Raw genomic sequence first — 115343 nt, 5'->3', positions numbered from 1 at the left:
AAGCCCATGGAATGAAGCGCTCCCTGCACAGCTACTCCCTGCGGATCAAGTACGCTTTGCTTGATCGTGACATAAACGTTCGCTTTAATCATGTTCCTCGTATTCCTCCTATTGTTTGGACTTATGCAGCGGTTTGGACTTATGCGCCCCGCCGCGTGTGTTTGTCTTTTCCGCCTGCTCCCTACTCCAACTCGTGCCCGGTCAGCCGCCGGTAAATGTCGCGGTAACGCCGGGTCGTTTCTTCAACCACATGCCCCGGCAGCGGATCGGGCTGGCTGTTCTTGTCCCAATCCGAACCGGCCAGGTAAACACGCACCGGTTCTTTGTCCATGCTGTCGATTTCGATGTCCAGGGCGTAGTTCTCTTTGGCCCAAAAACGCGATGCATCCGGTGTAAAAATCTCGTCGATCAAAATCAGCTTGCCGTCCACCAGCCCGAATTCCAGCTTGCAGTCGGCGAGCATGATGCCGCGCTCCTCGCAGTAGTCCCGAGCGAAAGTGTAAAGCTCCAGGCTGCGGCTGCGCAGCTGCTCCGCCAAATCCGCGCCGACCTTGTCCGCCATCTCCGCAAAGGAGATGTCTTCGTCGTGGCCGACGTCGTTTTTCGCCGCCGGCGTAAAAATCGGTTCCGCCAGCTTGGCGTTTTTGCGCAAGCCCTCCGGCAGCTTGATGCCGTTGATCTCGCCGCTTTGCTCGTACTGCCGCCAGCCGCCTCCGGTGACGTAACCGCGCACCACGCATTCGATATCGATGCGCTGCGCCTTGCGGGTCACCATCACGCGGTTTTTCAGCAGCGGCTTGTACGCTTCGGGAACGACGTCCCCCAAAAGCTCCACATCCGCATGAATCACGTGATTCTCCAGCAGATGCTGCGTCTTGTCGAACCAGAACGCGCTCAGGCGGTTCAGCACATTGCCTTTGTCCGGCACCGCCGGCTCAAGCACATAGTCGAAAGCGGAAATACGGTCGGTCACGACGATCAAATAATGCTCGCCAAGGTCGTACAGCTCCCGCACTTTGCCTTTATACAGCAGCGGGGCGTTCACCAAATCCGCCGCCGTGGAAATTGCCGGTGATGACATGTCGCCGTCCTCCTCAAATTACGCTTAATGATTGCAATAACGGTATAAAAAGCAGCTATCCTTCCGCGATTTCAGCAAAATTCGCAATATAGCGGTAAAATGGGACGCTATTTTCTTCTGCTCCGGCTGCAAACGTCCATTTTGACCACTTTCCCCGAAAATAACGCCTTTTTGTACCGCTATTTGACGGTGCTGCCGCAAAACCGGATAAATAGGGGTATTTTTTACCGCTATCATCCGAGATGCGCCCTTCCTACTCAGCCAAACCCAGCTTGCGGAAAATCGTATCCACATGCTTCAAATGCCAAGCCGGGTTAAACGCGTCATCGATCTCTTCCTTGCTCAGCACGGCGGTGATTTCCGGCGTCTCTTCGATGATGTCGCGGAACTGCCGCTGCGTTTCCCAGGCCTGCATCGCCCGCGGCTGCACCGTGTCGTACGCCTGCTCGCGGCTGAAGCCTTTGTCGATCAGCTTCGTCATGACGCGGCCGGAGAACGGCACGCCAAACGTGCGGCCCATGTTGCGCTTCATGTTTTCCGGGAACACCGTCAAGTTTTTCACGATGTTTCCGAAGCGGTTCAACATGTAGTTCAGCAGCATCGTCGCGTCGGGCAAAATCACCCGCTCGACCGAAGAATGCGAAATATCGCGTTCATGCCACAGGGTCACGTTTTCGTAGGCCGACACCATGTGCCCGCGGATCACGCGCGACAGGCCGGAAATGTTCTCGCAGCCGATCGGATTGCGCTTGTGCGGCATCGCCGACGAGCCTTTTTGCCCTTTGGCGAAAGCTTCCTCCACCTCACGGAATTCGCTTTTTTGCAGGGCGCGGATTTCCGTGGCGAATTTGTCGAGCGACGTGGCGATCAGCGCCAGCGTGGCCATATACTCGGCGTGGCGGTCGCGCTGCAGCGTTTGCGTGGAGATCGGCGCGGCCGTTGTGCCCAGCTTCTCGCACACAAACTGCTCCACGAACGGATCGATGTTCGCGTACGTACCTACCGCACCGGAGATTTTGCCGAATTGCACTCCGTCCGCGGCCCGGCGGAAGCGCTCCAGATTCCGCTTCATCTCTTCATGCCAGAGCGCCATCTTCAGCCCGAACGTCGTCGGCTCGGCATGCACGCCATGCGTCCGGCCCATCATCGGCGTGTCTTTGTAGGCGAGCGCTTTTTCCCGCAAAATATCGATAAAGTTCAAAATATCCCGCTCAAGAATTTCGTTGGCCTGCTTCAGCAAATACCCCAGCGCCGTGTCCACCACGTCCGTCGAAGTGAGGCCATAGTGCACCCATTTCCTTTCCGGGCCCAAGCTTTCCGAAACCGCCCGGGTAAAGGCGATCACGTCATGGCGCGTCTCCTGCTCGATTTCGTAGATCCGGTCGATGTCGAACGAGGCGTTTTGGCGCAGCAAAGCCACGTCCTCCTTCGGGATGACGCCCAGCTCGGCCCAAGCCTCACAGGCGCACAGCTCGACTTCCAGCCAAGCCTTGAATTTGTTTTCCTCCGTCCAGATCGCTCTCATTTCCGGTCTGCTGTAGCGTTCGATCATTAGCGTTCATTCCTCCAAATGTTGGTTTGCTCTATCCAACGGAGTCCGTCCTCCACATCCCGGCAGAGCAGGTTGATATGCCCCATTTTCCGCTTCGGCGCGGCTCCGTTCTTTCCATATAAGTGTACTTTGGGAATGACCGGGAATCCAGCTTGCCGTCCGGCCGTTTTCCCTTCCTCCGGGGCGGAGCCCAGCAGAGGCCGCCCGGCCGGCGAACCGCCTTCCCGCGCCGCCGGTTCCTTCCCGCTTCCGCCGTCCGGCCAAGCGCCTTGCACCATCGCCTCGCGCACGGCCTCCAAATGCTCGCCGAGCACGTTCACCATCACAACCGGCGAGAGCAGTTCCGCTTTGCCGAGCGGCAAATTGCAGATGGCCCGGACGTGCTGCTCGAACTGCGAGGTCGTGCAGGCCTCCATCGTGTAATGGCCGGAATTGTGCGGCCGCGGCGCCAACTCGTTGACGAACAACTCGCCGCCCGCGGTCAAAAACATCTCCACGGCCAGCAGCCCCACCGCTTCCATGCCTTCCGCGATGCGCGCGGCCAGCCTTTCGGCCTCCCGCTGCACCCGCTTTTCCACGCGGGCCGGCACGATCGATAGATGCAAAATATTATCGACATGGATATTTTCCGCCACCGGGAACGTTTGAATTTCCCCGCGCGGACTGCGCGCCGCGATCACCGACAGCTCCTTCACGAACGGAATAAACTGTTCCAGCACAAGCTCGGTGCCGGCTTTACTCAGCTCGGCGTAGGCCGGGGCGATTTCCGCTTCCGAGCGGATGACCCATTGCCCTTTGCCGTCATAACCGCCGGTCGCGGTCTTCAGCACGGCCGGAAGGCCGAGGCGCTTAACCGCCGCCCGCAGGTCCTCTTCGCTGCCGATCTCCGCATACGGAGCCACTTTCACGCCCGCCGCCTCGACCGCGCGCTTTTCGCGCAGCCGATGCTGAGTCGTGTACAGCAGCTTGCTTCCCTGCGGCACGTACGACAGCTCCTCGAGCAGCGCGGCCACGCCCGCGTCCACGTTCTCGAACTCGTACGTGATCACGTCCGAGCGCTCGGCCAGCCGGCGGGCGGCCTCTTGATCGTCGTAGCCGGCGACGATTTGCCCGGCCACCTGGCCGCACGGCGCATCCGGCGTCGGATCCAGCGTCACGAAGCGGTAGCCGAGATTGCTGCCGGCCAGCGCCATCATCCGCCCCAGCTGCCCGCCGCCGAGCACGCCGATCGTCGCGCCCGGAGCGATTACCGGCGGCGCTTCGCCACTTTGGCCAGCGCCTTGTCCGGCCTTCGCTTGGCTCCCTGCTCCTGCGCCTTGCCCAGCCAGCGCTTGATTCGCTACGCCAGCTTGCCCAACCGCCGCTTGATCTCCCGCTCCGCCTTGCCCTGCCATCGCTTCGTGCCTCATTCCGCCGCCTCCAATTCCGCGCCGCTCGCCAGCACCTCTTCGCGAATCCGGTCGCGGCGCTCCTGCACACGGCGCATCAGCTCGGGATCGAACGCACCGAGGATCTGCGCGGCCAGCAGCCCGGCGTTGATCGCGCCGGCTTTGCCAATCGCCACCGTCCCGACCGGAATGCCGCCCGGCATCTGCACGATCGACAGCAGCGAATCGAGGCCGTTCAACGCGGCGGACTTCACCGGCACGCCGATGACCGGAAGCGCCGTTTTCGCCGCCACCATGCCCGGCAAATGGGCGGCGCCCCCGGCGCCCGCGATGATCACCTTAAGCCCGCGGCCCGCGGCCTGCTCGGCAAACTCGAACATCAAGTCCGGGGTACGGTGCGCGGAGACGATTTTTTTCTCGTACGGAATTTGCAACTCCTCCAATACGCCGCAAGCATGGGCCATCGTTTCCCAATCCGATTTGCTGCCCATAATCACTGCAACCTGTGCTGTCATCCCTCATCCCACTTTCTATCATTATTCTATGGTTCCAAAAAGGCCGGATACTTAAAAAGGTCCGCACCTCTGAAAATAACGAAGTATTTTCCAGAAATTCGCGGACCATGAGAGAATACGGCGGACTAAGCCGGAAGGTAAGGTGTCTGTCGGTTGCCGTTTAAGGGCCAACCACCCTGGCGGCCGGCGGCTCGCTCAGGGCGCCGGCCGCCCCCAGGATCGGGCTGAACAAAAGCCCGCCCGGGGAACGGGAGAGCCCGGTGCATAAGCCCAGGCTCTTGAGAAAAACGTCTATCAACGTCCATTCTGAGGAGACAGACCGCGACTAACGGAAGTTTTCTTCCGATATCAGGATATTATTCCGCTAAGTTTTAGCGCTCCGATATCTAAAAAGCTTTCCGTGCTTAAGCCGCCTTACCTTTATCACGTATTCGCTCGTAGTCCGAAAATTTACGGTTCTCGGGTAGAAACTTCCGGGCCCTATCCCCGGTATTATACGAGTTTAAGAGGTAACCCTCACTTTATTATGTTCGGCGGAGAACCGCCTTTGCTCTACTAGTTTACCAATGGCGGACACGACATGTCAACTCAAACCCGAACATTAATGGAATGTAAAATCCGAATGTTCGTTTTTGGAATGTCTCTCCTCTAATCCCTTTACCTTATCACCCGAGCCTTGTTGTCACGATACGCCCTGCGAAATTCCGCGAAACTCTACAAAATTCCGCAAACTTCCACGAAAATCCTCGAATTCCCACCAAATGAAAAAGTACAGGCGATTTCCGTTCAATTCCACCAATTCCGCCTGATCGAGTGTAAAAGTGCATTTGCAAGATGATATATAGATCTTAATCCGCGGCAGCGCCTGTTGAATAAGCACAAAAAACGGCGTTATTCCAGCGACATCCATTCATTTAAGAGGAATAAGGGAAATTTATGTCGCTATTTTCTCGAAGTGTAATGAAATTCCTGCGTTCTGAACCATTCAGAGGAAAATAAGTACATAAAATTCCGCTAATGGGATGAACATGCTGGTGCGCCGGATAATAAGCACATAAATTACCGCTATTTTACACTAGCATTGCATTAAATCTGACAAGATACATTTTCTAGCCATACCAATATTCTAACGGTTGCCACAAGCGTTATTTGTGCCAAAAACGTTGATTTCAAATTGTAACGGATGCCGTAGCGTTTATTTCACTGAAATCCGGCTTAGTTTGCTTAGATTCAGGCAAATAACGGCGATCACAACCGTTAGAGTTTTGAAAAAGGCTTTTTTCGCAAATTAGCCGCTGCTGCAACCGTTAGATTTCCGGCGGGCGCATTATCGGCTTGAAAACATGATCACTTCCCCAGAAAATCCGGATCTCAGGAAATCTGGATCCCAGGTAATCTGAATCCCAGGAAATCTGGTATGTATCAGGACTGCCAGTTGTCTAGATCGAAAGTTAATGCAACGCTAGTGGCTATTTTATGCAATTGCTGCTTTAGACGGCAAGTACTACTGTTTTACGGCAATTTCCCCTAGTTTAAAGCCGACGCTACACCCGGTCGTTCCAATCAACATTAAAAAAAGCCGCAAAAGCAGCGGCGAACTCTATCCGTTCATCTGCTCCTGCAGCTCGATATACAGCACTTGCAAAAACTTTTTGATGTTGACCTTCACCTTACCGCCGCCGCCGCTGGTCTCCCGGCCCTCTTCGATTTCCTTCATCTTTAGCCGCACGTCCTCGAAATCGAAATATAGCGGGGCGTAATATTCGAACCGGGGGTTGCCGTAGTCGGTCAAACCGAGCGAAGCCAGATTGGTCAGCCCCGCCGCCAGCGCGCGGCGCAGCCGCTGCTCGATCGCTTTGACCTCCTTGGCGATCTCCTCCGGCTTCGCCTTGTACGTTGCCGCCGCCTGGCGGTACAGTTCCTTCAGCGGCGGCATGTTTGCGCCGGCTCCGCGTTCGATCAGCAGCTCCATGATCGCGATCATGTCGCGGCTGCCGCTTTCCCCGATCAGCCCCATATTCATCAGGATCGGCTGGATCGCTTCGCGTACGGCCCGTTTCCCGGCCGTAACGTGGGGCGCGGGGCGAAGCCCTTCCAGTTTTTTCAGGCTGGAGCGGATTTCCTCCAAGTAATGCCCCATGGCGTAACGTTCGTTCACTTTTCGCAGCACGGTTTCCACCTCGATCCGGTTGATCGGCTTGCGGATAAAAAACTCGATGCCGCTCCGGTACGCCCGCCCGACCATATCCTGATTCTCTATCTGCGAGATCATCACGAATTTGGCGCTGCAGCCTTGGGCGCGCAGTGAATCGATCGCCTCGATGCCGTCCTGATCGGGCATCAAAAGATCCATCAGCACGATGTCCGGGGCCTCGCTCAAGATTTGGCGCACACCTTCCTGCCCGCTGCCTGCCGTTCCCGCCACTTCGCCGAGCCCGCCGTCTTCAATGATATGCTGCAGCATTCTTCTCGCGCTAATATCATCGTCTACGATACAGAAAGAAAGCGCCATGCTTGACCCCTCCCAAAAGTTTTGTGAGCACGCTCCGCAAGTCTAATTCGCAAACTAACAAAACTTACATCGGAAGCGCAGGCTTACGCAGCTTTTCCGTCGGAATGCGGACCTGAAACAGCGCGCCCCCCAAAACGGAAGATGCTCCGACCTCAACCTCCCCCGTAAACATGCTTACGATATCGCGCACATGGGACAACCCAATGCCTGTGGCCGCCACACCCTCCTGGTCAAACTTGGTCGTAAAACCCGGCTCGAACAGCAAATCGCGGTCGCGCTCCGCCACGCCGCCGCCGCTGTCGGCTACGATAAACACCGTATAGCCCCCATGCTCGCCCACTTCCAAATGGATCATGCCATTCTCCCCGATCGCCTCCACCGCGTTGGCGGTCAAATTGTTCATCAGCGTCAGCAGCGGAACGTAGCTTGCGGTCACATAATCGGTGCGGATATCGTACGAAAAAGAAATCGTCTTGCCCAACATTTCGGCGTACTTGCCGTTGCTTTTCAGCGTAAAATGAACGAGCGCGGACAGCGGCATGTCCCCCGGCGCTTCCCGGTCGGTCAGCTTGACCAGCCCGGCCAAAATCCGCTGCGAATCCTTTTTGACCTCGTGGATCTGCTGCGTGATGCGCAGCACCTGCTGCCTGTGCTCCTGCCGCCCCTCCTCGCTCAAGCGCCGGTACAGCTCGTAACTGCTCAGGGTAACGTCCTCCAGCGTGCCGATCGATTTTTTCAGGTAAAAAACTTCCCCATACAGCCCCGAACTGAAGGCGAGCATCTGCTCGATCCGGCGGTTTTGCTCCTTCTGGATGATCCGCATCCGGCTGACCGCGATGCTGCTGTAGATGCCCGTCACGAAATACGTTCTCAGCATGGCGATCGCCATCAGAAACGTCCACTCGTTCAGCTTAAACGCGGCCGTGCCCGTGACCAGCAGCCGGGTCAGCAGCTCCGCTTCATTGGACAGCAGATCGATAACCGCCGTCACCGCGCCCAGCAGCAGCGGGTAAAGCCGATCCACCCTCGCCCTGATGAACTGCATTCCGCAGGCAAACACAATGTAATAGACGCCCGCCGAGCAATGCCGGCCCAGACTGTCTAACGCCGTCCATCCGCCGGCCATCACTTGGTCCAATCCCGTCCGGAACAGCAGCACGACAGCGCCGGTAACGACGCCGGTCCATACGTAAGGCAGCTTCCTCATCAGCAGCAAAAACAGCAGAAAAGCGCTGCTGCCCAGCCCGATCCTGAAAATATCGCCGTCAAACGGGTTGATTTTCAGTTCCCCGGCCACCGCCGTCCCAACCGCAACAAGGCCGATCTGTACGTATTTTGATTTGAAAAGAGCCGTCCCCATGCCCCTCTCACCTGGCTCCCGCAAATAGATATTGCCCATTATACTACCATATTTCGGGGACGGCGCCTATACCTTCCATGCCACGCCGTGTAAGGGTTAAGTTTATGCGTGCCGGGCCTCCAACCGTCTGGAAACGAGGGACAGCAAAAAGTTGACCGTAAAATAAATCAGCGCGACCAGCAGCAGGATCGGGATCGTGTAGGCGTAGCCGTGCCCGATCACGATGCCGGCGTTGTGCATCAGCTCCGGCAGGGAGATGACGACCGCGAGCGACGTGTCTTTCAGCAACGAAATGAACTGGCTGACGAGCGGCGGAACCATGCGCCGCAAGCCCTGCGGCAGCACGATGTGCCACAGCGTCTGCAGCGAGCTTAAGCCCGACGAGCGGGCCGCTTCGATTTGCCCTTTATCGATCGAGGCCAGCCCCCCGCGCACGATCTCGGCGATCATCGCCGCTTCGAAGATCGTCAGCCCCGTGATCGTGGCGCTTACCAGCCCCAGCTTGATGCCGATCTCCGGCAGGGCGAACCGCATAAAAAAGATGATCAACAGCAGCGGCAAATTGCGGATCAGCTCCACGGCGACCAGCAAAACCGGCGACAGCACCGGCAGCCGCATATAACGAATGACGCCGACGATGCAGCCGAACAGGAAGCTGAGCGCAATTGAAGCCACCGCCACCAGCAGCGTAAAATACAATCCTTCCAGCAAAAATTGCAGATTCTCCGCGGAATACGCCCCGGCAAAGTCCATCCGGACCCCCTCCTTTCAGCCGCCAATCCCTAATATTTGCGCTCCAGCTTGCGCTCCCACACCCGCACCCCGTAGCTGAGCGGCAAGGTGAGCGCCAAATAAAACAAAGCCACAAAAACATAGGTATCAAACGTTTGGAACGTATCGGTATTGACGATGTCGGCGAAATACATCAGATCCAGGCCGGCGACGATCGTCAGGACGGACGAGTTTTTGATCAGGTTGATAAACTGATTGCCCAGCGGCGGGATGACCAGCCGGATCGCCTGCGGCAGCACGATGTGGACCATCGTCTGCGCGTAGCTGAGCCCCGAAGAACGGGCCGCCTCCGTCTGCCCCCGCGGGATCGACATAATGCCGGCGCGGATGGCCTCGGCAATGAAGGACGAGGTGTAAACCGCCAGCCCGATCGTCCCGGCGGTAAAACCGTCCAGCGGCAATCCCAACGCAGCCGGACCGTAATAAAAAATATATACGACAAGCAGCAGCGGAATATTGCGGATAAATTCGACGTACCCCGTACCAAACCAGCGCAGCGCGCGAATGGACCCGATCCGGAATACGGCGATCAGCGTCCCCAGCGCAAAACTTCCGACGAGCGCAAGCAAGCTGGAAACGACCGTCCCGCGAAATCCTTCCATAAAGGTGCCGAAATAATCGGTTAAAATTGAAAAGTCCATGCCCGAATCACCTTCCCCTGACCGGCAAAAACGCTCTTAACTCACAGCGCCCCGGTGCAACGTTGACAGCCGCAGCCCCTTACCGCATACCGCATTATTGCGACGGCTTTTTGCCGATCCATTTTTCGTACAGCTTGTCGTATTCCCCGCTCTCATGCAGCTCCTTCAGCGTATCGTTCACGGCCTGGACGATATCGGCGTTGCCTTTCTGCATCGCGATGCCGTAAGGTTCGTCGGTGAACGGCTCGCCGACCACCTCGTAATTGGCATCTTGGGCGGCCATGCCGTACAGGATGGAGTCGTCCGTCGTCAGCGTGTCGCCTTGGCCTGCTTTAAGCGCGTTGAACGCGTCCTGATAGTTGTCGAACTCCAGCACTTTGACGCCCGGTACTTTGTCCCGGATATTTTTTACCGAGGTGGAGCCTTTCGTGCCCAGCACGGTCGTAGCGGCCGTGACGTCCTCGATCCCCTTGATCGGGCTTCCTTTCTTCACCAGCAGCGATTGGCCGGCCTGGAAGTATACGTCGGAGAAATCGACCTCCTTCTTGCGTTCCTCCGTAATCGTCATCGTCGCGACGATCATATCGATCTCGCCGTTGTTCAGCATCGGAATCCGCGTCTTGGAGGTCACCTCCTTCAGCTCGAGCGCATTTTCATCGCCAAGGATATGTTTGGCGATCTCCTTGGACATATCGATGTCGAAGCCCTCGACATTGCCGGTGGCCGGGTCCTTCAAGCCGAACAGCTTGGTATCGAACTTCACGCCGACCACAAGCTTTCCGCGCTCCTTGATTTTGTCCAGCGCCCCGGAGCCGCCCTCCGTCGCCGCGGCATTGCCGCCGTTGCCTCCAGTGCCGGCGGTTGCGCCGCCCCCGCCCGCGTTATTGCCGCCGCAGCCCGCGAGCACGAACAAAGCGCATACGATCGCGATCCCGGCCAATTTCCATCTCTTCTTTTTTGCCATTGTAATAACCCCCTCGTTTTTAATGACTTAACAAACGACTAAGAAACGTTCGCGTCCGCTCTTCGCGCGGATTGGAAAAAAACTGCTCAGGCCGGGCCTCCTCCAGGATTTGCCCTTGATCCATAAAAATAATCCGGTCCGCGACTTCCCGGGCGAATCCCATTTCGTGCGTAACCACCACCATCGTCATCCCTTCGCGGGCCAGCGCGCGCATCACGTCCAGCACCTCCCCGACCATCTCGGGGTCGAGCGCCGACGTCGGCTCGTCGAACAGCATGATTTTCGGCTTCATCGCCAGCCCCCGCGCGATGGCGACCCGCTGCTGCTGCCCGCCCGACAGCTGGGACGGATAGGCGTACGCCTTATCGGCGATGCCGACCTTTTCCAAATAAAACATCGCCGTTTGCTCGGCTTCGGCCTTGGAGTTGCGCAGCACCTTGATCGGAGCCAGCGTAATGTTGTCGATTACTTTTTTGTGCGGATACAGGTTGAAATGCTGGAAAACCATGCCGATATCGCGCCGCACCTTGTTGATGTCCGTTTTACGGTCGTTCACCGGCACGCCGTTCACCGTCAGTTCGCCGCTCGTGATCGTTTCCAGCCGGTTGATGCAGCGCAGCATCGTGCTTTTGCCGGAGCCGGACGGGCCGACGACAACTACGACTTCGCCCTCCTGAACATGGAGATTAATCCCCTTCAGAACATGGAAACTCCCGTAATGTTTATCCACCTCGTGAAACTGGATCAATCGCAGCCCTCCTTTGTTGTGCAGATCGTTATTACGACACTGCGCGGGTTCTATGTAAGTAATCGTAACATTTGACTTCAACCTTACTTTAGAGACTATAAAAAACTACATGATCCTACGAAAAATGAATTTAGTGGCTTAAAATTAATTTTATTAAAGCGTTTTCTTGGTAACTTGTCTCCCCCGCTTATTGGACAGGCGTCACATTACCTCACACCGACTTTCCGGCCCTCCCGAGTAAAAATCCGCACAAAAAAGAAGGCCGCCCGCCAGGTCATTCATCGACCCAAAGGACTGCCTTCTTGCCTATTGTTTATCCGCTTATTTTACGACCAGCACCGGGATTTGCGCATGCTGGACGACGTTATGGCTGACGCTGCCGAGCACAAACTCGCGAATGCCGCCCAGCCCGCGGCTGCCGATGACGATCAGATCGGCTCCGTTTTTGCCCGCGTATTCGAGGATCGTCTCCGCCGCCGGGCCTTGCACGAGCTCCATCTTAGCGCTCAACCCGGCTTCTTTTATCCGCTTTTCCGCCTCATCCGCCGTTTTCGACGCCAGATTGAAATAATCCTGATTCATCGAAGCCGGAACCGGCGCAAATCCCTCGGCCACGTAAAACCGCGGGAAATCGTAAACATGGAGCACCACAAGCTCCGTATCCGCCGACAGCTTGACCAATTCGATCGCCTTGTCCAACGCTTTGTTCGCCGCCTTCGACCCGTCATACGCAGCAACGATTTTGTTAAACAACATGCGTGACACCTCTCTTTTGTTATAATGTGAGTTCAAAAAGTCAGGTTTTCAGCACCGAGAAACCACCTCTTATATTAGGAAATACCCGTAGAGTACGGCGTTAAGCAGAAGCAGCAGCGGAACGCCGATCCGAAAGCTGAGATGCTTCGTCTTGTGCCGCTTGGCATTCATCGCCAGCAGCACGCCGAGCGCCCCTCCGATCGCGGCCAGCAGAAACAAGGTTTTCTCGGGAATCCGTTCCCGCCTCTGCTTCGCGCGCTTTTTATCGTCGGACATCACCAAGTAGGCCACAACATTGATAAACAAAAACCAAAACAGCAAAACCGCTCGCGTATGCGCCGCCTCCCTCCTATTTTCCCCGCCGCTTGAGAACATTTGTCTTAAGTCCATTATAACTTTATAGCCCGTATAAGCAAAAACACTTTTGGACAAGACATACACTCAAAGCTGACAGAGCTCGTATAGGAGCGGAAGCGCTTGGCCGCTTTTACAATCCGGCATCATGTGCCTTCAAAATAGCGGCCATTTATGTACTTATACCCGGAGCGTTGGCATGTTCATCTCCAGTAGCGACATTTTTGTACTTATTTTCCTAGGAAGGGTTCAGAACGCGGGCATTTTCTGGCGACTTGGGAAAATAGCGGCATAAAATGCCTCTATTTCTCTCAACTTGACGGATATCGCCGGAATAACGGCCTTTTTTGTCCTTATGTTTCCTTATGTTTTTCGCTGGTATTTTATAGGGCGCAGGCAGCCTGATTTTTATAACCGGGCGAGGCGGCTATCAAGATCTGGAATTGGCATTGGATCAAAGGACCGGCCCATTGTTGAATGGAATAGTATAGTTGGAAAAAGTACAGTTACTTACCGGGAATGCTGCCGCAGCGCTTGGATAAGTGTAAAACCTGCAATTACTCCGCCATCTTTCGAAGAATGAGGCTAATAACGAGGAAATAATAGACTTTTCCATAATTTAAAATTTTGTGTGGTGACTCCTGGAGCTAGGGTTCGCTATCCGGAGGCTTTTCACGATTATCCCGTTTGACCAGGTGACTCGGCTTCCTGAACCATAGGGATGATCGTGCAAAGTGGTTTGGAGAGACACCCCCCATCTCCGTCATCATTTATTTTGTCAAGCACTGATTTTGGTCTTGCGCCCGAATTTTGTGTTCAAATTTTAAAAAATGGACTTTCTCAACAGTCTGAGGTTTTGCAATTAATGGCCGGCGCCAAGCCGGTAATCTTAAAAAAAAAGCTCCCCGTCAAGGGAGCCACCATCGTTTCAATCAAGTTTCGTTTTTTGCAATTTCGTTCAGATTAGGGGGATAATCCGCCTGTTTTTTCGGCTTGGCGGCGACGGTCTTCTCCAAAACGCTCGATTTGTTCTGCCGGTTTTCAGTATCCCGCGCTTTATGATGCGGCACCCTCATCACCTCCAGTACGTAGCGTCCCGTAGAGGCGGCCGTTTTATGCGGCAATCCTTACGAATTGTTCTTTTTCTCCATCGCCGCTTTCAGCAAATCGCCCAAATTGGAGCCGATCGATTCCGGTTTGGAGTATTGCTTGACGAGCTTCTGCTGTTCGCGTTTGTTCATGTGCTTGTTGTCCTTGTCTTTGCCCAGCACCTCGGTAATGCCGCAAGACAGGCACTGCACGTACATCCCGGCTTTGCCTTCCTTCAGCTCCATCTTCTTGTGACACTGCGGACAGCGGCGGTTCGAAAGCCGCTTCTCCCCGGACCGGCGGTAGCCGCAGTCCTCGGCCGGACACACGAGCAGCAAGCCGCGTTTGGTTTTCTTCTCCAGCAGCCTCGTTCCGCAATCGGGGCAATGACTGTTCGACACATTGTGCGGCTTGTAGGTTGCATCGCTGTTCTTTACGCCTTGCACAAGCCCCACAGCCATCTCCCGAATGCCTTGCAGGAACGGTTCCGGCTTGCCTTTGCCGCGGGCGATGCGTTCCAGCTCCGCTTCCCAGCGGGCGGTTAATTCCGGCGTGCGCAGATCCGATGGAGCCAGCTCGATCAACTGCTTGCCTTTGCCGGTCGGGTGCAGAAAATTGCCCTGCCGCTCGATCGTGTCGGAGCTGACCAGCTTTTCGATGATATCCGCCCGCGTCGCCGGCGTTCCCAGGCCATGCTTCTCCATTTGCGTCAGCAGGGCCGCTTCGGTGTAGCGCTTCGGCGGCTGGGTCCGGCCGGGCGTAACCCGGCAGCGGGTTACCGTTACCGCCTCGCCCTGGCTCAGCTCCGGCAGCGCGGCGCCGCTGTCCTCTTCGCGGTCGTCTTCGTCCTCGTCCACCGCTTCGCCGTCGTACACCGCCCGCCAGCCGCTGTCTTTGATCGTCGTGCCCTTCGCGTGAAGCGTCTCTCCGCCTACCTCCACCGTAACGCTGACCTGGTCGAAACGGGCCGGCGGATAAAACAAGCTGATAAACCGCCGCACGATCAAATCGTACAGCTTCCGCTCCTCCGCGCTCAGCGCGTTCAGCAGCACGGTCTGCTCGGTTGGAATAATGGCGTGGTGATCGGTCACCTTGCTGTCGTCGACGATGCGTTTGCTGAGCGGAAGTGATTTCCGCAGCAGCGGCCGTGCCAGCGGCGCGTACGGCCCGACGGCGACGCTGGTCAGCAGCTCCTTCAGCGTATCCGCCATATCCGCGGTCAAATACCGCGAATCGGTCCGCGGATACGTAACCAGCTTGTGCTGCTCGTACAGGCGCTGCAGCACGTTTGACGTCTGCTTCGCCGAAAAGCCGAGCAGCCGGTTGGCGTCCCGCTGTAGCTCGGTTAAGTCATAGGCCAGCGGATGCGGCACCGCTTTTTCGTTTTTTACGAGCTTGACGATTTTACCGGTCCGCCCTTCAAGCTTGCTTTTCAAAGAAGCCAACTGATCCGCAGCGAAAATACGCGAATCCCCGCCCGCTCCCCGCCACACCGCTTCAAACTTGCCGAAATCGGCGTGCAGGACGCTGTACTCCTCCGAGCGGAAGCGGGTGATTTCGTTTTCCCGCTGCATGATCATCCCCAGCGTCGGTGTTTGCACGCGTCCGGCGGACAGCGGGGCACCGAATTTGCAGGTCAGGGCCCGCGTCACGTTCAGCCCTACCATCCAGTCGGCTTCGGCCCGGCAGCGCGCCGATTGGTACAACCGCTCGTATTCGCTGCCCGGCTTCAGCGAAGCAAAACCTTCCTTGATCGCCTTATCCGTTTGCGAGGAGATCCACAGCCGCTTAAACGGCTTGTTCCACTTCACCATATCCATAATCCAGCGGGCCAGCAGTTCGCCTTCCCTGGCCGCGTCGGTCGCCACAACCAGCTCGCCGACATCCTGACGGCGCATGAGCTGCTGCACCGCCTTAAACTGGTGGCTGCTTTCCCGCAGCACCTTCAGCTTCATTTTGCCCGGCAGGATCGGCAAATCCTCCAAGGACCAAGTCCCGTATTTCCCGTCGTAATCCTCCGGTTCGGCCAAACCAACCAAATGGCCCAGCGCCCAGGTCACCACGTATTTCGGTCCTTCAAAATGGCTCTTATGCTTATCGCGGCTGCCGATCACCCGGGCGATTTCCCGCGCAACCGACGGTTTTTCCGCCAATACCAACGTTTTCATGAGTTCTTAAGAAACACTCCTTTCCTCGCTACATTATACCATTTGCCTAACATCCTTGGTATAAAGCGCATAACAGGGGCGAACCATCCAAAGCCAACCGATCGCATCTCATCGGACAAGGCCTTCGAATTAATATTTCCGAGGCTGCGTTTTAACTGATTAAATCGTTTCTTGCCATGGACAAGTTCCGCCAGCACCGGTAAGGATCATTTGCCGGAAAGAATCTTCAACACACCGTCAATCAAAGATTCCGGGAGGCCTATGAAGCCAGATAACCGATACATTGATTTTATAGATTGAAATTCAGGCGGAAATTCGGGGGGCGGCCCCTTCACAGCAGTTTTTCCGCCAGAAAAGCAAGCCTAAGCCGCAGCGAATCATCTGGATCCCGAAGGTTGCAGCGGGTCAATTGCTCGAATTTAGCCAGGCGGTAAGCCACGGTATTCCGATGAACGAACAGGCGCTTGGCGGTTTCTCCGATCTGTCCCTGCGTCTCCAGGAAGACGCGGGCCGTATCCATTAAATCTTGCCGTTCCCGGTCGTCCGTCTCCAGGATGGCTTGAAACGTTTCCTGATAAAAATCCGTTAAGGCCACATCCGGAACCATTTTCAGCAGCTCGAACACCTCTTTGGTGCGGTAATATTGAATAAACCGGGTTTGCCGGGACTGGTAGCCCGTATGCAGGGCGCTGACCGCTTCTTTGTAAGCGTTGGGCAGCCCAGTCGCCTGTTCCGCCTGATTGCCGATCCCAAACGAAAAAGAAAGCCCCTCCTCCCGCTCCAGCTCCTCCTGGAACTGGATCAGGCAGGGGACGAGGGGGATCTCTCCCGCCGCGGCATCCCAGCCCCGCTGCAGCACGATCACAAACATCTCCTTGCTGTTGAACAATAGGGCAGGAAGCTCGTGGACGTCCAGTTTCGTTTTGAGCAATTCATAAAGATGATCCCGGCGCTGGTAGGGCGCACTGCCGCCCTCCGCCCCGTTCCTGCCCGGGTCGTCCAGCTTGCCGGCCGCGCACATATAACCGGCGGCATCCCGAAGTCCGTAACGTTTTCCCAGCGCCAGGATCTCCTGCCGCGAATTGAACGTCCCCGCGATCAGTTCTTCAAAAAACTCGTCCTTGTAGCGCCGGAACCGTTCTTTCAAAGCCTGCTGTTTGACGAGTTCAAAGCCGACGACATTCGCCGCCTGTTCAATGGCCAGCCGCGGCAGCGGAGACTCCGCCAGCCCCGCGTTCACCAATACCAAGTATGCGGAATGATAAGGCAGTTCGATCGCATGCATGATGACCTCGCAGCGCTCCCCGTCCCCGCCGGGCAGCAGACAAAATTCCGCAACCTTGCCGCCGCAGCTCCGCATTCCGGCCGCCGCCGCCTGAATCTGTTCCTGCAGGCGGGCGGTGCCCGCCGCGCCGCGCCTTCCGGCGGAACCGCCGATCCCCCTGCCCCGTTGATCCACCAGCATCCCCTCCCCGCCGACCAGACCGGACAGGGCTTGAATAATCGCATCGTGCCCCCCTCCCTTCATGATCAACGCGGAGAAGTCGCGGTGCATGCGCAGCGCATAGCGCAATTCGTCATTGTGTTTCTCCAAAATAAAATTGAGGGACTCCTGCAGCAATTCCCCCAGGGAAGGCGATATCGCCAATTCGATCAGCGGGAAGCGCAGTTCATCCGCCAGCGCCAGAACGGACTCGGGAATTTCCGCCAAAAAACGCTTCGTCTTAATACCCAGGCCGGCGCACCCCGCTCCCGCCATCTGGCGTACCAACCGCAGCAGTTCCCCGGGCTTGTCGCGCAGCGCATAACCTGTCGTGAGCAGCAGTTCGTCCGGTTTCAGGTAATCGATAATATCGGGGGCGTCCATCATATTGACCGATTTGACCGAGCGGTTTAGCCCGCCCTGCCCCGCCAGCACCCGCATTTCCCGATAAACGGGCAAGCGCAGCAACTCCCGCAGTTCCATCTCAACCCCTCCATATATTACATTATGTGTAATATTACCTTACTCAAATATTCAATAATTCCTATGAACAATATACTTCTCCTCTTAATATTTGTGCAATATGCACAATAACCTCACACCGAAATGTTCACCATATCCATTGAATCCCCAAATTGATGTGCTATGATAGGATCATATCTAAAGGGTGATGTTATATAATCTAACATGAAATCAAACGGAGCGGAGGGGAAAAACGATGAATTTAGCTGTGCAAAATGTGGAGAAAGGATATAACGGCAAAAAAGTTCTGCACAATGTCAGCTTTACGGTACGGCCGCATGAATTTATCTGTATTTTGGGCCACAGCGGCTGCGGAAAGTCTACATTGCTCCATTTGGTAGCCGGCTTTCTGCAGCCCGATCGCGGCAGTATCTCGGTCGACGGACAGCCGGTCACCGGGCCGTCGAAATCGCGCTGCGTCGTATTTCAGGACCATGCGCTATTCCCTTGGTACAAAGTGATCGACAATGTGGCCTTCGGGCCGTCCGTACAGGGAAAAAGCAAAGCGGAGGCGCGGGAAATCGCCGCGAAATATCTGCGGATGGTGGGGCTGCAGGATTATGCGGACAGCCTCCCCGATCAGTTGTCCGGCGGCATGAAACAGCGCGTCGGCATCGCCAGAGCTTTGGCCAGCGATCCCGACTTTCTGTTGATGGATGAGCCTTTCGGCGCGCTCGACGTCCTGACCCGGGAGATGATGCAGCGGGAGCTGCTGCGCATCTGGCTGGAACTTAAGCCTTCCGTGCTGTTCATCACTCACAGCATCTCGGAAGCCGTCCATCTGGCCGATCGTATTCTCGTCATGAAGCACGGCGAGGTTGCCGCCGCTTTCTCCGTCACGATGGATCGGCCCCGCTTTCCCGATCATCCCGAATTCGCCGGGCTCATTCGCGACATAGAAGCGCTGCTGACTTTAGATGACGAGGAGGGAGTTACATGAGCAAACCGGCTTCTCCTCTGACATCCCCCCGGCAAGTTGCACAGCGGGAAGGAAGCGGCTTATCCGCCGGACCGCTGCGCTGGAGATTCCGCGACCGGGCCGGACTGCTGCCGATCTTCGTCTTCTTCCTGCTATGGGAATTGTTCAGCCGCCTGAACGAAGGCTGGAAGCTGTTCAATCCGAACTTTCTGCCCGCCCCGACGGCAATCCTGCAGGAAATGTGGCGTTTAAGCGAGACGGGAGTGATCCAGGAGAGCGTGCTGGCCAGCACGGTGCGCATCCTGTCGGGCTTTGCCCTCGGACTGGTTCTGGCCGTCGCCGCAGGCGTATGGATGAACAAATTCCGCAGGATCGAATATTGGCTAAGCCCGGTGCTGAACCTGCTCGGCCCGATCCCCAGCCTGGCGCTGCTGCCGATCTTTATCATCTGGTTCGGCATCGGCGAATTTCCGAAGCTGCTGCTGATCGCTTGGACCACCTTTATCCCGGTGTTGACCAACACCCTCGACGGATTGAAATCGGTCAATCCCGCTTTGATCCGTTCCGCTTTATGCCTGGGGGCCAAGGAAAGGCATGTCTTCTGGAAAGTGATTTTCCCTTCGGCCATCCCCAGTATTTTCGTAGGCGCGCAGGTAAGTCTGGGGCTCGGCTTTTCCTCCCTGATCGTATCCGAGATGATGGGAGCCAAATCCGGTCTGGGATACATTATTGTGGACGCGCGCAACTATTTCAAAATGAGTGATATGTTCGTCGCTATCGTCCTGATCGGCCTGGAGTTCAGCATCATGTCCTATCTCTTGAGGGTCCTGGAAAGAAGAACGGTGACCTGGAGAAAGAACGGCGTTCGCAGCGCCGTGGAAAAATAAAGGAGGGTCTCTGATTATGAAATTTCGTATCGGCATATTGAGCTTGGCCATGCTTCTGCTCCTCACGTTTCTCGCCACAGCCTGCGGCGCCGGCAACAACAAGCCGGCGGCCGCGCCGCCCGCCGGCGCTTCGCCCGAAGCGAAAGAGGCCGCCGGCGAAGCGTCCGCCGCCGACGGAGCCATTGAAACCGCAAGTTTTACGTTAGTCGGCGTGCGCGATGCGCAGATCTCCTCGCAGCAAATTATTGCCGATAAATTGGGCTACTTCAAAGAAGAAGGGCTGGATGTGACCAGCCAGCTCATCGAGAGCGGCCCGGATATCGCCCCGATGATCGCCGGCGGCAGCGCCCCGATCAGCATTCAGACCAACTTTATGGATATCATTCTGGCTTCCAACGGCGTAGACGTCAAAATCGTCGCCCCGCTGGCGCAAATCGCCGGAACGCAAGCGGTCGTCGGCGGCAAAAATCTGCACCTGGACAGTGCCAAAGATCTGGAAGGCAAAACGATCGGCGTTCCGAGCGGCGCCGACGTCGTCATCGCCATCAACAATATGGGGAAGGAGCTGGGGGTAGACGTCAGCAAGATCAAATACGTGAACCTGTCCCCCTCCGACGCGGTGGTCGCTCTGGAAAAAGGCGATATCGATGCGATGGCGGCATGGGAACCGTTCATCACCAAGGGGATTCAGAGCGGCGGCAAGTTTCTGTTCAGCGGGACGAAGAGCGAATTGCCCGACAACCCGGGGGATGTCAACTGGATGAGTGTGCATACGACGATCCAGGCAACCGACGATTTTCTCGCAAACAACCCGAACACGATTAAAGCCGTGCTCCGCGCCTTGCGCAAAGCCACGGACTATATCAACAACAACCGGGAAGAAGCGATCCGCATTCTCGCTCCCGAGCTTCACCTCAGCGAAGAGGAACTGACCCAGATTATGAACCGCAACGTATACAGCATGGAAGTAACCGACAACTATGTGTCCGGCAGCAATGGCCCCGCCGTAGGAGAATACCTGAAGAACACGGGCAACATCAAGATGGAAGTAGATCCCAAGCGCTACCACGACTTGAACCTGCTGCAGGAAGTCGCTCCCGAGTTGATCAAGGCGGAGTTCAAATAAGGATAACGTTTAATCATAGCACAAACTTTTCGGAGGAGACTTACTATGGCGCACTATGATACGGTCATTCACGGCGGTCAGGTCGTCTTGCCCGATGGCGTACTCCCGCTGGACATCGGAATCAAAGGCGGCGTCATCGTCGCTCTAGACGTAACCGGGTTGTCCACAGCCGAAGAAAAGATCGACGCGGCCGGGCTCGTGGTCGTCCCCGGGATGATCGACGCGCACGTCCATCTGAACGAACCGGGACTCGCGGACTGGGAAGGGATTCCCACCGGCACGTCGGCCCTTGCGGCGGGCGGCTGCACCACCTGCATCGACATGCCGCTGAACGGCCTGCCGCCCACAACGACGGTAGACGCCCTGAAAACCAAGCAGGCTTTGTTTCACGGAAGGTCTTATACCGATTATGCCTTCTGGGGCGGGCTCGTCCCCGGCAATCTGGAGCAGCTGGCCCCGCTGGCCGCGGCTGGCGCCATCGGTTACAAGGCGTTTATGTCCGCCGCCGGAGGCAAGCAGGAAGGGGCGTTTCGGGAAGCGGACGATCTCACCCTCTACGAAGGGATGCGCGAGATCGCCCGGCTGGGCAAAATATTGGCTCTGCACGCGGAAAGCGAGCAAATCACCTCCGCCCTCGCCGCCCATAAACGGCGGGCCGGCCAATGCTCCGCCCGCGCATATCTGGAATCCAGACCGGTTTATGCGGAGGTGGAAGCCGTTAAGCGGGCGCTCTTCTATGCCAAACTCACCGGCTGCTCCCTGCACTTCGTGCATATCAGCAGTCCGGAAGCCGCGGAGTTTATCCGGCAAGCCCGCCTGGAAGGACAGGACGTCACGCTGGAGACTTGCCCTCACTATCTCATATTGACCGAAGACGATCTGGAAGAAATCGGACCGCTGGCCAAGTGCGCTCCGCCTTTGCGCTCGGCAAAGGCGCGGGAAGGGCTGTGGGACTTGATCGAAAAAGGCTGTATCGACATGATCACTTCCGATCACTCCCCATGTCCGCCCGAACTGAAAGCATCCGCCGACTGGTTCGCCGTTTGGGGCGGCATCTCCGGCGCCCAAAGCTCCCTGGAGCTGCTGCTTGGGGAAGGCCACGTTCGCCGCGGCCTGGCGCTGCCGCTGCTGTGCCGGATGCTGTCGGCCAATCCCGCCCGCCGTTTCGGGCTCGCTCCTGCCAAAGGCGCGATCGCCCCGGGAGCGGACGCGGACCTGGCGCTGGTCGATTTCACCCCCTACCGTCTTAAGCGCGAACATCTGCTGGACCGCCACAAGCATAATCCTTACGTCGGCAAGGAGTTCGGCTGCCGGGTTGTGCGCACCCTGGTGCGCGGCATGACGGTTTACGACACGCGGCGCAAAATGACGGGGCCGGCCTGCGGACGGCACGCTTACCGGGCGGCCCGACTAAATAGAGAGAAGGGCTCGGGATGAATAAAATCTGTGAAATACACCGGAACTTTGATCCTTCCTGCTTCGAGACCGACATTGCGCAAGCGATCGACTGGCTCGCCAAGTACGGGAGCGAGCCTGACGGAGGCGTCACCAGACTTCTCTACTCCCCGGCCTGGCAGGAAGCGCAAACCGCTTTGGCCCGGCGCATGGAAGCGGCCGGCCTGGCGGCGCGCTTTGATGACTGCGGTAATCTATATGGCCGGCTGGAAGGCCGCGGCCCGGAGCGGGAAGTCATTCTCACCGGTTCCCATGTGGATACCGTCCCAAGCGGCGGCAAATATGACGGTGCTTACGGAATCCTGGCCGGAGTGATCGCGCTCGAGTTTCTTTATGAGAACTTCGGCCCGCCGCTTCGCACCTTGGAGGTCGTCTCCCTGTGCGAAGAAGAAGGCAGCCGCTTTCCTCTCGCTTACTGGGGATCGGGCAACCTGACCGGCCGTTACGCCATACATACTCCTCCCGACATTGCGGATGCGGACAGGATCACCCTGCAAGCGGCCATGAACGCCGCCGGATTCGGTCTGGGAACCTTCCCTCCGCCAAAACGGGCGGATATCGCCAGATTTATCGAGCTGCACGTCGAACAAGGTTTCGTACTTGAAAAAGACCAGGCCGCCATCGGAATCGTCCAAGGCATCGTCGGCCAGCGCAGATATACGGTGCAAGTCGGCGGCAGCGCTAACCACGCCGGCACCACGCCGATGAAATATCGCCACGACGCCCTGCTGGGCGCTTGCGAAATGATCGAGTGGATGGAAAAAAAGGCGCTCCACAAAACCGAACCTTTCGTCTCTACCGTGGGGCAATTGCACGTTAAGCCGAATTCCTCCAATGTGATCCCCGGCGAGGTGGCCTTTACCGTCGATATCAGGGATGCGCATGCCGCCGCCTTGCAGGAATTCAGCGGCGAATTTCCCGAAGCTTTCGCCCGGATCGCCGCGCGGAGAGGGCTAACGGTAGACATCGGCGAATGGATGAATATGGCTCCGATCATGATGAACGGCGAGATGAATGCGGCGCTGGCCGCCATCTGCCGAAGGCGGAACCTGCCCTTCCGCATGATGTTCAGCGGCGCCGGACACGATACGCAAGTCATCGGCGAAATGTGTCCGGCGACGATGCTGTTCGTGCCCAGCCGGGCGGGCATCAGCCACTCCCCCCGCGAATACAGCGAGACGAAGGACTTGGCCGCAGGCGTCGCCGTATTGGCGGAATGGCTGTACAAATACGGCTACACCGATTCCGATTAAATATTACTCTTGGAGGTAATGATGAGCTATCCGAACGATCTGTTATCTACCCGGGCTGTGGTCAAGCCCGGCCTATATGCCGTAATCCCTGCCGCCGGGCTGGTCAATAATGTCGTTCCCGGAATCGAGGGCTGCAAGATCAGCATCGTCGCCTCTCCCAAGCTGGGAGCGGGATTTGTCCAATATGTCGTGCGCGCCGGGCAGGGAGGAAAAACGACCGCTGCCTGGGCGAAGGAGGACCGGATTGAAGCTTTCCTGTACTGTGCCGAGGGCGGCTGCCGGGTTTCCGTCCAAGGAGAGACGCGAACTCTGAACGCGGGCGGCTACGTCTATGCGCCTCCCGGCTGCGGCCTGGAATTCGCCGAGTGCCTGGAAGGCACCGTATTGCTGTTGTACAAACAGGCGCATATCCCCCTCAAAAACTTCGCCCCCCGGATACACTGGGGCAACAGCAATGACATTCCGTACCGGATTTACGACGATATGGAAAATGTTTTTATCAAAGACTTGCTCCCGCTGGAATTGGGCTTCGACATGAACATGCATATTTTATCCTTCGCTCCCGGCGGCTGCCATCCGTTCGTGGAAACCCACGTTCAGGAGCACGGGGCTTATGTGCTGGAAGGAGAAGGCGTCTATCTGCTGGATGAACGGTGGATGACCATTAAAAAGGACGACTTCATCTGGTTCGGACCGTACGTGCCGCAAGCGGCCTACGGGGTCGGACGCGGACCCTTCACTTACATTTACTCCAAGGATTGCAACCGTGACGTCCCGCTCTAGACCCGGCCGCAAGCAGATCCGGCAGACCTATATCAATTAAGGGAGGTTCACCTTTTATGAAAATCGTGGCTTTGGAACCGCTGGGCATCCCGGAAGCGGAAACGCAGCGACTCGCCGGCATGTTGACGAAAGAAGGCCATTCCTTTACCGGCTATCCCGACCGGAGCGAGGCCCCCGCCGAATTGATCGCCCGCGCCGCCGCGGCGGATATCGTACTGTTGACCAACTTGCCTTTCCGCCGGGAGGTTATCGCCCAATGCCCTCATCTCAAGCTGATCTCCGTCGCTTTCACCGGCGTGGATCATGTCGATATCGAATATTGCCGCGAACGGGACATCGCCGTTTGCAACGCAGCCGGCTATTCCACCCGCGCCGTAGCCGAATTGGTCTTCGGTCTGGCTATATCCGTCCTGCGCCGGATCGTTCCTTGCGACCGGGCGGCAAAAGCCGGCCTGACCAACGCCGGCCTGACCGGCAGCGAACTGTACGGCAAAACGTTTGGCGTCGTTGGCACCGGCGCGATCGGCATGGCCGTAGCCCGGATCGCCAAAGCATTCGGTTGCCGGGTTTTGGCCTACAGCAGGACCCGCAAACCCGAAGCGTTCGAAAGCGGGATAGAATATACGGACCTGGACGGCCTGCTTGCCCAAAGCGACATCGTATCCTTGCATGTTCCCCTGACGGAGGAGACACGCAACCTGATTGATAACGAACGGCTGAAGCTGCTCAAGCCGTCCGCCGTTTTGATCAATACGGCCCGCGGCCCGATTGTCGATAATGCGGCCTTGGCCGAGGCATTGAACAACGGACGGATCGCCGGGGCCGGAATCGACGTGTTTGAGACGGAGCCGCCCATTCCCTCCGGCCATCCGCTGGTATCCGCCCGCAACGCCGTGCTGACTCCCCATGTCGCCTTTGCCACCCGTGAAGCTTTGCAGGCCCGGGCGGAAATCGGATTCGCCAATATCGACAAATGGCTCGCTCATAACCCGCAGAATGTGATCATCCCGAAGAAAGGGGCGAACGCCTCATGCTGACGCAAACCGCCTCGGCCGCCAATATCCGCAATATGCTGGAGAAGCTGAATACCTTCAATTCGGACCCGGCGGGAGGCACGACCCGTATCCTGTTTACACCGCCGGAGCTCGAAGCGCGGAGTTATATCAAAGAGGAGATGGCCGCTTTGGGCCTGTCCGTGCGGGAAGACGCGATCGGCAATATTTTCGGCACGCTCGCCGGCTCGGAGCCGGAACTGCCTCCCGTTTGGACCGGCTCCCATATTGACACCGTCATTCATGCAGGCATGTTCGACGGGATGGCCGGCGTTGCGGCCGGTCTGGAAGCGGTCCGGTTGATCCGGGCCTCCGGCGCTCCCCGCAAACGCAGCATTGAAGTGGTCGTGTATACCTCGGAGGAACCGACGCGCTTCGGGCTTGGCTGTCTGGGCAGCCGGGCCCTGGCCGGCGAATTGACGCTGGAGGAGGCCTATTCGCTGACCGATAAGGACGGCAAATCGCTCCCGCAAGTGTTGGAAGAACTGGGATACGATCTTTCCCGCTTCGCCGAAATTCCCGTGCCTAAAGGCAAGGTGCACGGAGCGGTCGAGCTGCATATCGAGCAAGGTGCGGTGCTGGAATCGCTGAATCTGCCGGTAGGCATCGTGCACACCATCTCCGCTCCGACCAATTTTCTCGTGACCGTGTCCGGCCAGCAGCGCCATGCGGGCAGCACCCCGATGCATCTGCGGCATGACGCTTTCCTGGCATGCTGCGAAATTTCCCTGGAGCTGGAACGGCTGGCCATTCAATCCGCCAGTCCCGATACGGTCGCCACCGTAGGGAAAGCGGAAGTGCTGCCCGGCGCTTCCAACGTCATCTCCGGCGACGTACGGTTCACGATCGATATCCGCGACAGCGACTATGAAAGCAAGCGCCGCCTCGTTGAACAATTGCGGCAATTCATCGGCACAGTCGAGACCAGGCGCGTCGTAACGGTTTCGCTGGAACAAATCAACGACGACCTGCCCACCCGTTCGGACGCAAAGATCGTCGCCCTGCTGGAATCGACCTGCCGGCAAAAACGGATTCCCTACCACAGAATGGTCAGCGGAGCCTTCCACGACTCCATGCTGGTCGGCAGATTCGCCCCGATCGCCATGATCTTCGTGCCCAGCAAAGACGGCATCAGCCACAGCCCCGAAGAATACACCGATTGCCGTGATATTGCCCGCGGAACGGATATTTTGGCGGAAACGCTGCTCCGGTTGGCTCAAGATTAAGTCGGGGAGTTTTCACCTTTCCCTTTTCCGCCGGCTAATTACGAACGAAACGCCCCCCCTCCCTCGGCGGTTAACCCGGGGCGCGGGGGTTGTTTCGTTTCTGGCGAATCGCTAGCCAAACGCACGAAAACCGCCAGAGAAAATCGCTCTGGCGGCCCTTTGCTGTTTTTAAAAAAATCAGGCGTGTATCTTCATCCTAAAAAATAAGAGCCAAAAATGCCGTTATTCCGGCGATATCAGCTCATTTGAAAGAAATAGGGGAGTCAGCCCCTTAATAGCCTGCAATTCGGCCGGCGTTTCCCCGGCACTCAAGTCAAACCGGACTTTTTGTATTCAAAGGGCGTTTTCCCCATCACTTCCTTAAAGGCTTTCCGAAAGGACTTTACATTGGGAAATCCCGTTTCGTAAGATATTTCCGTAAGCGACTTATTCGTGGTTTCCAATAAATCAATGGCTTTCTCCAAACAAAGGATCTGCTTGTATTCGGTAAATGTCTGACCGGTGTATTTATGAAACATGCGCGACAAATAAGCCTCGGAATAGCCGCAGATGCGCGCGGTTTCGGCCAAACTGATGTTTTCGGCATAATGCTCTTTCATGTAGTCCATAATGGCCTTGATTTTTTGCTGCTTTTCGCTGAATATTTCCGGCGGAGTATCCGCGGCTTGGCCAAAATGACGAACCAGCCAATATTTAAGCTCAATGATCCGGCTTTGTTCAAGGATATAATCGTATTTGCCCGGGGAAAAATGCAGCTCATAGATATCCATAAGCAGCTCCCTTAATTTGGAAAGCACGGTTGGTTCATCTTGTCCTTCTTGCGTGTTTAATTGAATGCTTACTTGTTCATGGGCGAAAAAGGTTTCCGGAAATTGCAGCACCAACACCCGGTTCTCCGTGATGCTCTGCGTGGAATGCGGGACATTGCTGTTGATGAACAACACGTCATTTTCCGCCAAAATCGTAATTTTCCCTTCATGCCACACCTTTAAATTTCCGCTTAAACAGCAGATCAGCTCCATGTTGCTGTGGAAGTGCATAGGAATGACTCTTTCCGTGTCTCTGGCCTGAAAAATAAACAGGTTGATCATTTTTTTTCTGTCGATTTCGATATGTTCGTATATCTTCTTCATCGGACACCTCATCTGCCGGCCATGAGCAATCGGTTAGTTTAGTTACTACTATACTGATCGTAAATTGCCCGGACAAGCAGCAATTCATCCCATAGGCCTAAGATAATAAAGAAGGCCGCTCGATCCCGCAAGCGGAAAGTGAGCGCCCTTCTTTGGCCCTTTATTTATGATTTCAAGTATACCGTCATTAACGGTCCGTTATGGCCATCGTCCTGCTGTCCGACGTGAATTTCCACCCTCTCCACGGCTTCCGGTCCGTCCGGGACAATGACTGGACTAAGCAGCGATAGACCGGCGGCCCGAATGGCTTCTTGATCGAATTCAAGCAGCAGTTGCCCCTGCTTTACCTTCGCGCCGGTCTTCACATGTGCCGTAAATCCATTGCCCTTTAACGACACCGTATCTATACCGACATGGATGAGCACCTGCACGCCGCTCCTATGTTCGACGATCACCGCGTGCTTGCTTTTGTCCATAAGATGGGCTATTTTTCCCTCGAACGGAGCGTATACCTTGCCTTCCGCCGGCTCAATCGCCGCCCCTACCCCCATGTGCCCCTGGGCAAAAGCTGGATCGGGAACCTCCTTCAGTTCCACCGCCTTGCCGGGAATGGGGGATGAAATCTCCAGTGAATCCAATGTTTTCTTATTTCGGCCCCAATGGAACAATTGAATCTCCCCTTAATCTACGCATTGTTGCAACCGGTAAATGCTGACTTTTCCTTCATTGCCGCCAGCCTCGATCCGAACGGCGCGCTGCTGGGCATCTTCCGTGAAATAACGCAGGGAAAATACTTCTTCCCCCTCGTTCACAAAGATCTCCAGACTTGAGCTTTCTATAAATAGCCGCATTTCCGCGAGGGTATGAGTTAATTCCGCTTTCCTGTACTCTCTCTGCTTGGTCGCCCAGTTGGTTCTCCAGATGGTCAAACTGTTGTGTTCCCGATCATAGTCAATTTGCACGGCGTCCCTGATCATCATTCGGAAATTTTCGCTGAGCTTGGAAAAATTAATGATAAGTTCCGCTTGTAAAGCAGGCAGCTGCCATACTCCATTGTTGCCGATATTCCCCCGCACGCCGTCTTGTCTTAACCCTTGCAATTCCCGGATTGGCTTCTGGTACAGCCTGCCGTCCGCCAGCACGATTTCCCGGGGAAGGGTCAGCGCGTGGATCCAGCCTTCCTGAACGGTCGGAACGGCCTTCTCCATTTCCTCGTCCATAGCGCACATCCATCCGAACATAATGATTCTTCCGCCGGCCATAAACGATTGCGGGGCATAAAAGTCAAACCCGCGGTCAAGCTCTTGAAAGTCGGACAGCTCACCGTGAAATTTGCCTGTCTCCGCTATTTTCCCGACAATATATCCCGATTGATTAGGATTTCTAAAGTTTTCTCCTTGTTCCGTCAATCCCTGAGGGCAAAACACAAACACATCGTTTTCGGGAAATCGAAGCACATCCGGGCATTCCCACATGTAGCCGAATTTACGATCCTGCTCCAAAAACGATCCTTCACAGGTCCAGGCGATCAAGTCCGCGGATTTGTAAATCAGCGCGTCCCCCGTCAAATCCTCCGTTTGCGCGCCAACAATCATCCGCCAGCTCCCACTTTGGTCTTTCCATACTTTAGGGTCCCGAACATGTCTCGTATAGCCGGAGGGATGCTCGAACAACGGGCCGATTTTGCGGAAACGCTCGCCGTCCTCGGAAACGGCCGCGCATTGATAGCTTGCTTTCACCCCGTCGTCCCGGATTACATTTCCCGTGTAAAACAGGTACAGCCTGCCGTCATGAACAACACTCCCGCCGGAATAAATCCCGTCTTTGTCATACCACTCCGAAGGTTCAAGCGCGATGCCCTTCCTGCGCCAATGCGTGAGATCGTCCGAAACCACGTGGCCCCAGCATTTATGCTTATGCTCGGTACCGTGCGGATTCCATTGATAAAACACATGATATTGACCTTTGAAAAAAGCAAGCCCGTTCGGGTCGTTTAATAACCCGTAAGGCGGGGTAATATGATATTTCAAGTCATAAGCATCGCTTCTATTCATGTTCCTCCTCCGGCAATAAAACAAAACTAAAACTCAATGAAATGTCCTGCGAACTGGAACCGATGTATACTTCAAATTCGCCCGGCTCGCTTTTGTACTCCATGTTGCTTCCGTAAAATTTAAGCATCTCTTCGCCAATAGTAAATTGAACCGTTTCGGTCTCGCCGCTGCGCAGGAAGAGCTTTTGGAAGTCTTTCAATACCTTCACCGGCCTTGCCACACTTGCAAACTTATCGCGAATATACAATTGGACCGTTTCTTTCCCGTCATATCTCCCGGTATTGGAAACAGCGACGCTGATCTCGATCGACTCATTTCTTTTCATTTCCATGCGGCTGACGGACAAAAGGCTGTACGCGAACGAGGTGTAGGATTTGCCGTAACCGAACGGATACAATGGTTCATTCCCTTCATCGATATAGCGGGACGCAAACCGGTAGGAACCGTTTTCCGGCAAATTTGGTCTGCCTGTATTGAGCTCGTTGTAATAAACGGGAATCTGCCCGACGCTGCGGGGAAACGTCATCGCCAGTTTCCCGGACGGATTTGCTTTTCCGTACAAAATATTGGCCAGCGCCTTCCCGCCCATCGTTCCCGGATACCAGGCCTGAATCAAGGCATCGGCTGTCTCGGCAACTTCGGTGAGAATCAAAGGTCTGCCGCTATAAACGATCACGGCGAGCGGCTTGCCCAGCCCGCTTAATTCGCGCAGCAGTTTCAACTGCGGTTCGGGAAGCGCCGGGTTCGTCCGCGAGCCGCCTTCCCCGCTCTGGTAAATGCTTTCTCCCAAAGCGAGGACGATGACGTCCGCTTCGTGCGCATTCCGGATCGCTTCCTGCAGCAGTTCCTCCTCGCCGGCCGTTTCTGCAGACAGCTTATCCGCATATTTGCCAAGGGCTTCCCGCTCGTCAAGGGGCACCATGTACGCCCCGCGGCAGACCGAAAGCCGGGCGGGATCGGCATGCTTTAGCAGCCCCGTTTTCAAGTTGACGGTATCCGCCTCGTCCCCTTTAATCGCCCATATGCCCAAGGTGGAGTTTTCCTCCACGTAAGGACCGATTAAAGCGATCTTAGTCTGAGGCGGCAACGGTAACAGTTCTTGTTCATTTTTTAGCAGAACGACGGATTCTTCCGCCAAAGACAGCGCAGCCTCTTTATGCTCATCCGACAGGATGCTGCTGCTCCCCCGCCGCACGGTTTCCTGCAAACCTCGGAATGGGTCCTCGAACAACCCCAGGTCGTTTTTCAGTTTTAAAACACGGTATACAGCCTCATTCAAAAGCTCCAGCAAATGCTCATTGCCGGAAATGACCTGCTCCAGCTGATTGGCGTATACCGCCGTCTTCATATCCACATCGACGCCGGCCAGCAGGGCCAGCCTGGCGGCGGCAGCTTCATCTTCGGCGTAACCGTGCATGATCAGCTCTTCGATCGCGGCGTAATCCGAGATCAGCACACCGTCAAAATTCATCTCCCGCCGGAGCACGTCGCGGTTAAGCCATTCGTTCCCGGTCGCCGGGACGCCGTTCAAGGTGTTGAAAGCGGTCATCACCAGCTTGGCCCCGGCTTCGATGGCGGCTTGGTAACCCGGCAAATAATATTCCCTGAGCGTATGCTCGGACATATCCACCGCATTGTACTCCCGCCCGGCGACAGGCGCCCCGTAAGCGGCAAAATGCTTGACGCAGGCGGCGATTTTATCGGCCGGGATGGCGCCGCCGCTCCTCGCATTTCTTCCCTGGATTCCCAGCACCGTGCTTTCCGCATATTTCCGAGCCAGTAAAGTATCCTCGCCGGGCGATTCCATCACCCGCCCCCAGCGGGGGTCTCTGACGATATCCACCATCGGCGAAAAGGTCACGTGAAGGCCCTCTTCGTAGCACTCCCGGGCCGCGATCGCAGCGGCGCGCTCGATTTGCTCAAAGTTCCAGCTGCACGCTTGAGCCAGCGGAATCGGGAAAATGGTCCGGTATCCGTAGATAATATCCGCCATAAACAGCAGCGGAATTTGATGAGCCGAATGTTCCAAATACTTCGTTTGCAGCCGGATCATTTTTTCCGGATCGGTGACGTTCAAGATAGAGCCGGTGTTATAAACATTGAAACTTGGATTTAGGCCCAATTTTTTCAGCGGCCCCGTTACGACCGTATCGATATCCCCTTCAAAAAAGTCGCCGGTCAGTTGGACCAACTGGCCGATTTTCTCTTGAACCGAAAGGCTGTCCAGTTTTTCGCGCAGTAATTTGTCATCCATTGTTTCTCTCCACAGAAGTTTTATTTGTTGTCCGTTTTCTCTTTAAACCCAAAGAACCAAGTGAGGCCAAAGGCCACCGCAAAGCCGATGATGCAGACGGCGATATACGGAATGATTTGATTGTTCAGATACAATAACATCCCCGGGATGGCCGTAATCGACATGCCTGTCGCCTGGACGTTGAATATCCGGGCAAAAAATCCGCCGGCCGCTCCGCCGATTAACGCCATCAGGAACGGCTTGCCGTAGCGGATATTCACCCCGAAGATAGCCGGTTCCGTAATCCCCAATAACGCGGATAAGGAGGATGGATAGGCGATGGATTTGGTTTTTAAACTTTTGGCTTTCAAACCGACAGCCAAGGCCGCCCCAGCTTGCGCGCAAATCGACGCCGAACTGATCGGGTTGACGATATTCCAGCCGCTGTCCACCAGCATCTGGATTTCTATCAAGTTCAAAGCGTGGTGCAGTCCGGTAATGACAATAAGCTGATTGATGCCGCCGTAAATCAAGCCGCCGATGCCAAACGGCAATTTCAAAATCGCCGTAACCCCCGCCAAAATAAGCACCTCAACCTCGTGGAAAACAGGGCCGATCACGAACAAGCCCAGCACCAAACTGACCAGCAAGGTTAAAAACGGCGTTAAAATCAGATCCAGGGCTTCGGGGACCCATTTTCTGATTCTCTTTTCCAACAGCGCCCCCACGACCCCCAGAATGAAGGCCGGAAGTACCGAGCCTTGATAGCCGGCGACTTTAATGAATCCAAAAAACACCATCGGCTCCTTAACATGCTGGGCGACATCCCAAGACGTTGGCAGCGAAGGGCTGACCAGCATTAATCCGAGCAATATCCCCAACAGCGGGGACCCGCCGAACACCCTGAAGGCCGACCAGCAGACCAGCACCGGTAAAAAGGCGAAGGCGGTATCGGTCAATATTTGCGTAATCAGCAAGAAATCCGCCGAAATATTCTCGGGGGTAAGACCGAATAATTGAAGCAGCGCCGGCTGCGTGACCAGCCCTCTGACCCCCATGAACAACCCTGTAGCTACCAATGCCGGGATAATCGGGACGAATACGTCGCCGAAAATCCGGATCATTCTTTTGAAAAAGTTATCATCCTGGGCCGAGGCCTTTTCTTTCAGCTCCGCCTTGGAGGTGGCGGATACGTTCTGTCCGATCATCGCTTCGTAAACCCTATTCACAATACCGGTGCCGAAAATTATCTGATATTGCCCGGATGTAAAAAACACACCCTTGGCCTTGTCGATATTTTCAATGAACTCATCGTCGATAATGTCCCTGTCTTTGACGATCAGGCGCAGCCGTGTGGCGCAATGGGCCATCGAAATAATATTGTCTTCTCCTCCAAGCCCTTTAATCACGTCCTGGGTGATTTTAACGTATTCTTTGTCGGAACTCATCAGGCTCTCCCTTTCCTCTCAACTGGTTGTAGTATTGACCGGTTTGCTTCTCAAGCATATCATGATCGCGCTTACAAACAGCGGGATTATTTTACTTCATTAAGGTCAAATTTTGACCATTTTTGCTGCGGTGCATGCACCGTTCCGTATAGCAGCCAAGGTTTAACCACCTTCCGGAAAGACTGTTAAAATCGTCCGTATATCTTAGGCTTCCGTGAAGCCAAACTACTAAAATCCAAACGGTGGACAGCAAAACGATTGGAAAATGAAAAGAAACCTGCTATACTCAATTTAATACCTGGTACTAATACTTGATACCAAGACTTGATACTAAACCCACAAAAACCACATCTCGAAGGAGTGATTCGTTTGTCAATCGTATCGAAAGCCCGCATTACCGCGTTTGGTTCGTATGTTCCCGACCGGATCCTAACCAATGAAGACCTGGAGCGGATGGTGGACACCAGCGATGAATGGATCGTGCAACGCACGGGCATCAAGGAGCGCCATATCGCCGCCGACGATGTTTTTACCTCGCACTTGTGCATTCGCGCCGCCGAACGGCTGCGGGAAACTTACGGCGCATCCTTGGACGATGTCGATTTCATCATCGCCGCCACAACGACGCCCGATTATTCGTTTCCGACGGTATCCTGCCGGGTCCAGAAGCATTTAGGCATGGAAGGCGCCGGGGCGATCGACCTCAACGCGACCTGCGCCGGCTTCACCTACGCCCTGCATATGGCCAATGGATTGATCAGCTCGGGATTGCATAAAAAAATCCTTGTCGTCGCCGGAGAAACGATGTCCAAAATTACCGACTACAGCGACCGCACCACCTGCATTTTGTTCGGAGACGGCGCCGGCGCCGCCCTCGTGGAATACGACCCGGAGCAGCCCGGATTCGAGGCGTTCGTCATGGGCACGAACGGAGCCGGCGGCATCCACGTTTACCGCTCCGGGCTGGCTGACGAGATGGACGGAGTGGCGCTTGCGGGGAACGGCAAAATCGTGCAAAACGGCCGCGAAGTGTTCAAGTGGGCGGTGCGCACCGTTTCCGCCGGGATCGAACAGATCCTGGAGCAGGCCGGCTTAGACCGCGACGATATCGACTGGTTCGTCCCGCACAGCGCCAACCTGCGCATGGTCGAGTCGATCTGCGAGAAGTCCTCGCTGCCGCTCGGCAAAACGCTGCAGAGCGTACGGGACATGGGCAATACGTCCTCCGCTTCCATCCCGCTGGCGCTGCAGGCCGGCCTGGATGCGGGCCAACTGAAATACGGCGACCGCATGCTCCTGTACGGCTTTGGCGGCGGCTTGACCCATGCCGGTCTGATTTTACGCTGGGGCGTACCCAACTTGCGCTCCTAAATTATAAAATTTCAGGGTGTGTGGAGTGGAGCAAACGGCTGGCGTTTTGTAGAGGTCCTGGGGATAACGGTAAAATTGGTCCTTATTTTCACCTAAGAAGGGAGTACAACAGAGATAGGGGAATTTTTTACCTCTTTTTTGAAAAGATGAGGGTAAATAGCCGTCTTTTCCCAGTCTAGTTCCCAAAATAACGGAAAATCTTCCCCTAATTTGCGCTGGAGGAAGGAAATCTCAAAATAACGACATAAATTACCTCTATTTTCGACAGAGGATCAGTTTACACCTAAGAGGACCGTCCGGAAATCCGGACGGTCCTTGATCGTCTCTTTGACACTCTTTAGACTAGAAAAACTTCTCCTTTACAAACGGGCTGTCTTTAAAATTGAGCAATCTTCTTAGACGTCTCATGCCATCTTCTACGTAACTGAAGGAGCTCGGATCGGCGGAATTAAAAAACTCCAATCCCACGGTAAAACCGAAGCAGTAGTCGTGCCAGTTGGAATAATGCTCCCGGGTCAGCCTCACGGCCTTCTCCACGTAAGTGCCCGCTTCAGCATCCGTTAACCAGCCCACCCCCACGCCGCCCAAACTATGCAATGCCACGATGGCAAAGTCATATGCCCCCACTCCGCCGGACGGCATACGCCGCAAGTAATAATTGGCTACGGCCAGCCTGTGCTTCACATGAGGATTCGTCTCGGCTTCGATTTTTCGGATACGCTCCGTTTCGGCCTGCAGGCACAGCCCCCGGTATATTTGTTCAAATTCATGGCGTATCCCTTTCGAAAGCCGCCATTCCAAACTTTCCTTCAGCTGATCCGAGTTTTCCACCCCATACTGAGCCAAGGTTCTCTTGATGAACAGTTTGCCTGTGTACCTCTTCTCAGGATTGTTAATATAGTAATCCGCCACTCCCCCTACGGAGACGATCGACAGCATAGTATTCGCGGTCGACTTCCATTCTTTTTTGGGAATTGTAGCCGTAGCCGTCACGGTATTCCTCCGTTCCTTCGTTTATTTATACATCAAGTAACGCTTGCTTCGGAACAGCAATACGATAAACCGCAAATATAATAAACATAAAGCAATAGCGTACAGAATGAACAGCACCGGGACTTTCGCGATCCCCCCGCCCACACCGTCCCTGGCGTTCACATATAGATCGATTAAAGAAGAAGGATCCGTACTTCCATGTTTTCCTTCCCAATAATGACGCAATGACCCTAATGCCGGGCCGGAAAAATCCTGAACAATCCCCTGAAGTTCGGTCTCATGGTTTTCATAGATCCGCTTGCTCTCGTCGTAGCCGGTCAAAACAAGAACGGTGATATCCCCCGCTTTACCCTGGCTAATGTATCCCGTCAAACGGTTCATCAAGCCTTTTTGGGTCGCTGCGCTTTGCAGCATATAAGAGGCGGTCTCTCTCCCGTCGGCATCCTTCTGTTCAATCTCAAGAATGCCTGTAAAAAACGCGTCTGTCAGCTTCAGCCGAACCGCGCTTCCGGGAGGAACGTTTTTCAGCTCTTCCTTCGCCGTTACCAAAGGCGGTTCGACCGGAACGATCTCCCGCTTCACGTATTCCGGGAAGGAAACCTCCATATTGGAGTACCAGGCAATCGGTAACAATATATGCAGCAAAATGATGAAGAAAACGATCCCTTTTCTCAGCCATAAAAAGGTGGCCAGCTTCTTTAAAAACCCCGGCAGCGAATGCTTGCCCCACTCTTGTTTCAACTGCCGCATTTGCTTGCGGCGGCCCTTGCCGAACCGCGGCAGCCCGCTTATGTATGCATCGATTTTGGCCAGACCTACAACTGCCTCGATATCCCTCGAATTATTCCGCAACATCCGGTCGTACACCTCGCGGGCGGAACCCATTTGCTCCAGCCGGAGATAGCACCGCCCCAGTAGCGACAGAACTTCCGCATCATCGGGCCTTGCGGGCCTGATCCGTTCAAGCTCTTCCCGCGCTTCATCCGGGCGTCCCATGTTCAGCAGTACGGAGGCGCGGACAATCATCATTTCCGCATCGCCGGAGAATTGGCTAACCCACAGGTCGCAGGCCGACAAAGCCCGCTCCCATTCACCGGTCCGGCGGTAAAACTCGATTTGCAGGCGGAGGATTTCCGCGTCGCGGTCATAAATATCAAGCGCCCGTTCCAACGCTTCACGCGCTCTCTCCGGCTCATTCGCCAGCATCGCCGTCACGAAATCTTCGCGGGCATGCAGATAAGCTTCAACATCGATCCCATCCGCTTCGCTCAGGCTGGAGTATCCCAATGTTGCGGCAGGTGAACTCCTAAAGGCATATTCGCAAACCTTAGGGTATCTCTCCCCGAAGCCGGAAGGATCGTGAATAAACCTCTCCTCCAACCCGAAGGCATCCTCCAGCAGCCCCCACACCGCTTCAGGCAAAAAATAGTGCTCATTCAAATAATCAAGCACCCGGGCACCCAACAAGCTCTGGTTCCCCAGCTGCCAAAGAACGTCGCCGCTTAGCAGCTCCACCCACAAGGCAACATTGCAGCGGGAAGCGAAATTCAGGTATAAGCCGTCCATCTCTTCTATAAATTCAGCGACAAGCTCCAGGGACGATTTCGCGAGTGGTGGCTGCTCCCGCTCTCCGCCCGCAAACTCCCAAATCTCCTCAAACACCTGAAATTCTAAAGGCTGTAAAGTCCGCTCCTCTTCCCAAACTTCGTCTTCCTCTTCCGCAGCTTCCGCTTCCCTTTCCGCCGTTTCTTCATCGTCCGGGAAAATTCCCCCTTGTTTGGCCAGCTTCATCGCCTCGTCGAAAGCTTCCCTTAGCCGCTGATATCCCTCCGGGTCATCCTCCGGGTGGTATTTTTTTAGCATTCGGGCATACGCCTTGCGAATTTGCGGTTGATCCTGCGTCGGATCGATCTCAAGGATTTTCCATATGTTCAAACCGTCATTTCACCACCGGGCACCTTAATTTTCACCTGTCTTTAGGGACAGCAACTTATTTATTATCGACAGAGCTTCTCCCCGGTTTAACAGCAGTCCGTTATTTTCATAATGAAAATTTTCAACAATTTCAAAATCGCCCGCGCTAATCCGATACAATGTATATATAAAACGAAATACGAGGTAGAGGATTATGGCAAAAATCGGTATCGACCTGGGAACATCGAATTCCCTTGCAGCTTATTGGACGGAGCATGGTCCGGTCATTATTCCCAACTCGCTCGGCAAGCATTTGACGCCTTCCGTGGTCAGCTTGGACGACAACAACGAAGTTTTGGTAGGTCAAATCGCCAAAGAGCGCATGATCACGCATCCCCATCTTACGGCCTCCACATTCAAACGTTATATGGGATCCGACAAAACGTATCAGCTTGGGGAGCACTCATTTTCTCCCGAGGATTTGTCCTCTTTTATATTGCGCGCTTTAAAAGAAGACGCCGAAGCCTATTTGGGCGAAGCGGTGGAAGAGGCCGTGATCAGCGTGCCCGCTTATTTTAACGATGAGCAGCGGAAAGCGACTTTGCGCGCGGCGGCTTTGGCCGGACTGCATGTGGAGCGGCTCATCAGCGAGCCTACCGCGGCGGCGATTTCTTACGGCTTGCACCAGCAGGAATCGGATACAAGGTTCCTCGTTTTCGACCTGGGCGGCGGAACGTTTGACGTATCCGTGCTGGAGCTGTTTGAAGGCGTGATGCAAGTGCAGTCGATCGCCGGAGACAATTATCTTGGCGGCGAGGATTTCACCGGACTGCTGCTATCCCATTTTGTGGAGACCCACGGGATTGATTACGCGAACCTGCCCACTAAAGAAAAGACGGCGCTCATCAAGCAGGCGGAGCTGTGCAAGCTCGTTCTAGGCAATGAAAACGCGGGTGAGATGGTGTTCATGCGCGAAGGCCAAACCTTGCAGCTCACCGTGAACCGCAGCCAATTCGAACAGCTCGCCGCGCAGCTGCTCCTACGCCTGCGGAACCCGATTGAACGGGCGCTTCGCGATGCGTCGCTGACGCCGCAGGACCTCGACGCCGTCATCCTGATCGGGGGAGCAACCCGGATGCCGATCATCAAATCGATCGTCAGCAAAATGTTCGGAAGACTTCCCTTTTCACAGATCAATCCGGACGAAGCGGTCGCTTTGGGCGCCGCCATCCAGGTGGCCTTGAAAGACCGCGACGCCAGCCTGCAGGAAATGATCCTGACCGACGTCTGCCCGTTTACGCTGGGAACCGATATAGCGGTGGAAATTAAAGACGACGTTTACGAGAGCGGACATTTCCTTCCCATCATCGAGCGCAATACACCGATTCCCGTCAGCAAGGTGGATCGTCTGTGCACCATTCGGGATAATCAAACGCGTATGAACGTCGGCATTTATCAAGGGGAAAGCCGCAAGGTAGAGAACAACGTGCATCTGGGCGATCTCGTGATCGAGGTCCCTGCCGCGCCGAAAGAGAAAGAGAAGATCGACGTTCGCTACACCTACGACATCAATGGCGTGCTTGAGGTAGAAGTCACGGTAGTAAGCACCGGCGAGAAAAAAACGATGATTATCGAAAAAAATCCGGGCCAAACTTCTCCGGAACAGATCAAAGCCCGGCTCGAAGAGCTGAAGCATCTGAAAATCCATCCGCGCGACCGCAACGAAAACCGCCTGCTGCTCGCCCGCGGCGAACGGCTGTATGAGGAGTCCCTAAACGACAAACGCGAGTACATCGCCAGTCTGATCTTTGAATTCGAGCGGGCGCTCGCCTCGCAGAACGAACAGGAAATCAAGAAGAAAGCCGCCATCTTCAAGCAGAAGCTTGACTCGCTGGAAAGGTGGACCGAGTTTTAATGACCATTTGGGAAAGGCTCGGCATCGGCCGCACGGAAGATATCAAACTTATCAAGCGGGCGTACGCCAAGCAATTGAAAAAGCATCATCCCGAGGACGACCCCGAGGACCAGTGGATGCACATCCTCCCTCCGGCCAACATTGCGGCCTTTGATTTCGCGCTGCTGACGGCGCTGTCCAGAGCGGGCGCGCGGAGGCGCTGGCTAAAGGAATCCGAGGCCAACGGGTACTGCCTTGAAGCTGCCAAAATGGCTCAGACCAATTACGCCGGCTGGTCCGATTTTTTTGCCGCGTGTATCGCGGGAGCCTGCTTTTATTTCCCTCAACGGAACGGGGACTCACTGCAGCTTGCTTACGCCCGCAGCCTGTTGAACATTTCCGGGACAATTCCCTCCATTGACTGGAATCACCCTTTAAAATAATTCGAAGCCCGTCCTTAACGCGATCACTTCCTTGCGGAGGGCCGGCATCTTGGCCTTATTTATAAATATCGGGATGCCTTTCTCGGAGCCACGCCTTGCGAGCGGCCAAACTTTCCAGAAAGGCCTGGTATTTATTTTGTACGTTCCGGATAAATTCGTCCTTCTCCGCCAAGCCTTCGTTCGGATTTTCGGGAAATATGCCGTAGCGTACGAGGTTGCCGGTCAACTGTTTAATCATCGTCCGTTTTTCCTCATAGAATTCGATCCCTTCGGGGGATTTCAGCTTGCTTTCGCCGCTGGATGCCCGATAAGCCGCTTGCGCCAAAGGGTACATATCCGCAATGTCGTTCATTACACTTTCCGAGGTTGCGGTTTCCCCCTTCTGCAGACGCAAGTTGATTGCCGTCCAATTCTCATCCAATTGCTGCAGAGCGTCCAAGTAGGTGCGCACCCAATCTTTTTCAAAAACGCTTAGATTCCTTGCCTTATATATAGAATATTTCGGCCGTTTCGGCGGAAATTTCACCACTTCCGTATTGACAGAAAAAATGGATGTTGCTATGATTTTTTCAGATCAATTGGTGATAATGATTATCATTATCTTTTTTTGTTTGGAAAATGTTGCTGTTGGATAAGAGGGAGGCTCATATGTACAAGAAAAAGAAGATATTTTCGATCACCGCGTGCGCCTTTGCGTTAACGATCCTATTAACCGCTTGCGGCGGCGCCAATCAAGCGGCCGGAAATTCGAACGCCGCCGGGCAAAATACGGGTGGAAAAGCCGCTGCCGAGACCCGTACTTACGATACGGTCAAGGGACCGGTCGAAATTCCGGTGAAGCCGCAGCGGATCGTGACCGACTACTACGCCGGGGAGCTGTTGGCCGTGGGCGGCAACGTGGTGGGCGCCGAACCTGACGCCTTCAACAATCCGTTCCTCAAGGACCTGCTGGCGAATACCGAGGATGTCGGGGCAAACCCCGTCAATTTGGAAAAAACGCTCGAGCTTGCGCCCGATTTAATCGTGGTGATGTACGACAAAAATTACGATGAGCTGTCCAAAATCGCGCCGACGCTGTACCTTCCTTACGGTACGACCACGGACATCTACAACACCGTGGAAACGTTTGGCGACATCGTAGGCGAACCCGAGAAAGCCAAAGCTTTCCTGGCCGACTATGACCAAAAGGCCGCCGAAGGCCGGGAAAAGCTGAAAGGCGTCGTTAAAGAGGACGACACGTTTGGGATCTATGAGCTGACCAACAAAGGCGAGCTGTGGATTTTCGGAGACAACGCCGGGCGCGGAGGCCAAGCGCTGTATAACGCGCTGCAGCTCAAAGGGCCGGAAAAATGGGATCCGAAGGAATCCACCTTCCAGCTGTCGCTGGAGGCGCTGCCGGAATATGCCGCCGATTACATGTTCCTGACGACTTATGACCCGGACAAAACCGGCGAAGCGCTGGACAACCTGAAAGCCTCCCCGGTTTGGAAAAACATCGACGCGATCAAAAACAACAAAGTCTTTTACAATGACTTCGACACGTTTTACCGCTACGACCCGATCGCCATCAAGGAACAAATCGGCCTGTTCGTCGATATGATTATCGCCGGCAACAAAGGAAAATAATGGGAGGGATGCGCTTAAGTCGGCCTTTCCCCGCTTCGCACCACGTCTTTAACCCCACGTCTCAGCCCCGGGCAGCTTGGCGTCAGTCAGCGCTTTGCTCCCGGGGTTTTTACCGTGTTTGTTCTTCTAGCCAATCATACCGGTCCATCCAAGCGAGCTGATTGGAAATATCCAATAGATATCGAATCTTAACGGTAAGTACACCGCTAGATTGGATATTTCCAATAGATTGCGCTCTGCAGTGTGCAGAATGGGCAATGGGGGTGAATTCTATTGGATATTTCCAGCGAGAGCTCCAAATGGCGTTCGATATTCATCAATCTATTGGATTTTTCCAATGTGGGAACTATAAATATTCACCGAAATGGAACTCCAGCTTCTCCGTGGAATAGCCGTTCTCGCCCTTCCAGGCGCCATTTGGCATAAAGCCGGTTCCCCGGCCGTGCTTTTGAGGCAATCGTTTTTGGACTGCAGCAGCCCGGCGTACCCCCAAAATTCCGGCACAATATCCCGTTCATAATTTTAAGGCAGCTTCCTGACCGTTTTTTTAGGCTGCCGGGACTTCCAGGCCACGAGCAGCCCGGCCTCGCCGCAAGCTTGATTAACGGAGTCAAGCCGTTCCTCCCCTACTTCCCACATCCACTGATCATTGCCGATCCGGGTCAACAAGCCGCGTTCTTGGCTGCCGGTAATCCAATCCTCCAGCCTCACGCCGTCTATCACCATGTTTAAATGCCGGCTATTCAACAGATTACACGGGTATACCATCCGCAGCATTTGATCTACATAACGGCCTTCTCCGTTATACAGACCCGGCGTTTCATGTTTAAACGCAAAACCGTTCTCATACGGGAACAATGCCGTGCCGTTGTCTCCGCCCGCATAGTAATACGTATTCGTCATTTTGCCCGCCGCGTACAATACCCCATAAGGAACTTGGGCCCGCTCCGCCACATCTTTAAGCCAGTCCGTCAATTTTATGTAAACGCCGTCGGGCGGAAACTCGCACATGGCGGCAAGATGCGGGAAGCTTCCGAACCCGCCGGTTTGGCGGGAGAAAGCGGCATGCCAAGGCACGGAGCCTTTTCTTTCGCAGTAAAGCCAGAATGAATCGGCCTCCCCTGCGAAAATCTTCTCTTTTAACCGGTCCAGGGACACTTCCACTAGATCATGGTCCCCTTCATGGTCGCCTGGAATTAAGTACTCATAGTAGCTTCCCCCAGTCACAGGTACGCCGATGGCTTCAAAAAAAGACCTGCCAATTTCAAAGGCAATGGCTGGGGAAATATGCTCCGTGTCATATAGGGCAATACCGGTACACAATGCTGCCACCTCCATAGAAAGCCTGATTCCGCCACAGAATCCACCGAGCGGTTTGCAAAATGGCGGACGTGCCGATGCTATGATATTCTCCGCTTCACATCTATCATACATTGGTAAACCGCGGAATCGGTAGGTACTAACGGACTGAACCCGTCTATTCGTAATGCAACGCAACGCCGAGGATCCCACCGTCATGAAATCTCCCTTGCCTTCGATCCTTCGACTTGCCTTTGATCCTCCAACTTGCCTTTGATCAAACGGCTGGCCTTGCTCTCAGCCAACCTGCCCCGCTCAGCCCGCTTTTCTCCCTTCCCCCGCTGCCGATAAAGACTTAGGGCTTTTGCGCTCGGGATTCGTGATCTCTTTTCCGTACCTGATAAAAATCCACACCCCGCACAGAATCAGCGCCCCCGCCGAAAGCTGCAGCGCTGACAGGCTTTCCTTCAACAGCAGCCAGGCGAGCAGCGAAGCGAATACCGGTTCGCCGAGCACAGCCATCGACACGGCCGAGGCGCTGAGATATTTCATCAGCCAGTTGAACAAATAATGCCCAAACAAAGTGGGGACGATGGCGAGCAGCAAAAAAATCCCCCACTCCCGCGGAGCATATCCGGTAAAAGGGAGCCCGCAGATGGCGTTATACACTGCCAGCGAAGTTGCGGCGACAGCGAACACCAGAAAATTGTAGACAAAAGCGCTGATATGCTTCAGCAGCTGCTTGCCGGCCAGCATGTGGATGGCGACGGCGATCGTCCCGAGCAGGGACAACAAATCGCCGGCCGCCGCTTGCCCGGACAGCGAAAAATCCCCGGAACCGATGGCGACCGAACCGATGAGCGCCATGCCGATGCCGATCATCATCGCCTTGTTGATTTTTGCGCCGAACAGGAAAAAGGAACCGACCATGACCAGGATCGGCTCCAACGTCAAGATAACGGTAGAACTGGCTACGGTGGTCAAACGAAGCGACTGCATCCACAGCAAAAAATGCAGCCCCAGCATACAGCCGGAGAACAGCAGCTGCGCCCACTGCTTGGCGCTAAGCCGGAATATTTCCCCGCGGTATTTCCACAGCAGCGGGAGCATCAGCAAATTGGTCAAATACAAGCGGTACATCGCGATCACCGACACGTCCGCGCTCGACCAGCGGACAAAAATCGAAGAGAAAGAAATGGCGATGATTCCGATGATGTAGAGAATTTCATATCTCGCCGAAAGTTTGGCATACGCATTCATACTGGCAGGTCCCTGCTTCCATGATTTGTGGTTCGTCTAAATCTATCCTTAATGCAAGTTGCAAACCCCTATATTATAGTGAAACAGAGAAATATCCTCAATCGATTTTGACAACGGAAAACGGTGAAATCCCGGCCCGGCTTTCCCCGGCGAGCGGATCAGGTTACAATGAAGATAAAAACGACGATTCCCCGCTTAAAAGGAGCCTTACATATGCCAATAACAAGAGAGTTGTTGACGGACGCCGACTTTCAGGAAGCCCTTGACCGGAAGCAGCGCGTCAGGGTTTTCCGGGACGACCATCTCGTCGAAAACAACACGCACATTATTCGCTTTACCGAAGAGACGATCATTACCCAATCCGGTGTCAGCGACATTACCTACCACCCGCGCCGGGATTGCCAGTTTTTCGAGATTCGCAAATAAAGGAGGTTATTCAAGATGAATCCGTCGCCTTTGATCCAACCGATCGTATCCAAACAGTGGGTCCTTGCCCGCATGTACGAACCCGACCTCGTCATTGCCGATTGCCGCTTTGAGCTCGGCCATCCGCAGGCGGGGCGCGCAGCTTACGCCGCCGCCCATATTCCCGGTGCCGTCTTTCTCGATCTCGAGGAAGATCTCTCGGCACCGGTAGGCGCGCACGGCGGGCGGCATCCGCTGCCCGCCCCGGAAGCGCTCGCGCAGCGGCTGGGCCGGGCGGGGATCGGCAATGCCTCCCGGGTCGTCGCGTACGACGACCAAGGGGGCATAAACGCCGCCCGGTTGTGGTGGCTGCTGCGCTGGTTGGGCCATGACGAAGTCTACGTCATGGACGAGGGATTTGCCGCCTGGCAGGCCGGCGGCTACCCGGTCACCGATGAGCGGCGGACCGTCGTTCCCGCCGCCTTCACCCCCACCCTCCGGCCGGACATGCTGGCCGGCGTGGAGGACGTTCGCCGGGCGCTCGGCGATCCCGGCACCGTGCTCGTCGACTCGCGCGCCGCCGACCGCTACGCGGGCCTCACCGAGCCGCTTGACGCTAAGGCCGGGCATATCCCCGGCGCGATCAACCGCTTCTGGAAGGAGCTGCTCGACGAGCGCGGAGCCTGGAAAAGCGGCGAACAGCTCAAAGATCAGCTCGCTCCGGTAACCGATGCGCTGGATGCCGGACGCGAGGTCATCGTGTACTGCGGCTCCGGCGTCAGCGCCTGCCCCAACGTGCTGGCCTTGCACAAGCTCGGCTATCCGCAGGTGAAGCTGTACGCGGGAAGCTGGAGCGATTGGATTAGCTATGAGGAGAATCCGATTGCGACGGGAGAAGAGGCTTAAGATTTTAAAAGGGAAGAAGCCCGCGTCTTCACACGGGCCTCTCCCCTTTTAAATTTGATCCATACGCCGGAGCCGTCTCAACGATACACCAGCCCGCCGTCCGTCAGAATGGCCTGGCCGGTAATATAGTCGGCATCGTCCGAGGCAAGGAAGGACACCAGATTGGCTACGTCCTCCGGTGTCTGGTAGCGTCCTAGGGCAATCGCGCTGGAGAACTTCTCGAAGGCTTCGCCCGGCTTCAGGTTGTCGTTGTATTTGACCATCTCTTCATCGATGCGATCCCACATCTTAGTTTTAGCAACACCGGGGCAGTACGCATTTACCGTAATCTGGTGCTTGGCCAATTCTTTGGCCGCCGCATGGGTGAAAGCCTTGACCGCATGCTTGGTCGCGGAATAGGTGCTCAGCATTTCGTAAGCTTCATGTCCGGCGATGCTGCAGGCGTTGATTACCTTGCCTTTGGATTGCTGTTTGATAAACTGTTCCGCTGCAGCCTGCGTTCCGAAAACGACGCCGTTTACATTGATCGAAAACAGCTTGTTCAACTGCTTCTCGTCGATTTCCAGAAACGGCGAAACCGCGTCAATCCCCGCATTGTTTACGAATACATCCAAACGTCCGAACCGCTCCACCGCCTTGCTTACCAGGTTGAACTGGTCCTCGCGCTTGGACACGTCTCCAGCGACGGCCAGAACTTCATAACCGTCTGCTTCGAATTCTTTCAGTGCGCTTTGCAACAGTTCTTCATTGATATCGTGGAGTACGATTTTGAAGCCATCCTTTGCCAGACGCCGTGCAATTCCTTTGCCCAAGCCGCCCGCCGATCCGGTTACGACTGCTACCTTCGACATGGTTACCCCTCCTTAAATAATGGATATCACCCTTTAATTGTAAATCTATTGTGAAAAAGGGGTCAAGACAATTATTATTAAAATGGCTGGTGTCATTGGAAGTGGCCTGCTACCGCTGCTCCGTCCATCGCTAAGGCTTGGAGACGGCGGCAGGTTGCCCGTCAAGCAGGGAAGTTCGCGGCCCGTCTTTCCCGCCATGCTCTCGCCAGGTATGCCCCAACGTAAAGAATTAGGAGGATTTGTATGAATATTGTGATTCGGGAACTCTCGACGGCAGATGAAGATGCCTGGCAAGATATCGACGACAGTTTTACCGTAGATTCCACCCTCAGCTTGTCCCTGACTGGCAGGCAAATCGATTTCACAGTGAACAAAATCCCCGGCTATACAAAAAGTTATTCGGATCCGCAATTTAAAGACGCGGAGGAAGAAAACTACTCGGACTACATCGGTAACCCCGATCAAATCGTGTATTTGGCTTGCTTGGATAATCAGGCAGTCGGCCGTCTCGTATTGAAACGGAACTGGAACAACTATGCTCTTATCGAAGACATAGCCGTAGACAAAAACTATAGAGGGTACGGAATCGGCCGCAAACTGATCGAACAGGCCAAGCGGTGGGCGCATAACGGCGGAATGCCCGGAATCATGCTGGAAACCCAGAGCAACAATGTGAAGGCATGCGAATTTTACCGGAGCTGCGGCTTTGTTATAGGCGGGTTTGATTTTCATCTATATCGGGGCATTCATAAAAACAGCGATGAAACTGCGATATTTTGGTATCTCATTTTTGAATGAGCATAGACGGGTGACACGTTTCCACGGTCTGACCCAGGCGTTCTGATTGGAAATATCCAATAGATTAGAAATCGGGTGGTATATGCAGTAGCCTGATTGGATTTTTCCAATAGACGCTGCTCGACAGATCCCCATACAGGTGATTTGAGCGAAATCTATTGGATATTTCCAATGAGAGCTCAAAATGGCGTGTGATTTCCTGCAATCTATTGGATTTTTCCAATGAGGATAGAGCGCGAAGCCGCACCAGCTTATAGAGTACAAAACCCTCCTTCAGCAGCCAAGCTTGGGGTGGGTTTTTCCCGTCTCCGGTCCATTACTACCCCAGCCGTACTTTCGTTTTATGGCTAATGGCAGCCATGCTTGCCTTGGGGCTGAATTGAAACCTGGTTAGATATCAGGTACGGTGAGTAAGACCATTGGTAAGGATCATATTTTTGGACCGGTTCTCCAGTGGAGTAAGTTCTAAGCTGTACGACGGGGGAATCATAGATCCACAGTTCATCCCGTTGAATTCCTCTGCTTGATCCCGCATAAATTCCATCGTCTTGAAAACCCCCGCTATTCATTTGATGAGGCCTTAATCATCTTCAAAAAGCCGTATACCTGCTTCATAGGGATTCCGAGCCGATCGGCCATTTCTTTGAGCTGTGTCCCTTGTTCATTCATGGCCCGGATTTGCCGGATCATTTCCTCTTCATACGCCTTGGCCGATTCGTATGCCGGTTCAAGCAGCATCTTCCAGGTTTCCGCATCTGCGTAGTCCATCTCCGCGATTTCGGCGACCAAGGCATCCAACTCGGCACACGTGACCGGCAGATTCCGATTTGTTTGCGGCCTGCTTTGGCCTGTCATCCATTGATTTACTTTTTTGGCGATCTCTCTCAAATGCTGCATTGAACCGGCGATATAGCTGCCCGCTCCCCACTCTCCCATGCCGTGCATTAAGTAAGAGACGGGATGTCCTGCTTCGCCGAGGTCGACAATAATCGGATCACCGGTCAGCAGCGTATGGCCGATAACGATCCATTCTTCCCGCCAGGCTCCTTCCTCGTTTGAAATCAATGAGCGGCCAGCCGGATCCACACGGTAGCCTACCTGCTGATTCTCCAATTCCACGGGTGCAAAAATAGCAAAATCAAGCCATTCCTCGGCCTGCTCACACTCCCGTTTAAGCCGCTTCAGTTCTTCTTCAAACCCGGTATTCAAACTCTTATCTGCCATATTGTTTATACGTCCTCTCTCTTTTTGTCATAGGAGAATTGGCGATAATTGGATTGTACGCAGTACGCTAATACGTTGGCAAGTATTCCGGCGACGGAAAAGGTGTATGAAAGCATGCGCAAGGCCGGATCAGTGACCTTTAGCACATTGAGCGCCGCCGCTGCAAAGTATACTGGCGATAGAATGGGTATTCATTATTCATGATCTATCAGGAAGGGGCGCAGGGAGTGATAGCATTGTCTCGTTCGAAATGGAAATCTACAAGCAAGCCCGAAAAAGAACGCATGATGCGTGAACTGGAAGACAGGCTCCCGGAGGGCTTCACTTTTCAGCGGATCGAACGGTTTGAGCGGTACGGGCAAAGCCTCGAAACGGGCGTTTTCACCATGTAAGCAGAGGCAAGAGCCCGCGTATGAACGCAGGCTCTTGCCTTCCCCCGGCCGGCTCGGCTTATCCCAACAACACCGACATTTAAAGCGAGAGCAGCTGTTCCAGGCCTTCTTTTAGCGGCGGCTGGGCTTTTCGGGCCGCTCCGGCCAGTTTTTTCACGCTCCCGAAGATCCGGCACAGAACCAGCTCGCGTTCATGAGCTTCCTTGCCTTTCAGTGCTTCAAAGAGGGCCGCGGCAAGCTCGGGGCGGTCAATGGCCGCATTTTTAACCAGCCTGCCTTCCTCGTTGCCTCCCAGCAAAATAGACACGAGCACCGGTATATGTTCCTCTTTCATGCCATGCGCCTCAATAAATGCCTCCGCATAGCCGTCCTGCACCAGTTGATGCTCCGTGTCCACAAGTTCCATATAGCGGCAGACCAGCGGAAAGTAGGACTCGCTGTACAAGCCGAGGCCGAATACGGCATAGGTGCCCGGCATCGCCGATTTCTCGCCCGGTTCCACATCCCGGTACCAAGCGAACTCTTCCATCGCGGCCTCCGCATATTCTGCCAGCTTGGGGAACAGGGCCGGGTAACCAAGCGCATTAGCAAAAAATTGATGTTGCCTGGACTTCGCCAGCTTTTTTATCGGCAGAAAATGCTTCCGGCTGCTCTTCAGCTTGAGTTCATAGCTTTTAGGAAAACCCTGCCGCAGAAGGCCGATGATGTAATCCAGCGCTTCTTCGTAAGCAGGCTCCTCTTCGGATAAGATTCGAATCTCGATCGTCTGCGTAACGTCATTATTCCTGCCTTCGACCCGCGCCCCTTTATAGGTACTCGCAAATTTTCCGCTGCCTGCTTTCAAATAACCGGCTGCCTGTTCCGAGCCCAATTGGACCGCAAGCTCCAGGTACTTCTGCCGGGTATCCGGTTCGGTGAAACCGATCTGCAAGGCCGCATAAGGCAGGAAAGAACTCCTCGGTCAGCAGTTCGTCGCTCAACTCCGTAATATAAGCGCCCGCTTCAATTTTGTAGGAACTGTCGCTCCAGGAGAACGGCTCATAAACATCGATGTGAATTTCCCCCGCTTCCCAGGTATGCTTGCCTTTTCTCCAGGCTACTTGAAGGTAATCCATGATTCCTGCCTGCAGCCTGCTTTGATTGCTAAGTTCATTGATCCGCTTGCTTTCTTTGGCGTATATCGCGGTGACTTCTTTCCACACCTCATTCAAAAAAGCTTCCACAGCCTGGTTCATTGTCGGTCCTCCTGTTTCTCTGAAGCGATGACGATTACTCGCAAATCATACAACTAGCTTTCTATCAATTTACCCAATCATTCGTTTTAAGTGCATTTTGCAACTATTTCAACGATAAGGCCAAGGGAGATACTTTCTCTTTATTCCAGCCTCCCCCGGATCGGAGCGAACTTCGTTTCCCCAAAGGATACATTGATTTCACTGCGGATTTCAATCCCCTGTTCAAAAAGCTCGACTTCGACGCTCAGCGCAAACGGCGTTTCAATCCGCCGAATCGTCAGGAGCAGCGTTGCCGCGTTTCGCCAAGTAAAAGAGGCGGCGACCCGTTCCTCCGGCCCGGACAGGGATGACCGCCCGATCCCCCATTCGCCCCGGCCCAATTCAAGGGCATGCTCCCCTTGCTTGTTTTTGATCCGCAGGCTGGCCTTATTTTCGTTAAAATCCATACGGAAGCTCGTCAAACCCAGCTCGTTCTCTTCGAGGCTGTAGCTTTGCCCGTTCAGCCGGTTTTCGGCGACCGGGCGGCGCTCCATCCGCGGCGGTTCAAGACGAAGCTCCCGCAGCCGGCGCTCCAGCTCCCCGGACAAACCGTCCGGGACGGCCGGGACTGGCCCAAAGGCGCCGAGCAAATGATCCCATACCCCGTTCAGCACGCCCTGAAGATCGTTTGTGCCCGCTGTCATCGCAATCACCGCGTCCTGCTCCGGCAAAACGATGCAGAATTGGCCGAACGCTCCGTCCCCCCGATATACGCCGTGACGGCAGCGCCAAAACTGATAACCGTACCCTTGCGCCCAGTCGCTGTCCCCGCCGTCCCCGTTGGAAATCTGTTTCGAGACCGCCGCTTCAATCCAGCTTTCTTCCACCAGCCGCCTGCCGTACCACAACCCTTTTTGCAAATACAATTGGCCGAACTTGGCGATGTCCTCGGTCGTAATCTTCAAGCCGTAGCCCCCGGTATGGATGCCGCGCGGACAGGTTTCCCAGGTTGGATGTTCAATGCCGAGCGGTTCAAACAACCGGGGCCGCAAAAACTCAAGCAGCGTTTGACCGGACGCCTGCCGCAAAACCGCCGACAACATATAAGTGGCACCGGTGTTGTACAAGAAAAACGTTCCGGGCTCATGCTCCACCGGCTGCTTTAAAAAAGCTTTGACCCAGTTGCCGTCCTCCGCTTCGTGCAGCGCTTCCGTCGTATCGGCAGCATGGCCGGTGCCCATCGTCAGCAAATGGCGGATTTTCATCGCGGCCAGATTGGGCGAAATCTCGTCAGGCAGATCATCCGGAAAAAAGGAGATCACCGGGTCGTCCAGCTTCAGCAGACCTTCCTGCACCGCCATGCCGATCGCGGTTGAGGTGAAGCTTTTGCTCAGCGAAAACAGCATATGAGGAAGCTCCGGGCGGTAGGGCTCCCACCAGCCTTCGGCCGCCACATGCCCGTGGCGCACCAGCATAAAGCTGTGCAGCTCAATTGATTGCGCTTCCATTTCATCCAGAAAATCGATGACGTTGCGAGCCGAAATTCCCAGCTCCTCCAAACCTTTTCTCGGCAGTGTTTTCCCCAAGGTGTTCATGTTTCCATCTCCCCTATTTGGAAATTTTGGAACTTGAATCGAACTGATTCAATTATAGATAAAAAATGGCGGCTTATGTTACGATTAATTCATACTTTTTCATTTTATAATGGACCTGCACCGCTACTGTTGGATAAAGAAAACATAATACATAATCAGGAGATTAAACCATGCGCAAAAAAATTGTAGCCATCGATATGGACGATACGATCTGCCATCTCGTGCCCAAAGCGATACACTATCATAATTTGCAGTACCCCGACCGGCCGCTGACTATGGAGAAGATGACCAGCTTTGACATGACGAAAATCTGGCATCCCGATTGCAATGAGGACATTTTTTTCGGACGGCCGGGTTTGTACGAGGAACTTGAGATTTTTGACGAGCATACGGTTGAGGAAGTGCGGAAAATCGCCTCCGAGCATGACGTGATTATCGTCACGGCCGCCAGGCCGTCCGCGGTTCCGGAAAAATGGAACTGGCTGCAGCGCCATATGCCCTTTATTCCGTACGAGAACTTTTTTATCGCCAGACGCAAATCCCTGGTCAATTTCGACCTGCTGATCGATGACGGACCGCATAATCTGCTCCCCGCCATGGAAGCCGGCAAATTAACGATCGGCATTCCCCGCCCCTGGAATACGCCGATTCAGGACCTCTTCCTGATGAAGGATTCCTGGGATGGCATGAGCAAGCTGGTCAACCGCCTGCTGGCCGAAGGTTCTTGAAAATGACCTTTCGGCCTTGCTTCTTTTATATCGATTTCCTATTAAGCACATAACAATCAAATATTTCTCTTCTTCGGGTTTTGGCGGTATGCTGAATGCAGCGGGAGCGTAAAAAGCTCGCAACGCCGGGTATTAAGCCGGAAATAAAGGAGGCACGCCAAAATGTCCGGACATTTATGCCGGCAACGGAGTGAAGTGGAATTTCTCAAAGTTTCTGATCGGCCGTAACGGTCAAGTGCAGCAAAGATTTGAGCCCACGGTGCAGCCGGAAGACATCCACCCTTTCCTTGAGCGGCTTATCGGATAATTTCGGCTGCTCTCTTGACAAAATCGCCCGCCTCCTTTATTTTTGTTGTACATACAAAATAGGTTTGCAGCAGCGCCCAGAAAAGGAGGAACCCCCATGCTGAAGGAACCAAGCGCCGTCCCAGAACCAGCCACTGAACAAGACGGAACGTTTTTACATACCTGTATGTACTTCACCACCAACCGTTTAAGCCGGGCGATAACGCGCCTCGCTGACGATGCGTTTGCCACGACGGGCCTGACCCCGGCCTACGGTTATCTGGTCCGACTCGTCATCGCCAATCCCGGCATCACCCAAAAGGAGCTTTCCGAGAAGCTGTACATTACTCCCTCTACGCTGACCCGTTTTATCGACAAGCTGGTGGGAAAGCAGTTGGTGGAGCGCAAGGTTCAGGGAAAAACCGTGCTGGTGTATCCGACGGAAAAAGGCATAGCCATGAAGGAATCGCTCCTCGAAGCTTCCAAAAAGCTGAAAGCATCTTATGAGGCTATACTCGGCAAAGAGTTGGCCGAATGGCTGACCCGGCAGCAGGAATCCGCAAGCGAACTGATTGAACGGTAAACAAAAGAGTTTATAAGGCATTGCCTGCCGAAGAGTCGTTTTTTTTGCGGAAAAAGCCAAACTGGGGTTTTCTGTTTATTTATTTTGTATGTACAAACAAAATACAACAAGAGGGAGAACCATACGATGAGCGAAACAAAAGAACAAGGCCGCATCAAACTCAAATCAAAGGTTTATTACGGATGGATTATCGTCCTGCTGACCTTTGCCACTTTGCTCGTATCGGCGGGCATCCGCTCGCTGCCCAGCGTTTTGCTCGTTCCGTTCGAACATGAATTCGGCTGGAGCCGCGGCAGCATTTCCAGCGTCATTTCGGTAGGTATTTTTCTTTACGGGCTGGTCGGCCCTTTCTCGGCTGCACTGCTGCTGAAATTCGGCTTCCGCAAAGTCATCGTATGTTCACTTGCCGTTTTGGGACTTAGCCTGGCCGTGACTCCTTTTATCCGCTCCTTATGGCAATTCGAGCTGCTGTGGGGGCTTGTCTCCGGGCTGGCGACAGGCATGATGGCCAATGTGCTGGGCGTGACGGTCAGCAATCAATGGTTCGTGAAGCGCAAAGGGCTTGTCGTCGGATTGCTGACGGCCAGCGCCGCTACCGGGCAACTGCTGTTTCTGCCGCTGTTCGCTAAATTGACGTCCGATTTCGGCTGGAGATACGCCGTTTATACCGCCGTAGCCAGCATCGTAATCGTGCTTGCGGCCGTGGCCGTGTGGATGCGGAATCATCCGTATGACGTGGGCGCCGCGCCGTATGGTTCAAGCGAACTGGTGAAGCCGGCCCCTTTTCGCGGGAATATTTTTCTCGCGCCGCTGCAAAATTTACGGTTGGCCATGGGGAACGCGACGTTTTGGCTGCTTGCCGGCACGTTCTTTTTTTGCGGCTTGTCCACGAACGGACTCATCGGCACGCATCTGATCGCCGCCTGCGGGGATCACGGAATATTGGAGGTAGCGGCCGCCGGACTGCTTGCCATGATGGGGGTGTTCGATTTGTTCGGCACCACGATTTCCGGCTGGTTGTCCGACCGCTTCGACAGCCGCAAGCTGCTGTTCTGCTATTACGGGCTGCGGGGATTGTCCCTGCTGTTCCTGCCCTTTGCCCTGAATAGCGCCTCCCCTTACATGCTTGTGGTCTTCTCCGTTTTTTACGGCCTGGACTGGATCGCAACCGTTCCGCCAACCGTCAAACTTGCGGGCGAAGCGTTCGGGAAAGAGAAATCCGGGATGATTTTCGGCTGGGTCGTCGTCGCCCACCAGCTCGGCGCTTCGGCGGCGGCTTTCGGCGCAGGCGCCCTGCGCGACTGGCTCGGCAGCTACTCGCAGGCTTTCGTCATCGCCGGCTTCTTATGTTTCGTCGCCTCGGTGATGGCGGTGCAAATCCGCAAAAGCAAACGCGGCGGCGCCCGGGCGGCGGTTTAATTCGCCTTATGACTTCGTGAGTAAGAGAGTTTGCGGCAGAGCTTCCGGCAAAACTTCTAGCAGAATTGTAGTTAGGAAACTCCGTTAGTGAGTTTGCGGTGGTAGCCCCTCCTAGCGATAGCGGTAATCTTTACCGCTATTTTTGATATTTCTCCCCTTGTCAGGGGAATAGAGGAATTTTTTGGACTTATTTTGGTGAAAACCTTGGGTAGGACCCCCAACTGGCCCCATTCTCCAATATTAGCGGTAAAAAATTCCTCTATTTTGACTAAGCACCCTACTTTGGCAAAACTAGAGCCCTTTTTTACCGCTATTTCCGCGGGATACGCATGCGCCTATATAAACTCCCTTGACCGTTCAAGGGAGTTTAAACGGTTTTCCGTACTTCACCAGCACATGCCACATGAGCTTAAGCTCCTGCAGTACTTCGGCATAAGTGCCGCGGTCGCTCCAAGCCGCAGGATCGCGCTTTAAATCCATGGCCGCCTCGCCGACCAAGCGGACATCCACGAGCCCTTGTCGTGCAATACGCCTTGACAGGGAAGGCATCGCCGGTCCCCGGAAATCGCTAGGCACCTCCTCTACCGGAAGCGCAAAGCCTTGATGCCAGTAAAGCTTAATCGAATACCGGCGGCACAGCCGTTCCAGCGTTTCTCCCACCGGGGCGTTTTTGAACGAAGGGTCGGCCACCAGCGCCTCAACGTCTTTTTCCAATGAAATGTCGCCGTGTACCTGGGCTTCGATATAATGGTTCAAGTTGCGCTTCGGCTCCCTCCCCGTCGGGTCGGGAAACGGCTGATCCAACCGGGCCAGCAAATGCTCGAAAAATTTCCGCGGTGTCAGGTCCTTTTCGCCAAGCGCGGAATCCCTCAGAAAAATCTCCTTCAGTAGAGCCGCCAAAATCATATCGAACTCCGCCAGCGTTCCTTTTTCCTGCGGGTCATCGTGGGAATCCATATAAGTAAAGGTAGCCCGGCGGGTAACTTCCGGCGCCAGCAGGAAATAACACGACCCGAACCGCGGCGCCGGCCCGTCCGGATGCAGCATCAGGTTCAGGGCGCCGTATTTGGGCCGTTCGCCTGGCGCGGTGCTTTCCGACGGATAGGCGCCTCCGAACAGCCGTTGCTCCCATTGATCCCGCGCCCCGCCGGGGTAGGCCGTCACGCTGCCGCTGGAAAGCAGCGTTTCGAACTGGCTTTTGTACAAGCCTTGCTGAAGCATCGCCTCCGCAACGCTGCGCATCATCGGGTCCGGCCTGTCCGGATGAAAATGCATGGCGATCCGCGCATGGGCCTTCAGTTTATCTATGGCCGCCTCGCAAGTGCCGGAAGCAATATTCGCCATTTGCAAAATCTCCCGAATCTCTTGCCGGGCTTCTTCCTTATATGTAGCCGCGTAATCCGTAACATGCACTAAGGCCAATCTTTGCGAATGGGTTAAATTCATAAACAGATACCTGCTCTTTCCTCGTTGAACTCTTCTACAAACCATTAATTTATTAGTATATGCCAAATCTTTGGGAGACGATGTGATATTATCGCCGGCCAATTAAAATAGTTTGGTATCTTATTGAAAAATCAATGTGATGCAAAGGGGCGATACAGGAATGATTCGTATTGGATTGATCGTGATTATGACCCGCAAGTCGCAAAATAATGCTGTAATTCATGATTCCTTTATCTATGCGATTGGCTGTTGTATGATAGAATAATCATGTTTGACGATTATGATTAGAGAAAGGGACGTCTTGGTTTGGCACAGTTATTTTTCAAATACGGGGCAATGAACAGCGGCAAATCGATTGAAATTTTGAAGGTTGCCCACAATTACGAAGAACAGAACAAACCCGTGCTTATTTTCACTTCAGGCATCGACAACCGCGATGAGGTCGGTTTCGTCTCGTCGCGGATCGGCTTGCGCCGGGAAGCCATCCCAATCTACGAGGATACCGATATTTTCGAAATCGTCCGAACCCATATCCCCAAGCTGTACTGCGTGCTGGTGGACGAATGCCAGTTCCTGAGCGAGGGCAGCATTAAGCAATTGGTCCGGATCGTCGACGAGCTGGATATCCCGGTGATGGCGTTCGGGCTGAAAAACGACTTCCAAAACCAGCTCTTTGAAGGAAGCCGGCTGCTGCTCATCTACGCCGACAAAATCGAAGAAATGAAGACGATTTGCTGGTTCTGCGCGCGCAAGGCGACGATGAACCTGCGGGTGGAAAACGGCAAACCCGTCTACACGGGCGAGCAGATCCAAATCGGCGGCAATGAATCGTATTATCCGGTCTGCCGCAAATGCCACGCAAATCCGCCGTTGTAATTGTATAAAGTGATTAAGTAAAACGCCTGACGGACTCAAATGACTCAATTTCGCTCTAAACCAGGTCACCCGGACCGATTCGAGCGAAATAAGGTCATATGGGTCCGTTACATTTTGCAAACCTCTGTTTTTCCGAAAATAACGGCTCTGGTGTTCCATAGGCAGCTTGCAAAATAGAAAAACACTGCTTCGTTTGGTAAAGCGAGAGTGACGAGCTTCTACGGCAGATCAACACTCGCTGTCCGGGCGCTTTGCACGATTATCCCGTTTGATCAGGTAACACAGAAACAGGCAAGCTCGGGAGAAGAAAATATTGGGTGGAGAAGCAGATAGATTTGAAGATAATTTAGACGGGCTAAGGAAAAGGAATCAGGTTTAGGGGAGGTGAAACAGACCGGACAGGAGATCAAGACAGGGGTTAAGGACAAGACGCGCGGGAAACGAAAAGACCGTGATTATGCTGTAGCCTGAACCCTTCCATCTGCAGCAACGCTCGCACTCTTCATACTAACCCACATCAATCAAATTGATCCGCATTAAGCTAATCCCTTCCGTTCCAGCGCCATGATCAGGCCGCAGCCGCAAGGGGCTGGTACGGTTGGCGAGCGATTAGCCGGTGGTAAGGGATCGCCGGAATCGCCACACACATGCGCAGCAACTTCTGCTGCATCGTTTCTTCCGCTCCGGGCAGTCCTCCGGGCAGGCGCAGCCGGCGGCGTCCGGTGTATTCGTTCAGATACGCCTGCAGATGCTTCAGTCCCAAGGCTCCATACGTACTTTTCAGCGATTCCCACGCCTCTCTCACCACTTTCCGCAAGGGCGCATACAGCCGAAAGGCCTGAGGGAACAACTGCACCGCCGATGTATGGACATCTACATGCCCGCCAATAAACGCGGTTAGATCTTGACGGTTTGCCCTTTTTTCGCCTCCCCGCTTATGCGGCACCAGGCGGATTTTGACCTGCTCCGGCTCACCCGACTCCGTGACCGTGCAGCCGGCTACGACCGCCGAGGCATACGGATGCGAAAGCTGACACCGGGACGGGTTACGCCCATACTGATCGCTGTTCACCTTCACGTCTCCAGAAAGCAGTTCCCGGGCATCGAACTCCCCCACAGCATGGCGTATGTTGTGCAGCAGCGACCAGGCGGTCTTGTAGGTGACCCGGATCACCTTGCTCAGCCGCAGCGCCGAGATGCCGCCCTCCAGCAGGAACAACTCCAGGGCCTGAAACCACTTCACCAGGGGGAGATGCGTTCCTTCAAAAATCGTGCCGACCAAAGGCGATGTTTGATGCTTGCACTTTCCGCACTCGAACAAAGGGATATGCCGGGAGGTCAGACGGCTGCACCGGGTGTGAGCGCAGCGCGGGCAGACGAAGCCGTTTGGCCACTTCATCGCGATCAGCGCCTCCATACAGTCCTGCTCGCTGTTAAAACGGCTGCTGAATGGCTGAAGTTCCGTTCCCGTATTGACCTCCATGTTTACTCGCCCCCGAATCAAGAATATACGAACATAGGTTCCATTTATTTCATTATACCAAACGTACGTTCTCTTATCAAGCCGAAAATCTCACCTGAACCGCCTCATTTTTTCCTCATCTTTTTTGTGTTTTTTCTTCTCTTTTTTTTGGAACCCTTGCTCTAGCCCCCCCCCCCCCTGCTCCCTGCTCCTGAACGAAGGGGATAATCGTGCAAAGGCAGCCAGCCAGGCAGGGGCACCAAAACACGAACACCAACACACGATCACCAACACACGATCACCAACACACGAACCCTTTAGACAGACCCCTCACCTGGCGTCGATTTGTGACACTGCTCGAAACGGCTACGGTGCAAAAGGTGGATGCGCTGGCCTTGGTGGATCGTGACGCCCTCTTCATCGTTGACGCTTCCATGCTTCTATGTTTGAGCGTTGAGCGGAATCGCAACAAAGCGGTCGAGTTGCTTGCCCGATTTAGAGATCATGCCACCGGCACGTTTTACAAGGGATCTCCTATGCTCTTGATCAACGAAGTAGCCCAAAAAGCCGGGAAGACACTGTCCGCCTCTGATTCAGCAAATTCTAAAAGGTAAAAAAGGCGAGGGTTATCCCCCGCCTTTTTGCGTTTATCGCTCGCCTTCAATCACGAATACCCCCATTCTTTTCAGATAAGGCAGATAAAACCGGTAGGGCGGCCGGTTTACGGGGATGATCCGATTCAGGAACGCTTCCGCTCCCGCAGGGAAACGCGAACCGTGCTGCCCGTAGAAGTCGGCCGCGTCCTCGCGGGATACAAAAGGCTGGCCAAATTCCAGCGCCGCCTCTTGCCGGGAATAGCGGACTCCACTTTCGCGCAGACGCCCCTCGAGCTTGCCTGCCGTGAGCCGCATCCGGCCCGCCCCGGTCCCGCTTTGTCCCGTCAAGTTGCTGCCTTCATCCAAATCGACAATAACGATCAGTTTACGGCAATACGGCAAAAAGCGTTCGGCCGACTGGCTGCCGAAATAGGACAGCAAGATGACGTCGCACCATGGCTCGCTGTCAAAGGCGTCGCCAAGCCGCACTTCGATATTGCCGATTTGCTTGGCGGCTATATCTTCGGTCAGTGAAGCCAAGGCGGCTTCGTTGATATCCACGCACACGATTTTGCCCACGCTGTCACGCCATTGCTGCGACAGGAGCCCGAGGCCGCAGCCGATATCAAACAAAGTTTCGCTGCCCGCAATGACGGGGCGCAGCCGCTCCGCCAGCTTTTCGTGAAATCCGGTGTAGGCGCTGGCCGCCTTAAACCAGCCGACCGTATTCGCATTCCAAGTAAACTGCATCGTTACCCCCCTATTCATGATTGAAACCTCAGGCTGGTTTTCTGAGCCGAGGCGTAAATTTTGCCGCTTTCCTGGCCGCAGCAGATACGCCGGGCCCGCTCGCCGTCCTTGATCGTGATCCCGGACAGATCGGAGACGCCAAACTGCTCAAGCACCGGCGCCATAGGCGTCGAGGGACCGACGATGACCACCTTGGCCCCCCGTGACAACTCCAAAAGCCGCGGCATTGTTTTATTGGTCAGCGCGGCGCTGGTGATGACAACAAATTCGGCCTCCGGCAAAATATATTCGGCGGCGGCATACGGAAAATCGCCCTCCTTAGGCTCGAATTCGAGAACCGACAGGTCGCACACCGGCCGGAACAGCTGATCCAGATAATGAAAATGCCCCACCACCGCCACTTTTTTGTCCCGGATGGCCGCTTGGTAGGAAATGAACGGATCATATATCCGGTCCTCCGTAAAACGGGCGTCGGAAACGGGAACGCCATTGGCCTTGGCGACGGGCAAAGCATTGTAATAGGCGTTGATCGCCGCCTGGCCGACGCCGGCTTCCTGCAGATTCCACGACTTCACGCATGCGGCAAGATCCCGCAGCTTCATGCCCGGATTTTTCTGTCTAAGAACGGTCGGTCTAGTCCTTCCCGCCGGCGCTCCGCTAAAGCCGCAGCCCAAATTGCTGCGTACGAAGGCCGTGCCGGGCCCGCACACCAAATCCTCCACCGTACAGGAATCGTCAATCCCTTCAATTAACGCGTCGTATAATTCCCACATATTCATCTCTCCCCTCAACTAAAGAGGTAGTTCAATCCCCACTTAAAGTGCCGGGGCGTTAATGAGCTCTCCCTTGCGCAGCCGGCGGCGCACCCCCATCAGCACCTCGTCAAGCGCTTCGATCCGAACCAGGCTCTCCCGTTCTTCAGCCGTCTTTTCGATCACCTTATGGATGCCGCCGCCCCGGATCACGATCCGTTTGTCCGCGCTAAGCGCCAGCAGCGGATCATGGGTGGAGATCAGCACGATTTTATCTTTGCTGGCCAGCAGATTCACCGCCTGTTTCCGGTCAATGCCGGCGTTCTCGATCTCATCGATCAAAACGATCGGCGAAGCGCTCATATAAGCTGTATCGGCAATCATCAAAGCGCGCGATTGGCCGCCGGAAAGCTGGGTTACCTTCGTGTTCAGGCCAAACTTCTCTCCCGCCAGCCGGTTGGCGCAGTCGAAGCACTGCTGAATCACCGCTTCTTTGTCCGCGCATAGGCGGCTTTGGGCGTGCATGTCCAGGAACTCCCCGACACTAAGGTCTACCACAAAGTTCATATTCTGCGAAAGCTGCGCCACCAGCTTCCCCTCCATCCTAAACCGCTCCTCGTCCTCCAGCGGCCTGTCATTGACCAGAATTCGCCTCCGCGTAGGCGTATCGCCCTGGGCAACGCATTCGATGTCGGCAAGCAGCCGGCTTTTGCCCGAGCCCGTAGGCCCTACGATACCGATGATTTCCCCGGTGCGGATCGTCAGGCTGATTTCCTCGGGATTGCCGCTTTTATCCCGGCCTCCAAGCAGCGTAATCGAACGGATTTCATTTTCAAGCGCATCGCTCTCCAGCATCGTCTCCAAAAAAGCTGCAAACTGAAACGGGACTTCCGCACGGGTGCAGCCAAACTCCAACAGGCGCTCCTCATTCACCTGTTCCAACGCTGCGGGCAGCGTCCAGTCCCAAGGCAGTTCATCCAGGCCGAAATTAAGCAAAAAATCGCGCGCAATGGGATACAGCTCCACAATTTCAGCGATTGGGCTTGTTTCGATCAGCCGTTGAAATTTCATCATCATCAACCATCACCTGAACTCCATTTTTTTCATCATACCCATCTGGTAGCTCTCGCCAATGCGCATTTCTCCCGTACAGTAAGAGCATACCGAGGCCGGGGTCGTAAACCGCAGCCGCGCGTCCCTTAACGTCGTTGTTTCGGCAGCCTTGGCCGCGTGCTTGCCAAGCATAAAAGCGCCCTGGCCGGTAATCCCGTTGACAAACAGAATCGCGGCCCGGCCGTTCACCTGGCGGACATTGAAACGGAACACTTCGCGCTCCGCCTGCGAGACGATATCTCCCTTCGTGATCACGATCACATCCGCCAGTTTGAGCATGCCGATTTTGCGCGGCGTTTGCACGCCCGACAAACAGTCGATGACACAAACCGCCAAAACGCCGCGGATATAAGGGGAACAGCGATTGCACAAACCGGCGCTCTCCGTAATCAGCACGTCCAACCCAATTTCTCTCCCCCACTCCACGCCATCCTCGATGTTGCTGACGAAAAAATGATCGGGGCAAACTTTGCCGGAGTACCCTACCTGTACGGGCAGTCCCGCTTCCTTGTACCGAAGCTGGTCGAAGGTCGTAAGACAGTCGAATTTAATCACGCCGAGCGTTTGCCGCTGCTCCCGCAGACTTTCGGCCAACTGCAAGATCACGGATGTTTTCCCCGATGAAGGCGGGCCCGCCACAGTAACCAACTTCATGCTTCATCCTCCGCAAAAATTTATTATTTTTAAATTTACTGAAAAAAACAGCTAATAAGCAGTATCATTTATCACTAATTATAACTAAATATATTCATTTATATCTAATCATAATTTTCAATTGACAACTTATGCAGCCGATTGCTACAATGAGCGACAAAAATGAGCGTTAACGGAGGTGGAGAAACCGATTGAACAGTTTACGATATCGATGGACGCTGCCGGCGCTGGTATTGCTGCTCTTGCTCATCATCCTGATTTCCTTGAACCTGGGCCGTTATCCGATTACGCCCGGCGAGGTGCTGAAGCTGATATTAGCGGCGGTTCATCCCGCCGAGGGCAACGCCGATGCGCAGCAGCAAGCGATTTTTTACAATGTCAGACTTCCGCGCATCATCCTGGCTTGCCTCGTCGGCTGCTGCCTTGCCGCGGCGGGAGCCGCCTATCAAGGGATCTTTCAAAACCCGATGGCGGCGCCGGATGTGCTTGGCGCCTCGGCTGGAGCCGCTTTTGGAGCGGCGTTGGCTATTTTGCTCGGAGGCGGCAAGCGGGAGATTACATTTAGCGCGTTTTTGTTCAGCATCCTTTGCGTCCTTCTTGTTCTTGCCATAAGCAGAAGGACGAAAGGCAGGCAGGTGCTCGGCCTGATTTTATCCGGCATCATGGTCGGCTCATTGTTTTCCGCCTGCACCTCCTTTATTAAGATGGTGGCGGATCCCAACGAACAGCTTCCGGCTATTACATACTGGCTTATGGGGAGTCTTGCGGGCACGAAAAAAGAGGAGGTCCTTTTCATTGTCATTCCCATGGCTTTGGGACTGGTGCCGCTGTTGCTGCTGCGCTGGCGCGTCAATGTACTGACCCTGGGCGATGCCGAGGCCCGTACGATGGGCGTCAATGCCGGTGCTGTCCGGCTTGCCGTCATCGTGTGCGCCACGCTCATTACGGCATCCAGCGTGGCGGTCAGCGGCATGATCGGCTGGGTCGGCCTCGTGATCCCGCACCTCACCCGCTTCCTGGTCGGCAACAACTATCAGCGCCTGCTACCTGCCTCCATGCTGGCCGGAGCGGTGTTTCTCCTGATCGTGGACAACTTTTCCCGCAATTTGTGGACTAGCGAAGTACCAATCGGCATCCTTACCGCGATTATCGGCGCTCCATTCTTCATCAGCCTGATTCTGAAAGCGGGTGATGCCGCTTGAGTCTTTGCGTGGAACGGCTTTGCTTCTCCTATAAAAAGGAGCGGGTGCTGGACAATGTCACTTTCACCCAACAGGGGAGCAGCCTCTTATGCCTGCTCGGGCCCAACGGTGTGGGCAAAAGCACGTTATTCCGCTGCATCCTTGGCTTGCTTCCCGGTTATACCGGGGAAATCGTCATCGACGGCAAAAACGCCCGAACCCTGCCGCCGCGTGAACTGGCCCGCCATATCGCCTTTGTCCCCCAATCCCACGCCCCTGTCTTTGGCTATTCGGTGATGGATATGGTGCTGATGGGAACGTCGGCCAGTTTTTCGGTATTTTCCGTCCCCGGCAAACAAGAACGGCTGATCGCGGAGCAAGCCCTGGAGCAAGTGGGGATCTCCCGGCTGGGCGGCAGAGCGTTCATGGAGCTGAGCGGCGGAGAACGGCAGCTCGTGCTGATCGCGAGAGCTTTGGCGCAGCAGGCCCGCATCCTGCTGATGGATGAGCCTACGGCCAATCTTGATTATGGCAATCAACTGCGGGTGTTAAGCAAAGTTAAGCAGTTGACGCAAGCGGGTTACACGGTTATTCAGTCTACCCATAACCCCGATCAGGCCCTGCTGTTTGCCGATACGGTGATGACGCTGCAAGACGGCCGGGTGACCGCCTTTGGTCCCCCGCGCGATGTGCTGGACGAAGAAAGGCTCCATTCGCTTTACGGCGTGGACATTAGCCTGGCCCGTTTGTACGACGGGAAAATCTCCGTTTGCGTCCCCCGGTTTGCGATTTCCGATACATAAAGCACAGGGCGAAAGCGAAATACGTTCGTTTTGGAAATTTGAAAAATGGTTTAAGAGAGGATGCGTTCGGCTTGAAAAGAAAATGGTTTAGTTTATCGAAAATCTCAATTGCGTTGTTAGCAACAGTTATGTTGCTGGCTGCCTGCGGGGCCGCAGGGGAGCAGCCATCGCCATCGGCCGATCCGGCACAGGCCGCGTCCGGCGCTGCGGAATCGGCGGTGGGCGGGCAAAATGCAATTCCGTCGCCGGATGGTACGGAAACCGTAGTGTTCACCGATTCGGCGGGACGAGAGGTAGAAATTCCGAAACATATCGAACGGATCGCCCCTTCTGGATCGCTGGCGCAAATCGTGCTTTTCTCCCTGGCCCCGGATAAGCTCGTGGGCTTGTCCGGCAAATGGAGCGACGAAGCCGGCGCTTATCTCGCTGACAAGTATTTGCAGCTGCCCGTATTCGGCCAATTTTACGGTTCCGGCGATTTGAACATGGAGGCGCTGGCCGCCGCCAAGCCGCAGCTGATCATCGATATCGGCGAGAAAAAGGACAACATCGCGGAAGATCTCGACGCCCTTCAGGAACAACTTGGCATGCCGGTGATTTTCGTGGAGGCAACGCTTAAAACGATGGCCGGCAGCTACAACACGCTGGGCGAGGTGCTTGGCATGCCGGATGAAGCCAAAGCCCTGGCGGATTATTGCGACGAGGTATATACCAACACCGTGGAAGCGATGGAAAAGATCGGCGATCATAAAGTGAAAGTGCTGTACAGTTTAGGCGACACCGGTACCAATATCATTTCCAAGGGTTCTTTTCACGCGGAAATTCTCGATCTGCTCGGGGACAATGTGGCCGTCCTGGACAACCCGTCCAGCAAAGGCAGCGGCAATGAGGTTTCGCTGGAGCAAATTGTCCAATGGGACCCTGATGTGATTTTCTTCGCTCCGCAGAGCATTTACGGCAGTGTGGCCTCCGACGGCACGTGGAAGCAAATGAAAGCGATCCGTGACGGCAATTACTTTGAGGTGCCCGGAGCGCCGTACAGCTGGATGGGCTCTCCGCCTTCAGTTAACCGTTATATCGGGATGATCTGGTTGTCCCAAACGCTGTATCCGGATGTTTTCAAATACGATCTCCGGGCCGAAGTGAACCGTTTCTACAAGCTGTTCTACCACTGCGGCGATTTGACGGATGAGCAATACAAAACGTTAACGCAAAATGCGGTAAAATCCTAAATGCGTTAATCCATATCGTAAATCGTGCCGACCTTTAGCCCGTAAAGCTCATTGTAGATTTTTTCCGCGTAAGCGTCTGTCATCCCGGCGATATAATCGATGATCATATGCTCCCAGGTCCAGATTGGCCGCGTCTTTTGCTGATCCCGGTCAAATCGGCGCAGCCAGTCGCCTGGGATGATCGACTTGGACGTCTGCGGATCGACGAAGGCGTCCCACAGCCGTTTGATGACCCAGGCGCTGCGTTTCTGGAGACGCTGTACCCGCAGATCGCGGATCATCGTCACCCAGGCGAAGCTTTTCAGCACGCTCACCGTACGCAGCATGTCTTCGTCTTCCCGGCCCTCCTTGACGAACGTCACCTTTTTCCAGTTTCCGTCGTCAATCACGCCGAGGCTGCCCACGAACAGGCTGACCCAATAGGCCTTGACCTCCCGGCGCGTCCGGGAATAATCGTGATCGCAGACCGGCATCTTCGTATTCCAGATCGCCAGGAACGAACTGAGCACTTCCTTCACCTTGATCAAAATGTTGTCCGGCGTCCAGCCAGCCCAGAAAAAGTCCTCAAGGGTCATGATTTTTTCTACAATCAGCCGCTCGATGTGCGAATCTTTCAGAAAATGCTCGTGCACTTCGATTTTGCCGGCCTTGATGCCGTCCTCCAAATCGTGGGCCGAATAGGCGATGTCGTCGCACAAGTCCATCAACTGCGCTTCAAACGTCTTTTTGCCTTCGGGAATCGCCCAGCGGTCCCGGATGTAGGAAATGTACTCCCATTCATGCAGGTACAGGCCTTTTTTGTTGACGGTGCCGGGGTAAGGGTATTTGTTCGTGCCAAGCAGAACGGCGTCGGATAAATTTAGGCCGTCGATATTTTCCCGCTTCTCCAAAAACATCATCAGCCGGAAATTGTGCGCATTGCCTTCAAAATGCTCATATTTCCGCCGCAGCGCCTCCCGCGTATGCTGCTCCTCTTCGGGAGTGGCATTCCGGCCCTTCAGCGCCTGCTTCACCTTATCCTCGACCAGCTTCTCCAAAATGCCGTCCAGCACCTCTTCTCCCTTATGGCCAAATGGCGGATGTCCAAAATCATGGCAAATCGCGGCGCACTCCACCACCTCGGGATCGATGATCAGCCCCGGATGCTCCGCCTTGTCCGCCGCCACCTCCGGGTACGCCCGCAGCAGCGCGCGTGCCGCTTCCCGGGCGATCTGCGCCACCTCCAGCGAATGCGTCAGCCGCGTGCGGTAATAATCGCCGGTGCCCGCGCCGAACACCTGGGATTTGCCCTGAAGCCGGCGAAAGGTCGGGGAATGGATCAGCCGCGAATAATCGCGTTCAAACGTCGCGCGGCTTGTTTCTTGTCCGATATTGTCCGGGTATTGCCGGTGTTCTCTTAACTCCTGGATGTTCATGTTCTCGCACTCCTTAAATCTCTTTTTCGCTTGATGTTATTGTAGCCGCGGAAGTACGGAACTTAAAGTCCATTCGGAAATAATTTATGCTTGAGAGGCAAAAAAAGGCCGCTCCCCGGCCGTTTCCGCCAGCAAATACACATAGTCCAGCGATTGCTTAAAATCCAGCTTCTCCTTCGTAATCGTATATTTGCGGTCGTCCAACAGGGCGAATATTTCGATTTGATCCGGCGGCCCGCCAAAAGCGCTGTTCCAAAATACGTTGGTCATGTGCGTAAACGCTTTGACGAGTTCCGGGTGGTCCTCCACCAAAAACTTCTGTACGGTAATCCACGGTTTTTGGTCCTTTGACCGCTGCCAGACGGTTTGAAAAATGACGGACAGATGCAAATCAAGCTTGGCAACCTGAGTGTCCCATTTTTCGTATAACGCTATTGGATGCTCGTAAATCTCCGGCTCCGAGATCCGGATCAGTTGCCCCACGATGTCGTTATATACTTTCCAATAATGCAGCGGGTCGGGAAAATCGTCCTTGTTCCGCGGCCAACGCCGATTAAGGAGCACCTGAATCGGGGTATGTAAGCGAACTGCGGGATCCAGCGTAAAATAGTCGTTGATCGCGTAACTTACGGCGTATTGAACGCGATGCTGCCAGGTTAATTTGGGGCATTCGGGACAACCCGGCGCCTTTTGCGACCGCAGCCACTCCTCCAGCTCATAATCCAACACGCAGCGGGCCATGGCTTAGGTAACGGCGCTCAGGCTTTGGACGAAATTGGCGCCAAACTCCCGGCACAACGCTTTCTCCTCTTGACTTGGACCATACTCCACCTTCAGGCTCTCCTGAGGGATAACCGCGCCCCATTCCTTCAGCTTCTCCTCCAGCAAGTCCACGGCTCCGCAGTACAGCCGATAGCTCGTATCGCCGCTGCCGAATACAGCAGCCATACGCCCACGGAGGTCCAATTCCTTCATTTCATCGACAAAATCCTCAAACTCATCCGGCAGTTCTCCGTCTCCCCATGTATATGCCCCCAGCATATAGCCGTCATATTCCAGCAAACGCACGGCGTTGCAGTCCTCTACCATTTTCAAATCCGCCGCCGCTCCGGCGCTGCGAACCCCTTCGGCGATCAGCTCGGCCATCTCCTCCGTGTTGCCGGTCAAACTGGCATAGACGATGATGATTTTGCTCATGCCTATCCTCCTTAATTGTATGGCTTGATATTACGAAGTATAATTGATAATGATTATCATTGTCAATTGATAAGCGATCTATTGCTGCCTTCCGTTACGTTGACCTTCGACCCGATCTCATTCCCGAGACCGAGTTTTATTTCATTCCCGGGGACCTTTGGAGGATACCCGAATTTTACTATGATAAGAAGCGACCGAAACAAGAAACCGAGACAACAAACCGAGACAACAAACCGAGACAAGAGACCGGTTCGAGCCTCCCGCCCGGCTTGGCCGCCGTTTGATTCGCCGTTAATTCGCCGTTTGATTCGCCGTTTAAATTCAGTTTAAAAATCCGTACTACGATAACTGCACAAAGAACTAAGGAATGGAGAGAAAGTTGAAAATGACATTAGTGAAAAACAACAGAAGCCTCGTCCTGCTCGGCCTGCTCATCGGCTTGATCTTCGCCGAGTTGGACGAAACCGTCGTCTCGACGGCGATGCCAACCATTATCCGCGAGCTGCACGGACTGTCGCTCTACGGCTGGGTGGCCGGCGTATACATGCTTGCGGTCACGCTGTTTATGCCCATTCTCGGCAAATTGGCCGACTTATACGGACGCAAGCGCGTTTATCTCAGCTGTATGGGACTGTTCATTCTCGGATCGATCGTCAGCGGGATCGCCCCTTCGATGGCCGTGCTGCTGCTGGGCCGCGGCATCCAGGGCATTGGCGCCGGCGGACTGATGCCGATCGCGCTCGTCATTATCGGCGACGCCTACCCGCTGGAGCAGCGGGCCAAAATCCAGAGCCTGATCGGGCCGCTGATGATTCTGCCCCAACTGCTCGGGCCGACGGTCGGCGGGTATTTGGTGGGGCACGTCAACTGGCACTGGGTATTTTTGATCAACATCCCCGTCGGTTTGCTCGCGGCGGCAGTGCTTTCCATCGGCATGCGCGAATCCCGGGGAACCGAAAGCAAAAAGATCGACTGGGCCGGAGCCGTCACGCTCGTGCTTGCCCTGTTGTCCCTGCTGCTCGCCCCGGTGCTGATCGACAATCAAGGTTTGTCGTGGTCGTCGCCGGTTATTATCGGCCTGCTTGTGTTGTCCGGTCTGCTGATCGCGCTGCTCATCCGCATCGAATCAAGGGTGAAGGAACCGATCATTCCGCTGCATCTGTTCCGGAACCGCAATATCGTCGTTTTGTCGCTGATCGTCTTTATTTTGATGCTTGGTGTGATGGGCGGAACCTCGGCATTCCCGTTTTTTGCGCAAAATGTGATGGGATTGACCCCGACGGCGGCCGGCTACCTCATGATGGCTTTTATGGCCGGCGCGGTTCCTTCCAGTATCGTCAACGGGTTCCTGATCACCAAGGTGCCTTACCGCTCCTTGTTTATCGTCTGCTTCACGCTGCCGATCGTCGGATTTTTCCTGCTGTCGCGCATCGGCATTGACACCACCGTGCTATACGTGGTCGTTACGTTCTTCATTCTCGGTTTGGGGCTCGGCGCATTGTTTGGCGGCGACAATCTGATCGTGCAGGAATCGGTCGACAAGGAGCACAGCGGCGTGGCCCTCGGGACGGTGCAGCTGTTCCAATCGCTTGGGGCCACGATCGGCCTTAGCGTTTTCGGCAGCCTGCTCGCCCGCCATATCTCGGACGGGGTATCCGGGCTAGCCGATCAGCTCCCGGCCGGTACGGCAAGCCATATCGCCACCGGGGGAATTCCCCAGGGATTAGCTCCCGACCTGCTGGTCAAAGTACAGACCGTGTTTGCCGGCGCTTTTCAGAACATTTTTACGATTTCGCTCGGATTTGTCATCGCCGCCTTTTTTATCTGCTGGTTCTTAAAGAAAGAAGTTCTATCGAAAAAAGAACCGGAATCGGCCGCCGCTGCAGCGGAGCCGGCCCTGGAGGCACGGCCTTAAGAAGGAAAGCTGATATCAACAGGGTTAGCGATATAATGCGAGAAGGTGCAGGAAAGGTGCAGTTCGCGGCGGCCATGTAAGGGCAGCCATCCGAAGGTAATAGCAAGGACAATAGTGCAAGGGCAGGAATACGGGGTAACTGTGTAAGAGGCAGTTTGAAGATAGTAATGTGAGGACAGTAGTGTCATTGTAGTAAACGAGTAGTAATGCGATTGTAGTAAAGAGTAGTAATGCGATTGGCAATGTGAAGTGCGATGTGGAGGCGGTGAGAGAGCGCAAAGTGGATGCGAAGTGAGCTCCAGGACCCCACGAAATGCAAAAGTGCATGCGATTTTCGTGGAACCCTCCCGAAATGGGTGGATCAAATGCAAAAGTGCAGTCCATTTTAGCTCAAAAAACAAATTTTTATAAAATGGGCTCGAATCAACTGCACTTTTGCATGCGAATGGCCTTGGAGAGGGGGATTAGCGGAAAATCAAATGCACTTTTGCCGTTGGTCCGCTAAGGAAGCCAACAAGGCCGGCTTGCTAACCCCCGACTACTTCGTTATCTCCGACACTTCCAGCGTTACCGGGCAATGGTCGCTGCCCATGATGTGGCAGTCGATGCCGGCGCCCACCAAATGCGGTTCCAGCCGGGATGAGGCCAGGAAATAGTCGATCCGCCAGCCGATGTTGCGCTCGCGCACCTTCGGCATGTACGACCACCAGCTGTACACCCCTCCGCGGTCGGGATAAAAATAACGGAACGTGTCCGTAAATCCCGCCGCCAGCAGGTCGGTCATTTTGCCGCGTTCTTCAGGGGTAAAACCGGAGTTGCCTTCGTTCGACTTCGCGTTTTTGATGTCGATTTCCTTATGGGCCACATTCATGTCGCCGCAAACGATGACCGGCTTGACCGCGTCAAGCCGCTTCAGGTATGCGCGGAACCGGTCCTCCCACTCCACCCGGTACCCGAGGCGGGAAAGATCCCTTTTCGCATTCGGCGTATACACCGTAACGAGATAAAAGCCCTCAAATTCCAGCGTAATGATCCGCCCCTCCGGCTCGTAATCCTCCTCCATGCCGCAACGCACCGACAGCGGCTTGATCCGCGTGAACACGGCGGTACCGGAGTACCCTTTTTTCTCCGCGTAGTTCCAATACTGTTCGTAGTCGCCGCCGAGATCAAGCTCGATCTGCCCATCTTGCAGCTTCGTCTCCTGAAGGCAAAAAATATCCGCGTCCGCCTCGTTAAAATAGTCCATAAACCCTTTATTCACGCAGGCTCTCAAACCGTTGACGTTCCACGATACAAGTTTCATACCCATCTCCTTGATGTATAAACTGATATAGCAACTCTATTAAACTTTCTATCTTCAGTCTACCATTAACCGTTCAAAAACGCCTTTCCTTTCTTCACCACCTGGGTGTCATAAAGGTTCACCGTCGTGCTGACAATATAGGCCGGCGGCTGCTGGCCTTTGCTGTTCCGGTGCCCCTGAATATGCGCATCGCTTTTCTCCCAGTTTTTCCAAGCCTCTTCGGACTCCCAGCGGATCACGACCACCACCTCTTCATGCTCCTCCCGGCTTTTCCGGTTGACCATGACGCTGATATCGACCAGGCCGTCCATTTGGTCCATCGGCCCTTCCTTGCTGAAACGCTCCACCACTTTATCGCTGTTCCCTTTCTCAACGACTATCGTTCTTGTCATCACGAACAAATTAACCGCCTCCTTCTATATTGGAAAATCTATTAAATAGTCCTGCTTAATGATAATGATTCTCAATTAAATATACCATGTTCCGCTCCAGTTCACAAACGCTTCAACATTGCCCATTGTCAAAATGAATTCCTATGCTATCATAATAAATATGCAAAGATTCAGAGATATGAATATTCAAAATTTAAGGAGTTTATTTCGATGGACGTGAACCTACAGCAGTTTAAAGCCGAATTTTTCAAAGCTCTCGCCCATCCGATGCGAATCCGTATTTTGGAGGTGCTGAGCGAAGGCGAACGGAACGTCAATGAATTGCAAACGATCCTCGGCTCGGAGGGCTCCGCCGTGTCGCAGCAATTAGCCGTTTTGCGCGCCAAAAATCTGGTCAACACGGTCAAGGAAGGCACGACGGTGATTTATTCGCTGCGCGATCCGCTGATCAAGGATTTGCTCGCGGTCGCCCGGCAAATTTTCGATAACCATTTGGTGGAATCGATCTCCTTGCTGAAAGGAATCCGCAAACAATAATAATACGGCCCCATGCAAGTTTCCCCGCCGGACCGCGGGGGATCTTTTTGTGTCCGGGAATGCGCGGGCTTGGGGGCAACAGAAATATAATCAGAAAAAGAAGGGTTATAGGATGAAGTGGACAGGACGTTTTAAAAATTACGGGATGGAGGCTTTGCGCAAAGATTTGATCTCGGGGTGCATCGTTGGCATTGTGGCAATCCCGCTGGGCATGGCGTTTGCGATCGCTTCCGGGGTGAAACCGGAATATGGCCTTTACACCACGATTGTGGCGGGGATTCTAATCTCCCTGCTCGGAGGTTCCCGGTTTCAAATCGGCGGACCGACGGGAGCGTTTATCCCGATTTTGCTGGCGGTCGTCATGCAATACGGTTACGAAAACCTGCTGATCGCCGGCTTTCTCGCCGGGATTTTTCTCGTGTTGATGGGGCTGCTGCGGCTCGGGGCGCTGATCAAATTCATTCCGCGGCCGGTGACGATCGGGTTTACGGCCGGTATCGCGGTGACGATTTTTAGCGGCCAAATCGGGAATTTCCTCGGTCTTCGCGGGGTGGAGCGGCATGAATATTTCTATGAAAATATGAAAGAGATCGTCCTGCGGCTGCCTAGCTTAAATATTTACAGCGTGCTGACGGCCGGCATCTGCCTCGCCGCCCTGCTGCTTACGCCCAAGTATTTGCCGAAAGTGCCGGGTTCGCTGGTCGGCATCATCATATCCACGCTGGCGGCGGCCTGGCTGTTCCCCGGCAAGGTGACGACGATCGGCTCCGCCTACGGTCCCATTCCCGGCGGTTTGCCGGGCTTGCATCCGATATCGCTCGCCTGGGACAGCGTCCGGCCGATGCTGCAGCCGGCCTTGATCATCGCCCTGCTCGGCAGCATCGAATCGCTGCTCTCGGCCGTGGTCGCCGACGGCATGACCGGCACCCGCCACAACAGCAATCGCGAGCTGATCGGGCAGGGCATCGCCAACATCGCCGCGCCGCTGTTCGGCGGCATACCGGCAACGGGGGCGATCGCGCGCACGGCGACGAACATTAAAAACGGGGCCGTCTCCCCCTTTTCCGGGGTCATTCACGGCGTGGTCGTTCTGCTGATCGTCGCCTTGTTCGCCCCTTACGCCTCCAACATTCCGCTCGCCAGCATGGCGCCGATCCTGATGCTGGTGGCGTGGAATATGAGCGAGCGCAAAGCGTTTGCCCATATGCTCAAAACACGGACCGGAGACTCCCTCGTCCTGCTCGTCACCTTCTTGCTGACGGTGTTCACGACGCTGACGACGGCCGTCGAGGTCGGCCTGATCCTCGCGGTCGTGCTGTTCGTCAAAAGAATGAGCGAGCTATTGACCGTGGACAAAGTGCTGCCCGATCCTTCCTCCGCCAACGCAAAGGTCAAAGCGCATGTGGTAACGGAGGATCACGACTGCCCGCAGGTGTCCATATTTACGGTGGACGGGCCGCTGTTTTTTGGCGCATCGCAGGCGTTTGACCGGTTTGCTTCGCAAATCGAGGGCGGTCTGCAGCGGGTTGTGCTGATTCGGATGAGCAAGGTGCCGTTTATGGATACGACCGGCGAAGCCAACTTCGCAAGCCTGGTCAAGCGGCTGCACGGCGCGGAAATCACGGTGCTCGTCTCCGGCCTGCGTTCCCAGCCGCGCAAGCTGCTGGCCAAAACCGGATGCTTGTATAGGATTGGGGAGGAGCACTTTTTTGAAAACACCGGGGATGCACTGAATTACGCGCTAGGCCTAATCAATAACGAAAAATGCCGCGGTTGCAAACACTTCGCTTTCCGGGAATGCGCCGGGCTGTGCCGAACGGCGGAAGGCACCGCGTCCCAGGACACGCCGCCGGCGGCTTCGCGGCACGTGCTTCCGGAACGGCCGGGAGCGCTTGTCCGGGAAGGCAAGGCTACGGTTTAGGCGGACTATTTGTCCGCTCCGCGCCGGAAATACTAGCGCGTAAGCACGGCTTCGTCCTGCTTGTGGCCGTCGGCGTCATAAGCTTTGTAGCTCAGCGAACGCTCGCTGTAGATGATTCCGGCGAACATCCGTTTATTATTTTGAAAATGAACCGCATGAACTCGTTAAGTTTGGGACCGGCGGTGTTGGCCACGACATACAAGGTCCCTCCCCCTCCGGGGACGTTTTTCCGCTCCGCAATTCCTCGAACACCTTGATCCAATCCTCCGCTTTTTCGTGCCGGTTGCATCCACAGACCGGGCGGTGTATCGCCACGATCATTCATGACTTATCGTTCTTTTGCGAACCGATCGTTGCCTCCGCCAACAGTAAACCCTACGATAAACAGTCCGCGCCACATCTCTACACCTCTCATGCAAATGACTCCTTCCGATTCCCCTAAAATAAAGCCTCCTTCGCCGCAGTCAAAAATGCAATTCCCTAATTTTCACATTTATTAACGCTGTGTAAAAACATTCAGTCGATTTTCAGGTTTCCTTAAGTCAATTATCAGCCACTACTGGTAGGATAAGTCAAGTAACAAGCGTCACATGAAAACGAGGTGCAGTTTATGAAGCAAAAGCTGAAATTCCGCCACGAACTAAAATTCATGGTCAACCGCCACCAATATTTTGTGATTCGCCAAAGGCTAAGGGGGTTGGCGCAGCATGACGAGCATGCGGGCAGAAGCGGCGAATACCATATCCGCAGCCTTTATTTTGACGACATCGACAATTCGGCGCTTCACGAGAAGTTGAGCGGCGTCCATGGCCGGCGCAAATACCGGATCCGCATCTACAATGGCCGGGACAACCTGATCCATTTCGAGAAAAAAATCAAGCAAGGCGACTACATCGCCAAGGTGAAGGAGCCTTTAACCCGGGAGATGTACGACGAGGTCATGGCGGGCCGGATCGAGACGCTGCGCAACCCTAATAAACCGCTGTTGATGGAGCTGTATCATCAGATGAAGGATCGTCTCCTCGCCCCCAAGGTCATCGTCGATTACGTGCGCGAACCGTTCGTCTGCCGTAACGGCAACGTGCGGATCACGTTTGACAAGGAGCTTAGGACAGGCCTGAGCGCCCTTGATATTTTTGACGCGGACCTGCGGGCCGTACCGGCGATCGACGACAACTTGATCATCCTCGAGGTGAAATACGACGAATACATCCCGGAATACCTCCGGGCGGCCCTGCAGCTGGAAGGGCTGCGTCAGCAATCGGCGTCCAAATACGTCATTTGCCGCAAATATTCGAAAACCAACGCATGGGAGGATTATTGATTTATGAATACAAACAATACGGGAACAACCAATTTTAGCGACATCGTTAAAAAATCGATTCTGGACAATTTCGCTTCGGACATCAGCATCTCCAAAATCATCATTACGCTGGGCGTTTCATTTCTGATTGGCTTGTTCATTTACATTTTGTACAGGCGGGTGTTCAGCGGGGTGTTGTACTCGAAAAGCTTTAACGTCTCGCTGATCGGTATGACGATGGTGACCGCGATGGTGATCATCGCCGTTAACTCCAACCTGGTGCTGTCTCTCGGGATGGTCGGCGCGCTGTCGATCGTTCGTTTCAGAACCCCGATCAAGGACCCGACCGATCTGATTTTCCTGTTCTGGGCCGCCGCGGCCGGGATCGTCGCCGGGGCCGGATTTTACACGCTGGCGGCGCTCGGTTCGGCAATCGTCGGCTTGATCCTGTTCCTGTTTATCAAGAGCAGTTCGATAGAAACGCCGTATTTGCTGGTGGTCAATTGCGAAAACGACGAAAGCGAGCAGCTTATCCACACGCAGATGGGCAATCTGGTGAAACGGTACAATGTGAAGCAAAAAAACGTGACTCCCGGCAACATCGAAATCACGTTGGAGGTGCGCCTGCGCGACCAGGAAGGGAAGTTCATCAACCGGATTTCCGAGCTTGGCGGGGTCAAAAATGCCGTCTTAATCAGCTATAACGGCGACTACGTGGCGTAGGCGAAAAGCGGAGGTGAAGAGGATGAAGCGCAAAGGGACCCGGCTTCTGGCTTGGATCGGCGCCGCACTTCTGTTCTTCGGCCTGATCGCGGGCGAGGCCGTTTACAACGCCGGCGTATTCGCCAGCGGTTCCGGCGGCCTGGCCGGCAGCGGGAAGACGGCGGTTCCGGTGGTCTCGGCGGAGGAGCAGAAGCTGGATGAAGAAGTGTTTCCGAAAGACAAGGTCGTCGATGTGAAGATTACGATCGATGAGGACGATTTTCAGGATATGCTGGACAACGCCAGCGCCGAAGAGTTCAAAACGGCATCCGTCGACTACAACGGGCTGCATTTCGATAATGTCGGGATTCGCACCAAAGGCAATTTGAGCTTGCGCAGCGTCGTGCAAATGGACGATTCCGACCGGTACAGCTTTAAGCTATCTTTTGACGAATATGTCAATCAAACGCTGGACGGCATTCAAAAAATCAATCTGAACAACAACTACAGCGATGCCTCCTATATGCGGGAGTTTCTGACCTATGAGCTGGCCGAGGAGATGGGGCTGCCGACGCCGAAGCATTCGTTCGTGAACATCTATATCAACGGCAAGCTGTGGGGATTTTACCTGGCTGTGGAGCAGGTCGGCGACGCTTACCTTGAGCGAAATTTCGGGAACTCTTACGGCGCCCTGTATAAAGGGGTAATGACCGGCAGCGGCAGCGATCTGCTATGGCTCGGCGACGATCCGGACGCCTACACCGGGCTTGAGCGGAAGTCGAAAACGACGAACGGCGACATTCTGATCAAAATGCTGGACGAGCTGAACAACGGCAGCGATTACGAAAAATACATCGATGTGCAGGAAGCCTTGGGCTACATCGCGCTGAATGTGCTGACGAACAATATGGACAGCTATATCGGCGGAAACAAACAAAACTACTATTTGTACGAAGATGACGGCGTCTTCTCCGTTCTGCCTTGGGACTATAACATGGCGTTTGGAGGAATGGGCGGCGGCATGGGCCGTGGTATGGGCCGCCCTGGAGGCAGAGCGGGCGGCGGAGATGGCGGAGCGAACGCGCCGGCGGGCACGAATGGCGAGGCGAGTACGCCATCGGGCGCAGATGGCGGAGCGAATGCGTCGGCGGGCACGAATGGCGAGGCGGATACGCCATCGGGCGCAGATGGCGGAGCGAACGCGCCGGCGGGCACGAATGGCGAGGCGAGTACGCCATCGGGCGCAGATGGCGGAGCGAATGCGTCGGCGGGCACGAATGGCGAGGCGAGTACGCCGGCGGGCGCAGATGGCGGAGCGAACGCGCCGGCGGGCACGGACGGTGAGGCGAATACGCCATCGGGCGCGGATGGCGGAGCGAATGCGTCGGCGGGCACGAATGGCGAGGCGGATACGCCATCGGGCGCAGATGGCGGAGCGAACGCGCCGGCGGGCACGAATGGCGAGGCGAGTACGCCATCGGGCGCAGATGGCGGAGCGAATGCGTCGGCGGGCACGAATGGCGAGGCGAGTACGCCGGCGGGCGCGGACGGTGCGAACGGCACAGCTTCCGGCAAGGACGGCGCTGCTGACGCCGGGGGAAGCGGCGGTGCCGGAGGCGCGGCTGCGGCGGGCGATGCTGCCGCAAGCGGCGCGATGGGCGGTGCTGCGCCGGGTGAAACTGCCGCAAGCGGCGCGATGGGCGGTGCTGTGTCGGGTGAAACTGCCGCAAGCGGGGAGGCAGATGGAGTTGCCGCAAACGGCGCGGAGGACAGCAGTGGAGGCGCGGCTGCCGAAGGAGGCAAACCAGCCCAAGCAGGGGCCGGGACTAGCCGGAGCAGAAGCAGCCTGTTGATCGATGAGCCGACGCAAGGCGTCGTTTCCGAACGGCCTCTGGTAGCAAAGCTTCTTGCGGTCGATGAGTATAAGGCCTATTACCATAAAATTCTCCAGCAGGCGGTAGACGGCTTTTTGGCCAACGAAGCATTTAGCCAGCGCGTAACGGCACTGTCCGAAATGATTGCGCCATATGTCAAAGCCGATCCTACGGCGTTCTACACATTTGAAGAATTCGGACAGGCCGTCACGCAATTAATCGCCACGAATGCCAGTCAAATAGAGAACATTTCGCAGCAGCTTGCCGGAACGATCCCCTCATCCGGAGATGGCTCCGGCAGCGGCGGTGGTATGGGTGGTATGGGCGGCATGCCGGGCGTTACGCCCCTTATGGGTGACGGAAGCATGCCCGAGGCGGGCGGTAATCCCGAAGCTGGCCAAAATGTGCCGGGCAACAGAAACGCGCAGGGTGACCAGCAGAGCGATCAGCAGGGTGATCAGCAGGGCCAAACCCAAAGCGGACAAGGAGAGCAAAGCAAAACCGGTGCATTCTCAGCCGCTCTGAACGGCAAATACGGCTCTAACGTTCAGAGTTGGCAAAGCGTAGAGCCCGTAGCAGCCGTAGCTAGCTCGCAGAGCGGGCAAACCGCCGATACCTCTCCCCCTGATGCACAGGCGGATGGACAATCGGCGCAAAGCGCTCAGGATGAAGCCACACAGCAAGGCAATGGTGCGGCCGGCGATAATCAACAGCAAGGAGGCCGGAACATAGGCGGAGAACGCGGACAAGGTCAAGACGGTTTTCCCGGCGGAGGCGGCCCCATGGGTGGCGATGGTCCGATGGGCGGCAATGGTCCGATGGGGGGCGGCGGCCCCCTGGGCGGAGGCGGTCCAAAGGGCGGCGGCCCGGGCGGTTTCGGCCAAAGGGCCGGAAACGGAAACGAAGCCGCCAACCGCACCGAAGCGATCCTCACTGGCGTTTCTCTGCTGGTACTGATCCTGTCCGCCACATTTATCGCCTTCTACCGGAGAAAGCGGTTATAAAAAGCAGCCCCTCGCCCCTCCTAAATTTAAAGGCAGCCCTTCCCTGATTAAAAATGCAGGAATGGCTGCCTTTTTCACGCGTGCGGATGCAGATGTTGGAGTCGCGTCACGCTCACATTGGAAAAATCCAATAGATTGCGGGATATGAACGTCATTTTGAGCTCTCATTGGAAATATCCAATAGAATTCGCTCAAATCGTCCGTTTTTCACCTAGCCAAGCCTCATCTATTGGAAATATCCAATCAAGCTATAAATTTTATCAATCATTCTCAAGTCACATTGGATATTTCCAATCAGAACGTGGCATCCTAAGCCCCCGCCTCCCGGAACTCGGTCGGCGTCATGCCGGTGACTTTTTTGAACACTTGCGTGAAATAGCGCGGGTCCTGGTAGCCGACCATCGGCGCAACCTGGTACACTTTGACATGACTGTTCTTGAGGATGAATTTCGCTTTCTCGATACGGCATTGGGTCAAGTATTCCAGGAACGTATATCCGCTCACCTGCTTGAACAGCAGGCAAAAATGGCTGATGCTGAGGCCGGCCAGCTCGGCAACCTCGTCGATGCTGAGGTCCTTGTGGTAGTTGCCGAGAATGTACTCCTGGGTTTTGCCGATCACATTCTGGACATTCTCCTTGGACGGATTCTCCCGGCTGTCGGTGATCCATTTGCCGAAATTGCTTTTCAGCAGACCGATCATTTCATGTAGGGTCCCCAAAGAGTGCAGCTCCTGCAGCAGCCCTTCCAGGGGCCATTCCATCGATAAATTCAGATGCTCAAACTGGCGGTACAGCACTACCGTCAATTCCACGATCATCCGCTCGGCCATCTCCTTGGTGAACGCCTGATCTTCAATATACCGCTTCGTCTCGTCAAAAGTACCCAGCAGCCGCTCCCTGTCCAGTGTACGAATGCTCTCGAGCAGCGCCGCCTCCAGATGCTTCGGATATTTCGCTTCCCGGACCGCCTCCAGCCCCGAACCCGAACCGGAGTCGAGAAACACGCCTTCCCGGTCGCTGTAAAACCGCCGGTACAGCGCTTTGGCCGCGCTTTGGTAAGCCTCGCTTAACTGCTCCATCCCCGCCGCCAGCTGGCTGAACCCGATGGAACAGGACAATTTCGTGTTCATCTTGATTTGGCGGATGACGTCGCTGCCAAGCTCCTCCTTCTTCGCGCTGAGCGAACCCGGAAACAGCAGCACCCACTCCCCGCCATGAAAAGGAAATACCGTCAGCGCGCCGTTTGCCAGCGACCATTCCCCCAAAATGTTGCGGATCGCAAACAGCCACAACCGCCGCTCTTCCGGGGTCCATTGCTCGTTCAATTTCATATAGTGGTCCAATTGGATGACCGCCATAAAATACTCCTGCGCCAGCTCGCTGTTCTCCAGCCAGCGCATATGCTGAATCGGGCTCTGCCCCTGATTGCCTTCGATAAACTCGGCAAACAGGCGCTCGCGCGCGAGCACAGACAAAACCTGGACGGAATGCAGCAGCTTGTCGTTTTCCATCTGCTTTTCCAGGTTTTTTTTGGCCCGCTGGATCATCTCGATCAACTCATCATGGTCGATCGGCTTCAGCAAATAATCGAAGGCGCCTTCCCGCAGCGCCTCGCGGGCATATTCAAACTCCCCGTACCCGCTGATGAATATAAACAGCCGCTTGGGGTTTTCGGCCAGCACCTTTTTCATCAAGGCGATCCCGTCGATGCCCGGCATGCGGATGTCGCTGATAATCATGTGCGGGGACAGCTCCCGGACGAGCTGCAGCGCTTTTTCCCCATTCCGCGCTTCCCCGACGATCTCCAGGTTCAGTTCCTCCCAGGGCACGGCCACCTTCAGACTGCGTAAAATGACCGGCTCGTCATCGACCAAAATAACCCGGTACTTCTCCGCCTTATCCAGCTTTGCTTCCACTTGCTTCACCTCCAAACCGAGTCTTCGGGGGCGGAGCTCCTGCGCAGCCGCCAATACTGTTCCGAAGTTTGTTGAATTTGCTCCAGCGCTTCATCCGGAGAATTTCTCCCGTCGATCATATCCCCCAGCACCTTCAGAAATGTTTTGTTGACCTCCGGAGAGAGGACATTATCGTAAGGCACAAAACTCGGCGGGCTCTGTTCCATCAACCGGGTAACCTGCGCGAATACCGGCCCCGTTTTTTTCGAATCGTAGGAAATCTTCATCGATGGAATCCGCAGCGCTTCGTAAACGATCCGCCGTTGAACCTCCTCCGTGTAAAAACCCCGCAGCAGCTCCTGTGCCGCCTTCAGCTTCGCTTCATCCAGATTGGAGGACAACCCGATGCCGATCGTGTATCCCCCGGCGAGGGATTTCTCCCCGTCCCGCGTCAAGGAGGGAAACGGGAGAACGCCGACCTGGTTTTGAAATTCGGCCGGGGCTTTCCCGTTATGAAACAGATTGATGTCCCAGCTCCCGTTGAGATACATGGCCGCTTTCCCGCTGGTAAAAAGCTCGATGGCCTCTTCGGTCGACATATCGTTGGCCGGGATGCTGAACGCGTGCTGGTCAATCCACGCCTCCAAATGCGTAAACGCTTGCATATAGCCGGGATTGACAAAGCTTTGGCTCCCCTCACCCTTCACCAGATCATCGATCAGCTCGGGTCCCGCGTACCGGTCCATTAAATAATGGGCAAAAATCGCGGCCGGCCATCTTTCTTCATTGCCCAGCGCAAACGGCGTAATTCCGCTTGCCGCGATCACCCGGACCGCCCGGTTCAACTGATCCAGCGTTTGCGGCGGATCCAAATGCAGCTCCCGGAAAATTTCCTTGTTGTAAAACAGCGGCTCCGCGTTCCCTTCGATCGGCAGCCCGTAGATGCGATCGTTAAACGTCCACAGATGCAGATCCTGAAACTCTCCCTGCAGTCTGTTTTCGTTCACGAAACCGGTCAGGTCCATCAACCGGTTGGAGCGAACGTACGGCTCGATTTCGGCGCCCCCAAACAACACGAACATATCCGGCGGCGTTCCCGTCACCATTTCGCTTTTCAGCTTCTGCTCGCGATGGACGGTCTGGTCCATCCCTTCAAAATTCACCTTGACGTTCGGATGCGTCCGCTGGAACTCGTCCACGACATCCTCGACGATGTTCAGCATCTGGCGGTCATGCTCCTTGATCCAAAAATGGCGGAACGTCAGCGTAATTTTGTCCGTCTGGCTCTCCTCGATCGGCTCATGCCCGTCGGCGGCGATGACCAGGACCGATACGGCAAGCACAAACGCGTAAACCACGATCCAACCCCAATTCAAAAACCATTTGCGCATGGCGGCTCCCCCTTCATCGTTTGACTTTCGCATAAAGCTCATTGAAGTATCTTCGGAATGCGGATGCGAATAATCGATCCGAATCCGGGAGAGGAACAAATCATAATGCCGTAGTAACCGCCAAACCGGATGCGCAGCCGTTCATGGACGTTTTTCAGGCCCACGCCGTTTTCCCGGTATTTTTTCAAGTTGCCCCAGTCCTTGCTCCATAAATGCATCAGCGTATCCGAGTCAAAGCCCGGACCGTTGTCCATGACGTCGATCAAAATATCCCGCTCGCCTTCCCTGGCGGTAATGGAAATGATCCCGTTCTCTTCCATCGGCTCAATCGCGTGATACAGCGCATTTTCCACGATCGGCTGAACGATCAGCTTCTGGGTTTTGTAATACTTCAGAGACTCGGGGATTTCGATTTGGTAAGCGAATTTGTCCTCAAAGCGGAATTTCTGGATATCCAGATAATGCCGCACATGCTCCATTTCCATCGAAAGCGGGATCAGTTGCTGATTTTCGCTAATGCTGATTCTGAGCAGCTTTCCCAAGGACACGACCATTTTGCTGATATCCCTGTTCCCCTGCAACACCGCCAGCGAATTGATCGATTCGAGCGAATTGTAAATAAAATGCGGATTGATCTGGGCGACCAAGGCCTGCAGCTCGACTTCCTTTTTTCTCGCCTGTTCCGTCTGGACCTGTTCGATCAGCTCGCTGATTTGTGTGCTCATCCGGTTGAAGCCGTCGACCAGCAGATCCGTTTCGTCCCCGGCGCTTACCGTTGAGGTGATCGGTACGAAGATGCCCTGCTGCACCCGTTTCATCCCGTTAACCGCGCCGATAATGCTGCGGACGAGCCGGCGCACGAAAAACCGGTCGAACAGAAACGCGGAGATCAAAGAGACGAGCACCAGCACGATGGCGATATTGCGGATGGACAGCGATTCCGAAGCGATTAGCTTGCTGGGGGTGATCGCTACCAGAAACCAATCTTTGTTATGGGAAGGCAAATAAGTGATCAGCGACTTCTCGCCCTGATATTTGTCCGTATAGTAGCCTTTTTCGCCCGCATCCCCCCGGGTCAAAAAAGGAAACTCCGTTTGTTCCCCAATATGTTCACCGGACTTGTCAAAGACGATATTCCCCTGCTTGTTGACCAGCAGAATATCCCCCTGCTTTAACGTGGCGGCATCCCAAAATACCTGATCCAGAATATCGGGTTTGACGTAAATGACAACCGCGCCGATATCCTCCAGCGAATAGTAATCTTTAATCAGACGTGCCTGGATCAAAACCGGCTTGCCCGCAGAGGCCGAGCCGTTTTCGCCGGGACCGACCCATACCGGACGGCCTTCGGCCGCTATCATCGCCGCATACCAGCTTTGTTTTGTTAACTCTTCAAAGGACATCGCTTCATTGAGTTGATATTGGAGCTTGTCTTTCGAATACAGGCCGAAGGAGGTGATCATCGGATGGTTGATCAAATTGTTGATATCCTGTTTCTGCTCGTACGTCACGGCAAAGTCCGGCTGTTTCAGCAGCTTTTGAATGACCGGCTGCGTGATCGCCGAATTGGACACGGTCGTGACCTCGTTCAGTGCAAACTTCAATTTGCGGTCGGTCTCCAGCAGCGAAACCCAGTAAAAATTGCTGGATTTGTTCTCCATCGCTTTTGAAAAATTGTAATACGAAATCGACCCCATCAGGATTACAGGAATAAACACAAGAAGAATAATAGCCAGCAAGATTTTTCGACGGAGCTTCATGTTTGGTGTCCCCCTAAGCCTCTCCTTACTCTATTATTCTTCATCGTGTTATATATTCCTTGCCAAGTTAGCAAACTCCCGGCCCATTAACTTTTAATCGCCCCCGAGGTCAGCCCGGCGATAACCCAGCGGCTGAACAGCAGGAACACGATCAATAACGGCAGCGTCGCGGTAAAGGTCGCGGACATGATCATCCCGAAATCAAGCCCGTCCTTGTTGGTAAAGAGCTGCTGCAGCGCCAGCTGGAGCGTATAGTTTTCTTTGTTTTTCAGCACGACCAGCGGCCAGAAGAAGTCGTTCCACACGTTCATGAAGTTCAAAATCCCCAGCGTGGCCATAGCGGGAGTGACGACCGGCATGGCGATGCTCCAGAAGATGCGGAAATGCCCGCCTCCGTCGATCCGCCCCGCTTCGATCAATTCGGAATGGACGGCGGAAGAGATGTATTGCCGCATCCAGAATATCCCGAAGGCGTTGACCATGGCCGGAACGATCAGCGCTTTGTAGCTGTCGATCCAATGCAGCTTGGCCATAATGACGTACTGCGGCAGCACGCTAAGCTGCGCGGGGACGAGCATCGTGGCGATGACGAACACGAACAGCGTTTTTTTCAGCGGAAACTCGTATTTAGCGAAAGCATACCCCGCCAAAGTGCTCAAAAAGACGACGGATACCGTAACCGCGGTCGAGACGACAATCGAGTTGAACATCGCCCGGAAAAATTCCGTGCGCTCCAGCACGCGGTCGAAGTTGTTGAAAAACTCCAGCCCCGGCGTCATCAGCGGAGGGATATGGAAAGCCGCATCCTTCTCATTGGTGGCGACGACAAACATCCAGTAGAAAGGGAACACGGACAAGACGGCCCCGATGACCATGACGATATAAAACAAAGTTTTGGCCAGAACGCCCGGATCATCGGGTTTTCGTTTTTTGATGGCAGTCGCACTCATGCCTTTTCCCCTCCCGTATCTCCGCCCATGCGGCTTGACACCATCATGTTAAGGAGCGAAAAAATAATCGTGGCGATAAACAGCAGCACCGCCGTGGCGGCCGCCGTTCCGAAGAACCCGTTTTTGAACGCCTCGCTGTACAAATACGTAACCATCGTGACGCCTTCCTGGCGCGTGGAGCCGGTGCCGCCTTGGCCGAGGAACACATACGGTTCGGTAAAAAGCTGCAGCGCTCCGATCGTGGATACCAGCGTGACGAAAAGGATAAACGGACGAAGAAGCGGCAGCGTAATGTTGATCAACTGCTGCCAGCGGCTCGCTCCGTCAATCCGCGCGGCCTCGTAAATGTCGGTCGGAATGCTTTGCAGCCCGGACAGGAAAATAATCGCGTTATAACCCATCCAGCGCCACATGACCATCGTGGAGATGGCGATTTTAACGCCCCACCAGCCCGAGTTGAACGGGACGCTTTCCAGGCCAAAGCTGTTCAATAACCAGTTCACCATCCCGTTGTTGCCGAACATCGTGCTGAACACCAGCGTAACGGCGACGATCGATGTGATGTTGGGCATGAAATACAAAACACGGAATGTGTTTTTGTATTTGTTGAGCGCCGAGTTGAGCATCACGGCGACCAGCAGTGCAACAATCAATTGCGGCACTGTCCCCATGAGGCCCATGAGGATCGTATTGCTGAAGGAAATCCAAAACGTCGGGTCGGACGTAATCAGCTGATAGTTTTTGAAGCCGACATATTTCATCGGGCCCAGGGCGTCCCATTTAAAGAAGGACAAATAGATCGTGAAAAAAATCGGATAAAGGCCGAAAATCGCGAACAAAATAAAAAACGGCGATATAAATCCGTATGCCGTAAGCCGGCTCCGCCTCGTTTCGTTCCAGAACGTTTTTTTTCCGGGAGCGGGCTGGACCGGGCTTGCGGTAGCTGCTGTGTCAGCCATGGACGCACCTCCAAGGTGTGAATTAAAAGTAAATCCAAATTCGCAAGAGGGTATGTTCCCCCTTGCGAATCGAGATGAGTGATTGGATTTCGTTACTGCTAATTGTTCATATTAGCTGCGGTCAACCAGCGTTTTCGCTTGCTTCATCGCTTCGTCCCATTCTTTTTGCGGGTCCGCTTTTTTCTCCAGCACGTTTTTGAGCGCATTTTTGATGATCGTGTCGACCTGGTCATGCAGCGGACCGTAGTAAACCGGTTTTACGCGTTCCGCCGATTTGGCGTACGCCTCGGCAATGACTTGGCCGCTGAAGAATTCGTCCTTGTCTTCACTGAATGCCGGTTCTTGATATACGGCCGGAATCGAAGGGAACAAGCCGCTTTCTTTAAACGATTTCAATTGGTTGTCTTTGTTGACGAGCCAGGAAATGAATTCATAAGCTTCCTTCGGATGTTTACCTTCTTTCGGCAGCGTCAGGAAGGAACCGCCCCAGTTGCCCGCGCCCTCCGGAAGCTGAGCGATTTGCCATTTGCCCGCGGAGTCTTTGGCGTTGCGGATCGTGCCTGCGATCCAAGCCGGGCCGAGCATAACGCCGAAATCGCCTTTGTTGATCGCGTTTTGCCATTCCGGCGACCACAGGATCCAGTTGCCGATCCAGCCTTCTTGAATGCCCTTTACCGTGAAGTCGTATGCTTTCTTCACTTGAGGATTCGTATCGCCGATGAAAGCGCCGTCCTCTTTGTTGAAATAAATTTGGTCCGGCGATTGGTCGCGCAAACCGTTGTAAACGAGGTCCGTCAAATCGGCAAACGGTTTGCCGGTTTTTTCCTTGAACTGCTTCGCCACCGTAGCGAATTTATCCCATGTATCGATGGCAGCACTGAAGCCGTCTGGATCGGTAGGAAGTCCGGCCTGTTCCGCCAAGTCCGTACGATAGTAAACGACCGTCGGTCCGATGTCGGTAGGCAATCCGAGTTGGAAAGAACCGTCGACCGAAGTCGCTTGTTTCCATTTCCAGTCGAGGTAGTTGCTTTCGATGTCTTTGGCGCCCAGATCATATAAGTTGTGGAACTTGTCTTTGGCGCTGATGAAACGTTCCATGAAGGCGATTTCCAACATAAAGATGTCAGGCGCGCCCGAACCAGCGGACAACGCTGTGGTCAGGTTGTTGTGATGCGCCGTTTGGTCGGACGTGTTTTGGAACTTGATCGTAATGTTCGGATGCTCTGCCGTATACTCCTTGGCCAGTTCCTCGTAGTTGGTCGTCCCCAGCGACCAGAAGGTCAGCTCGATTTTTTCGCCGGTGCCGGTTCCGGAGTTCTCCGTTCCTCCGCCTTCATTCGTGGTCGCCGGAGGGTTGGCGCTGCCGTTGCTTGTCTTACTGTTGCCGCCCCCGCCGCCGCATGCGGCCAGCAAGGACACCATCATGACCACAGCGAGCAGGATGGCCCACGGTTTCGATCTCTTCATTTCTTGTACCCCTTTCATTGGTTTTGCGGATTTTTCATTTTCAGTCTAACGAAAACGGATACATTTTTTGAGGAGGCAATATTGCGATTTGAGGTTTGAATTTTTCTGATTGCGGGAAAATTGCAGAAAAAAGACCGAAGGACGTGGGTTGTCCTCGGTCTTTGTCTTTTTTCTATATTACTTGTCAAAAAAAGTCCATTAAAGCCGTCGCGCTAACCGGGATTAGCCGCTCCAGCGTCTCCGCATCCCGTTCCGGGCCGCTCAGGCGGCCGTAAGCATACATTTCGCGCGGTCTTTTATAACCGAGCAGCATGGCCGTCAAAGTTTGGATATCGCAAGTTAGACCGTCATCCACGGCGGTCTGTTCTGCCTTCACTAGCTGCCCTTGTCCCCCGCCATCCACTTCAAGCTTCCACGAACCGTCATTCCAAGGGGCAATCGCGTCGATGATCCGAAGATTGAGCCGAGCCGTGTGGGTCTGCGGGGCCGGGGCAACAAACGAATACTGACCGACAAAAGCTCCGGCGTTGACGATCCGGGCCATAAAATACGGTACGATTTCCTGTTTGCAGCGGGGATCGTGCAGCATAAACGGCAGCAAATCGTCCGCAGGGACATGATCGACCACGGCCTGGGTCACCATCGAATCGTGATTGGCCAAATACGTCCACAGACCTTTTCGCGCCGTATCGTTTAGAAATACAAACTCGTCAACCAGCAGTTCCCTGTTTTTTACCTGGTATATCGTATAACCTTCCGGTTCGCCCGTTTCGGAAAAATATACGGCCGTATGATCTTCGCTGCCGATCACCATTCTCTCCCACCAGTCGGTATCGCGAACGAGGGTACCGTTATATTTTTGGGCAAACTTATGGTAAATCCGGTTCAGCAGCTCGATGTCTTTAATGTCGCGTTTTACCGTCCCCTCAACTTGCGTTTTTGCCGGAAAATTGCCCGTGCTGATCGTATATTTTTTGTAGTCTGTGTACAATTCCCAGCCGAATTTGCGGTAAAAAGGAACGGAAAAGGGATGCAGGCAGGACAACACCTGACCTTCTTCATTCATTCGGGCCAGCGCCTTGGACAGCAGCTTGCTGACGAGCCCGCCCCGGCGATTCTCCGGCCAGGTGGCGACGCCGGCGATGCCTCCCATCGGCAAAGCTCTCCCCTGTATGTAAATTTGCAGCGGAAGCAAAGTAAGTTTGGCCAGCAATTCGCCCCCTTCAAAAGCTCCCCAGGTCTGCTCGGGGTTAAACCGGGCCTTTTGTTTCTCCCGATCCTCCGGCGGCAATTTATACTGGAAGGCATATTCGGATAAAGTCAAACTGTCATCAAACTCGTCTGCGTTTAACTGTCTGATTTCCACAAACCCACCTCTTTTCCTTAAGTTTGATTTTGCCGGTTTAGCGGCAATCCTATGATGAGTTTGTCAGAAATATCTATAAGTGTCAATCGCTCTAAAGCCGTGATCTGTCCGTCGGTCATTCTTCTAAAAACGCTTACAAATTGGTGAGTTAGGTCATAGGCGCCGTTCTTTAGAACATGATATGAATAAAAGGCACATATTTAATTCTCATGGGGGGATATCAAACATGTTTGTGAAAAAAATCTCATTATTGCTGCTTAGTCTTGGGCTAGTCGCCGTTTTTGCAGGATGTTCCAGCAACGGTCAATCTGGGAGCAGCTCCGGCGCAGCAGCCGAGGCTTCGACAACGGCAGCAGCCGCAACCACCGCTGCGGACTCTGCGCCGGTCAAAATGGGCCGTGTCGAATACGCCGCGCACGGTACCAAATGCTTCACAGTTGCCGTTGTGGCCATGCAGGGAGACAAAATCATCGGCGCATCCTTGGACGATTACCAGTTCATGAGCACTGACGTAGCCAAAGGCGTTCCTAATTCGGACCAAGATTTCGGGCAAAACTACAAAGACCCGAAAATGGTGCTTGCCTCCAAGAAAGCCAATGCCGAGTATTATAGCGAGCACATGAAAGAGGAAGCCGGCGCAACGACACCAGTCGACGAGTCGCTGGCTGCGATTGAGCAATACGTAACCGGCAAAACCGTCGCCGAGCTCGAAGACGAGCTGTCCAATAAAAGCGCGGAACAATGGGTTGATGCCGTCAGCGGAGCGACTTTGGTGGATACCCAAGGATACGTCAAAGCGCTGGTTGAAGCGGCCAAGAGTGTGAAATAATTCACTATAGTTTAGCGAATTGCCCTTGAACCGGAGAGACTCCCCTTATCGGAAGCCTCCCGGTTTTTTGGCATATGGCAGTAGCTTATTTTCAGCCTTTTAACGGGATAGCTTACGAAGCTGTCTTTTGATGGCCAGAATAGCTCCGAGATGCATCCCTTCGTGAAAAATCGTTCTTACAAGCACCTGCTCAATCGTATGCATGCCCATTTCCGTCGGCGGAAACGGCTGTTCCATGCGACTTTCATTCTGTTCCCTAATGAGCTGCGGCTGTTGTCTTAGGAGTTTGGTCAATTCCCCCAGTGAAGGCGTCCCCTCCGTGAAATGGCTCGGATTAGTGCCAAATCCAAACCATTCGTTAAATTTCAACGGTATCGGTATATCTTCTTTCGTTAATGCATGTAACCATAAATACTGATCAAGCAAAACATGCCCCAAATTCCAGCGGATATTGTTGTTAAAGCCTTCCGGGACGATATCCGCCTCCTCTGCGGTGATATCTTCGACCACTCCCAACAATTCGCTCCTGTATGTATTCAACTGCTCAAACAAAACTTCATGCCGTCGCTCCATCTAAAAACCTCCTTCTATTTTGTACTAATTAGAGATTAAAGTTGGAAATTCCTTCTGAAGATCGCAAAAATTAGGACGGTACGGATCGCTATCAAGCTAAAAATAACGCCACAAGTGACTATCGTAAGTGACCATCCCCCGGTGTCCGCTGTACAACGTTCTATCCATCTCATCGCGCTGCAGCATTCCGAAAATGCAAAAAACACCGCCGAGTTATCAGCGGTGCTCTTCTTCATGCTTGGCGGCGTCCTACTCTCCCAGGACCCTTCGGTCCAAGTACCATCGGCGCTGGAGGGCTTAACGGTCGTGTTCGGGATGGGTACGCGTGGAACCCCTCCGCCATCGCCACCAAACGATTCAAGGTTAATCCTTGAAAACTGGATACGAAACTTGATTTGCGTGTTAGCCCCTATTCAGTTCCCGGGGTCCCCGAAAAGTAATCGGAATTACCTTCGAAGCCTCGCGTCACTTTTTGGGGTATCATTTTGGATAAGCCCTCGACCGATTAGTACCTGTCAGCTCCATGCATTGCTGCACTTCCACCTCAGGCCTATCAACCTCGTCGTCTTCAAGGGGTCTTACTAATTGGGAAATCTCATCTTGAGGGGGGCTTCACGCTTAGATGCTTTCAGCGCTTATCCCGTCCGCACTTAGCTACCCAGCTGTGCTCCTGGCGGAACAACTGGTACACCAGCGGTGCGTCCATCCCGGTCCTCTCGTACTAAGGACAGCTCCTCTCAAATTTCCTGCGCCCACGACAGATAGGGACCGAACTGTCTCACGACGTTCTGAACCCAGCTCGCGTACCGCTTTAATGGGCGAACAGCCCAACCCTTGGGACCTACTTCAGCCCCAGGATGCGATGAGCCGACATCGAGGTGCCAAACCTCCCCGTCGATGTGGACTCTTGGGGGAGATAAGCCTGTTATCCCCAGGGTAGCTTTTATCCGTTGAGCGATGGCCCTTCCATGCGGTACCACCGGATCACTAAGCCCGACTTTCGTCCCTGCTCGACTTGTCAGTCTCGCAGTCAAGCTCCCTTTTGCCTTTGCACTCTGCGAATGATTTCCAACCATTCTGAGGGAACCTTGGGGCGCCTCCGTTACTCTTTAGGAGGCGACCGCCCCAGTCAAACTGCCCGCCTGACACGGTCCCCGTACCGGCTTACGGTACTGGGTTAGAACTCCGATACGATCAGGGTGGTATCCCAACGTCGCCTCCATGGAAGCTTGCGCTCCCACTTCCTAGGCTCCCACCTATCCTGTACAAATCGTATCAAAGTCCAATATCAAGCTGCAGTAAAGCTCCATGGGGTCTTTCCGTCTTGTCGCGGGTAACCTGCATCTTCACAGGTATTAAAATTTCACCGGATCTCTCGTTGAGACAGCGCCCAAGTCGTTACGCCATTCGTGCGGGTCAGAATTTACCTGACAAGGAATTTCGCTACCTTAGGACCGTTATAGTTACGGCCGCCGTTTACTGGGGCTTCGGTTCACAGCTTCGGGTTTAACCCCTAACCGCTCCCCTTAACCTTCCAGCACCGGGCAGGCGTCAGCCCGTATACTTCGCCTTGCGGCTTCGCACAGACCTGTGTTTTTGCTAAACAGTCGCTTGGGCCTTTTCACTGCGGCCCCCTCGAGCTATTCACTCTACCGGGGCACCCCTTCTCCCGAAGTTACGGGGTCATTTTGCCGAGTTCCTTAACGAGAGTTCTTCCGCGCGCCTTAGAATTCTCTTCTCGCCTACCTGTGTCGGTTTGCGGTACGGGCACCTTCTCCTGGCTAGAGGCTTTTCTCGGCAGTGTGAGATCATGACCTTCGGTACTGTAAATTTTCCCTCCCCATCACAGCCCAGCCTTACGGTGTGCGGATTTGCCTACACACCAGCCTCACTGCTTGGACGGGGCATTCCATCGCCCCGCGTCACTACCCTCCTGCGTCACCCCATCGCTCATAACGGATTATGGTGGTACAGGAATTAGAGCCTGTTGTCCTTCGACTACGCCTTTCGGCCTCGCCTTAGGTCCCGACTTACCCTGAGCGGACGAACCTTCCTCAGGAACCCTTAGGCTTTCGGCGGATCAGATTCTCACTGATCTTTTCGTTACTCATACCGGCATTCTCACTTGTATGCTGTCCAGCGCTCCTTACGGTACACCTTCAACCTACATACAACGCTCCCCTACCCCTGAATCGACTTCACTCCTGCTTCGAAGTCCTGTGTTTAACCCCGGGGTGCATTTGGCCGAAACCTTTGAACAATATTCATCGGTAGCTTTCGGCAAAAATGTACCTGGTTAACACCGCCTCAAAGAAGCAGTGAAGTCGATTCAAGCCATAGCTTCGGTGGTGTGTTTAGCCCCGTTACATTTTCGGCGCAGAGTCACTCGACCAGTGAGCTATTACGCACTCTTTAAATGGTGGCTGCTTCTAAGCCAACATCCTGGTTGTCTGTGCAACTCCACATCCTTTCCCACTTAACACACACTTGGGGACCTTAGCTGATGGTCTGGGCTGTTTCCCTTTTGACAATGGATCTTAGCACTCACTGTCTGACTCCCGGTGAATCAGTCTATGGCATTCGGAGTTTGACTGAGCTTGGTAACCCTTGCGGGCCCCGCACCCAATCAGTGCTCTACCTCCACGACTGTCACACCGAGGCTAGCCCTAAAGCTATTTCGGGGAGAACCAGCTATCTCCGAGTTCGATTGGAATTTCTCCGCTACCCCCACCTCATCCCCGCACTTTTCAACGTACGTGGGTTCGGGCCTCCAGTGCGTGTTACCGCACCTTCACCCTGGACAGGGGTAGATCACACGGTTTCGGGTATACGCCTGCAAACTCATTCGCCCTATTCAGACTCGCTTTCGCTGCGGCTCCGGCTTCTCGCCTTAACCTTGCTTGCAAACGTAACTCGCCGGTTCATTCTACAAAAGGCACGCCATCACCCATATAGAGGGCTCTGACTTCTTGTAAGCACACGGTTTCAGGTTCTGTTTCACTCCCCTTCCGGGGTGCTTTTCACCTTTCCCTCACGGTACTGCTTCACTATCGGTCGCTAGGGAGTATTTAGCCTTACCAGATGGTCCTGGCAGATTCATACGGGGTTTCACGTGCCCCGCACTACTCGGGATCCGTCTCGGAGGGCGAAGACTTTCGATTACAGGGCTTTTACCTTCTCTGGCCGGCCTTTCCAGACCTGTTCGTCTAACCTCTGCCTTTGTAACTCCATGTGAGACGTCCCACAACCCCGAAGAGCAAGCTCTTCGGTTTAGGCTAATCCGCGTTCGCTCGCCGCTACTGACGGAATCACTATTGTTTTCTCTTCCTCAGGGTACTTAGATGTTTCAGTTCCCCTGGTATGCCTCTTCACCACCTATGGATTCAGTGATGAGTGACTAGGTATTACCCCAGCCGGGTTTCCCCATTCGGACATCCCCGGATCGATGCTTGCTTACAGCTCCCCGAGGCAGTTTCGTTGTTCGCCACGTCCTTCTTCGGCTCCTAGCGCCTAGGCATCCTCCGTGTGCTCTTAGTAGCTTAACCATGATTTTTCCCGAAGGAAAAACATCAAACCACTAATATCTTCACTTGTTTTGACACAAGTTCAGCTAAAAGGATTGTTCTAAAACGCAAATTTCGTTTCGTTATCCAGTTTTCAAGGATCAAGTTTCTTCGCCGTTTTACCGGCGGAAGAATATCTTATCATCTCCCGCCTTACCGTTCAACCGGTAAGTGTTGGGAAGATAAGCTTGAGAGTTGAACTCTCAAAACTGACCAACGAGTGAGTAAGTTCGCTAACCCGAGTTAGCTATTTGAATGCTTCCATCGCAGGAAGCGATTCTCCATAGAAAGGAGGTGATCCAGCCGCACCTTCCGATACGGCTACCTTGTTACGACTTCACCCCAATCATCTACCCCACCTTCGGCGGCTGGCCCCTTGCGGTTACCTCACCGACTTCGGGTGTTGTAAACTCTCGTGGTGTGACGGGCGGTGTGTACAAGACCCGGGAACGTATTCACCGCGGCATGCTGATCCGCGATTACTAGCAATTCCGACTTCATGCAGGCGAGTTGCAGCCTGCAATCCGAACTGAGACCGGCTTTTCTAGGATTCGCTCCAGATCGCTCCTTCGCTTCCCGTTGTACCGGCCATTGTAGTACGTGTGTAGCCCAGGTCATAAGGGGCATGATGATTTGACGTCATCCCCACCTTCCTCCGGTTTGTCACCGGCAGTCACTCTAGAGTGCCCAACTTCACTTGCTGGCAACTAAAGTCAAGGGTTGCGCTCGTTGCGGGACTTAACCCAACATCTCACGACACGAGCTGACGACAACCATGCACCACCTGTCTCCTCTGTCCCGAAGGAAAGCCATATCTCTACAGCGGTCAGAGGGATGTCAAGACCTGGTAAGGTTCTTCGCGTTGCTTCGAATTAAACCACATACTCCACTGCTTGTGCGGGTCCCCGTCAATTCCTTTGAGTTTCAGCCTTGCGGCCGTACTCCCCAGGCGGAGTGCTTAATGTGTTTACTTCGGCACCAAGGGTATCGAAACCCCTAACACCTAGCACTCATCGTTTACGGCGTGGACTACCAGGGTATCTAATCCTGTTTGCTCCCCACGCTTTCGCGCCTCAGCGTCAGTTACAGCCCAGAGAGTCGCCTTCGCCACTGGTGTTCCTCCACATCTCTACGCATTTCACCGCTACACGTGGAATTCCACTCTCCTCTTCTGCACTCAAGCCGTCCAGTTTCCAGTGCGACCCGGGGTTGAGCCCCAGGATTAAACACCAGACTTAAACAGCCGCCTGCGCGCGCTTTACGCCCAATAATTCCGGACAACGCTTGCCCCCTACGTATTACCGCGGCTGCTGGCACGTAGTTAGCCGGGGCTTTCTTCTCAGGTACCGTCACTCTCCTGGCAGTTACTCCAGAAGACGTTCTTCCCTGGCAACAGAGCTTTACGATCCGAAAACCTTCATCACTCACGCGGCGTTGCTCCGTCAGACTTTCGTCCATTGCGGAAGATTCCCTACTGCTGCCTCCCGTAGGAGTCTGGGCCGTGTCTCAGTCCCAGTGTGGCCGTTCACCCTCTCAGGTCGGCTACGCATCGTCGCCTTGGTGAGCCGTTACCCCACCAACTAGCTAATGCGCCGCAGGCCCATCCGTAAGTGACAGATTGCTCCGCCTTTCCCAAGCCTCCCATGCGAGAGACTTGATTATCCGGTATTAGCTACCGTTTCCGGTAGTTATCCCGGTCTTACGGGCAGGTTGCCTACGTGTTACTCACCCGTCCGCCGCTAACCATCAGGAGTGCAAGCACTCCATCAGGTCCGCTCGACTTGCATGTATTAGGCACGCCGCCAGCGTTCGTCCTGAGCCAGGATCAAACTCTCCAATAAAGGTTGTTTGACTTGCTCATTTAGAAAAACTGACGAGAATTTTAATTCTCATTTAATACTCACTCGTTGTTCAGTTTTCAAAGATCAACTTCGCTTTTTCATTGCCGCTTCAATATCTCGTTCGCAGCAGCAACTCTTATAATATATCACGCTTAATTCATCATTGCAAGAGTTTTTTTAAAATCAGATATTTCCAACTGTTATTACGGCTTCCCGTTAGGGAACCTCTCTTGCAGCGACGTTTATTAATATACCGCATCCAGCAGCCAAAGACAACCGGGAAATCGCTCCTAAAGAACCGAAATACCCCGGAGATGCCAGAGTCAACCAAGCGGAGAAGATTAAACATCTTAAGCCGCTTTGGCAAAGCTGGTTTGGCAAAGCTGGTTTGGCAAAGCCGGTTTGGCGGCGCATCGGAAACGTATCGCTTTGCCCCGTCCGTTGCCGAATGCGCTGTCCGGCTGCTCCAGCTTCAATCGATTTCCGCCAACATCTTTAAAGTTCGTTGACTCAATCCGCCCAACCTCCAAATGGCGATACGGTGGCACCCGGCTTCGCGCGCCGTCACAATCCAACTGCGCAAAGTTACGCCGTCAGCATACCAAACGGTCGTTTCGCCTCCGTCAGCGTCCGTATATTTAAAATGAAGGCTTCCGCTGGCTTTGTCGCGCTCCACTCCGTCTTTACTCAATTCGGAAAGCCCGCCGGCTTCCTTCTCGGTGACCGCCGCAACCTCTCCTTTTTCATTCCAGGCAAATCCCCCCGTAGCTAGGGCCAGACGCTTGTTTCCCGGGATAGACGCCATTTTGCCGACAAGCTCTTTAATGAACTTTTTGTCCGCTTTAGGTCCGGGACCGCTGTGCGAGCCATATAAATTGTAAGCCATTACCACATATTCGGGCCCCTTCGGCAGCTTCAACCTTTTTAGCGGCGCACCCGGCTCCAGTACAACCCGCAATTTACGTCCGTCCTGAAGCAGTTCCTGATACAATTCGTTGTAAAAAGCGACCACACCGTTCCAATCGCCGTCCTTGATTTTCTCGTAATCTATTTCCACGCCATCCAGATCAAGCTGATCGACCAGGTTCAAAATTTCCCGGATATGCTCCCGGCGGGCTTCCCCGCTTTGGGTTAAACGTTTCGTCAGATCGGAGTCCTTTTGCACGACCGAGCCATCTTCGCTCCTCAGGTCATTGACGATCGTCAAAAACAGCCCGCCATCGGCCTGGCGAAGGGAGGCGTCATTCGCCAAGCTATCCCGAAACGTATCCGCTAAATAAAGATGCCCCGACGCATCGAAATAAGCCGCAAACATCTGCAGTTCTGATAAGCGGGAACCTAACGCGCCGTAGTCTTCCTCTCCGGAATCCAGCTGCCAATCTACGATCCAAGCAGACAAATCGGTGGGCCGGCTAACGTTCTCCTGAATGGTATTTACCCGGCCTTCCGCTCTGTTTATATAGATGTAATAGATCCCCCCGCATACAATGACGATCATAGCGACGGCCACAATGAATAATGACGATTTTCGTATAAACAGGCTCTTAAACAAAAGGCGCGACTCCTCTTCTTTTAATTAAAATCAGTCCGCTTGTCCCCCTAGTACGAAATACGGAAGCTCCAGCGTTGCCTGAAATCCTTCGTTTAGATCGCTTGCAAGCAGAAGTCTGCCGCCATGCGCCGTTGCAATCCGCGCAACCATCGGCAAGCCTAGCCCATGGCCGTGTTTTCTTAAACGCTTGCGGGTTGACGAATACGGCAGCTTCAGCAAGTCCGGCAGTTCGGAACGCTCCGTTCCTTGGCCATCATCCGATACGATCAAGAGGCACCTGGAGCGTTCCGTATCACTTGCCGTCCGTAAAACGATCCGGCAGCCTTGCGGATTATGGATGATACTATTTTGTACTAAATTCGATACGGCGCGCAACAGCAGCTTTTCATCCGCCCGCACCTTTATTTTCTCGTCATTTAATTCCAGCTCAATAGCATACCTGTCCGTATCCAAGCCCTGATTGAGAAAGTCGGAAGCTGCCTGTCTGACGACCGCGGACACACGTACCTCTTTGATGCTCAAAGGCTGCATATCATATTCCAGCATGGAGACCAGGTTCAAGTCGTGGATCAGGGAACGCAGCTTCTCGCCTTGCCGGCGAATGATTCCCGCTTGCTGCCGCTGTTCCAAGGGCAAATCCGGGTGCTCCTCCAAATCGCTGGCATAACCCAGGATCATCGACAACGGGGTACGGACATCGTGCGAAATCCCGGCGATCCAATTGGAACGCGCTTCATCCTTCGCTTTAAGCGCCCTGTTCTGTTCCCGCAGCATCCTGGAAGCAGCATTGATACTGTCCGCCAAATCGTGGAAAATACTTTTGGCTTTGACCTGGATCGGCTCTTGCTTCGTCAGTCCGTAAATCCCGCCGACCAGCGGTTTTATGCTTCGCATGCACCATGCGCCCAAGCAGACCGACAACACGATAAACAGGACCAGATTACACACCAGCAAAAGAACGATTCGGATCGGCAAAGATTGAATCCAATCCTTGTAGTAGCTGACCTGGTACTTCGCATAAGTATGTTGAGGATACCCCACTACAAGCAGCCCCGTGCCTTTCTCCCATACGAACACCGGGTAATCCAGCAGATAATTGCGCGAGAACTTGGCTACATCCACTAAGCTGTACGTATGCGGAAGCTGGCTTGGCAATCGGTATTCCCAGGCGACTTCCCCTTTTGAATCGAGCAGCATGGCCCAAGCTTCATGTTCATCCAGCAGCTTCGCCGCCGGGGCGGCAAGCCGATAATGATCCGGGTGAACCTCCAGTTGTTCCGCTACTTCCTTAACCACCGACTCCGGGTTCCGCTGTTTATTTTCGCTAAATACGATCGTGCTTAGCAGCACCAGATTAAAGGCCATAAGCAAGAGGGAAAGCAGCATGGTAGCGCCGATAAACCGCCTAAGCATCGTCATGACTCCCTGCATTACGGCGCCTCCTTCACCTGTAGCTTATACCCCAATCCCCTGACCGTGAGCAGATGCCGCGGACGCGACGGATCGGCTTCAATTTTTTCCCGGATGCGGCGAATGTGCACCATCAGCGTGTTTTCGTAACTAAAGCTGTCATCTCCCCATACCGCCTGGCAAATGGCATCCGACGTGACGATCCGGCCTTCGTTCTCGTAAAGCTTCAATAGAAGCATGCGCTCCTTGGCCGTTAACGGCCATTCCTCTTGATTGCGCCTTACAGCAGCACTTTCCAGATCAATCTCAATGTCCCCCAGACAAAACGCGGGCAAACGTTCCGGAGCAGCGGAAGCAAAAGTCCGTTTCAAAATGGCCTGCAAACGCAAAAGCAACTCGCGCGGCAAAAACGGTTTAACCAAATAATCGTCCGCTCCGAGCCCCAGCCCCAGCAGCCGATCCTCGTCTTCCCCCCGGGCGGACAACATCAATACGGGCATCTCGGAAAACGCACGGATTGCGCTTAACAGACCAAAGCCGTCCCCATCCGGAAGCATCACGTCCAGGATGGCGATATCCGGCTTGTCCGTCCGGCATATGGCTAACGCCGCAGCGCAGTTCTCCGCCCGATATATGCGATAATAACCTTCCTTGCGCAAAAAACGTTCGATCATCACGCGTATTTCCGGCTCATCGTCCACAATGAGTATTTTTTTGTCTTTTAAATTTTCCATGCATTCTCACCCGTTCTCATTATACATGGTAGACGGGCTTCGCCCCCCCGGAATCCCGCGATTTAAGGTTGTCGTAAGGTTGCCGTAAGCCCCGCGAAAGGTACGGACTATAAAGTGAAAAGAAAACAACATAAAAACGGAGTTGAATGAACAATGAATTCCCGGGCGCTTATCGCAACGCATAACTTGTCCAAAATGTACAACGGGGTCTATCGGGTAAACAAAGTTAATCTTGCCGTTCCGGAAGGGGAAATTTTCGGTTTCCTCGGGCCGAACGGTGCGGGAAAATCAACCTCTCTCAAAATGCTGCTTGGCCTGATCAAGCCGACGGAAGGCGAAGTGAGAGTTTTCGGCCGCGAACTGGCCAAAGACCGCAGGTCCATCCTCAAACAGATCGGCTCATTGATTGAATCGCCATCTTATTACGGTCATTTGACGGGCTGGGAGAACCTGAAAATCATGCAGCGTCTGCACGATGCGCCGGCCAAAAATTTATACGAGGTTTTGCGCATCGTCCGGCTGGAAAAACAAAAAGACAAGCGGGTCGATCATTACTCGCTCGGCATGAAACAGCGGCTGGGAATCGCCATGGCGCTGCTTGCCTTTCCAAGGCTGCTCATCCTCGACGAGCCTACCAATGGACTCGATCCTGCGGGAATTTTGGAAATCAGGGAACTGATCAAATCGCTGCCCGCGCGTTATGGAATGACCGTAATGTTATCCAGCCACCTGCTTTCGGAAATCGAGCAAATCGCCAGCTCGGTGGGAATTATCAGCAACGGCCAGCTGCTGTTCCAAGGGACCATGGGGCAGCTCCAGGCCAAAACGAAAGTCTCCATCTCCTTAAAAACTTCCGACAACCAAGCGGCGGAACGCTTGCTCTTAAAACACGGCTTTCAAGCCTCTTCCAGGGGTCCGCGCCTGCTGTTCGACCATCTTGACGATACTTTAACCGCGCAGGTCAACCGCTTGTTGGTCGACAGCGGACTGGACGTGTTCAGAATCGAGGAGCGAAAAAAAAGCCTGGAAGATATCTTTTTGGAGCTGACGGGAAAGGAGCGCAGTCTGTAATGAAGGAATTGACTTTAGAGTTTTTTAAGCTGCGCCGCAAAAAAATCGGATGGATGATTGCGATTTTTTTGGCGGCCGAAGTACTGTGGATCTTCATGATCACCAGCTACACGCTTGCCCGCCATCCCGAAAACGTCGGATGGGAATACGTCCTATTGATGCTTTCCACGCTGAACGGACTTTTTCTTCCCATCATTTCGGCCGTGGTCGTTTCCCGCCTCTGCGATATGGAACATAAGGGAACGACGTGGAAGATGCTGATGGCAACCAACGTCAGCCGTAACCGCATCTACTTGGCCAAGTGGATTTGCGCCAATACGCTGCTGCTCTGCGGAGCCGCTTTCCAGATAGGCGCCTTGTCGGCTTTCGGGGTATTTAAAAATTTCCCGGATCCGCTGCCGCTCGTGCTGTTGGTCCGCCTTCTGGCCGGCACGCTCCTGACAAACCTTGCCGTCACCGCGCTGCAGCAATGGATTTCCCTCACGTTCAAAAACCAGACCTTTGCGCTGACGCTCGGCATGGCCGGCGGCTTTTTAGGGGTTACGGCCAGTTTCTTTCCCGCGTCCATTCGCAAGTTATTCGTCTGGTCCTACTATACGGAAATGTCTCCTATCGGCATGTCTTATAACGCCTTGGCGGAAACCAGCCGCTATTTCGTGTTGCCCGCGCAAGCCGGAAACGGGGTGGCCGCTCTGCTGATGATTGCGATATTCTATACGGCCGGATGCCTTCACGCATCCCGCCAAGAAATATAAGGAGGTTTCCCATGATCCGAAGCATTGGCGCCGAATGGCTCAAACTGCGCCGAGGACGTATCTGGATAACGATGATCGTGTTGCCCGTACTCAGCTTGTCCATCGGTTGCTTCAACTACTATTCCAATCAGGAGATTCTAGACCAAGCATGGTATAGCTTGTGGACTCAAGTCAGCCTATTTTACGGCGAATTTTTCTTTCCCGTTCTCATCGCCATTTGCTGCGCGTATATGTGCAGGCTGGAGCATGTCAACCGGAATTGGAACCTGGTGCATACCGCCCCTGTCTCCGCCGCCAGCATTTACTTCGGCAAACTGTCCGCCGTTGCGGTTTTGATTTTTGGCGTTCAAACTTTGTTTACCGCCTTATATATACTCGCGGGCCTCCTTCTCTCGCTGCCGCTTGCGGATCTTCCCGCGGAACTGGCCGGATGGGCTTTGCGCGGCTGGATCGCCGCGATTTCGATCGCGTCCATGCAGCTTTTCTTCTCCTTCAGGATACGCAGCTTCGCCCTTCCCGTCGGCATCAGCATATGCTGCTCCATGCTCGGTCTCGGTCTGTATATCCTAAACATGAGGTTCTTTTTCCCGTTTAGCTTGTTGACAACCGGCATGGGCGTATTGGACCAAAATGGGCTAACAGGGCCGGAAAACGGACTGTTCGTGTTCATCAACGCGGTTTATATTTCCGTATTTTCAGCCATGGCGATACACCGGCTGCGGACAGCGGATGTCGTCGCCGCATAGAAACGGGGCCTTTCGATAAGAAAGGCCCTCTGGTTTCTTCATTTAAAAGGTTTCAACCGCCCAATCAACCAGTGCGTCAAACGTCCATTTAACGCCGTTGACCGCCTTTTGCAGCGGGGTGTATCCGTTCGAGAACAGCACTTTGCCCGGCGGCTCATCCGTGCCGCTTTGCCCTGCCTCGGAAACAATCACATCGTCAAACACACCGTCGTACACCGGGTCTTGGCTATGCTCCTCGCTTGCCGAAGCTTCCAAAGCCAAACCGCCTGCGGCAAGCGCAGACGCGATTTGGATTTCCGGCGCGGCGGCCGCCCCGTCGACCTGCAGGGTCAACCCGCTGCCGGCGACCGCCACCTCCAGCTTGCGCCCAATCGCCGTCTGCTCCGATACGCCTTTTAAACTGCCGAGGTCCCGGGAAATCAACGTCTTTTCCTCCGTTTGTCCGGGCTCTTTTTGCACGACGCGAAGCAGGTTGTCTTCCACGACCACCTTTACGTAAGCATCGGCCTTGCGGTCGTACCGCAAATATACCGATTGCGAGCCGATAATGTTCCCCGCAATCTGCAGCGATACCTTCACATTTTGATAGCCGTCGCTCCCTTTAAGATAAAGCAGGCCTTTACCGCTTTCCGGGGAGGTCAGGATGATGCGGTTGCCCCTGAATTCAGCGGCCCCGCCAAGCAATTGCCAATGATCGGCCCGCTTCTTGTCGCCTTGATAGAAATCGTAAGATTCCCCGGTGTCCCCCGCGATTCTCATCAACAAATGGTTGCGATACCAGCCGGGGGAAGGCTGCAGCCGCGTCAAATCGTACAAATCGCCGCCGCTGTCATTAAAGGCTTGCCCTTCGCGGTTAAAGTGCATTTTAAACAGCCGTTCGATATTCTGGGAATTCACGTTTTCCACCAAAGGATTCATTCCGTTGTGCAGCGAATTGGCGTGCATGATCATGTACACGTTCGGAACGAATCCCAGCTTATCCCGATAAATCTGCTCCATAAGCCGGTAGTCTTGGTTAATGCGCGTTTCCATTTCCCGGCGGTTCTCCAAAGGCACCTTATCGGCGTCGCGGATGAAGTCCATCAAATAGTGCGTATAGTAACGCGCCTCGTCTTTATTCTTAAACTGCTGCTCGGTTTGCGTTCCAACGTACCGCCCGTCCTTGTCAAAAATATTGATATAGGTCAAACGGTAACCGTTGCTCCCCAATTCCCAATACCCTTTGCGCGTCAGCTTAAGCAGCTCCGGCCCCGCCAGAAATTTCGGGTCCGCGACGTCCAGCCGGTCGGCGTAGGAAAGCATCGTCGCTTTATAATTGTATTTTTCCAGCAGGGGCTGGGCGAACAAGGCGGAATCGCTGCGTCCGTCCTCAAAGCTTAGATACACTGCCCTTGGGGGCAGCGGCTTGCCGTGCTCGTAAAAATCAAGAATATCCTGCTGCGAAACCGTGACATACCCGTTTTGCCGCAAAATTTGCAGTTGCTCGTCCAGACGGCTTTTGGCGATCAGACCGCGCGTTCCGGTTCGATCCACTCCATAATAGGACAAGGCGATAAATCCCCGCGTTTGCTGCCAGGCCGCTTTGTCCGGCTCCCGGTAACGGTGGATTCCCGCCACGGCATGCACCAGCAGCACCAGCACCATAGCCAGCACCACAAATTGAACGGCCGATTTGACCGCTTTGTTCCGCTCTTTGCGTCCGACATCAAGCGCCTTGCGCGGCTTGTTTTTTCCCATAGTCAGTCAACCTCACTGTATGAACCCTTGTCCTTGTGGGAATCATTAAAAAGATTTTTAAACAATGATCTTCTCCGTTTGTTCGCTTTGCGGCTTTCTTTTTTGGCTCTGGCCTCAACATCCTGCGGCGTTTCCCGCGTACCCCAGGTGGATTTCCAGAACGTGACCCAGGCGACCGGCATTTGCCAAAGCAGCACCAGTTCGTAAAAAACACAGAATACCAAGCCGAAAATCCAAAGTTTGCTTTTACGGAACAACAGATGCGCAAAGCTCATCAATAATGCCATCAATATAAGTCCCATCAAAAATGTGCCCGGAAAAACGCCGTAAACGAGCGGCACATACACGAGATTGTACAACACAACGATCGGAGCGGCGATCGGAACGATCAGGCCTATGTAAAAAAACAGCGCCATGAACGGTTCTTTACGCCAGATGAACGTCCCGGCGCGCAGCGACTCCCGCAGCCAGGAGCGCTTCCAGCGCATCTGCTGCTTCAGGAAGACGTCCAGCTTGGACGGCACGATGGTGGAACAAATCGCGTTGTCCTGGTACCCCGTCCGATGGGAGCGAAGAATGAAGTTGGTCATGCTGCGGTCATCGCCGAACGTGGCCGGCTGGCCGAGAAATTTCTGGTTCAACCAGGCGTCCGCGTATTTGAGCACCAGCTCTTTCCGGTAACATGACAGCGGACCGGATAGACAGGTAACGCTGTCGAACCAGGATTCCGCCGCTTTCATGATGCGAAACGCGATATAATAGCGCACCGTCTGCAGCTTGGTAATTGAATTCGTATATTTGTTTTCCACGTCCGTCCGGCCGGCCACCCCGCCCATTTTCGGATCTTGAAACGGCTGCACGAGGTGAAGGATGGCGTCCGGCTCCAAAAAGCTGTCCGAATCCACGAACACGACCAAATCGTGCTTGGCCATCTCCACGCCTTTGACCAAAGCGACCCGCTTGCCTCCGTTCTCCGGCAAGACAACCAGCCTGAGGCGATTCCGAATGTCAAACCGCTCCGCTTCCTTATGCAGGCGCTCGACGATCTCGTTGATCCGCTCCACCGATCTGTCGGTCGAACGGTCGTCCACAACGATCACTTCCAGCTTGTCGATCGGATACTCCTGATTGATGCAGCTGAGCACGGTGCGCTGAATCCATTGCTCTTCGTTAAAACAAGGGATAATGATCGTCACGCCCGGCGTATAATCCGGATTGACCGGCACGTTGCGGTACAAAGCCCCAAAAAAATACCGCGTCAGCAAAAATACGGCCGCCGTTAGACTGTATAAATAAAGCAGGATATTGTATTTGAAATAGATGATGCTTTCGGCGCGCATCAGCAAAATAATCGTCATGGCGACAAACAGCAAGCCGCTGGCCGTATACACGGAATAGCCCCAACGCCGTTTCTGAAAGTAATTGTAAAGGTTGCTTTCAAAAGCAAGCGCCGCCATTGGCTTCTCCCCGTCCGGCGTATCACGGGTAAACCTGCGAACGACCGATGCTTTTATTTTCACCTTCGACTCAAAACCCTCCGGCATCGTCCCCGGCGGAATGTTGAAGCGCAGCTCGAACACATCGCCTTCACGGCATGCTTCGGCCATCTCCGATTCCAGCTCCACCAGAATCCCCGTTGAAGAAATGTCCGCGGCCATGCCGTTTATTTTGGACTTTGCGCCCGCCTTTTTCCCTTTCTTATCGGCTCCCACGGGCAGCAGCGAGACGGGAAAATCAGCCTCATAGCGCAAGCTGAGCAGACGGGGCATCTTATTGTCGCCATGATCGGCGGATTCACCGGACCCATCGTCCTTTGACCGCAACATGCCTCTGCGGTCCGACGCTTTGCGGATGTTCTCCGGATCGGGGACATGGGCAAGCAGCCGCCGATCCGCCTTGGGCGTGGAGAGAACTTCAACCGGCTTTTGTTGTGCTTTGTTCTTTTTCCTCAAGTTCATTGCCCCTTAACCTTTAAGATGGGCCCTTTACAGGCTCCAGTAATGATAACCCGAAGCTTCGAATTCGGATTTATCGAACACGGCTTTAATATCGATAAACACCTTGCTCTTGTCCGCCCCGAACAACCGGTCGTAATCCTCACGAGCCATGTTTAGAAATTCCCTGTGAGGCACGGCCAGCACCACCACGTTCAAATCCCGCAAATCGGACAGCTGCGCCAACTCCAATCCGTGCTCTTCGTACACGAGCCGCGGCTCCACCAGCGGATCGCAGACAAGCGGCTGGATATCATATTCCTTCAGCTCTGCGATAATATCCGTGACCTTCGTGTTGCGAAAATCGGGGCAATCCTCCTTGTAGGCCAGGCCGAGGATACCGACTTTCACATCCGACAAATCTTTCCGCAGGCGCATCAGCAGCTTTACGATGCTGCGGGCGACATATTTGCCCATCCCGTCGTTGATGCGCCGCCCCGCGGAAATGATTTTCGAATGGTACCCCGCATCTTCCGCTTTATAAGTTAAATAGTAAGGATCGATGCCGATGCAATGGCCGCCGACCAGCCCCGGGGTGAATTTGAGAAAATTCCATTTGGTTCCCGCCGCGGCCAGCACCGCTTTCGTGTCGATTCCCATCCGGTGAAACAGCATGGAGAGTTCGTTCATAAAAGCGATATTGATGTCGCGTTGGGCGTTTTCGATCACCTTGGCCGCCTCGGCCACGCGGATACTTTCGGCCCGGTAAACCCCCGCCTCGATCACCAGCTCGTAAACCTGGGCCACAAGACCAAGCGTCTGCTCGTCCATGCCGGAAACGATTTTCACGATGTTCTCGAGCCGGTGAACCTGATCGCCCGGATTGATTCGTTCGGGGGAATAGCCGACTTTAAAGTCGACCCCGCATGTAAGCCCCGACTCCGCCTCCAGGATCGGAACGCACACTTCCTCGGTGACGCCGGGATAAACCGTCGACTCGTAGACAACGACCGAACCGGGGCGCAAATGTTTCCCGACCCTCGCACTGGCGTTCTTGACATAAGTAAGGTCGGGCACTTTATCGTTTTGAACCGGCGTAGGCACGGCCAGGATGTAAAAGGAAGCCTCCCCCAGCCTCGCCTCATCCGAGGTAAAGTCAATCGAGCTCGCCTTGATCGCCGCGTCCCCGACATCGCCGGTCGGATCTTTCCCCGCAAGGTAATCGGCGATTTTCCGGGGACTCACGTCAAACCCGATGACGTCAGCCTTGCGGGCAAACGCGACCGCCAGCGGCAAACCTACGTACCCCAGTCCAACGACAGCCAGCTTAGCCGTCCGCTTAGCAATATGTGTGTATAACTGATCAAAATCCATAAATTCAACTCCGTTCATTTCCCGATGAGTATCCATAGTTGCTGAGCAAGCGTTCGTTCCTTATTTCATCCCGTACAGTTCGTCCAGAAGCACAAAGGAATAACCCCGCCGCTTCAATTGGTCGATTACCTCCGGCAAGGCTTCCAGCGTATGGAGACCGTCAAGCATATGCAGCAAAATAACGCTGCCGTTGGTCGTCTGCTTCAGCACCCCGTTTAAAATGTACTGCGCGTCATGGTCGGAATTCCAATCCAGGGTGGTCACATCGTACAAAGCGAGCGTCTTATACCCCGTGGCCGCGATCACCTTGGCCGTCTCCTTGTTGATCTCCCCGGTTGGAGGCCTGAACAGCATCGCCGGCTGCTGCTGAATCGCTTCGGTGATGATGCGGTGCGCCTTGACCACTTCTTCCTGCAGCTCGTCGGGCGGGATTTGCGTAATCACGGGATGGCTGTAGGTATGATTCGCCACAAGGTGACCCTCTTCGACGATAGCTCTGGCCAGGTTCGGGTTGTTCTCTACGCCGTTGGCCCGCAGAAAAAAGGTCGCTTTGACGTCATGATCCTCCAGGATCTTTAATAGGCGAGTAACCGTCAAATCGCTGCCCCAATCGTCAAAGGTCAGGGCGACGACCTTCTTGCCGTGCGGGTTCCATTTGGCGATGTCGCTGGCGTTATAAATCAGATTATAGTCCGCCTGCTCGTAATCGGGATTGATCCGGGCGGCATCGTATCCCGGGATTTGCTCCAGCGGCTTCCGCTCGCCGCCGTCACGCACCAGCTTTGCGAGCGGCACCAATTTATAGCCTACTTCTTTCGCCGCAGCCGCAATATAGGAAATGGAGGAAACCACCTCGGGATTCACGTCTGTATTTAGCGCAATAATGCCGCCGCGGCTAATGTACTTCCGTATGTAATCGCCGATTTCCTTGGCGCTTTGCATGTCGCTGTCCTTCGGATTGATGTTGTAGGAAACGACGGCCTTTAGTCCGGTTTGCGCCGCCACCAGGCGAACGTCTTCGCTCATACGGGCCCCCCGGGTCCGGACGAACTGCGGCTGCATGCCTGTCGCGTCGGCAATCAAACCGTTGGTACGGTTGATTTCTTTATAAATTTCCTCATAGCTTAAGGTCGTCAAGTCGGCGCGCGTCAACGTATTGTTCTCCACCTCGTGGCCGCGGCTGGCCAGTTCCTTGACCAAATCCGGCTCTTCGGCCGCCCGCATGCCCGGGACAAAAAACGTCGCCTTGATATGATGCTTGTCCAGTTCATCCAATAAGCGCTCGATCGTCTCGCGGTCGCCCAAACCGTCGAACGTTAGGGAAAGCTCCTTTTTGGCCGTATAGACAAAAGACAATGTTTTGCTCGGTTCCCCCGTATATCGGGCAATCGGCTGCTGCTGCAATGAGGCGGTCTGCGCCCCGGACATGGGGGAGGCCCCATTCCCATTGTCCGCCTGCGGACTGGCCCCGCTGCAGCCGGCCACCCAAAACGCTAGCAGAGCTGTGACTAATCCGATCCGAATCGACCGGGCGCCGTTTCCTACCATCGAAATCATTAGTTCACCTTCTTTTGTGAAAGTTAATTTTTTCCAATCAAAATCTTCAAAATAAAAAGACCGCCATACTTACATGGCGGCCGGACAATCATAGCGCAGCTTGCACCGCAATTCTCACCGCGGCTTGCGCACGCTTTAGACTCCAAACTTTGCGTCCTATCCTTTCGAATAGTTTGCCTTTGACTTCGCTTTATTTAATTATTCAAATTTATTATAATCGACTCCGGCTGGAAATCAATCCATAGTTTATGAAAAAAAGCGGATTCACAAAAAAATATTCAGGAATGGGGACCCGTTTCTTTCCATGCCAAACAGCCTAGAAATGGAGCTTAAAGAAGCGCGCCGATAAGTCTGCGGTGCTCTTTTGTATTGCTCCGAGATAATCCAGCAGAAAAATAAAGGCAAAAAATGTTGCTATTCCGGCGATATCCGTTCATTTGGGAGAAATAGAGGTAATTTATGTCGTTATTTTGAAGGGTAGGCGGTTTGTCGTTCCAGTGGGCGGCGGTAGAACCAAAACAAGGGCGCCTGCTCCTGACGGAGAAGGACACCCTTGTTGGTCGATCCGGTTTTCATTAAATTATTCGGTGCCAAGGAAGATATAACGCGCCAGTACGAGCACGGCCAGCACCCACATCAGCCAATGGATTTTGACTTTGTTTTTGGTGAACAGGTTGTTGAATCCGCCCAGAATGACGTAAGAGACCAAACCGGCGGCGATCCCGTTGGCGATGCTTCCGGTAAAAGGCATCAATACGATCGTCAAGAACGCCGGGAATGCATGCAGGAAGTCATCCCATTCGATCGATTTGACCTGGCCGATCATCAGCACGCCGACGATAATCAGCGCCGGAGCCGTTGCCGCGCTCGGCACAACACCGGCCAGCGGCGCGATGAACAGCGCCAGGAGGAACAAGATCCCCGTCGTTACCGAAGTGAGCCCGGTGCGTCCGCCTTCGGCCACACCAGCGGTGCTCTCTACATAGGAAGTGATCGTGCTGGTGCCAAGAAACGCGCCCGCGCTGACGCCAACCGCATCCACCAGCATCGCCTTGCCGATTTTTTTCTCGCCTTCTTCTTTGTTTTTCATCAAGCCGGCGCGGGTAGCCGTGCCGACCAAAGTGCCGAACGTATCAAACAATTCAACGAACGTGAAAACAAAAACAATTTCAAACAGACCCAGATGCAAAGCCGCACCCAGATCGAGCTTGCCCACCGCAAGATTGTCAAAAGCGGGCAGCCAGCTGGCGCCGGAAAGCCCGGAAACGTTAGTAACGCCCATCGGAATACCGATAATGGTGGTGGCGATAATCCCGATCAACAGCGCTCCTTTAACCCGCAGCGACATCAAAATGGCAATCAGGATCAAGCCGATCAACGTTAATTGAACATCGGGGCTATGGACGAAATCGCCCAGCGTGAAGTTGATGCTGCTGCCGGGAACCGTGGCGGACGTGTCCGTTACCCCCGACAGATTAGCGCCGATCAGGTTGCTCATCTTCAAACCGAGGCTGGCCACAAACAGGCCGATGCCGACCGTGATGGCCGCTTTAATGCTCTGCGGCACGGCAACCAGCAGCAGCTGGCGCACCTTCGTCACCGTCAGAATCAGAAAAATGATACCGGAAATAAATACCGCGCCGAGCGCCGCCTGCCAAGTAATCGCTCCACCCGAGCTAAGCACCACGGTCATGAAGTAAGCGTTCAGCCCCATGCCCGGTGCCAGCGCGATCGGGATGTTGACGAACAATCCCATAAGAATCGTGATCAGCCCGGCGCCAATCGTGGTGGCGAAAAATACCCCTTCCACCGGAATGCCCGCTCCGCCGGGTCCCAAAAAGATCGTGTTCACGAACAAAATGTAAGCCATCGTCATGAACGTGGTGATCCCCGCTATAATCTCCGTTCTTACATTCGTGCCGTGTTCCTTAAGCTTAAAGAACCGATCCATAAGAAAAATTCTCCCCCTTAACAATGAGTCGGAAAACGACAAAAAGCCCGAGGTCAATAAATGTTCCCCGGGTCCCGTAAGCCAGAAGAAGCATGAGAACCGCATAGGCTTTCCGGAAAAACCCGAAACTCGCTTTTCCACGCCTAAGCCCTGCGCCGCTTCTTCTCTTCGTAGCAAGATCATTTACGGTGACCTCGTAGAGACTTCCGGGCCGATTCCGGGAATTATACGAAAAAGATTTAACTGTTGTTGTCGCTTTTCCCAATGAGAGATCCGCAATTTAATATCGCGCTCTACTCCGCTATTTTAGGGCTAGCTGCAGGGCTTGTCAATAGAAATACGAATAATATATGCACCATCTTCAATTATTGTTCGGAATATCTCCAAATCTATACCTATAGTTTTAAGAAATCCTCCCGTCCGCCATATGATAAAACTCGTCGGCAATTCTCAGGGTGGAGCTTCGGTGGGAGACCAGCACAATCGTCCTATGTTTAATTTCCTCCTTCAACGATTTCAAAATGAGGGCTTCATTTAAAGCGTCCAAATTGCTGGTAGGCTCATCCAGCAGCACTAGCGGGGCATCATGGAGAAACGCCCGGGCAAGCCCGATTCTCTGCCGCTCTCCGCCCGATAGCCTGTCCCCCAGTTCCCCAACCGTCGTTTCGAAGCCTTGAGGCAGCGATTGGATAAACTCATAAACGGACGCCTTCTTGGCTGCCTCCTCCAGCTGCTCCCTCGACGCATCCGGCCTGCCTATCTTGATATTGGCCTCTATGGTGTCGTTAAACAAAAATGTATCCTGGGTGACATAGCTCTGCAGGCTCCGCAGGTTTTCCGTATTCACGTTTCTAATGTCTTCATTGGAGATACAAATCCGCCCCCTATCCGCGTCCCAGAAACGCATCAACAGCTTCAACAGGGTCGATTTGCCGGATCCGCTTTTTCCCGTGATGCCGACGATGTGGCCGGAAGCGACGGTCAAATTGACGTCTTCCAGAACAGGCTCCTTCCCATAACCAAAGGCCACCTCCATGCATTTAGCCCCGGCAAAAGCAACATCCGGCCCTCCCGTAACCTCGGGCGTTTGCTCTGGTTCATCCAGCAAGTCCAGAACTCTTCCGGCGCTGGCAAAAGTCAATAAAAGGCTGTTGGACAAATTGCTAAGGCTTACGACAGGACCAAAGGAACTGAATAAAGCAACCGTGGAAGTGACCACTCCGTCTATGCCGATTCGGCCGGCGGAAAGCAGACCGAGACCAGCCAGCAGAATGGAAAACGAAAATCCGATCACAGCCGTGTCCGTTGCCGCTTTGACCGCCCCTTCATGCCTCTTTAACCCCTTGAACTCGGCATCCAGTTCATCCGACATGCGATCGATCACATCGAGGCGTTTTTCTCCGCAACCGTATTGAATACTTTCTTTCATCCCCCTCAGGCTGTCCAAAAAATAGCTGCTCAATTCACCGAACCGGCGTTTATACACATTTCCGTGCCCTTTGTCCAACCGCGAAGCCATGGCGGGAATGAGCAACCCTACCGCCAAGTAAGCCAGAGCGGCGATCGCCGCGAGCTCGTAGCTGTATTGTGCAATAAATACTGTCATGACCGAAGATAACACGACCGCAATAGCAACGGGAGCTATGGTATGGGCATAAAAAACCTCAAGCAGCTCGATATCGCTCGTAATAATAGAAATCAGGTTTCCCTTATCCCGGCCTTCCAGCTTGGCGGGCGCAAGTCTGCGCAGCGCTCCAAAAACCTTATCCCGGATCACGGCCAAGAGCTTAAAAGCAATGTAATGTCCGCATAACTGCTCTCCATAACGAAATGCTCCCCTCAACACAGCGCATCCGGCGATAACGGCGAAACATGTTTTGATGCCGGGAACGTCCACCGTACCCGCTGCATTTAATACCGCATAACCGCCGAATACAACAATTCCGATGGCCGCCAGGAAACCAAGAACTCCCAGGAAAATGGTAAGCAGCAGGAAAGGAACAAGCGGTCCCGTCAGAGCCAGCAGCTTAAACGTAAGGCCAATCCTCCCTCTAGACATAGACCTTCTCCCTCCTTCCATAGTTTTCAATAGCATGCTGGCTGCTGAACAGCCGGGCGTATTGTCCGTTTTTCTCCAAAAGTTGCTTGTGGGTGCCGCATTCGGCAATTTTACCGGCATGAACGACTATGATTTGATCCGCCCCGACTACGTTCGCGAGCCTATGGGAAATCACAATCACCGTTTTGCTCCCCGCCAATGAGCGCATGGCCTCCATGATAATCTCTTCGCTCTCCGCATCGATATTGGAGGTTGCTTCGTCAAAGACATATATAGGGCTGTCATGCAGCAGCCCTCTGGCCAACGCCAAACGTTGGCGCTGGCCCCCCGAAAGGTTCGAACCCTGCTCCTCCAGTTTCCAGGACAAGCCCCCTTGCAGGAGTATAAATTCATCCAGCTTCACGCTGCGCAGCGCATCGAGCATCTGCTGCTCTGAAGCTTCAGGAGCTCCCATCCTGAGATTGTCTTCGACACTCCCCTTGAAAATATAGCTGTTGTAGCTGACCAAAGTCACCGCCTGCATCAGGCTTTCCTCGCCTGCTTCACGAACTTCCATGCCTCCGATGGTCAGGGAACCACCATAGCCCTTGCGGGCCCCTTGCAGCAAAGCGGCCAAGGTGCTTTTGCCGGAGCCGGATTCCCCAACGATAGCGACGAAGCCGCCTTGCGGGATGTCCAATGTAATGTCTTGAAGGGCAGGCTCGTTTCCGCCGTACGAAAAGCCAACCTTGTGAAAGCGTATATCCGCCCCTTGCAATATCCCGTTCTTCCGCTCTTCCTCCGGCAAATCCAGCAATTTGAAGATTTTGCCGCTGGCGGCCATGCCGTTCATCGCAATGTGGAAATATGACCCGAGCAGTCTCATGGGGAGAAAAAACTCGGCGGACAGCAAGATGATGAGGCAAGCCGCTCCCGGCCGTATATTACCTGCGGCAAGCTCGAGGCCGGCAATGATGATGCCAGCGGCGCTCCCTCCGTAGGCGACCAAATCCATGACCGCAACCGAATTCAGCTGCATCGTCAGCACGCTCATGGTCATCTTGCGAAAGCGCTCCGCCGCCGCGTTCATTTCTTCATGTTTGCGTTTGTCCGCCCCATAGACTTTAAGCGTGGTAAGCCCCTGCAAGTTTTCCAGAAAAGCGTTGCCAAGATTGGAATAACTTTTCCAATATTTGCCGAATAACTTCTTGGCGATCTTAACTACGGTGATAATCGAAAGCGGAATAAGAGGAACGCAGATCAGCAGAATCACCGCGGCTTTAAGACTGATCCAGGACAGCAGCGCAAACAACGTAACCGGAGCCAACAAACTGTAAAATAATTGCGGAAGGTATCTGCCGAAATACGTTTCCAGCTGCTCCACCCCTTCCACCGCCAACTGGATCATCTCCGCTGTGGAAGCTTTTTCGGTATATGTGGAACCCAGTCTCAGCAGCTTCCGGTAAATCCGCGACCGCAATTCCTTTTTGGCGTTGACGGAAGCCCGGTATGATAGCACGGCCGCTCCATAATGGCAGACAAAACGAATCGCAATGGCGATGAGAACGATGGAGGCGGCCCAGGTTACGGCAGATCCGGTCAGCGTATTTTCCCAAGCCTGCTGCAGTAAATAACCTATTGCTCCCACAGCCGCAACGCTGCACAGCAGACTGGTCCAGTTGATCAATACGATCAACCCGATATAATAGCCGGATTTGCGGACTAAAGCCAGCAATCTGCCGTTGATCATTTCGCAGCCCCTCCTCTAAGCGGCTTGGGAGCCGTTTTGATGCGGAAAATAAAATAATACGTTTTGATGATCCACACTAACCCAATCAACAACCGGACGTGCAAATTTTGCGTAAAAATAAAGACAATGGCGAGCAGTACAGAAGCCAATGCCATGATACTTAGCTTGGTCCTTAGCGGCATGGAACGGGATTCTGCGAAATCCCGCAAATATTTCCTATACAGCCGGCTCGACAGAAACCAGTCATTGAACTTCTTCGAACCTTTGGAAAAAAAGAACGCCGCCAAGAGCAGAAAAGGCGTGGTCGGCAGCACAGGCAATAAAATGCCCAATCCCCCGATACCAACGAATAAAAAACCTAATCCGACAAATACATGTTTCATATCCCATCTCCCCAACATGAGTTGTGGCCCGAAGGCGCTCTTCTCTCTCGGAATTCCCCTATCGTGCGATCAATTTCCCCTGCAGCACCAGCCTGCCCTCTTCCGCATCAAGCAGGTAATCGCAAGTGGACAAAGTTAAAATAACGTCATTTTCCCCGATGTCGGCGTCCGTTTTATAAATGGAACGTTCCTTGATTTCATCAACAAAGTTCAAAAATTCACGATCATCCGCAAACGAAGTCCGGATATAATTGAAACTCGTCGTCGTCCGGTACACCGCAAACACTTCCACCTCATATTCCTCATACAGCGTTTCAAACCGGAAAACCCGATGTTCGTCAAAAAAATCCCGCTCCAGGTAAGCGCGCAAACCGGCGAACATCGTGCCGTCCTTCATGCGGTGGCCGTAAAGCACGATGTTCTTGTCAGGCGCCTCTCCGAGTTGATTGCGGAAATCCATAAAAATGCTTCCCGCTTTGGAACGCTCTCCCTTAAAATCATGCTTCAGGTAGTAGTCGTTGTCCTCCCCCTGCACCACCGGATACGAAATGTTCGTGTCCTTGATCTCGATCCAGCCGGCCGTATCGGCATTAAGCGCCAGCAGGCCGTGAAACTTTGAGCGAACAACAGGCTC

At 54.2% G+C, this 115343-nt stretch carries 97 protein-coding genes, 3 rRNA genes, 2 pseudogenes and 3 riboswitches (2 of these 105 only partly in view); of the genes and pseudogenes, 34 read left to right on the top strand and 68 right to left on the bottom strand.

What is annotated here, in order from left to right:
• From purS to NYE69_RS08705, 18 genes are all read right to left on the bottom strand, one after another.
• On the bottom strand, positions 1-92 hold the beginning of the coding sequence (purS, locus tag NYE69_RS08790; protein ID WP_036625850.1) for a phosphoribosylformylglycinamidine synthase subunit PurS. It extends 154 nt beyond the left edge of the window; only the first 92 of its 246 coding nucleotides appear in the window; its start codon is at positions 90-92; the stop codon falls past the left edge of the window.
• A gap of 89 nt (positions 93-181) precedes the next feature.
• Positions 182-1081, bottom strand: a complete 900-nt coding sequence (locus NYE69_RS08785) for a phosphoribosylaminoimidazolesuccinocarboxamide synthase (RefSeq protein ID WP_340925852.1) — start codon at positions 1079-1081, stop codon at positions 182-184.
• Between the two features lie 24 nt (positions 1082-1105).
• Positions 1106-1318: a hypothetical protein gene (locus tag NYE69_RS08780; protein WP_340925851.1), complete on the bottom strand. Its 213-nt coding sequence runs from the start codon at positions 1316-1318 to the stop codon at positions 1106-1108.
• Between the two features lie 16 nt (positions 1319-1334).
• The gene (purB, locus tag NYE69_RS08775) at positions 1335-2633 is read right to left on the bottom strand and encodes an adenylosuccinate lyase (RefSeq protein WP_328273824.1); all 1299 of its coding nucleotides are present in this window, start codon (positions 2631-2633) and stop codon (positions 1335-1337) included.
• Positions 2633-4042, bottom strand: coding sequence for a 5-(carboxyamino)imidazole ribonucleotide synthase (gene purK, locus NYE69_RS08770; protein WP_340925849.1), 1410 nt, complete (start codon positions 4040-4042; stop codon positions 2633-2635). The genes purB and purK overlap by 1 nt, the downstream gene beginning before the upstream one ends.
• Positions 4039-4536, bottom strand: a complete 498-nt coding sequence (purE, locus tag NYE69_RS08765; RefSeq protein WP_036625858.1) for a 5-(carboxyamino)imidazole ribonucleotide mutase — start codon at positions 4534-4536, stop codon at positions 4039-4041. The genes purK and purE overlap by 4 nt, the downstream gene beginning before the upstream one ends.
• 418 nt (positions 4537-4954) lie before the next feature.
• Positions 4955-5056, bottom strand: a riboswitch (purine riboswitch).
• Between the two features lie 1080 nt (positions 5057-6136).
• Positions 6137-7048 (bottom strand): response regulator, encoded by a 912-nt coding sequence (locus tag NYE69_RS08760; protein WP_036625861.1) that lies wholly within the window; start codon positions 7046-7048, stop codon positions 6137-6139.
• A gap of 64 nt (positions 7049-7112) precedes the next feature.
• On the bottom strand, positions 7113-8408 hold the full coding sequence (locus tag NYE69_RS08755; RefSeq protein ID WP_340925848.1) for a sensor histidine kinase: 1296 nt from the start codon (positions 8406-8408) through the stop codon (positions 7113-7115).
• Between the two features lie 102 nt (positions 8409-8510).
• Positions 8511-9161 carry an amino acid ABC transporter permease gene (locus NYE69_RS08750; protein ID WP_036625865.1) on the bottom strand — a complete coding sequence of 217 codons (651 nt, stop codon included), beginning with the start codon at positions 9159-9161 and terminating at the stop codon, positions 8511-8513.
• 29 nt (positions 9162-9190) lie between these two features.
• A complete protein-coding gene (locus NYE69_RS08745) occupies positions 9191-9841 on the bottom strand; it encodes an amino acid ABC transporter permease (protein ID WP_124331928.1) in 651 nt (216 codons plus the stop codon).
• 94 nt (positions 9842-9935) lie between these two features.
• Positions 9936-10805 carry a glutamate ABC transporter substrate-binding protein gene (locus tag NYE69_RS08740; protein ID WP_340925847.1) on the bottom strand — a complete coding sequence of 290 codons (870 nt, stop codon included), beginning with the start codon at positions 10803-10805 and terminating at the stop codon, positions 9936-9938.
• A gap of 19 nt (positions 10806-10824) precedes the next feature.
• Positions 10825-11553 (bottom strand): amino acid ABC transporter ATP-binding protein, encoded by a 729-nt coding sequence (locus tag NYE69_RS08735; RefSeq protein WP_340925846.1) that lies wholly within the window; start codon positions 11551-11553, stop codon positions 10825-10827.
• A gap of 321 nt (positions 11554-11874) precedes the next feature.
• Entirely contained in the window at positions 11875-12309 is a 435-nt protein-coding gene (locus NYE69_RS08730) for a universal stress protein (RefSeq protein ID WP_124331931.1), read from the bottom strand.
• A 69-nt stretch (positions 12310-12378) separates the two neighbouring features.
• Entirely contained in the window at positions 12379-12684 is a 306-nt protein-coding gene (locus NYE69_RS08725) for a DUF1294 domain-containing protein (RefSeq protein WP_124331962.1), read from the bottom strand.
• A gap of 911 nt (positions 12685-13595) precedes the next feature.
• Entirely contained in the window at positions 13596-13733 is a 138-nt protein-coding gene (locus tag NYE69_RS08720; RefSeq protein ID WP_340925845.1) for a hypothetical protein, read from the bottom strand.
• A gap of 57 nt (positions 13734-13790) precedes the next feature.
• A complete protein-coding gene (locus tag NYE69_RS08715; protein ID WP_340925843.1) occupies positions 13791-15920 on the bottom strand; it encodes a DNA topoisomerase III in 2130 nt (709 codons plus the stop codon).
• A complete protein-coding gene (locus NYE69_RS08710) occupies positions 15917-16117 on the bottom strand; it encodes a winged helix-turn-helix transcriptional regulator (protein ID WP_340925842.1) in 201 nt (66 codons plus the stop codon). The genes NYE69_RS08715 and NYE69_RS08710 overlap by 4 nt, the downstream gene beginning before the upstream one ends.
• Before the next feature lie 134 nt (positions 16118-16251).
• On the bottom strand, positions 16252-17886 hold the full coding sequence (locus NYE69_RS08705; protein ID WP_340925840.1) for a PucR family transcriptional regulator: 1635 nt from the start codon (positions 17884-17886) through the stop codon (positions 16252-16254).
• A gap of 235 nt (positions 17887-18121) precedes the next feature.
• On the opposite strand from NYE69_RS08705, the gene NYE69_RS08700 reads away from it, so the two are divergent.
• Genes NYE69_RS08700 through NYE69_RS08665 form a run of 8 tightly spaced genes read left to right on the top strand, consistent with a single transcriptional unit; the run spans position 18122 to position 26626 of the window.
• Entirely contained in the window at positions 18122-18865 is a 744-nt protein-coding gene (locus NYE69_RS08700; protein WP_340925838.1) for an ABC transporter ATP-binding protein, read from the top strand.
• Positions 18862-19731, top strand: a complete 870-nt coding sequence (locus NYE69_RS08695; protein ID WP_340925837.1) for an ABC transporter permease — start codon at positions 18862-18864, stop codon at positions 19729-19731. Before NYE69_RS08700 ends, NYE69_RS08695 begins: the two co-directional genes overlap by 4 nt.
• A gap of 16 nt (positions 19732-19747) precedes the next feature.
• Positions 19748-20857, top strand: coding sequence for an ABC transporter substrate-binding protein (locus tag NYE69_RS08690; RefSeq protein ID WP_340925836.1), 1110 nt, complete (start codon positions 19748-19750; stop codon positions 20855-20857).
• Positions 20858-20902: 45 nt separating this feature from the next.
• Positions 20903-22294, top strand: a complete 1392-nt coding sequence (gene allB, locus NYE69_RS08685; protein WP_340925835.1) for an allantoinase AllB — start codon at positions 20903-20905, stop codon at positions 22292-22294.
• Positions 22291-23565, top strand: coding sequence for an allantoate deiminase (allC, locus tag NYE69_RS08680; protein WP_340925834.1), 1275 nt, complete (start codon positions 22291-22293; stop codon positions 23563-23565). The genes allB and allC overlap by 4 nt, the downstream gene beginning before the upstream one ends.
• 21 nt (positions 23566-23586) lie before the next feature.
• Positions 23587-24348: a (S)-ureidoglycine aminohydrolase gene (allE, locus tag NYE69_RS08675; RefSeq protein ID WP_340925833.1), complete on the top strand. Its 762-nt coding sequence runs from the start codon at positions 23587-23589 to the stop codon at positions 24346-24348.
• 56 nt (positions 24349-24404) lie between these two features.
• A complete protein-coding gene (locus NYE69_RS08670) occupies positions 24405-25385 on the top strand; it encodes a 2-hydroxyacid dehydrogenase (protein WP_340925832.1) in 981 nt (326 codons plus the stop codon).
• A complete protein-coding gene (locus tag NYE69_RS08665) occupies positions 25379-26626 on the top strand; it encodes a Zn-dependent hydrolase (protein WP_340925831.1) in 1248 nt (415 codons plus the stop codon). The genes NYE69_RS08670 and NYE69_RS08665 overlap by 7 nt, the downstream gene beginning before the upstream one ends.
• Before the next feature lie 308 nt (positions 26627-26934).
• On the opposite strand, the gene NYE69_RS08660 is transcribed toward NYE69_RS08665, so the two are convergent.
• From NYE69_RS08660 to NYE69_RS08640, 5 genes are all read right to left on the bottom strand, one after another.
• Positions 26935-27759, bottom strand: coding sequence for a helix-turn-helix domain-containing protein (locus NYE69_RS08660; RefSeq protein WP_445744762.1), 825 nt, complete (start codon positions 27757-27759; stop codon positions 26935-26937).
• A 164-nt stretch (positions 27760-27923) separates the two neighbouring features.
• Positions 27924-28427, bottom strand: a complete 504-nt coding sequence (locus NYE69_RS08655) for a PTS sugar transporter subunit IIA (protein WP_340925830.1) — start codon at positions 28425-28427, stop codon at positions 27924-27926.
• A gap of 12 nt (positions 28428-28439) precedes the next feature.
• The gene (locus tag NYE69_RS08650) at positions 28440-29813 is read right to left on the bottom strand and encodes a glycoside hydrolase family 32 protein (RefSeq protein ID WP_340925829.1); all 1374 of its coding nucleotides are present in this window, start codon (positions 29811-29813) and stop codon (positions 28440-28442) included.
• Positions 29806-32067 carry a beta-glucosidase BglX gene (bglX, locus tag NYE69_RS08645; RefSeq protein WP_340925828.1) on the bottom strand — a complete coding sequence of 754 codons (2262 nt, stop codon included), beginning with the start codon at positions 32065-32067 and terminating at the stop codon, positions 29806-29808. Before bglX ends, NYE69_RS08650 begins: the two co-directional genes overlap by 8 nt.
• Positions 32068-32087: 20 nt before the next feature.
• The gene (locus NYE69_RS08640) at positions 32088-33494 is read right to left on the bottom strand and encodes a sucrose-specific PTS transporter subunit IIBC (protein WP_340925827.1); all 1407 of its coding nucleotides are present in this window, start codon (positions 33492-33494) and stop codon (positions 32088-32090) included.
• Positions 33495-33869: 375 nt separating this feature from the next.
• Between NYE69_RS08640 and NYE69_RS08635 the strand changes: the two genes are divergently transcribed.
• A complete protein-coding gene (locus tag NYE69_RS08635; protein ID WP_445744822.1) occupies positions 33870-34865 on the top strand; it encodes a ketoacyl-ACP synthase III in 996 nt (331 codons plus the stop codon).
• Between the two features lie 342 nt (positions 34866-35207).
• On the opposite strand, the gene NYE69_RS08630 is transcribed toward NYE69_RS08635, so the two are convergent.
• Both NYE69_RS08630 and NYE69_RS08625 read right to left on the bottom strand, forming a co-directional pair.
• Positions 35208-35858: a DUF1266 domain-containing protein gene (locus NYE69_RS08630; protein WP_340925825.1), complete on the bottom strand. Its 651-nt coding sequence runs from the start codon at positions 35856-35858 to the stop codon at positions 35208-35210.
• A gap of 21 nt (positions 35859-35879) precedes the next feature.
• Positions 35880-37793 carry a J domain-containing protein gene (locus tag NYE69_RS08625; RefSeq protein ID WP_340925824.1) on the bottom strand — a complete coding sequence of 638 codons (1914 nt, stop codon included), beginning with the start codon at positions 37791-37793 and terminating at the stop codon, positions 35880-35882.
• 193 nt (positions 37794-37986) lie between these two features.
• Here NYE69_RS08625 and NYE69_RS08620 point away from each other — a divergent pair, with 193 nt between their 5' ends.
• Entirely contained in the window at positions 37987-39687 is a 1701-nt protein-coding gene (locus tag NYE69_RS08620; protein ID WP_340925823.1) for a molecular chaperone HscC, read from the top strand.
• Positions 39687-40109 (top strand): DUF1266 domain-containing protein, encoded by a 423-nt coding sequence (locus NYE69_RS08615; protein WP_340925822.1) that lies wholly within the window; start codon positions 39687-39689, stop codon positions 40107-40109. The genes NYE69_RS08620 and NYE69_RS08615 overlap by 1 nt, the downstream gene beginning before the upstream one ends.
• A 55-nt stretch (positions 40110-40164) precedes the next feature.
• Here NYE69_RS08615 and NYE69_RS08610 read toward each other — a convergent pair whose 3' ends face one another.
• Positions 40165-40548 carry a hypothetical protein gene (locus NYE69_RS08610; protein ID WP_340925821.1) on the bottom strand — a complete coding sequence of 128 codons (384 nt, stop codon included), beginning with the start codon at positions 40546-40548 and terminating at the stop codon, positions 40165-40167.
• Between the two features lie 209 nt (positions 40549-40757).
• Here NYE69_RS08610 and NYE69_RS08605 point away from each other — a divergent pair, with 209 nt between their 5' ends.
• Positions 40758-41735 carry an iron-hydroxamate ABC transporter substrate-binding protein gene (locus tag NYE69_RS08605; protein ID WP_340925820.1) on the top strand — a complete coding sequence of 326 codons (978 nt, stop codon included), beginning with the start codon at positions 40758-40760 and terminating at the stop codon, positions 41733-41735.
• 522 nt (positions 41736-42257) lie between these two features.
• On the opposite strand, the gene NYE69_RS08600 is transcribed toward NYE69_RS08605, so the two are convergent.
• Complete coding sequence (locus tag NYE69_RS08600) at positions 42258-43058, bottom strand: hypothetical protein (protein WP_340925819.1); 801 nt, start codon at positions 43056-43058, stop codon at positions 42258-42260.
• A gap of 291 nt (positions 43059-43349) precedes the next feature.
• On the bottom strand, positions 43350-44294 hold the full coding sequence (locus NYE69_RS08595) for a DMT family transporter (protein WP_340925818.1): 945 nt from the start codon (positions 44292-44294) through the stop codon (positions 43350-43352).
• A 213-nt stretch (positions 44295-44507) separates the two neighbouring features.
• Between NYE69_RS08595 and NYE69_RS08590 the strand changes: the two genes are divergently transcribed.
• The gene (locus NYE69_RS08590) at positions 44508-44720 is read left to right on the top strand and encodes a hypothetical protein (RefSeq protein WP_036625920.1); all 213 of its coding nucleotides are present in this window, start codon (positions 44508-44510) and stop codon (positions 44718-44720) included.
• A 15-nt stretch (positions 44721-44735) separates the two neighbouring features.
• Positions 44736-45605 carry a sulfurtransferase gene (locus tag NYE69_RS08585; protein ID WP_340925816.1) on the top strand — a complete coding sequence of 290 codons (870 nt, stop codon included), beginning with the start codon at positions 44736-44738 and terminating at the stop codon, positions 45603-45605.
• 77 nt (positions 45606-45682) lie between these two features.
• Here the strand turns inward: NYE69_RS08585 and NYE69_RS08580 are convergent, their stop codons facing one another.
• On the bottom strand, positions 45683-46456 hold the full coding sequence (locus NYE69_RS08580) for an acetoin reductase (RefSeq protein WP_036625921.1): 774 nt from the start codon (positions 46454-46456) through the stop codon (positions 45683-45685).
• A 243-nt stretch (positions 46457-46699) separates the two neighbouring features.
• Between NYE69_RS08580 and NYE69_RS08575 the strand changes: the two genes are divergently transcribed.
• On the top strand, positions 46700-47254 hold the full coding sequence (locus tag NYE69_RS08575) for a GNAT family N-acetyltransferase (protein WP_036625922.1): 555 nt from the start codon (positions 46700-46702) through the stop codon (positions 47252-47254).
• A 561-nt stretch (positions 47255-47815) separates the two neighbouring features.
• Here NYE69_RS08575 and NYE69_RS08570 read toward each other — a convergent pair.
• The gene (locus NYE69_RS08570) at positions 47816-48478 is read right to left on the bottom strand and encodes a hypothetical protein (RefSeq protein WP_340925814.1); all 663 of its coding nucleotides are present in this window, start codon (positions 48476-48478) and stop codon (positions 47816-47818) included.
• 227 nt (positions 48479-48705) lie between these two features.
• On the opposite strand from NYE69_RS08570, the gene NYE69_RS08565 reads away from it, so the two are divergent.
• Positions 48706-48870, top strand: a complete 165-nt coding sequence (locus tag NYE69_RS08565) for a hypothetical protein (RefSeq protein ID WP_340925813.1) — start codon at positions 48706-48708, stop codon at positions 48868-48870.
• Between the two features lie 79 nt (positions 48871-48949).
• On the opposite strand, the pseudogene NYE69_RS08560 reads toward NYE69_RS08565, so the two are convergent.
• Together NYE69_RS08560 and NYE69_RS08550 are read right to left on the bottom strand one after the other, a co-directional pair.
• Positions 48950-50105 (bottom strand): annotated as a pseudogene (locus NYE69_RS08560) (DUF6138 family protein).
• Positions 50106-50245: 140 nt separating this feature from the next.
• Positions 50246-51679: a serine hydrolase domain-containing protein gene (locus NYE69_RS08550; RefSeq protein ID WP_340925811.1), complete on the bottom strand. Its 1434-nt coding sequence runs from the start codon at positions 51677-51679 to the stop codon at positions 50246-50248.
• Between the two features lie 170 nt (positions 51680-51849).
• Between NYE69_RS08550 and NYE69_RS08545 the strand changes: the two genes are divergently transcribed.
• A complete protein-coding gene (locus tag NYE69_RS08545) occupies positions 51850-52407 on the top strand; it encodes a 5' nucleotidase, NT5C type (RefSeq protein ID WP_340925810.1) in 558 nt (185 codons plus the stop codon).
• A 205-nt stretch (positions 52408-52612) separates the two neighbouring features.
• On the opposite strand, the gene NYE69_RS08540 is transcribed toward NYE69_RS08545, so the two are convergent.
• Positions 52613-52735, bottom strand: a complete 123-nt coding sequence (locus NYE69_RS08540; protein WP_340925809.1) for a hypothetical protein — start codon at positions 52733-52735, stop codon at positions 52613-52615.
• A 75-nt stretch (positions 52736-52810) separates the two neighbouring features.
• On the opposite strand from NYE69_RS08540, the gene NYE69_RS08535 reads away from it, so the two are divergent.
• Positions 52811-53275 carry a MarR family winged helix-turn-helix transcriptional regulator gene (locus tag NYE69_RS08535; RefSeq protein WP_340925808.1) on the top strand — a complete coding sequence of 155 codons (465 nt, stop codon included), beginning with the start codon at positions 52811-52813 and terminating at the stop codon, positions 53273-53275.
• A gap of 126 nt (positions 53276-53401) precedes the next feature.
• Positions 53402-54694, top strand: a complete 1293-nt coding sequence (locus tag NYE69_RS08530; protein WP_340925806.1) for an MFS transporter — start codon at positions 53402-53404, stop codon at positions 54692-54694.
• A gap of 357 nt (positions 54695-55051) precedes the next feature.
• Here the strand turns inward: NYE69_RS08530 and NYE69_RS08525 are convergent, their stop codons facing one another.
• Positions 55052-56140, bottom strand: a complete 1089-nt coding sequence (locus NYE69_RS08525) for a DUF3626 domain-containing protein (RefSeq protein WP_340925805.1) — start codon at positions 56138-56140, stop codon at positions 55052-55054.
• 306 nt (positions 56141-56446) lie between these two features.
• Between NYE69_RS08525 and NYE69_RS08520 the strand changes: the two genes are divergently transcribed.
• Positions 56447-57016: a thymidine kinase gene (locus NYE69_RS08520; protein WP_036625929.1), complete on the top strand. Its 570-nt coding sequence runs from the start codon at positions 56447-56449 to the stop codon at positions 57014-57016.
• Between the two features lie 568 nt (positions 57017-57584).
• On the opposite strand, the gene NYE69_RS08515 is transcribed toward NYE69_RS08520, so the two are convergent.
• Positions 57585-58499, bottom strand: a complete 915-nt coding sequence (locus tag NYE69_RS08515; protein WP_340925803.1) for an IS1595 family transposase — start codon at positions 58497-58499, stop codon at positions 57585-57587.
• Between the two features lie 314 nt (positions 58500-58813).
• Between NYE69_RS08515 and NYE69_RS08510 the strand changes: the two are divergent.
• A pseudogene (locus NYE69_RS08510) lies at positions 58814-59020 on the top strand (IS4 family transposase); the annotation flags it as partial.
• A gap of 105 nt (positions 59021-59125) precedes the next feature.
• On the opposite strand, the gene NYE69_RS08505 reads toward NYE69_RS08510, so the two are convergent.
• The 4 genes from NYE69_RS08505 to NYE69_RS08490 are packed head-to-tail and all read right to left on the bottom strand — an operon-like array spanning position 59126 to position 62343.
• On the bottom strand, positions 59126-59824 hold the full coding sequence (locus NYE69_RS08505; RefSeq protein WP_340925799.1) for a class I SAM-dependent methyltransferase: 699 nt from the start codon (positions 59822-59824) through the stop codon (positions 59126-59128).
• Positions 59825-59838: 14 nt separating this feature from the next.
• Positions 59839-60597 carry a DUF364 domain-containing protein gene (locus NYE69_RS08500; RefSeq protein ID WP_340925797.1) on the bottom strand — a complete coding sequence of 253 codons (759 nt, stop codon included), beginning with the start codon at positions 60595-60597 and terminating at the stop codon, positions 59839-59841.
• 42 nt (positions 60598-60639) lie between these two features.
• Positions 60640-61650, bottom strand: coding sequence for an ATP-binding cassette domain-containing protein (locus NYE69_RS08495; protein ID WP_340925795.1), 1011 nt, complete (start codon positions 61648-61650; stop codon positions 60640-60642).
• Between the two features lie 9 nt (positions 61651-61659).
• On the bottom strand, positions 61660-62343 hold the full coding sequence (locus tag NYE69_RS08490; protein WP_340925794.1) for a GTP-binding protein: 684 nt from the start codon (positions 62341-62343) through the stop codon (positions 61660-61662).
• Between the two features lie 191 nt (positions 62344-62534).
• On the opposite strand from NYE69_RS08490, the gene NYE69_RS08485 reads away from it, so the two are divergent.
• The 3 genes from NYE69_RS08485 to NYE69_RS08475 all read left to right on the top strand — a co-directional run bounded on the left by NYE69_RS08485 (position 62535) and on the right by NYE69_RS08475 (position 65559).
• Positions 62535-63545: a FecCD family ABC transporter permease gene (locus NYE69_RS08485; RefSeq protein ID WP_340925793.1), complete on the top strand. Its 1011-nt coding sequence runs from the start codon at positions 62535-62537 to the stop codon at positions 63543-63545.
• On the top strand, positions 63542-64327 hold the full coding sequence (locus NYE69_RS08480) for an ABC transporter ATP-binding protein (RefSeq protein ID WP_340925791.1): 786 nt from the start codon (positions 63542-63544) through the stop codon (positions 64325-64327). Before NYE69_RS08485 ends, NYE69_RS08480 begins: the two co-directional genes overlap by 4 nt.
• Before the next feature lie 71 nt (positions 64328-64398).
• Entirely contained in the window at positions 64399-65559 is a 1161-nt protein-coding gene (locus NYE69_RS08475; RefSeq protein ID WP_340925790.1) for an ABC transporter substrate-binding protein, read from the top strand.
• 5 nt (positions 65560-65564) lie between these two features.
• Here NYE69_RS08475 and NYE69_RS08470 read toward each other — a convergent pair whose 3' ends face one another.
• From NYE69_RS08470 to NYE69_RS08460, 3 genes are all read right to left on the bottom strand, one after another.
• Positions 65565-66974, bottom strand: a complete 1410-nt coding sequence (locus NYE69_RS08470; protein WP_340925789.1) for a deoxyguanosinetriphosphate triphosphohydrolase family protein — start codon at positions 66972-66974, stop codon at positions 65565-65567.
• 84 nt (positions 66975-67058) lie between these two features.
• Positions 67059-67703, bottom strand: coding sequence for a hypothetical protein (locus NYE69_RS08465; RefSeq protein WP_340925788.1), 645 nt, complete (start codon positions 67701-67703; stop codon positions 67059-67061).
• Positions 67704-67718: 15 nt separating this feature from the next.
• Positions 67719-68171, bottom strand: a complete 453-nt coding sequence (locus NYE69_RS08460; protein ID WP_340925787.1) for a flavodoxin — start codon at positions 68169-68171, stop codon at positions 67719-67721.
• 385 nt (positions 68172-68556) lie between these two features.
• On the opposite strand from NYE69_RS08460, the gene NYE69_RS08455 reads away from it, so the two are divergent.
• The gene (locus NYE69_RS08455) at positions 68557-70086 is read left to right on the top strand and encodes an MFS transporter (RefSeq protein WP_340925786.1); all 1530 of its coding nucleotides are present in this window, start codon (positions 68557-68559) and stop codon (positions 70084-70086) included.
• Positions 70087-70624: 538 nt separating this feature from the next.
• Here NYE69_RS08455 and NYE69_RS08450 read toward each other — a convergent pair.
• Together NYE69_RS08450 and NYE69_RS08445 are read right to left on the bottom strand one after the other, a co-directional pair.
• Positions 70625-71389: an exodeoxyribonuclease III gene (locus NYE69_RS08450; protein ID WP_340925785.1), complete on the bottom strand. Its 765-nt coding sequence runs from the start codon at positions 71387-71389 to the stop codon at positions 70625-70627.
• Between the two features lie 65 nt (positions 71390-71454).
• Entirely contained in the window at positions 71455-71790 is a 336-nt protein-coding gene (locus NYE69_RS08445; RefSeq protein ID WP_036625938.1) for an antibiotic biosynthesis monooxygenase, read from the bottom strand.
• A gap of 201 nt (positions 71791-71991) precedes the next feature.
• Between NYE69_RS08445 and NYE69_RS08440 the strand changes: the two genes are divergently transcribed.
• The 5 genes from NYE69_RS08440 (at position 71992) to NYE69_RS08420 (ending at position 79122) form a co-directional block, all read left to right on the top strand.
• A complete protein-coding gene (locus tag NYE69_RS08440; protein WP_036625940.1) occupies positions 71992-72318 on the top strand; it encodes an ArsR/SmtB family transcription factor in 327 nt (108 codons plus the stop codon).
• A 112-nt stretch (positions 72319-72430) separates the two neighbouring features.
• Entirely contained in the window at positions 72431-74239 is a 1809-nt protein-coding gene (locus tag NYE69_RS08435; RefSeq protein ID WP_340925784.1) for a SulP family inorganic anion transporter, read from the top strand.
• A 610-nt stretch (positions 74240-74849) separates the two neighbouring features.
• Complete coding sequence (locus tag NYE69_RS08430; protein ID WP_340925783.1) at positions 74850-75563, top strand: polyphosphate polymerase domain-containing protein; 714 nt, start codon at positions 74850-74852, stop codon at positions 75561-75563.
• A 3-nt stretch (positions 75564-75566) separates the two neighbouring features.
• Positions 75567-76265 (top strand): DUF4956 domain-containing protein, encoded by a 699-nt coding sequence (locus tag NYE69_RS08425; RefSeq protein ID WP_340925782.1) that lies wholly within the window; start codon positions 75567-75569, stop codon positions 76263-76265.
• 22 nt (positions 76266-76287) lie between these two features.
• Positions 76288-79122, top strand: coding sequence for a CotH kinase family protein (locus tag NYE69_RS08420; protein WP_340925781.1), 2835 nt, complete (start codon positions 76288-76290; stop codon positions 79120-79122).
• A gap of 309 nt (positions 79123-79431) precedes the next feature.
• On the opposite strand, the gene NYE69_RS08415 is transcribed toward NYE69_RS08420, so the two are convergent.
• The 7 genes from NYE69_RS08415 to NYE69_RS08385 all read right to left on the bottom strand — a co-directional run bounded on the left by NYE69_RS08415 (position 79432) and on the right by NYE69_RS08385 (position 88911).
• Positions 79432-81039, bottom strand: coding sequence for a response regulator (locus NYE69_RS08415; protein WP_340925779.1), 1608 nt, complete (start codon positions 81037-81039; stop codon positions 79432-79434).
• 5 nt (positions 81040-81044) lie between these two features.
• Positions 81045-82409: an ABC transporter substrate-binding protein gene (locus NYE69_RS08410; RefSeq protein WP_340925778.1), complete on the bottom strand. Its 1365-nt coding sequence runs from the start codon at positions 82407-82409 to the stop codon at positions 81045-81047.
• 38 nt (positions 82410-82447) lie between these two features.
• A complete protein-coding gene (locus NYE69_RS08405) occupies positions 82448-84169 on the bottom strand; it encodes a cache domain-containing sensor histidine kinase (RefSeq protein WP_340925777.1) in 1722 nt (573 codons plus the stop codon).
• Positions 84170-84255: 86 nt separating this feature from the next.
• The gene (locus tag NYE69_RS08400) at positions 84256-85119 is read right to left on the bottom strand and encodes a carbohydrate ABC transporter permease (protein WP_036626041.1); all 864 of its coding nucleotides are present in this window, start codon (positions 85117-85119) and stop codon (positions 84256-84258) included.
• Positions 85116-86078: a carbohydrate ABC transporter permease gene (locus NYE69_RS08395; RefSeq protein ID WP_036626043.1), complete on the bottom strand. Its 963-nt coding sequence runs from the start codon at positions 86076-86078 to the stop codon at positions 85116-85118. Before NYE69_RS08395 ends, NYE69_RS08400 begins: the two co-directional genes overlap by 4 nt.
• 111 nt (positions 86079-86189) lie before the next feature.
• Positions 86190-87545: an ABC transporter substrate-binding protein gene (locus NYE69_RS08390; protein ID WP_036626046.1), complete on the bottom strand. Its 1356-nt coding sequence runs from the start codon at positions 87543-87545 to the stop codon at positions 86190-86192.
• Positions 87546-87729: 184 nt separating this feature from the next.
• On the bottom strand, positions 87730-88911 hold the full coding sequence (locus tag NYE69_RS08385; protein WP_340925775.1) for a GNAT family N-acetyltransferase: 1182 nt from the start codon (positions 88909-88911) through the stop codon (positions 87730-87732).
• A gap of 226 nt (positions 88912-89137) precedes the next feature.
• On the opposite strand from NYE69_RS08385, the gene NYE69_RS08380 reads away from it, so the two are divergent.
• Complete coding sequence (locus NYE69_RS08380) at positions 89138-89740, top strand: hypothetical protein (protein WP_340925774.1); 603 nt, start codon at positions 89138-89140, stop codon at positions 89738-89740.
• A gap of 99 nt (positions 89741-89839) precedes the next feature.
• Here the strand turns inward: NYE69_RS08380 and NYE69_RS08375 are convergent, their stop codons facing one another.
• The 8 genes from NYE69_RS08375 to NYE69_RS08340 all read right to left on the bottom strand — a co-directional run bounded on the left by NYE69_RS08375 (position 89840) and on the right by NYE69_RS08340 (position 99413).
• The gene (locus NYE69_RS08375; RefSeq protein ID WP_340925773.1) at positions 89840-90313 is read right to left on the bottom strand and encodes a DinB family protein; all 474 of its coding nucleotides are present in this window, start codon (positions 90311-90313) and stop codon (positions 89840-89842) included.
• 236 nt (positions 90314-90549) lie between these two features.
• A 5S ribosomal RNA gene (gene rrf / locus NYE69_RS08370) occupies positions 90550-90666 on the bottom strand.
• A gap of 132 nt (positions 90667-90798) precedes the next feature.
• Positions 90799-93858, bottom strand: a 23S ribosomal RNA gene (locus NYE69_RS08365).
• Positions 93859-94163: 305 nt separating this feature from the next.
• Positions 94164-95717: ribosomal RNA gene (locus NYE69_RS08360) — 16S ribosomal RNA — on the bottom strand.
• The 16S, 23S and 5S rRNA genes sit together here, the layout of an rRNA operon.
• 350 nt (positions 95718-96067) lie before the next feature.
• Positions 96068-96193 (bottom strand): hypothetical protein, encoded by a 126-nt coding sequence (locus NYE69_RS08355; protein ID WP_340925772.1) that lies wholly within the window; start codon positions 96191-96193, stop codon positions 96068-96070.
• On the bottom strand, positions 96190-97269 hold the full coding sequence (locus NYE69_RS08350) for a glycosyl hydrolase (RefSeq protein ID WP_340925771.1): 1080 nt from the start codon (positions 97267-97269) through the stop codon (positions 96190-96192). The genes NYE69_RS08355 and NYE69_RS08350 overlap by 4 nt, the downstream gene beginning before the upstream one ends.
• A gap of 30 nt (positions 97270-97299) precedes the next feature.
• The gene (locus NYE69_RS08345) at positions 97300-98700 is read right to left on the bottom strand and encodes a sensor histidine kinase (RefSeq protein WP_340925770.1); all 1401 of its coding nucleotides are present in this window, start codon (positions 98698-98700) and stop codon (positions 97300-97302) included.
• On the bottom strand, positions 98700-99413 hold the full coding sequence (locus tag NYE69_RS08340; protein ID WP_278737977.1) for a response regulator transcription factor: 714 nt from the start codon (positions 99411-99413) through the stop codon (positions 98700-98702). Before NYE69_RS08340 ends, NYE69_RS08345 begins: the two co-directional genes overlap by 1 nt.
• Positions 99414-99566: 153 nt before the next feature.
• Between NYE69_RS08340 and NYE69_RS08335 the strand changes: the two genes are divergently transcribed.
• From NYE69_RS08335 to NYE69_RS08325, 3 genes are read left to right on the top strand one after another with little or no spacing between them, the layout of a single operon-like run.
• Positions 99567-100484, top strand: a complete 918-nt coding sequence (locus NYE69_RS08335; protein WP_340925769.1) for an ABC transporter ATP-binding protein — start codon at positions 99567-99569, stop codon at positions 100482-100484.
• Positions 100484-101239: an ABC transporter permease gene (locus NYE69_RS08330; protein ID WP_278737973.1), complete on the top strand. Its 756-nt coding sequence runs from the start codon at positions 100484-100486 to the stop codon at positions 101237-101239. The genes NYE69_RS08335 and NYE69_RS08330 overlap by 1 nt, the downstream gene beginning before the upstream one ends.
• A gap of 11 nt (positions 101240-101250) precedes the next feature.
• Positions 101251-101985: an ABC transporter permease gene (locus tag NYE69_RS08325; protein WP_278737971.1), complete on the top strand. Its 735-nt coding sequence runs from the start codon at positions 101251-101253 to the stop codon at positions 101983-101985.
• 42 nt (positions 101986-102027) lie between these two features.
• On the opposite strand, the gene NYE69_RS08320 is transcribed toward NYE69_RS08325, so the two are convergent.
• The 9 genes from NYE69_RS08320 to srtB all read right to left on the bottom strand — a co-directional run.
• Positions 102028-103722 carry a polysaccharide deacetylase gene (locus tag NYE69_RS08320; RefSeq protein ID WP_340925768.1) on the bottom strand — a complete coding sequence of 565 codons (1695 nt, stop codon included), beginning with the start codon at positions 103720-103722 and terminating at the stop codon, positions 102028-102030.
• Between the two features lie 2 nt (positions 103723-103724).
• Complete coding sequence (locus NYE69_RS08315; RefSeq protein WP_278737967.1) at positions 103725-105680, bottom strand: glycosyltransferase family 2 protein; 1956 nt, start codon at positions 105678-105680, stop codon at positions 103725-103727.
• Between the two features lie 27 nt (positions 105681-105707).
• Complete coding sequence (locus NYE69_RS08310) at positions 105708-107030, bottom strand: nucleotide sugar dehydrogenase (RefSeq protein WP_328273542.1); 1323 nt, start codon at positions 107028-107030, stop codon at positions 105708-105710.
• A 60-nt stretch (positions 107031-107090) separates the two neighbouring features.
• Positions 107091-108587 carry a polysaccharide deacetylase family protein gene (locus NYE69_RS08305; protein ID WP_328273543.1) on the bottom strand — a complete coding sequence of 499 codons (1497 nt, stop codon included), beginning with the start codon at positions 108585-108587 and terminating at the stop codon, positions 107091-107093.
• 72 nt (positions 108588-108659) lie between these two features.
• A riboswitch (cyclic di-GMP riboswitch) is annotated at positions 108660-108775 on the bottom strand.
• 392 nt (positions 108776-109167) lie between these two features.
• A complete protein-coding gene (locus tag NYE69_RS08300; protein WP_036626068.1) occupies positions 109168-110538 on the bottom strand; it encodes an NCS2 family permease in 1371 nt (456 codons plus the stop codon).
• A 151-nt stretch (positions 110539-110689) separates the two neighbouring features.
• Positions 110690-110790: riboswitch (purine riboswitch) on the bottom strand.
• 151 nt (positions 110791-110941) lie between these two features.
• Positions 110942-112597: a thiol reductant ABC exporter subunit CydC gene (cydC, locus tag NYE69_RS08295; protein ID WP_340925767.1), complete on the bottom strand. Its 1656-nt coding sequence runs from the start codon at positions 112595-112597 to the stop codon at positions 110942-110944.
• Complete coding sequence (locus NYE69_RS08290) at positions 112590-114326, bottom strand: ABC transporter ATP-binding protein/permease (RefSeq protein WP_340925766.1); 1737 nt, start codon at positions 114324-114326, stop codon at positions 112590-112592. The genes cydC and NYE69_RS08290 overlap by 8 nt, the downstream gene beginning before the upstream one ends.
• Positions 114323-114709 carry a YbaN family protein gene (locus NYE69_RS08285; RefSeq protein ID WP_340925765.1) on the bottom strand — a complete coding sequence of 129 codons (387 nt, stop codon included), beginning with the start codon at positions 114707-114709 and terminating at the stop codon, positions 114323-114325. Before NYE69_RS08285 ends, NYE69_RS08290 begins: the two co-directional genes overlap by 4 nt.
• A gap of 58 nt (positions 114710-114767) precedes the next feature.
• A protein-coding gene (gene srtB, locus NYE69_RS08280; RefSeq protein ID WP_340925764.1) for a class B sortase crosses the window boundary here: on the bottom strand, positions 114768-115343 show its 3' portion. The gene runs 282 nt beyond the window's last position; only the last 576 of its 858 coding nucleotides appear in the window; the start codon falls outside the window, past its right edge; its stop codon occupies positions 114768-114770.

It is taken from the genome of Paenibacillus sp. FSL R5-0527, assembly GCF_038008055.1.
In the GTDB taxonomy this organism is placed as follows: Bacteria; Bacillota; Bacilli; order Paenibacillales; family Paenibacillaceae; genus Fontibacillus; species Fontibacillus macerans.
This window is presented reverse-complemented; position numbering and strand designations above follow the sequence as displayed.

Excerpts from the sequence above, each read along its gene's own strand:
- NYE69_RS08785 (WP_340925852.1), bottom strand. The coding sequence starts at position 1,081 with ATGTCATCACCGGCAATTTCCACGGCGGCGGATTTGGTGAACGCCCCG.
- NYE69_RS08780 (WP_340925851.1), bottom strand. The coding sequence starts at position 1,318 with ATGATAGCGGTAAAAAATACCCCTATTTATCCGGTTTTGCGGCAGCAC.
- purB (WP_328273824.1), bottom strand. The coding sequence starts at position 2,633 with ATGATCGAACGCTACAGCAGACCGGAAATGAGAGCGATCTGGACGGAG.
- purK (WP_340925849.1), bottom strand. The coding sequence starts at position 4,042 with ATGAGGCACGAAGCGATGGCAGGGCAAGGCGGAGCGGGAGATCAAGCG.
- purE (WP_036625858.1), bottom strand. The coding sequence starts at position 4,536 with ATGACAGCACAGGTTGCAGTGATTATGGGCAGCAAATCGGATTGGGAA.
- NYE69_RS08760 (WP_036625861.1), bottom strand. The coding sequence starts at position 7,048 with ATGGCGCTTTCTTTCTGTATCGTAGACGATGATATTAGCGCGAGAAGA.
- NYE69_RS08755 (WP_340925848.1), bottom strand. The coding sequence starts at position 8,408 with ATGGGGACGGCTCTTTTCAAATCAAAATACGTACAGATCGGCCTTGTT.
- NYE69_RS08750 (WP_036625865.1), bottom strand. The coding sequence starts at position 9,161 with ATGGACTTTGCCGGGGCGTATTCCGCGGAGAATCTGCAATTTTTGCTG.
- NYE69_RS08745 (WP_124331928.1), bottom strand. The coding sequence starts at position 9,841 with ATGGACTTTTCAATTTTAACCGATTATTTCGGCACCTTTATGGAAGGA.
- NYE69_RS08740 (WP_340925847.1), bottom strand. The coding sequence starts at position 10,805 with ATGGCAAAAAAGAAGAGATGGAAATTGGCCGGGATCGCGATCGTATGC.
- NYE69_RS08730 (WP_124331931.1), bottom strand. The coding sequence starts at position 12,309 with ATGTTGTTTAACAAAATCGTTGCTGCGTATGACGGGTCGAAGGCGGCG.
- NYE69_RS08725 (WP_124331962.1), bottom strand. The coding sequence starts at position 12,684 with ATGTTCTCAAGCGGCGGGGAAAATAGGAGGGAGGCGGCGCATACGCGA.
- NYE69_RS08715 (WP_340925843.1), bottom strand. The coding sequence starts at position 15,920 with ATGAAAACGTTGGTATTGGCGGAAAAACCGTCGGTTGCGCGGGAAATC.
- NYE69_RS08705 (WP_340925840.1), bottom strand. The coding sequence starts at position 17,886 with ATGGAACTGCGGGAGTTGCTGCGCTTGCCCGTTTATCGGGAAATGCGG.
- NYE69_RS08700 (WP_340925838.1), top strand. The coding sequence starts at position 18,122 with ATGAATTTAGCTGTGCAAAATGTGGAGAAAGGATATAACGGCAAAAAA.
- NYE69_RS08695 (WP_340925837.1), top strand. The coding sequence starts at position 18,862 with ATGAGCAAACCGGCTTCTCCTCTGACATCCCCCCGGCAAGTTGCACAG.
- NYE69_RS08690 (WP_340925836.1), top strand. The coding sequence starts at position 19,748 with ATGAAATTTCGTATCGGCATATTGAGCTTGGCCATGCTTCTGCTCCTC.
- allB (WP_340925835.1), top strand. The coding sequence starts at position 20,903 with ATGGCGCACTATGATACGGTCATTCACGGCGGTCAGGTCGTCTTGCCC.
- allC (WP_340925834.1), top strand. The coding sequence starts at position 22,291 with ATGAATAAAATCTGTGAAATACACCGGAACTTTGATCCTTCCTGCTTC.
- allE (WP_340925833.1), top strand. The coding sequence starts at position 23,587 with ATGAGCTATCCGAACGATCTGTTATCTACCCGGGCTGTGGTCAAGCCC.
- NYE69_RS08670 (WP_340925832.1), top strand. The coding sequence starts at position 24,405 with ATGAAAATCGTGGCTTTGGAACCGCTGGGCATCCCGGAAGCGGAAACG.
- NYE69_RS08665 (WP_340925831.1), top strand. The coding sequence starts at position 25,379 with ATGCTGACGCAAACCGCCTCGGCCGCCAATATCCGCAATATGCTGGAG.
- NYE69_RS08660 (WP_445744762.1), bottom strand. The coding sequence starts at position 27,759 with ATGAAGAAGATATACGAACATATCGAAATCGACAGAAAAAAAATGATC.
- NYE69_RS08650 (WP_340925829.1), bottom strand. The coding sequence starts at position 29,813 with ATGAATAGAAGCGATGCTTATGACTTGAAATATCATATTACCCCGCCT.
- bglX (WP_340925828.1), bottom strand. The coding sequence starts at position 32,067 with ATGGATGACAAATTACTGCGCGAAAAACTGGACAGCCTTTCGGTTCAA.
- NYE69_RS08640 (WP_340925827.1), bottom strand. The coding sequence starts at position 33,494 with ATGAGTTCCGACAAAGAATACGTTAAAATCACCCAGGACGTGATTAAA.
- NYE69_RS08620 (WP_340925823.1), top strand. The coding sequence starts at position 37,987 with ATGGCAAAAATCGGTATCGACCTGGGAACATCGAATTCCCTTGCAGCT.
- NYE69_RS08615 (WP_340925822.1), top strand. The coding sequence starts at position 39,687 with ATGACCATTTGGGAAAGGCTCGGCATCGGCCGCACGGAAGATATCAAA.
- NYE69_RS08605 (WP_340925820.1), top strand. The coding sequence starts at position 40,758 with ATGTACAAGAAAAAGAAGATATTTTCGATCACCGCGTGCGCCTTTGCG.
- NYE69_RS08595 (WP_340925818.1), bottom strand. The coding sequence starts at position 44,294 with ATGAATGCGTATGCCAAACTTTCGGCGAGATATGAAATTCTCTACATC.
- NYE69_RS08590 (WP_036625920.1), top strand. The coding sequence starts at position 44,508 with ATGCCAATAACAAGAGAGTTGTTGACGGACGCCGACTTTCAGGAAGCC.
- NYE69_RS08585 (WP_340925816.1), top strand. The coding sequence starts at position 44,736 with ATGAATCCGTCGCCTTTGATCCAACCGATCGTATCCAAACAGTGGGTC.
- NYE69_RS08580 (WP_036625921.1), bottom strand. The coding sequence starts at position 46,456 with ATGTCGAAGGTAGCAGTCGTAACCGGATCGGCGGGCGGCTTGGGCAAA.
- NYE69_RS08575 (WP_036625922.1), top strand. The coding sequence starts at position 46,700 with ATGAATATTGTGATTCGGGAACTCTCGACGGCAGATGAAGATGCCTGG.
- NYE69_RS08570 (WP_340925814.1), bottom strand. The coding sequence starts at position 48,478 with ATGGCAGATAAGAGTTTGAATACCGGGTTTGAAGAAGAACTGAAGCGG.
- NYE69_RS08550 (WP_340925811.1), bottom strand. The coding sequence starts at position 51,679 with ATGAACACCTTGGGGAAAACACTGCCGAGAAAAGGTTTGGAGGAGCTG.
- NYE69_RS08545 (WP_340925810.1), top strand. The coding sequence starts at position 51,850 with ATGCGCAAAAAAATTGTAGCCATCGATATGGACGATACGATCTGCCAT.
- NYE69_RS08535 (WP_340925808.1), top strand. The coding sequence starts at position 52,811 with ATGCTGAAGGAACCAAGCGCCGTCCCAGAACCAGCCACTGAACAAGAC.
- NYE69_RS08530 (WP_340925806.1), top strand. The coding sequence starts at position 53,402 with ATGAGCGAAACAAAAGAACAAGGCCGCATCAAACTCAAATCAAAGGTT.
- NYE69_RS08525 (WP_340925805.1), bottom strand. The coding sequence starts at position 56,140 with ATGAATTTAACCCATTCGCAAAGATTGGCCTTAGTGCATGTTACGGAT.
- NYE69_RS08515 (WP_340925803.1), bottom strand. The coding sequence starts at position 58,499 with ATGGAGGTCAATACGGGAACGGAACTTCAGCCATTCAGCAGCCGTTTT.
- NYE69_RS08505 (WP_340925799.1), bottom strand. The coding sequence starts at position 59,824 with ATGCAGTTTACTTGGAATGCGAATACGGTCGGCTGGTTTAAGGCGGCC.
- NYE69_RS08500 (WP_340925797.1), bottom strand. The coding sequence starts at position 60,597 with ATGTGGGAATTATACGACGCGTTAATTGAAGGGATTGACGATTCCTGT.
- NYE69_RS08495 (WP_340925795.1), bottom strand. The coding sequence starts at position 61,650 with ATGATGAAATTTCAACGGCTGATCGAAACAAGCCCAATCGCTGAAATT.
- NYE69_RS08490 (WP_340925794.1), bottom strand. The coding sequence starts at position 62,343 with ATGAAGTTGGTTACTGTGGCGGGCCCGCCTTCATCGGGGAAAACATCC.
- NYE69_RS08470 (WP_340925789.1), bottom strand. The coding sequence starts at position 66,974 with ATGAACATCCAGGAGTTAAGAGAACACCGGCAATACCCGGACAATATC.
- NYE69_RS08460 (WP_340925787.1), bottom strand. The coding sequence starts at position 68,171 with ATGAGCAAAATCATCATCGTCTATGCCAGTTTGACCGGCAACACGGAG.
- NYE69_RS08455 (WP_340925786.1), top strand. The coding sequence starts at position 68,557 with ATGACATTAGTGAAAAACAACAGAAGCCTCGTCCTGCTCGGCCTGCTC.
- NYE69_RS08450 (WP_340925785.1), bottom strand. The coding sequence starts at position 71,389 with ATGAAACTTGTATCGTGGAACGTCAACGGTTTGAGAGCCTGCGTGAAT.
- NYE69_RS08440 (WP_036625940.1), top strand. The coding sequence starts at position 71,992 with ATGGACGTGAACCTACAGCAGTTTAAAGCCGAATTTTTCAAAGCTCTC.
- NYE69_RS08435 (WP_340925784.1), top strand. The coding sequence starts at position 72,431 with ATGAAGTGGACAGGACGTTTTAAAAATTACGGGATGGAGGCTTTGCGC.
- NYE69_RS08430 (WP_340925783.1), top strand. The coding sequence starts at position 74,850 with ATGAAGCAAAAGCTGAAATTCCGCCACGAACTAAAATTCATGGTCAAC.
- NYE69_RS08425 (WP_340925782.1), top strand. The coding sequence starts at position 75,567 with ATGAATACAAACAATACGGGAACAACCAATTTTAGCGACATCGTTAAA.
- NYE69_RS08420 (WP_340925781.1), top strand. The coding sequence starts at position 76,288 with ATGAAGCGCAAAGGGACCCGGCTTCTGGCTTGGATCGGCGCCGCACTT.
- NYE69_RS08410 (WP_340925778.1), bottom strand. The coding sequence starts at position 82,409 with ATGCGCAAATGGTTTTTGAATTGGGGTTGGATCGTGGTTTACGCGTTT.
- NYE69_RS08405 (WP_340925777.1), bottom strand. The coding sequence starts at position 84,169 with ATGAAGCTCCGTCGAAAAATCTTGCTGGCTATTATTCTTCTTGTGTTT.
- NYE69_RS08400 (WP_036626041.1), bottom strand. The coding sequence starts at position 85,119 with ATGAGTGCGACTGCCATCAAAAAACGAAAACCCGATGATCCGGGCGTT.
- NYE69_RS08395 (WP_036626043.1), bottom strand. The coding sequence starts at position 86,078 with ATGGCTGACACAGCAGCTACCGCAAGCCCGGTCCAGCCCGCTCCCGGA.
- NYE69_RS08390 (WP_036626046.1), bottom strand. The coding sequence starts at position 87,545 with ATGAAGAGATCGAAACCGTGGGCCATCCTGCTCGCTGTGGTCATGATG.
- NYE69_RS08380 (WP_340925774.1), top strand. The coding sequence starts at position 89,138 with ATGTTTGTGAAAAAAATCTCATTATTGCTGCTTAGTCTTGGGCTAGTC.
- NYE69_RS08375 (WP_340925773.1), bottom strand. The coding sequence starts at position 90,313 with ATGGAGCGACGGCATGAAGTTTTGTTTGAGCAGTTGAATACATACAGG.
- NYE69_RS08345 (WP_340925770.1), bottom strand. The coding sequence starts at position 98,700 with ATGCAGGGAGTCATGACGATGCTTAGGCGGTTTATCGGCGCTACCATG.
- NYE69_RS08340 (WP_278737977.1), bottom strand. The coding sequence starts at position 99,413 with ATGGAAAATTTAAAAGACAAAAAAATACTCATTGTGGACGATGAGCCG.
- NYE69_RS08335 (WP_340925769.1), top strand. The coding sequence starts at position 99,567 with ATGAATTCCCGGGCGCTTATCGCAACGCATAACTTGTCCAAAATGTAC.
- NYE69_RS08330 (WP_278737973.1), top strand. The coding sequence starts at position 100,484 with ATGAAGGAATTGACTTTAGAGTTTTTTAAGCTGCGCCGCAAAAAAATC.
- NYE69_RS08325 (WP_278737971.1), top strand. The coding sequence starts at position 101,251 with ATGATCCGAAGCATTGGCGCCGAATGGCTCAAACTGCGCCGAGGACGT.
- NYE69_RS08320 (WP_340925768.1), bottom strand. The coding sequence starts at position 103,722 with ATGGGAAAAAACAAGCCGCGCAAGGCGCTTGATGTCGGACGCAAAGAG.
- NYE69_RS08315 (WP_278737967.1), bottom strand. The coding sequence starts at position 105,680 with ATGAACTTGAGGAAAAAGAACAAAGCACAACAAAAGCCGGTTGAAGTT.
- NYE69_RS08310 (WP_328273542.1), bottom strand. The coding sequence starts at position 107,030 with ATGGATTTTGATCAGTTATACACACATATTGCTAAGCGGACGGCTAAG.
- NYE69_RS08305 (WP_328273543.1), bottom strand. The coding sequence starts at position 108,587 with ATGATTTCGATGGTAGGAAACGGCGCCCGGTCGATTCGGATCGGATTA.
- NYE69_RS08300 (WP_036626068.1), bottom strand. The coding sequence starts at position 110,538 with ATGGATCGGTTCTTTAAGCTTAAGGAACACGGCACGAATGTAAGAACG.
- cydC (WP_340925767.1), bottom strand. The coding sequence starts at position 112,597 with ATGTCTAGAGGGAGGATTGGCCTTACGTTTAAGCTGCTGGCTCTGACG.
- NYE69_RS08290 (WP_340925766.1), bottom strand. The coding sequence starts at position 114,326 with ATGATCAACGGCAGATTGCTGGCTTTAGTCCGCAAATCCGGCTATTAT.
- NYE69_RS08285 (WP_340925765.1), bottom strand. The coding sequence starts at position 114,709 with ATGAAACATGTATTTGTCGGATTAGGTTTTTTATTCGTTGGTATCGGG.